Source organism: Acinetobacter junii, from assembly GCF_018336855.1.
Classification (GTDB): domain Bacteria; phylum Pseudomonadota; class Gammaproteobacteria; order Pseudomonadales; family Moraxellaceae; genus Acinetobacter; species Acinetobacter junii.
This window is the reverse complement of the sequence record NZ_CP059558.1, coordinates 1,499,456-1,614,798: the sequence shown is the minus strand read 5'-3', so window position 1 is coordinate 1,614,798 and position 115,343 is coordinate 1,499,456. Positions and strand designations below refer to the sequence as shown.

At 37.2% G+C, this 115,343-nt stretch carries 121 protein-coding genes (1 of these 121 cut by a window edge); 47 read left to right on the top strand and 74 right to left on the bottom strand.

Features of this window, described 5'->3' with window-relative positions:
- The first annotated feature begins 321 nt into the window (after positions 1-321).
- Together H2677_RS07700 and H2677_RS07695 are read left to right on the top strand one after the other, a co-directional pair.
- Positions 322-765, top strand: a complete 444-nt coding sequence (locus H2677_RS07700; RefSeq protein WP_004911292.1) for an outer membrane protein assembly factor BamD — start codon at positions 322-324, stop codon at positions 763-765.
- Positions 766-995: 230 nt separating this feature from the next.
- Complete coding sequence (locus tag H2677_RS07695) at positions 996-1,841, top strand: metal-dependent hydrolase (RefSeq protein WP_212639523.1); 846 nt, start codon at positions 996-998, stop codon at positions 1,839-1,841.
- A gap of 45 nt (positions 1,842-1,886) precedes the next feature.
- Here the strand turns inward: H2677_RS07695 and H2677_RS07690 are convergent, their stop codons facing one another.
- The 4 genes from H2677_RS07690 to H2677_RS07675 all read right to left on the bottom strand — a co-directional run bounded on the left by H2677_RS07690 (position 1,887) and on the right by H2677_RS07675 (position 6,256).
- Positions 1,887-2,981 carry a YheT family hydrolase gene (locus H2677_RS07690; protein ID WP_099948626.1) on the bottom strand — a complete coding sequence of 365 codons (1,095 nt, stop codon included), beginning with the start codon at positions 2,979-2,981 and terminating at the stop codon, positions 1,887-1,889.
- A gap of 19 nt (positions 2,982-3,000) precedes the next feature.
- Positions 3,001-3,717 (bottom strand): SGNH/GDSL hydrolase family protein, encoded by a 717-nt coding sequence (locus H2677_RS07685; protein WP_212639522.1) that lies wholly within the window; start codon positions 3,715-3,717, stop codon positions 3,001-3,003.
- Positions 3,718-3,750: 33 nt separating this feature from the next.
- A complete protein-coding gene (locus tag H2677_RS07680; RefSeq protein ID WP_004954216.1) occupies positions 3,751-4,158 on the bottom strand; it encodes a nuclear transport factor 2 family protein in 408 nt (135 codons plus the stop codon).
- A gap of 73 nt (positions 4,159-4,231) precedes the next feature.
- The gene (locus H2677_RS07675; RefSeq protein WP_212639521.1) at positions 4,232-6,256 is read right to left on the bottom strand and encodes an NADPH-dependent 2,4-dienoyl-CoA reductase; all 2,025 of its coding nucleotides are present in this window, start codon (positions 6,254-6,256) and stop codon (positions 4,232-4,234) included.
- A gap of 124 nt (positions 6,257-6,380) precedes the next feature.
- Here H2677_RS07675 and H2677_RS07670 point away from each other — a divergent pair, with 124 nt between their 5' ends.
- Together H2677_RS07670 and H2677_RS07665 are read left to right on the top strand one after the other, a co-directional pair.
- On the top strand, positions 6,381-6,941 hold the full coding sequence (locus H2677_RS07670) for a PadR family transcriptional regulator (RefSeq protein ID WP_212639520.1): 561 nt from the start codon (positions 6,381-6,383) through the stop codon (positions 6,939-6,941).
- Positions 6,941-7,861, top strand: coding sequence for an alpha/beta fold hydrolase (locus H2677_RS07665; protein ID WP_212639519.1), 921 nt, complete (start codon positions 6,941-6,943; stop codon positions 7,859-7,861). Before H2677_RS07670 ends, H2677_RS07665 begins: the two co-directional genes overlap by 1 nt.
- Before the next feature lie 46 nt (positions 7,862-7,907).
- Here the strand turns inward: H2677_RS07665 and H2677_RS07660 are convergent, their stop codons facing one another.
- Positions 7,908-8,948, bottom strand: a complete 1,041-nt coding sequence (locus H2677_RS07660) for a 3-deoxy-7-phosphoheptulonate synthase (RefSeq protein WP_212639518.1) — start codon at positions 8,946-8,948, stop codon at positions 7,908-7,910.
- A 608-nt stretch (positions 8,949-9,556) separates the two neighbouring features.
- Here H2677_RS07660 and H2677_RS07655 point away from each other — a divergent pair.
- On the top strand, positions 9,557-11,128 hold the full coding sequence (locus H2677_RS07655; protein ID WP_168153680.1) for an ATP-binding cassette domain-containing protein: 1,572 nt from the start codon (positions 9,557-9,559) through the stop codon (positions 11,126-11,128).
- Between the two features lie 40 nt (positions 11,129-11,168).
- On the opposite strand, the gene H2677_RS07650 is transcribed toward H2677_RS07655, so the two are convergent.
- From H2677_RS07650 to argC, 5 genes are all read right to left on the bottom strand, one after another.
- Positions 11,169-11,531, bottom strand: a complete 363-nt coding sequence (locus H2677_RS07650) for a YnfA family protein (protein WP_212639517.1) — start codon at positions 11,529-11,531, stop codon at positions 11,169-11,171.
- On the bottom strand, positions 11,531-13,816 hold the full coding sequence (gene clpA / locus H2677_RS07645; RefSeq protein ID WP_212639516.1) for an ATP-dependent Clp protease ATP-binding subunit ClpA: 2,286 nt from the start codon (positions 13,814-13,816) through the stop codon (positions 11,531-11,533). The genes H2677_RS07650 and clpA overlap by 1 nt, the downstream gene beginning before the upstream one ends.
- A gap of 279 nt (positions 13,817-14,095) precedes the next feature.
- A complete protein-coding gene (gene clpS / locus H2677_RS07635; RefSeq protein ID WP_005402579.1) occupies positions 14,096-14,506 on the bottom strand; it encodes an ATP-dependent Clp protease adapter ClpS in 411 nt (136 codons plus the stop codon).
- 22 nt (positions 14,507-14,528) lie between these two features.
- The gene (locus H2677_RS07630) at positions 14,529-15,278 is read right to left on the bottom strand and encodes a DUF6776 family protein (protein ID WP_407929297.1); all 750 of its coding nucleotides are present in this window, start codon (positions 15,276-15,278) and stop codon (positions 14,529-14,531) included.
- A gap of 81 nt (positions 15,279-15,359) precedes the next feature.
- Positions 15,360-16,415, bottom strand: a complete 1,056-nt coding sequence (gene argC, locus H2677_RS07625) for an N-acetyl-gamma-glutamyl-phosphate reductase (RefSeq protein ID WP_171065590.1) — start codon at positions 16,413-16,415, stop codon at positions 15,360-15,362.
- Positions 16,416-16,712: 297 nt separating this feature from the next.
- Between argC and H2677_RS07620 the strand changes: the two genes are divergently transcribed.
- Complete coding sequence (locus H2677_RS07620) at positions 16,713-18,230, top strand: hypothetical protein (protein WP_129262857.1); 1,518 nt, start codon at positions 16,713-16,715, stop codon at positions 18,228-18,230.
- Here the strand turns inward: H2677_RS07620 and H2677_RS07615 are convergent.
- A complete protein-coding gene (locus H2677_RS07615; RefSeq protein ID WP_004954186.1) occupies positions 18,223-18,915 on the bottom strand; it encodes a M48 family metallopeptidase in 693 nt (230 codons plus the stop codon). The two genes, H2677_RS07620 and H2677_RS07615, sit on opposite strands and share 8 nt — an antisense overlap.
- A 2-nt stretch (positions 18,916-18,917) precedes the next feature.
- On the bottom strand, positions 18,918-19,589 hold the full coding sequence (gene rpiA, locus H2677_RS07610; RefSeq protein ID WP_212639515.1) for a ribose-5-phosphate isomerase RpiA: 672 nt from the start codon (positions 19,587-19,589) through the stop codon (positions 18,918-18,920).
- A gap of 98 nt (positions 19,590-19,687) precedes the next feature.
- Here rpiA and ilvA point away from each other — a divergent pair, with 98 nt between their 5' ends.
- The 3 genes from ilvA to H2677_RS07595 all read left to right on the top strand — a co-directional run bounded on the left by ilvA (position 19,688) and on the right by H2677_RS07595 (position 23,383).
- Complete coding sequence (gene ilvA, locus H2677_RS07605; protein WP_171065564.1) at positions 19,688-21,232, top strand: threonine ammonia-lyase, biosynthetic; 1,545 nt, start codon at positions 19,688-19,690, stop codon at positions 21,230-21,232.
- Positions 21,233-21,394: 162 nt separating this feature from the next.
- Positions 21,395-22,045 (top strand): potassium channel family protein, encoded by a 651-nt coding sequence (locus tag H2677_RS07600; protein WP_004911349.1) that lies wholly within the window; start codon positions 21,395-21,397, stop codon positions 22,043-22,045.
- The gene (locus H2677_RS07595) at positions 22,046-23,383 is read left to right on the top strand and encodes a TrkH family potassium uptake protein (protein ID WP_004954184.1); all 1,338 of its coding nucleotides are present in this window, start codon (positions 22,046-22,048) and stop codon (positions 23,381-23,383) included.
- Here the strand turns inward: H2677_RS07595 and H2677_RS07590 are convergent.
- The 3 genes from H2677_RS07590 to H2677_RS07580 are packed head-to-tail and all read right to left on the bottom strand — an operon-like array spanning position 23,371 to position 28,023.
- Entirely contained in the window at positions 23,371-23,898 is a 528-nt protein-coding gene (locus tag H2677_RS07590; RefSeq protein ID WP_212639514.1) for a cysteine peptidase family C39 domain-containing protein, read from the bottom strand. The two genes, H2677_RS07595 and H2677_RS07590, sit on opposite strands and share 13 nt — an antisense overlap.
- On the bottom strand, positions 23,899-25,062 hold the full coding sequence (locus H2677_RS07585) for a phospholipase A (protein ID WP_099948614.1): 1,164 nt from the start codon (positions 25,060-25,062) through the stop codon (positions 23,899-23,901).
- Between the two features lie 21 nt (positions 25,063-25,083).
- The gene (locus H2677_RS07580; RefSeq protein ID WP_212639513.1) at positions 25,084-28,023 is read right to left on the bottom strand and encodes an insulinase family protein; all 2,940 of its coding nucleotides are present in this window, start codon (positions 28,021-28,023) and stop codon (positions 25,084-25,086) included.
- A gap of 278 nt (positions 28,024-28,301) precedes the next feature.
- Here H2677_RS07580 and H2677_RS07575 point away from each other — a divergent pair, with 278 nt between their 5' ends.
- The 8 genes from H2677_RS07575 (at position 28,302) to H2677_RS07540 (ending at position 34,141) form a co-directional block, all read left to right on the top strand.
- Positions 28,302-29,315, top strand: coding sequence for an adenosine kinase (locus H2677_RS07575; RefSeq protein ID WP_212639512.1), 1,014 nt, complete (start codon positions 28,302-28,304; stop codon positions 29,313-29,315).
- Positions 29,316-29,331: 16 nt separating this feature from the next.
- Positions 29,332-29,637, top strand: a complete 306-nt coding sequence (locus H2677_RS07570) for a Rieske (2Fe-2S) protein (protein ID WP_005402569.1) — start codon at positions 29,332-29,334, stop codon at positions 29,635-29,637.
- Between the two features lie 20 nt (positions 29,638-29,657).
- The gene (locus H2677_RS07565) at positions 29,658-30,269 is read left to right on the top strand and encodes an OB-fold-containig protein (RefSeq protein WP_099948612.1); all 612 of its coding nucleotides are present in this window, start codon (positions 29,658-29,660) and stop codon (positions 30,267-30,269) included.
- A 544-nt stretch (positions 30,270-30,813) separates the two neighbouring features.
- On the top strand, positions 30,814-31,005 hold the full coding sequence (cydP, locus tag H2677_RS07560; RefSeq protein WP_004911375.1) for a cytochrome oxidase putative small subunit CydP: 192 nt from the start codon (positions 30,814-30,816) through the stop codon (positions 31,003-31,005).
- Positions 31,005-32,582, top strand: a complete 1,578-nt coding sequence (locus tag H2677_RS07555; protein ID WP_039907928.1) for a cytochrome ubiquinol oxidase subunit I — start codon at positions 31,005-31,007, stop codon at positions 32,580-32,582. The genes cydP and H2677_RS07555 overlap by 1 nt, the downstream gene beginning before the upstream one ends.
- Complete coding sequence (cydB, locus tag H2677_RS07550) at positions 32,579-33,724, top strand: cytochrome d ubiquinol oxidase subunit II (RefSeq protein WP_075696540.1); 1,146 nt, start codon at positions 32,579-32,581, stop codon at positions 33,722-33,724. Before H2677_RS07555 ends, cydB begins: the two co-directional genes overlap by 4 nt.
- A 14-nt stretch (positions 33,725-33,738) precedes the next feature.
- Positions 33,739-33,840, top strand: coding sequence for a cytochrome bd-I oxidase subunit CydX (cydX, locus tag H2677_RS07545; protein ID WP_004653762.1), 102 nt, complete (start codon positions 33,739-33,741; stop codon positions 33,838-33,840).
- Between the two features lie 4 nt (positions 33,841-33,844).
- Positions 33,845-34,141, top strand: a complete 297-nt coding sequence (locus H2677_RS07540) for a cyd operon YbgE family protein (protein ID WP_004911382.1) — start codon at positions 33,845-33,847, stop codon at positions 34,139-34,141.
- An 87-nt stretch (positions 34,142-34,228) separates the two neighbouring features.
- On the opposite strand, the gene H2677_RS07535 is transcribed toward H2677_RS07540, so the two are convergent.
- The 6 genes from H2677_RS07535 to H2677_RS07510 form a co-directional block, all read right to left on the bottom strand.
- The gene (locus H2677_RS07535) at positions 34,229-34,750 is read right to left on the bottom strand and encodes a GNAT family N-acetyltransferase (protein WP_212639511.1); all 522 of its coding nucleotides are present in this window, start codon (positions 34,748-34,750) and stop codon (positions 34,229-34,231) included.
- A 65-nt stretch (positions 34,751-34,815) separates the two neighbouring features.
- A complete protein-coding gene (locus H2677_RS07530; RefSeq protein ID WP_212639510.1) occupies positions 34,816-35,493 on the bottom strand; it encodes a YccT family protein in 678 nt (225 codons plus the stop codon).
- Positions 35,494-35,713: 220 nt separating this feature from the next.
- A complete protein-coding gene (locus tag H2677_RS07525) occupies positions 35,714-36,310 on the bottom strand; it encodes a nitroreductase family protein (RefSeq protein WP_125299253.1) in 597 nt (198 codons plus the stop codon).
- A 245-nt stretch (positions 36,311-36,555) separates the two neighbouring features.
- Positions 36,556-37,695 carry a signal recognition particle-docking protein FtsY gene (gene ftsY / locus H2677_RS07520; RefSeq protein ID WP_212639509.1) on the bottom strand — a complete coding sequence of 380 codons (1,140 nt, stop codon included), beginning with the start codon at positions 37,693-37,695 and terminating at the stop codon, positions 36,556-36,558.
- A 118-nt stretch (positions 37,696-37,813) separates the two neighbouring features.
- On the bottom strand, positions 37,814-38,143 hold the full coding sequence (locus tag H2677_RS07515) for a hypothetical protein (protein WP_004962130.1): 330 nt from the start codon (positions 38,141-38,143) through the stop codon (positions 37,814-37,816).
- Positions 38,144-38,249: 106 nt separating this feature from the next.
- Positions 38,250-38,609: a hypothetical protein gene (locus H2677_RS07510; protein ID WP_004954146.1), complete on the bottom strand. Its 360-nt coding sequence runs from the start codon at positions 38,607-38,609 to the stop codon at positions 38,250-38,252.
- Positions 38,610-38,835: 226 nt separating this feature from the next.
- On the opposite strand from H2677_RS07510, the gene H2677_RS07505 reads away from it, so the two are divergent.
- The 3 genes from H2677_RS07505 to H2677_RS07495 all read left to right on the top strand — a co-directional run bounded on the left by H2677_RS07505 (position 38,836) and on the right by H2677_RS07495 (position 40,272).
- Positions 38,836-39,069 carry an SEL1-like repeat protein gene (locus H2677_RS07505; protein WP_004911406.1) on the top strand — a complete coding sequence of 78 codons (234 nt, stop codon included), beginning with the start codon at positions 38,836-38,838 and terminating at the stop codon, positions 39,067-39,069.
- 257 nt (positions 39,070-39,326) lie between these two features.
- Positions 39,327-39,707, top strand: coding sequence for a DUF2750 domain-containing protein (locus H2677_RS07500; protein WP_004911409.1), 381 nt, complete (start codon positions 39,327-39,329; stop codon positions 39,705-39,707).
- A gap of 133 nt (positions 39,708-39,840) precedes the next feature.
- Positions 39,841-40,272: a CBS domain-containing protein gene (locus H2677_RS07495; protein WP_004911413.1), complete on the top strand. Its 432-nt coding sequence runs from the start codon at positions 39,841-39,843 to the stop codon at positions 40,270-40,272.
- A 51-nt stretch (positions 40,273-40,323) separates the two neighbouring features.
- Here the strand turns inward: H2677_RS07495 and H2677_RS07490 are convergent, their stop codons facing one another.
- On the bottom strand, positions 40,324-41,538 hold the full coding sequence (locus H2677_RS07490; protein ID WP_212639508.1) for an aspartate aminotransferase family protein: 1,215 nt from the start codon (positions 41,536-41,538) through the stop codon (positions 40,324-40,326).
- Between the two features lie 163 nt (positions 41,539-41,701).
- Between H2677_RS07490 and grxD the strand changes: the two genes are divergently transcribed.
- Positions 41,702-42,043, top strand: coding sequence for a Grx4 family monothiol glutaredoxin (grxD, locus tag H2677_RS07485; protein WP_004772459.1), 342 nt, complete (start codon positions 41,702-41,704; stop codon positions 42,041-42,043).
- 34 nt (positions 42,044-42,077) lie between these two features.
- Here the strand turns inward: grxD and H2677_RS07480 are convergent, their stop codons facing one another.
- The gene (locus H2677_RS07480) at positions 42,078-42,401 is read right to left on the bottom strand and encodes a hypothetical protein (RefSeq protein WP_004954140.1); all 324 of its coding nucleotides are present in this window, start codon (positions 42,399-42,401) and stop codon (positions 42,078-42,080) included.
- Between the two features lie 79 nt (positions 42,402-42,480).
- Here H2677_RS07480 and H2677_RS07475 point away from each other — a divergent pair, with 79 nt between their 5' ends.
- Complete coding sequence (locus H2677_RS07475; RefSeq protein ID WP_004962139.1) at positions 42,481-42,906, top strand: HD domain-containing protein; 426 nt, start codon at positions 42,481-42,483, stop codon at positions 42,904-42,906.
- A 52-nt stretch (positions 42,907-42,958) separates the two neighbouring features.
- Entirely contained in the window at positions 42,959-43,882 is a 924-nt protein-coding gene (locus H2677_RS07470; RefSeq protein WP_004954132.1) for a LysR family transcriptional regulator, read from the top strand.
- A 25-nt stretch (positions 43,883-43,907) separates the two neighbouring features.
- Here the strand turns inward: H2677_RS07470 and map are convergent, their stop codons facing one another.
- Entirely contained in the window at positions 43,908-44,702 is a 795-nt protein-coding gene (gene map / locus H2677_RS07465; RefSeq protein ID WP_212639507.1) for a type I methionyl aminopeptidase, read from the bottom strand.
- A gap of 344 nt (positions 44,703-45,046) precedes the next feature.
- Here map and brnQ point away from each other — a divergent pair, with 344 nt between their 5' ends.
- Positions 45,047-46,348, top strand: a complete 1,302-nt coding sequence (gene brnQ, locus H2677_RS07460) for a branched-chain amino acid transport system II carrier protein (protein WP_212639506.1) — start codon at positions 45,047-45,049, stop codon at positions 46,346-46,348.
- Between the two features lie 359 nt (positions 46,349-46,707).
- Positions 46,708-46,947: a hypothetical protein gene (locus tag H2677_RS07455; protein ID WP_004911434.1), complete on the top strand. Its 240-nt coding sequence runs from the start codon at positions 46,708-46,710 to the stop codon at positions 46,945-46,947.
- Positions 46,948-46,979: 32 nt separating this feature from the next.
- On the opposite strand, the gene H2677_RS07450 is transcribed toward H2677_RS07455, so the two are convergent.
- Positions 46,980-47,441, bottom strand: coding sequence for a hypothetical protein (locus tag H2677_RS07450; RefSeq protein ID WP_212639505.1), 462 nt, complete (start codon positions 47,439-47,441; stop codon positions 46,980-46,982).
- Positions 47,442-47,560: 119 nt separating this feature from the next.
- On the opposite strand from H2677_RS07450, the gene H2677_RS07445 reads away from it, so the two are divergent.
- Together H2677_RS07445 and H2677_RS07440 are read left to right on the top strand one after the other, a co-directional pair.
- Positions 47,561-48,418, top strand: a complete 858-nt coding sequence (locus H2677_RS07445; RefSeq protein ID WP_212639504.1) for an alpha/beta hydrolase family protein — start codon at positions 47,561-47,563, stop codon at positions 48,416-48,418.
- Between the two features lie 654 nt (positions 48,419-49,072).
- Positions 49,073-49,537, top strand: coding sequence for a MarR family winged helix-turn-helix transcriptional regulator (locus H2677_RS07440; protein ID WP_004911447.1), 465 nt, complete (start codon positions 49,073-49,075; stop codon positions 49,535-49,537).
- Positions 49,538-49,591: 54 nt separating this feature from the next.
- On the opposite strand, the gene H2677_RS07435 is transcribed toward H2677_RS07440, so the two are convergent.
- The 4 genes from H2677_RS07435 to H2677_RS07420 form a co-directional block, all read right to left on the bottom strand.
- Complete coding sequence (locus H2677_RS07435) at positions 49,592-50,260, bottom strand: SOS response-associated peptidase (protein WP_099948601.1); 669 nt, start codon at positions 50,258-50,260, stop codon at positions 49,592-49,594.
- 57 nt (positions 50,261-50,317) lie between these two features.
- The gene (locus H2677_RS07430; RefSeq protein WP_212639503.1) at positions 50,318-52,480 is read right to left on the bottom strand and encodes a malate synthase G; all 2,163 of its coding nucleotides are present in this window, start codon (positions 52,478-52,480) and stop codon (positions 50,318-50,320) included.
- Between the two features lie 293 nt (positions 52,481-52,773).
- Positions 52,774-53,919, bottom strand: a complete 1,146-nt coding sequence (zapE, locus tag H2677_RS07425; RefSeq protein ID WP_039047976.1) for a cell division protein ZapE — start codon at positions 53,917-53,919, stop codon at positions 52,774-52,776.
- Positions 53,920-54,037: 118 nt separating this feature from the next.
- Positions 54,038-55,057, bottom strand: a complete 1,020-nt coding sequence (locus H2677_RS07420; RefSeq protein ID WP_212639502.1) for an AraC family transcriptional regulator — start codon at positions 55,055-55,057, stop codon at positions 54,038-54,040.
- A gap of 155 nt (positions 55,058-55,212) precedes the next feature.
- Between H2677_RS07420 and H2677_RS07415 the strand changes: the two genes are divergently transcribed.
- The gene (locus H2677_RS07415; protein ID WP_212639501.1) at positions 55,213-56,727 is read left to right on the top strand and encodes a flavin-containing monooxygenase; all 1,515 of its coding nucleotides are present in this window, start codon (positions 55,213-55,215) and stop codon (positions 56,725-56,727) included.
- Positions 56,728-56,774: 47 nt separating this feature from the next.
- Positions 56,775-57,692 carry a lysine exporter LysO family protein gene (locus H2677_RS07410; RefSeq protein WP_212639500.1) on the top strand — a complete coding sequence of 306 codons (918 nt, stop codon included), beginning with the start codon at positions 56,775-56,777 and terminating at the stop codon, positions 57,690-57,692.
- A 9-nt stretch (positions 57,693-57,701) separates the two neighbouring features.
- Here the strand turns inward: H2677_RS07410 and pyrF are convergent, their stop codons facing one another.
- The gene (gene pyrF / locus H2677_RS07405; RefSeq protein ID WP_212639499.1) at positions 57,702-58,397 is read right to left on the bottom strand and encodes an orotidine-5'-phosphate decarboxylase; all 696 of its coding nucleotides are present in this window, start codon (positions 58,395-58,397) and stop codon (positions 57,702-57,704) included.
- A gap of 161 nt (positions 58,398-58,558) precedes the next feature.
- On the opposite strand from pyrF, the gene H2677_RS16035 reads away from it, so the two are divergent.
- Both H2677_RS16035 and H2677_RS16030 read left to right on the top strand, forming a co-directional pair.
- Entirely contained in the window at positions 58,559-58,915 is a 357-nt protein-coding gene (locus tag H2677_RS16035) for a hypothetical protein (protein WP_228301675.1), read from the top strand.
- Between the two features lie 55 nt (positions 58,916-58,970).
- A complete protein-coding gene (locus H2677_RS16030; RefSeq protein ID WP_228301674.1) occupies positions 58,971-59,225 on the top strand; it encodes a hypothetical protein in 255 nt (84 codons plus the stop codon).
- An 89-nt stretch (positions 59,226-59,314) separates the two neighbouring features.
- On the opposite strand, the gene H2677_RS07395 is transcribed toward H2677_RS16030, so the two are convergent.
- The 27 genes from H2677_RS07395 to H2677_RS07265 form a co-directional block, all read right to left on the bottom strand.
- Complete coding sequence (locus H2677_RS07395; RefSeq protein WP_212639498.1) at positions 59,315-59,677, bottom strand: lipopolysaccharide assembly protein LapA domain-containing protein; 363 nt, start codon at positions 59,675-59,677, stop codon at positions 59,315-59,317.
- Between the two features lie 30 nt (positions 59,678-59,707).
- The gene (locus H2677_RS07390) at positions 59,708-60,010 is read right to left on the bottom strand and encodes an integration host factor subunit beta (protein ID WP_004911476.1); all 303 of its coding nucleotides are present in this window, start codon (positions 60,008-60,010) and stop codon (positions 59,708-59,710) included.
- A 157-nt stretch (positions 60,011-60,167) separates the two neighbouring features.
- Positions 60,168-61,850, bottom strand: a complete 1,683-nt coding sequence (gene rpsA, locus H2677_RS07385; protein WP_004954100.1) for a 30S ribosomal protein S1 — start codon at positions 61,848-61,850, stop codon at positions 60,168-60,170.
- Positions 61,851-61,964: 114 nt separating this feature from the next.
- Positions 61,965-62,645, bottom strand: a complete 681-nt coding sequence (gene cmk, locus H2677_RS07380) for a (d)CMP kinase (protein ID WP_125299263.1) — start codon at positions 62,643-62,645, stop codon at positions 61,965-61,967.
- 10 nt (positions 62,646-62,655) lie between these two features.
- Positions 62,656-63,096, bottom strand: a complete 441-nt coding sequence (locus H2677_RS07375) for an SRPBCC family protein (RefSeq protein WP_212639497.1) — start codon at positions 63,094-63,096, stop codon at positions 62,656-62,658.
- Positions 63,097-63,163: 67 nt separating this feature from the next.
- Positions 63,164-63,667, bottom strand: a complete 504-nt coding sequence (gene tadA, locus H2677_RS07370) for a tRNA adenosine(34) deaminase TadA (protein ID WP_212639496.1) — start codon at positions 63,665-63,667, stop codon at positions 63,164-63,166.
- Between the two features lie 6 nt (positions 63,668-63,673).
- On the bottom strand, positions 63,674-64,798 hold the full coding sequence (locus H2677_RS07365) for an enoyl-CoA hydratase/isomerase family protein (RefSeq protein ID WP_171053792.1): 1,125 nt from the start codon (positions 64,796-64,798) through the stop codon (positions 63,674-63,676).
- Positions 64,795-65,508 (bottom strand): uracil-DNA glycosylase, encoded by a 714-nt coding sequence (gene ung, locus H2677_RS07360; protein WP_212639495.1) that lies wholly within the window; start codon positions 65,506-65,508, stop codon positions 64,795-64,797. Before ung ends, H2677_RS07365 begins: the two co-directional genes overlap by 4 nt.
- Before the next feature lie 38 nt (positions 65,509-65,546).
- Entirely contained in the window at positions 65,547-66,143 is a 597-nt protein-coding gene (locus tag H2677_RS07355; protein ID WP_212639494.1) for a 6-pyruvoyl trahydropterin synthase family protein, read from the bottom strand.
- Between the two features lie 106 nt (positions 66,144-66,249).
- Positions 66,250-67,209: a type II secretion system minor pseudopilin GspK gene (gene gspK / locus H2677_RS07350; protein ID WP_212639493.1), complete on the bottom strand. Its 960-nt coding sequence runs from the start codon at positions 67,207-67,209 to the stop codon at positions 66,250-66,252.
- Complete coding sequence (gene gspJ, locus H2677_RS07345; RefSeq protein WP_228301673.1) at positions 67,206-67,934, bottom strand: type II secretion system minor pseudopilin GspJ; 729 nt, start codon at positions 67,932-67,934, stop codon at positions 67,206-67,208. Before gspJ ends, gspK begins: the two co-directional genes overlap by 4 nt.
- Entirely contained in the window at positions 67,931-68,284 is a 354-nt protein-coding gene (locus H2677_RS07340) for a type II secretion system protein (RefSeq protein ID WP_042106585.1), read from the bottom strand. Before H2677_RS07340 ends, gspJ begins: the two co-directional genes overlap by 4 nt.
- A gap of 133 nt (positions 68,285-68,417) precedes the next feature.
- Complete coding sequence (locus H2677_RS07335; protein WP_212639491.1) at positions 68,418-68,966, bottom strand: prepilin-type N-terminal cleavage/methylation domain-containing protein; 549 nt, start codon at positions 68,964-68,966, stop codon at positions 68,418-68,420.
- 12 nt (positions 68,967-68,978) lie between these two features.
- Positions 68,979-69,587 carry a TetR/AcrR family transcriptional regulator gene (locus tag H2677_RS07330; RefSeq protein WP_020899852.1) on the bottom strand — a complete coding sequence of 203 codons (609 nt, stop codon included), beginning with the start codon at positions 69,585-69,587 and terminating at the stop codon, positions 68,979-68,981.
- Positions 69,588-69,625: 38 nt separating this feature from the next.
- Entirely contained in the window at positions 69,626-70,399 is a 774-nt protein-coding gene (locus tag H2677_RS07325; RefSeq protein WP_004911519.1) for a TatD family hydrolase, read from the bottom strand.
- 22 nt (positions 70,400-70,421) lie between these two features.
- The gene (locus H2677_RS07320) at positions 70,422-70,766 is read right to left on the bottom strand and encodes a PilZ domain-containing protein (RefSeq protein ID WP_004954079.1); all 345 of its coding nucleotides are present in this window, start codon (positions 70,764-70,766) and stop codon (positions 70,422-70,424) included.
- A 224-nt stretch (positions 70,767-70,990) separates the two neighbouring features.
- Entirely contained in the window at positions 70,991-71,980 is a 990-nt protein-coding gene (locus H2677_RS07315; protein WP_212639490.1) for a DNA polymerase III subunit delta', read from the bottom strand.
- Between the two features lies 1 nt (position 71,981).
- Positions 71,982-72,743: a 3-deoxy-manno-octulosonate cytidylyltransferase gene (gene kdsB / locus H2677_RS07310; RefSeq protein ID WP_212639489.1), complete on the bottom strand. Its 762-nt coding sequence runs from the start codon at positions 72,741-72,743 to the stop codon at positions 71,982-71,984.
- Positions 72,744-72,752: 9 nt separating this feature from the next.
- Positions 72,753-73,760 (bottom strand): tetraacyldisaccharide 4'-kinase, encoded by a 1,008-nt coding sequence (gene lpxK, locus H2677_RS07305; RefSeq protein WP_212639488.1) that lies wholly within the window; start codon positions 73,758-73,760, stop codon positions 72,753-72,755.
- Positions 73,761-73,762: 2 nt separating this feature from the next.
- On the bottom strand, positions 73,763-75,490 hold the full coding sequence (msbA, locus tag H2677_RS07300) for a lipid A export permease/ATP-binding protein MsbA (RefSeq protein ID WP_042891017.1): 1,728 nt from the start codon (positions 75,488-75,490) through the stop codon (positions 73,763-73,765).
- Positions 75,487-75,915 carry an ExbD/TolR family protein gene (locus tag H2677_RS07295; protein ID WP_004954071.1) on the bottom strand — a complete coding sequence of 143 codons (429 nt, stop codon included), beginning with the start codon at positions 75,913-75,915 and terminating at the stop codon, positions 75,487-75,489. Before H2677_RS07295 ends, msbA begins: the two co-directional genes overlap by 4 nt.
- A 14-nt stretch (positions 75,916-75,929) precedes the next feature.
- On the bottom strand, positions 75,930-76,559 hold the full coding sequence (locus H2677_RS07290) for a MotA/TolQ/ExbB proton channel family protein (protein ID WP_212639487.1): 630 nt from the start codon (positions 76,557-76,559) through the stop codon (positions 75,930-75,932).
- A 46-nt stretch (positions 76,560-76,605) separates the two neighbouring features.
- Positions 76,606-77,493 (bottom strand): ParB/RepB/Spo0J family partition protein, encoded by an 888-nt coding sequence (locus tag H2677_RS07285; protein ID WP_004911551.1) that lies wholly within the window; start codon positions 77,491-77,493, stop codon positions 76,606-76,608.
- Complete coding sequence (locus H2677_RS07280) at positions 77,490-78,272, bottom strand: ParA family protein (protein ID WP_004911554.1); 783 nt, start codon at positions 78,270-78,272, stop codon at positions 77,490-77,492. Before H2677_RS07280 ends, H2677_RS07285 begins: the two co-directional genes overlap by 4 nt.
- Positions 78,273-78,293: 21 nt before the next feature.
- Positions 78,294-78,926, bottom strand: coding sequence for a 16S rRNA (guanine(527)-N(7))-methyltransferase RsmG (gene rsmG, locus H2677_RS07275; protein ID WP_004911557.1), 633 nt, complete (start codon positions 78,924-78,926; stop codon positions 78,294-78,296).
- A 172-nt stretch (positions 78,927-79,098) separates the two neighbouring features.
- A complete protein-coding gene (murU, locus tag H2677_RS07270) occupies positions 79,099-79,788 on the bottom strand; it encodes an N-acetylmuramate alpha-1-phosphate uridylyltransferase MurU (protein ID WP_212639486.1) in 690 nt (229 codons plus the stop codon).
- Positions 79,788-80,801 carry an aminoglycoside phosphotransferase family protein gene (locus H2677_RS07265; protein ID WP_212639485.1) on the bottom strand — a complete coding sequence of 338 codons (1,014 nt, stop codon included), beginning with the start codon at positions 80,799-80,801 and terminating at the stop codon, positions 79,788-79,790. The genes murU and H2677_RS07265 overlap by 1 nt, the downstream gene beginning before the upstream one ends.
- Before the next feature lie 118 nt (positions 80,802-80,919).
- On the opposite strand from H2677_RS07265, the gene H2677_RS07260 reads away from it, so the two are divergent.
- Both H2677_RS07260 and H2677_RS07255 read left to right on the top strand, forming a co-directional pair.
- Positions 80,920-83,382, top strand: a complete 2,463-nt coding sequence (locus tag H2677_RS07260) for an LPS-assembly protein LptD (protein WP_004954067.1) — start codon at positions 80,920-80,922, stop codon at positions 83,380-83,382.
- A complete protein-coding gene (locus tag H2677_RS07255) occupies positions 83,382-84,695 on the top strand; it encodes a peptidylprolyl isomerase (RefSeq protein ID WP_004954065.1) in 1,314 nt (437 codons plus the stop codon). Before H2677_RS07260 ends, H2677_RS07255 begins: the two co-directional genes overlap by 1 nt.
- 98 nt (positions 84,696-84,793) lie before the next feature.
- On the opposite strand, the gene fba is transcribed toward H2677_RS07255, so the two are convergent.
- The 3 genes from fba to H2677_RS07240 all read right to left on the bottom strand — a co-directional run bounded on the left by fba (position 84,794) and on the right by H2677_RS07240 (position 87,502).
- Positions 84,794-85,831, bottom strand: coding sequence for a class II fructose-bisphosphate aldolase (gene fba / locus H2677_RS07250; RefSeq protein ID WP_004954063.1), 1,038 nt, complete (start codon positions 85,829-85,831; stop codon positions 84,794-84,796).
- A 207-nt stretch (positions 85,832-86,038) separates the two neighbouring features.
- The gene (rhlB, locus tag H2677_RS07245; protein WP_004911568.1) at positions 86,039-87,190 is read right to left on the bottom strand and encodes an ATP-dependent RNA helicase RhlB; all 1,152 of its coding nucleotides are present in this window, start codon (positions 87,188-87,190) and stop codon (positions 86,039-86,041) included.
- Positions 87,191-87,289: 99 nt separating this feature from the next.
- Positions 87,290-87,502 (bottom strand): cold-shock protein, encoded by a 213-nt coding sequence (locus H2677_RS07240; protein WP_004911569.1) that lies wholly within the window; start codon positions 87,500-87,502, stop codon positions 87,290-87,292.
- Between the two features lie 354 nt (positions 87,503-87,856).
- On the opposite strand from H2677_RS07240, the gene H2677_RS07235 reads away from it, so the two are divergent.
- The 5 genes from H2677_RS07235 to H2677_RS07215 all read left to right on the top strand — a co-directional run bounded on the left by H2677_RS07235 (position 87,857) and on the right by H2677_RS07215 (position 90,586).
- Positions 87,857-88,096 (top strand): sulfurtransferase TusA family protein, encoded by a 240-nt coding sequence (locus tag H2677_RS07235; protein WP_212639484.1) that lies wholly within the window; start codon positions 87,857-87,859, stop codon positions 88,094-88,096.
- Positions 88,097-88,227: 131 nt separating this feature from the next.
- The gene (rpoH, locus tag H2677_RS07230; RefSeq protein ID WP_004911572.1) at positions 88,228-89,097 is read left to right on the top strand and encodes an RNA polymerase sigma factor RpoH; all 870 of its coding nucleotides are present in this window, start codon (positions 88,228-88,230) and stop codon (positions 89,095-89,097) included.
- Between the two features lie 107 nt (positions 89,098-89,204).
- Positions 89,205-89,570: a DUF423 domain-containing protein gene (locus H2677_RS07225; RefSeq protein WP_004954058.1), complete on the top strand. Its 366-nt coding sequence runs from the start codon at positions 89,205-89,207 to the stop codon at positions 89,568-89,570.
- A gap of 9 nt (positions 89,571-89,579) precedes the next feature.
- Entirely contained in the window at positions 89,580-89,777 is a 198-nt protein-coding gene (gene thiS / locus H2677_RS07220) for a sulfur carrier protein ThiS (protein WP_004911577.1), read from the top strand.
- 23 nt (positions 89,778-89,800) lie between these two features.
- A complete protein-coding gene (locus H2677_RS07215; protein WP_004954055.1) occupies positions 89,801-90,586 on the top strand; it encodes a thiazole synthase in 786 nt (261 codons plus the stop codon).
- Positions 90,587-90,641: 55 nt separating this feature from the next.
- Here H2677_RS07215 and H2677_RS07210 read toward each other — a convergent pair whose 3' ends face one another.
- Genes H2677_RS07210 through yaaA form a run of 4 tightly spaced genes read right to left on the bottom strand, consistent with a single transcriptional unit; the run spans position 90,642 to position 92,821 of the window.
- Entirely contained in the window at positions 90,642-91,097 is a 456-nt protein-coding gene (locus H2677_RS07210; protein WP_004954054.1) for an NUDIX domain-containing protein, read from the bottom strand.
- Positions 91,098-91,126: 29 nt separating this feature from the next.
- On the bottom strand, positions 91,127-91,744 hold the full coding sequence (locus H2677_RS07205) for an HD domain-containing protein (RefSeq protein WP_004954052.1): 618 nt from the start codon (positions 91,742-91,744) through the stop codon (positions 91,127-91,129).
- A gap of 9 nt (positions 91,745-91,753) precedes the next feature.
- Entirely contained in the window at positions 91,754-92,017 is a 264-nt protein-coding gene (locus tag H2677_RS07200; RefSeq protein WP_004954051.1) for a hypothetical protein, read from the bottom strand.
- 21 nt (positions 92,018-92,038) lie between these two features.
- Positions 92,039-92,821 carry a peroxide stress protein YaaA gene (gene yaaA, locus H2677_RS07195; RefSeq protein ID WP_004954049.1) on the bottom strand — a complete coding sequence of 261 codons (783 nt, stop codon included), beginning with the start codon at positions 92,819-92,821 and terminating at the stop codon, positions 92,039-92,041.
- Between the two features lie 124 nt (positions 92,822-92,945).
- On the opposite strand from yaaA, the gene H2677_RS07190 reads away from it, so the two are divergent.
- Both H2677_RS07190 and H2677_RS07185 read left to right on the top strand, forming a co-directional pair.
- Entirely contained in the window at positions 92,946-93,575 is a 630-nt protein-coding gene (locus tag H2677_RS07190; RefSeq protein WP_212639483.1) for an alpha/beta hydrolase, read from the top strand.
- A 94-nt stretch (positions 93,576-93,669) separates the two neighbouring features.
- A complete protein-coding gene (locus H2677_RS07185; RefSeq protein WP_212639482.1) occupies positions 93,670-94,740 on the top strand; it encodes a DUF2157 domain-containing protein in 1,071 nt (356 codons plus the stop codon).
- Here the strand turns inward: H2677_RS07185 and rtcR are convergent, their stop codons facing one another.
- Positions 94,741-96,342 (bottom strand): RNA repair transcriptional activator RtcR, encoded by a 1,602-nt coding sequence (gene rtcR, locus H2677_RS07180; RefSeq protein WP_212639481.1) that lies wholly within the window; start codon positions 96,340-96,342, stop codon positions 94,741-94,743.
- Between the two features lie 67 nt (positions 96,343-96,409).
- Here rtcR and H2677_RS07175 point away from each other — a divergent pair, with 67 nt between their 5' ends.
- From H2677_RS07175 to rtcA, 5 genes are all read left to right on the top strand, one after another.
- Positions 96,410-97,372: a ribonuclease Z gene (locus H2677_RS07175; RefSeq protein WP_212639592.1), complete on the top strand. Its 963-nt coding sequence runs from the start codon at positions 96,410-96,412 to the stop codon at positions 97,370-97,372.
- Positions 97,373-97,670: 298 nt separating this feature from the next.
- Positions 97,671-98,939: an RtcB family protein gene (locus H2677_RS07170; protein ID WP_212639480.1), complete on the top strand. Its 1,269-nt coding sequence runs from the start codon at positions 97,671-97,673 to the stop codon at positions 98,937-98,939.
- A 29-nt stretch (positions 98,940-98,968) separates the two neighbouring features.
- Complete coding sequence (locus H2677_RS07165; RefSeq protein ID WP_212639479.1) at positions 98,969-99,526, top strand: hypothetical protein; 558 nt, start codon at positions 98,969-98,971, stop codon at positions 99,524-99,526.
- 27 nt (positions 99,527-99,553) lie between these two features.
- A complete protein-coding gene (locus H2677_RS07160) occupies positions 99,554-100,012 on the top strand; it encodes a DIP1984 family protein (RefSeq protein ID WP_212639478.1) in 459 nt (152 codons plus the stop codon).
- Positions 100,013-100,270: 258 nt separating this feature from the next.
- Positions 100,271-101,317 (top strand): RNA 3'-terminal phosphate cyclase, encoded by a 1,047-nt coding sequence (gene rtcA, locus H2677_RS07155; RefSeq protein WP_212639477.1) that lies wholly within the window; start codon positions 100,271-100,273, stop codon positions 101,315-101,317.
- 33 nt (positions 101,318-101,350) lie between these two features.
- Here rtcA and H2677_RS07150 read toward each other — a convergent pair whose 3' ends face one another.
- The 5 genes from H2677_RS07150 to pheA form a co-directional block, all read right to left on the bottom strand.
- A complete protein-coding gene (locus H2677_RS07150; protein WP_004954033.1) occupies positions 101,351-102,811 on the bottom strand; it encodes an aminoacyl-histidine dipeptidase in 1,461 nt (486 codons plus the stop codon).
- Positions 102,812-102,976: 165 nt separating this feature from the next.
- Complete coding sequence (locus H2677_RS07145) at positions 102,977-104,407, bottom strand: formylglycine-generating enzyme family protein (protein WP_212639476.1); 1,431 nt, start codon at positions 104,405-104,407, stop codon at positions 102,977-102,979.
- Positions 104,408-104,645: 238 nt separating this feature from the next.
- Positions 104,646-105,029 carry a hypothetical protein gene (locus H2677_RS07140; RefSeq protein ID WP_004954029.1) on the bottom strand — a complete coding sequence of 128 codons (384 nt, stop codon included), beginning with the start codon at positions 105,027-105,029 and terminating at the stop codon, positions 104,646-104,648.
- Positions 105,030-105,297: 268 nt separating this feature from the next.
- Positions 105,298-107,547: a bifunctional prephenate dehydrogenase/3-phosphoshikimate 1-carboxyvinyltransferase gene (locus tag H2677_RS07135; protein WP_004954026.1), complete on the bottom strand. Its 2,250-nt coding sequence runs from the start codon at positions 107,545-107,547 to the stop codon at positions 105,298-105,300.
- A 107-nt stretch (positions 107,548-107,654) separates the two neighbouring features.
- A complete protein-coding gene (pheA, locus tag H2677_RS07130) occupies positions 107,655-108,764 on the bottom strand; it encodes a prephenate dehydratase (protein ID WP_004911627.1) in 1,110 nt (369 codons plus the stop codon).
- 304 nt (positions 108,765-109,068) lie between these two features.
- On the opposite strand from pheA, the gene H2677_RS07125 reads away from it, so the two are divergent.
- Complete coding sequence (locus H2677_RS07125) at positions 109,069-109,695, top strand: hypothetical protein (protein WP_212639591.1); 627 nt, start codon at positions 109,069-109,071, stop codon at positions 109,693-109,695.
- Between the two features lie 40 nt (positions 109,696-109,735).
- Here the strand turns inward: H2677_RS07125 and H2677_RS07120 are convergent, their stop codons facing one another.
- The gene (locus H2677_RS07120; RefSeq protein WP_212639475.1) at positions 109,736-110,881 is read right to left on the bottom strand and encodes an acyl-CoA dehydrogenase family protein; all 1,146 of its coding nucleotides are present in this window, start codon (positions 110,879-110,881) and stop codon (positions 109,736-109,738) included.
- Positions 110,882-111,124: 243 nt separating this feature from the next.
- Here H2677_RS07120 and H2677_RS07115 point away from each other — a divergent pair, with 243 nt between their 5' ends.
- On the top strand, positions 111,125-112,123 hold the full coding sequence (locus tag H2677_RS07115) for a glycosyl transferase family protein (RefSeq protein WP_212639474.1): 999 nt from the start codon (positions 111,125-111,127) through the stop codon (positions 112,121-112,123).
- 169 nt (positions 112,124-112,292) lie between these two features.
- Here H2677_RS07115 and H2677_RS07110 read toward each other — a convergent pair whose 3' ends face one another.
- The 3 genes in view from H2677_RS07110 to H2677_RS07100 are tightly spaced (at most 1 nt apart) and all read right to left on the bottom strand, a layout consistent with a single transcriptional unit that may run on beyond the window.
- Complete coding sequence (locus H2677_RS07110) at positions 112,293-112,751, bottom strand: hypothetical protein (protein WP_212639473.1); 459 nt, start codon at positions 112,749-112,751, stop codon at positions 112,293-112,295.
- On the bottom strand, positions 112,751-114,310 hold the full coding sequence (locus H2677_RS07105; protein WP_212639472.1) for a hypothetical protein: 1,560 nt from the start codon (positions 114,308-114,310) through the stop codon (positions 112,751-112,753). The genes H2677_RS07110 and H2677_RS07105 overlap by 1 nt, the downstream gene beginning before the upstream one ends.
- Position 114,311: 1 nt before the next feature.
- Positions 114,312-115,343, bottom strand: partial view of a type VI secretion system Vgr family protein gene (locus tag H2677_RS07100; RefSeq protein WP_212639471.1) — the 3' portion only. 1,731 nt of this gene lie beyond the right edge of the window; only the last 1,032 of its 2,763 coding nucleotides appear in the window; its start codon lies off the right edge, out of view; it ends in the stop codon at positions 114,312-114,314.

The following is a 115,343-nucleotide window of genomic DNA, read 5'->3' as shown; positions in this document are numbered from 1 at the left end:
CAATTTTACTGTACTCTGCCCTAATAAAGCAAAGTCAAACCGCATCAATTCAAAGAACTATAAACAACTGGCTATTCTATCAGCATTTTCGATAAAAATTTATCGGAATTGTGGATATTTCATACATAAATTCTTTTTGCATGGCTGACAGCAATCATTTTCAAGTTTAGATTATGATTTTTTAGTTTTATCACTTTAAAAATTAGTATGGATGGTGCAAGCAACTATAAAATATCAACAAAGCTGTTTGATGTAAGTGATTTATTCTTTTAATTTGCTGATATAATTCCCTCTGTCCTTTTTTAATATGTTGTTTTAACAATGGCGAATAAAAAACTTTTACTTTGTGCAGCGATTGCTACTGGTCTTTTATTAACTGCGTGCGTCAAAAAAGAAGAGCCTAAAAACGAAGATCAGCAAGAACAAACTGCTGAAACTGAAACGAGTCAAGCACAAACTGAGCCTAAGAACAGTGAGTTTGAAACGCTTGAAAGCGTAGATAATCAAGAAACTACAGCTCCTGTTACCGAAACTATTCGTGAAGAAACTCCAAATACAACAACTGAAGTTCGTCGTGAGATTCGCCCTGCTGAAACAACTACTAGCAGCCAAACTCAAACTTCTACAACAGAACAACCTAAACCGACTCAAACTGAACCAAAACCAGTAAAGACGGAACCACAAAAGCCAGCTACTCCAGCTCAATCTGAAGAAGATGCTGTTGCAGCAGCAATTGCGGCGGCTACACCTGCGCTTAATAATTAAGTTATCTTATGAATACCCAAATCAAAATTATGGTTTGGGTATTCAATTCATAAAAAATTTTATCTTCTTTTATCCTTTTACTCTGAAACACATGTCAGAAACGATTCTCTGTCTATCAGTTAGGGACAATATTATCTATCTTCTTCAAAATTAATTGACAGTTAAAGAATTTGAAATTAGCTTTCATTTATTAAGTTCCTTTTTGGAACTATCAATAAATGGAGTAAAGAATGAAAAGTAACTCAACCCGTTCACCAGCCTCATTTCCTGTACGTCGCATGGATTACAATTTTGAAAACACACCTAAATATTGGTGTGCTAATGATCCAGCAATGACACATTATTTCACCGGACTCTCAACCTTATTTCCAGAAGGTGAATCTTATTTCGTGCGATCAGTAAGAGCATTACGAGAACATGCAAAACTGAATGAAGCATTAGATAGAGAAATTAGTGCTTTCATCGGCCAAGAGGCTATGCATTCAAAAGAACATCATGCTTTTCATATTAGCGCTCAACAACATGGCCTGAACCCTGAATCTTTGGAAAAAGTTACTGGTATTGTTCTCAAAGGTCTTGAAAAAGTATTTAGTAAAAAGTGGAATTTACTTGTTACTGTAGGTTTAGAGCATTACACAGCTGTACTAGTCGTAAGTATGATGGAAACTGTAAATGAGTATATGACGGATAAAACTATACGAGATTTATGGTTATGGCATAGTGTTGAAGAAACTGAGCATAAAGCAGTAGCTTTTGATTTATATGAATATTTATATGGAAATGGATTAAATGCTTACCTTCCTCGGGTCACAATTTTCACTTTAAGCCTGATTCTTATTACTGGACTTTCAACAATCTACCAAATAGTTTTAATGAAACGAGATAAACAATTATCAAATCTTAAAACATGGCAAAACTTCTTTAATTTTGCAGCTAAGCAATATAAAACATTTATTCCCAAATTCTTTGAATACTATAGATATGACTTTCACCCTAACCAGACTAATGAAAAAAATTTAGTTGCAACCACGAAAATAAAACTTGGAATAAAAGATACACCTGCTTTGGTATCTTAAAATAAAAAAAGCCCATTCACACATGGGCTTTATTCCTTAAATTACTTAGCTTGAACGCTGAACAAGAAAATAATCTGAAATAAGTCGTGCTGACCAAGATGAAGTTTGCCAGCCTTCATAAAATCCACAGTGGCTTCCTTTTTTCGTTGTAATCACAGCAATATTATCCATTTGCTCTATAGCAGATTTATATGGATGAAAGTTTTTGATCGAGCACACAGGATCATCTTCAGAGTTTAGAATCATCAATGGAATTTTTATATTTTGAAAAACATATATAGGATTAATCGCTTTACAGTAGCTCTCATAATCTCTAAAACCTGCCATTTCAAAATAGACTTTTTCAAACTCTTCAAGTGTTGTTGATGCTAAAACCTTTTCTAATGAATCAAGCTGTTTCCATGTAGATTGATAAGGATAAATAAAATGCTTAAACAATTTTTTCGTCATTAACTTTGTGTAAAACGGATGAACATTTTTGAATCCAATTTCGGTGTTATAACCAGGACACATTGCAAATGCAGCTTTAAAAGGCGTGTCTAGACCTTGTTCACCCAAATAACGCACTAATAAGCCAGTACCAGCAGAAGAACCAACAGCATACAAATCAGACTCAGGAAATATATGTTGAATATGCGTAAGTTGTTCTTTCAAATCATCTGTCGATCCAAAAAGTGAAATGCGAGGTACAGGCATTGGTAAACCGGCGTGTCCACGACGTAGACAAAGCGCGATTCTCCATCCTGTGTATTGATGCAAATCTTTTACTAGTTCTCGCATACTTTCAGGTGAACCCGTAATGGTATGCATAATAACAATCGTCGGTGTTTGCTTAGGTAAGTCGTATCCATACCATGCTATTCCTGTAACACCACCATCCTGCATAGTGAGTTGTTCGATACGATCATATTGAAGCTTTATCGTTTTTTTTCTAATAACATCAAAATACAACAGATGCATGTGATTGTTAGACAACCAAGGTGTTGGGCGGTACTTCTGTTTTAGCTGAGGCAATTTCTCTAAGATATTTTTAATCTTTCCATTTGGTGAATAATATGTCTTTGGTTTCTCTGCACCAACCACAAGATCAAATAACTCTAAGCCCAAAACTTTAATTTTATTTAAAGTAGAAATACCCATAGATGACAATAGCCTTAAATTATGAGGTGAAGAATTCTCGCACTAACGACGCGACCTGTTTCCCCCAGATCTCGTAAATTTCTTTACTTGGATGAAACCCATCTATAGCCATGGGTAGATTCATCTCTTGAAAATGTTCAAGATCAAATTCAATAAACTTAAATATTGGTTCAGTTGATAAATAGCCTTGTAATTTTTTATTCATTTGTTGAACATGTTTTCCAAATATCCAAGCAAGTGGATGAGGTAAAGCTGGAAAATGCTGCATAGGTGGAACACCAGTCACAATAATCAATTTTGGATCAAATTTCTTCCGTAATTCGGTAAACAATTGTTTTTGCTGCTTTATCCACAAGCGAGTTGAGGTAAGTTTAGTCACGTCATTTACCCCTATTGAAGTGACGATCACATCATAAACTTGCGGCTCTAAAGCATTAATTGCATCAATGACTTGTCTAGTATTGTCACCAGTTTTAGCACGTAAAGCCCATGTCAGTTGATATTCATTCATAAGCTGTGAAATCAATACGCCTGAAAGAGCTTGATGCTGATATTCAACACCAACTCCTGCAGCAGCAGAATCACCTAAAATAAGCAATGATAATGGCCGACCAAAACCTACAACTCCTTGACGTTCTCCAATTGGCTCTAGAAGTTTTGGTGTACGTTGTTTAACAACAATTCCTTGGGCAACTATGACTGGTAGTAGGAATAATGTCGATATTTTTAACCACATTTTAATTCAAACTTACTTAGGCTATTTTTAATATTAAGTAGCTTGATATTGGGCGATTCTTTGACCCATTTGCTCTGCTAAGGCAGCCAAACCACTCATTGGCCGAATCATCACTTCAAAATCAATAATTTGCCCTCGATCATTGAAGCGAATCATATCGATACCTTTTAATGATTTACCACTCACATTCGCGCTAAATTCTAGCACTACATTTTCACCATCTTCCGTAAAGAATTCACGATGATAAGTAAAGTCCTGAAAAACTTGGATAACATTGGTCAAAATAAAGAAAACAACTTGCTTCCCTTCATACGGTTTATAAGCGACAGGTGATCTAAATACCACCTCATCTGCTAATAAATCATTTAAGATGGACATGTCATTGGTTTCTAACATTTGATGCCATTTTTTGATTGATATTTGAGTTGTTGCAAGTGTCATTTTTATTGTCCTATTAAATTTATATGGTCTTGAAAAGGGCATTTTCTTAAAATAGAAAACACCCTTTTATTTATTATAGAATTGCTGCTAGTTCAGCACCTTGACGAATTGCACGCTTCGCATCTAACTCGCCTGCTTCTTTTGCACCACCGATAAGATGAACATTTTTACCATCAGCTTTGAGTTGATCATACATCGCTGTATATGATTCTTGGCCTGCACAAATTACGACGTTATCAACTTCTAATACTGTTGTTTTTCCATCAACAGTAATATGTAAACCTAGATCATCTACTTTGTCATAACTTGCACCTGCGATCATTTTTACATCGCGGTGTTTTAAGCCTGTACGGTGAATCCAGCCAGTTGTTTTACCCAGACCTGCACCTACTGCCGAAGCTTTACGTTGTAATAAATAAATTTCTCGTTCTGATTTTTCAAGTTCAGGTTGTTTCAGACCTCCAACATGCTCGTACGCTGTATCAATACCCCATTCTGCATAGAATTTTTCAGGGTTTAAGCTACCGCTTTCACCTTCGTGACTTAAATACTCAGCAGTATCAAAACCAATACCTCCAGCACCAATAATCGCTACACGTTTTCCTACTGGTACACGCTCTTTAAGTACTTGGATATAACTTAGAACTTTTGGATGATGAATGCCTTCAAATTGTAATTGACGTGGTGTTACACCAGTAGCTACAACAATTTCATCATAGTTTGCTTTGCTTAACTCTTCATAAGTTACAGTATGATTCAATACCAACTCAATATTTGGTTGTAATTCGATTTGACGCTTGAAGTAGCGTAGTGTCTCGTAAAATTCTTCTTTACCTGGAATCGTTTTAGCGATATTGAACTGTCCACCAATCTGATTACTTGAATCAAAAATTTTAACTTTATGACCACGGCTAGCTGCATAAGTTGCAAAACTCAACCCCGCAGGTCCTGCACCGATTACTGCAATATTTTTTACTGCATTTGTTTCTTTGAAAATCAGTTCAGTTTCATAACATGCACGTGGATTCACTAAGCATGTCGCAATGTTCATAGAGAAAATATGGTCTAAACATGCTTGGTTACAACCAATACAAGTATTGATTTCATCACTGCGATTCTCTTTAGCTTTTAATACAAATTCCGCATCTGCCAACATAGGACGAGCCATTGAAATCATATCAGCATGACCTGATGCTAAAACATGCTCAGCCATTTCAGGTGTGTTAATACGATTCGAAGTAATTAATGGAATAGATACACTTCCTTTAAGTTTTTCCGTTACCCAAGTGAATGCAGCACGAGGTACTTTTGTAGCAATCGTTGGAATACGTGCTTCATGCCAGCCGATTCCTGTATTAATAATTGTTGCACCCGCTTTTTCAATTTCTTTAGCAAGGTGAATCACTTCTTCTAAGCTAGAACCACCTTCTACCAAATCGAGCATAGATAACCGATAAATAATAATAAAGTTCTCGCCCACTAAATCACGCGTACGTTTAACAATTTCGATTGGAAAACGGATACGATTTTCGTAGCTACCACCCCACTCGTCATCACGATGGTTGGTACGTGCGGCAATAAACTCATTAATCAGGTAGCCTTCTGAGCCCATGATTTCTACGCCATCATAACCTGCATATTGTGCTAATTTTGCACAATTCGCAAAGTCATCAATGGTTTGTTGGACTTCTGCAGAACTTAATGCTTTTGGCTTAATTGGGTTGATTGGAGCCTGAATTGCTGAAGGCGCGACGTTATTTGCTTGATAAGAATAGCGCCCTGTATGAAGAATTTGCATAGCAATCTTACCACCTGCATCATGTACAGCTTGGGTAATCACTTTATGTTTTTCTGCTTCTTCGATTGAATCTAATTTTGTTCCATGCGCAAAAACAACACCATCATCGTTTGGAGATACACCACCTGTAACAATTAATCCAACCTCACCTTTCGCACGTTCAGCATAGAATGCTGCCATGCGTTCATAGCCTTGTGGCGCTTCTTCTAAACCAATATGCATAGACCCCATAAGCACGCGGTTTTTTAAAGTCGTAAAGCCTAAATCAAGTGGCTGAAGTAAATGTGGATAAGCTGACATAAATTCTCCTATGGCTAGCAATCTGCTTGCTAATGCAACTTGTTGCATAAAGTTATAAACAATATTTGATTTTTATGCAACATTTTGCATAATCTTAATAGTCACATTTTATTTTTGGATGTTTATGTCTCTTGCCCATGTTTTATTGACGAGTTTATTAGAAAAACCAAGCACTGGTTTCGAACTTGCTCGTCGTTTTGATCGCTCTATGGGCTTCTTTTGGAACGCGACACATCAACAAATTTATCGTGAACTCAATGGAATGCTCAAAAAAGGTTGGATATCAACCATTGAAGAAGAAACAACAAACAGTCGTAAAAAAACATATCAAGTCGAACAATTAGGTCGCATACAATTAGCTGCATGGATCGAGCAACAAAGTGAACCAGCGCAACTAAGAGATGATTTGATGGTTAGGTTGAGGGCTGAAGCACAATTAGGTGGCAATACGATATTACCTGAATTGATTCGCCACTTAGAGTTACACAAAGAGAAGTTAAAATTGTACCAAGCCATTCATGACAAAGACTTTAAAAATTACGAGCCAACAAATCGTATTTTGTTTATTCATAAAATGATTCTTGAACTCGGTATTATTAAAGAGAATGAATGGATAAAATGGTTAGAGAAAATGATCCCTCAGCTCAAAAAGTTTGAGGAAGCTGACAAGATTGGAGAAAAATAATGCCGTTTTACACCATGCCTGATCAAGAAAAATTATTTGTACGACGTGTAGGCGAGGGAGAACCTGTACTCGTCTTATCAGGACTTGGTATGCAAAGCTGGCAATGGCTACCTTTTTTATTTTCCAATCGCAATCAATATGAATTTATTATCCCAGATTGGAGAGGATTCGGTGGCTCTAAAAATTGTGGAATTCCATCAATGGATGCTATCTCAAGCCATTGGAATGATGTAGATGCACTCATCAAACTGCTTAATTTAGACCAGTTTATCCTGATGGGATATTCTATGGGTGCAACGACCGCTATGCATGGAATGAAACATGGTGATTTAGCTAAAAAAATTAAAGCCTACCTCCATATTGATCAAACACCAAAAATTGCTGTTGATGATACTTGGCAATATGGTCTATTTGGAACAAAGTATTCTCAATTCAAAAGTTTACTTCTCGATATTCAAACACTTTTATTTGATTATAAGTCTGCAAAAAGGATTGAAGATTTACCTAAAGACATTCGATATCAACTTGTAAGTCTTTGGGGTGCATTTATTGAGTTACAAAGCAATAATGCTTATAGTCCAAAAATCTTTAAACTGGCATTAAATCGACCAGTTTTACAAAAGTATTTACTACCTATTCAACGACTAGACTATTTACTTTGGTATGTTGAAAATTATCTAAATCATGATGAAGATTACCGTGATGCCATCAGTCAATTAGAGTGTCCAACAACGTTCTTTATTGGCCGTGACTCTACGCTTTATCCAGAAACTGGACAAACTTTAGTTGCTAATAGTCTAGCAAATGCTAAAACAATCTATTTTGAACGTTCAGGGCATACTCCCTTAATTACCGAACCAAGAAAATTCTCTCAAGAAATTGGGCGTTTTCTAAGTAGCAATTCATTGGATGCTGCATAAAAATACAATAAAAAGCCAATCAACAAGATTGGCTTTTTATGATCAATCAAGATCTCATTTGCTCAGCGATTTCCAAGAGAACTTGTTCAGTTTTATCCCAACCTAAACAACCATCCGTTACCGACTGACCGTAAGTCATATTACATGAAATCTTTTGATTTCCATCAACCAAGTGGCTTTCGATCATCACACCACGTACTTTGGATTCTGCACGTTCTGCAATAATTTGTTTTAGTATATTTGGTTGCTGTAATGGGTCTTTACCACTATTGCCATGACTACAATCAATTACTAATGCAGGCAAATGTTTATGTTTAAAGTGCATCGCTTGAATTGAAGCCAAATCATAATTTGTACCATGGTTTGAACCACGCAAAATTAAATGCGGTAAAGGGTTGCCATTGCTATGCAAAATAGCAGGTAAACCTTGCTGAGTCATTCCAAGGAATTGATGACCATTTAAAGCAGATTGAATTGCATCCAAAGCAATCTGAATCGAACCATCAGTACCATTTTTAAAACCAATACTGTATGGCATATGGCTTGCGATCTCACGATGAATCTGAGATTCACTTGTACGTGCCCCAATCGCTCCCCAAGCCAGCAAGTCATCAAAATAACCTGTTGCCATCGGACTTAAAATTTCACTCGCGATCGGCAAACCTTTTTCAATAAGCTGAATATATAGCTCACGAGATTTTTCCAATCCCAATTGTAAATCTGATGATCCATCTAGGTTTGGATCATATAAAAAACCCTTCCAGCCAACTGTTGTACGTGGTTTTTCAATATAAGCACGCATTACAAGAAATATTTGATCTTTAACTTTTTCTTGGAGTTTTTGTAGGCGATCAGCATATTCAAGTACTGCGATAGGATCATGAATCGAGCATGGACCTGTAATCACCATAAGTCGATGATCATGACCAGATAAAATATTCTGAATCGTTTGACGATGTTTTGAAATTTGCTGCACTAAATTTGCAGACAATGGATACTGCGCTTTGAGTTGTGATGGCAAGCTAAGCATTGATTCTTTTATTTGCGTTTGTGATGATTGTTTCAAAGCCGTATTTAAAGCATTCATTTTCATTTCCTTTGGACTGAAATCAGCCCGAGTATTTATTTGAGCAAGAGTGATCTAAGTGATGTTGATTTTTTTGCAAAGTAAAACCAAGAAATCTTGCTAAAATATGAAATGTTTGATGTATACATAGTATTTCTCCTAAATTAATGAATCTTAAAGCATAAAAAAACCTGATCGGTGTTGCCGATCAGGTATTAACTGGTTGGGCAACCCTTTCGCTGCCCGAAACGCATCAGGCAACTAGATATATTGCCAAAAGTAAAAGTATGCGTTCGTGTTTACAGTATGCTTTAACATGTTTATTTCAAATATCTTAAAAACTGTTCCTTAGTTCTAAGTTACGCACTATTTCTGCATTTGACAAGCACTTTTTATGTTTTTTTAATTTTACCTAAAAAATAGACAGTAATTGATCTTTTAGCCAAGCTTCAATAAAATAGCACAAAAATACATCACTACGAGTATACGCCAATGAAGTAAGTCCTATTTTTCATCATCAAATTCAATTTCTTTTTTGATGTGCAAAATAGACTTATCTATGGTTGAACCACTCATATTCTAAAACTGATTTCGATCTATTTTTGCATATCCTGTTTATGAGGTTTCTTATGACTCAACAGGCATGTGTCGTTTCAAATTTATCGCTCGAACTAGCACAAAGCAAACTATTTACTAATTTATCTTTCCAACTTCCAACCGGACAATTCACTGGTTTAATTGGACGAAATGGACAAGGCAAATCTCTCCTGATGTCTATTCTTCATGGAAGAAGAACAAATCTACCCTATTCAGGTCAAATATCTTGGTTACGCCCACATCAACATCTTCACCAGTTTCAACGTATCCAATCAGCGACTATTGCTGAGACACTGGAAATAGAAGACTTATATTTTTGTTTTGAACGCATTAATAATGGGACTGCAACATTGACTGATTTTGATCAAGTTGAACATCTTTGGCATTTACCTTCTGAATGGCAACAACTATTAGAAAGTGCAGACTTACCCACTGATCTAGGCAAAAGTACAAATCAATTAAGTGAAGGACAAAAGACTAAACTTGCACTATGTCGTTTATTCTTACTTAAAGATCATTATTTATTACTAGATGAACCGAGTAATCATTTGGATACGCAAGGAAGAAAATGGCTCGTTCAGCAAATGGAACTACATCCAACAGGCGGACTCATTATTAGTCATGACCGCCTACTACTCGCTCATGTAGAAGGTATTTTCAATTTAAACCACTTAGGTTTGCACTACTATGGAGGAAATTATGATCTATATCACCGACAACATCAGTTGCAAATACAAGCATTATCTCATTCAGTTTTACAAGAAAAGCGTGATTTGAAACAACTCAAAGAGCAACAACATCAAAGCCAAATGAAAGCACAAAAAAGAAAGAAAACAGGTGAAAAATTAAGAGCATCAGGATCTCAAGCAACAATCTTACTTGATGCAAAAAAGGAGCAATCTGAACAATCACTTTCTCAACTAAAAAAACAACAGATCAAACAGCTTACTCAAGCAAAAGATGAATTACAGCATAAACAGCATCAACTGGAATATTACAAATCACAATCTTTTGAGTTTACACAACCTACAAAAACATCAGGAGAAATATTACGCTGTTATGAATTAAAAATAGCTTACGCCAGTACAAATCCAATTCAACTTGCGATTAAAGCAGGAGAAAAAATACATTTAAGGGGTGTAAATGGTTGCGGTAAATCGACTTTTCTTAAAACTATTCAAGGTTTAATCAAACCTATAGCTGGAGAAATCTATTCAAATGCGAAATTGGTATATTTAGATCAGAATCTTTGTTTACTCAATCAAAATATATCCGCTTATGAATTTCTTAAAAGTACTGACTCAAATCTATCTGAGCAGCAAATACGAACAGCTTTAGGAAATCTACAAATTCGTAGAGATAAATCGCTTGCTCCGATAAGTACTCTGAGTGGTGGAGAGCGTTTAAAGGTCGCTTTAGTTGCTTTGAAATTCCAAACAGTTGAACTATTACTCTTAGATGAGCCAGACAACCATTTAGATATAGAATCACGAGAACTTTTAGCTCGTGCTATCCGTTCATTTCATGGTTCCATCATCTTAGTTTCTCATGATGAGCTCTTTGTAAAAGAATGCGGCATAGAAGAAAGTTATTTATTGAATTAATCTTAAATCAGTATGGCAAAATTATTTGTCATGCTGATGTTTAGCGTACTAAACCTTGTGGTTGTAAAATAATAATTGCCGCACCACATAACACGATAAGTACACCTAAAATATCCCAACGGGATAACATCACTTGATCGATGTAACGTAACCACAACAGTGCTGTAAAAATATATATCCCGCCATATGCCGCATAAATACGACCTGAAGCTACTGGATGTAATGTAAGCAGCCATACAAAAATAGCTAAACTTAATGCTGTGGGTATCCACAACCAAAGTGACTTCCCTTGATTCAAAATCAAGTATGGAAAATAGCAACCTAAAATTTCAGCAATAGCTGTAATGAAAAATAACCCAAACACTTTGAGTATTTGGGTTATAGAAGATGACAATTCAAACATTAAGCAGGTTCAGCACTCGGATTAATATGATCTTCAAATACCTCTAGTTTCAGACCAACATCTTTACCATCTTCAGTTTTCACAGAAACGGCAACATTTCCACCATGCTCAGCAAGCTCTCCGAACAAGATCATCTCAGCAAGCGGCTTTTTCAGATGCTCTTGAATTAAACGTTGCATTGGGCGAGCACCCATCAGACGGTCATAACCATTGGTTGACAACCAATCTCGCGCACTTTGATCAACTTCAAGAACAACTTGCTTTTCATCCAACTGTGCTTGTAACTCAGTTAAGAATTTATCAACTACTGATTCAATCACAGTCGTAGGAAGTGCTTTAAACTGGATCACACCATCTAAACGGTTACGGAACTCGGGAGAGAATGCTCGTTTCATTGCGTCTTGGTTGTCTGCACTATGATCTTGCTCTGTAAAACCAATACTTGCGCGAGAAATGCTTTCTGCACCAATATTTGTCGTGAGCACAATAATAACGTTTCTGAAATCAGACTTACGACCATTATTATCGGTTAAAGCACCATGATCCATTACTTGTAATAACAAGTTGAATACATCTGGATGTGCTTTCTCAATTTCGTCAAGCAACAGTACACAATGTGGATTTTTATGAATCGCATCAGTCAGTAAACCACCTTGATCATAACCAACATAACCTGGAGGCGCACCGATCAAACGCGACACAGCATGACGCTCCATATATTCAGACATATCAAAGCGTACTAACTCAACACCTAGTAATTTAGCAAGTTGTTTAGTGACCTCTGTTTTACCTACACCTGTAGGCCCAGCAAATACAAAACTACCGACAGGTTTATCAGGTGCTTTTAAACCTGCGCGCGACAATTTAATTGCTGAAGCAAGTGCTGTAATCGCCTCATCTTGACCAAATACAACGCGTTTTAGATCTCGCTCTAAGTTCTCTAAAACAGTCTTATCATCTTTAGAAACAGTCTTAGGTGGGATACGCGCAATCTTGGAAACAATATCTTCAATGTTTTCTACTGAAATCATTGATCCATCAGCTTCAGCTTTAAGACGACGTTGAGCACCAGCTTCATCAATTACGTCAATTGCTTTATCTGGTAAGAAACGATCATGAATAAACTTAGCTGACAACTCTACTGCTGCAACAAGTGCTTTGTCTTCGTATTCAACGTGATGGAAATCCTCAAACTTACTTTTTAAGCCACGAAGTATTTCGATTGTTTCACCCACACTCGGCTCATTCACATCAATTTTTTGGAATCGGCGTGATAATGCATGATCTTTTTCAAATACTTGACGGTATTCTTGGAAAGTAGTTGAACCAATACAACGTAAACTACCATTTGCCAAAGCTGGTTTGATTAAGTTCGATGCATCCATAGTGCTACCCATACTTGAGCCTGCACCAATAATCATATGAATTTCATCAATGAATAAAATCGCGTTCGGATTCTTTTTCAAAGCATTTAACAATTGTTTTAAACGTTTTTCAAAGTCACCACGATACTTCGTGCCTGCAACCAAAGCACCGATGTCTAAGCTATAAACTTCAGCATTAGCAAGTGGTTTTGGTGCTTTACCATTCACAATCAACCATGCCAAACCTTCTGCAATAGATGTTTTACCAACACCTGGATCACCAACTAACAGCGGATTGTTTTTACGGCGACGGCATAAAATTTGTGCAGCGCGCTCAATTTCTTTCTCACGCCCAATTAATGGATCTGTTTTACCCTTTTGTGCTTCAATATTAAGATTAAGCGTATATTGTTCTAAAGGGCCAGCATTCGCAGAGGCTGCATTTTCACCTTCAATATCTTCCACTTCTTCTTCAACTTGAATCTCATCTTTGCGAGTTCCATGAGACAAGTACTGAGTTAAAGTAAGACGATTGATTTGATGGCGTTTTAATAAATAAACCGCAAAAGAGTCTCGTTCAGAATACATCGCAACGAGTACATCAGCGCCCTCTACAGTACGATCACCGCCACTCGATTGCACGTGGAAAATCGCTCTTTGTAGAATACGATCAAAGCTCTCTGTTGGATGAGGAGCTTGTTCGTTATTATCACCAAGTTTTGGGGTATGTTGCTCTACATATTCCTCTAATTCTTTACGCAAAGTAACGACATCTGCACCGCATGCTTTTAAAGCATTTACGGCAGAGTCATTATCTAGCAAGGCAAGCAACAAATGTTCAACTGTCAAAAACTCATGTCTCTTTTGACGAGCCATGCTAACAGCCAAACGTAACGATACTTCTAATTGACGACTGAGCATGTAACCCCCTTATCTCTTGGGCTCTTTCATTCCGAAATATATGAATTTTCATGAAAGAGCTAATTATGGATTTAATCCGCTTGAGCTGCTGTAATCGCAATGAAATTTGGCGGCTACTATACTCTTTGCTTCATAATCTACTGTTAGCATTAGTTGAGCATCTTGGTCAAGATTCAAAACAACATATTGTTGTAAAAATTCAATTACAAACAGCATAAAAGTCAATCAACTGTTTAAATTGACAGCAAATCTATTTTTTAATTCTAAATTTATAGAAAATTATGCTTTTGGCTCAATTTGACAAAGTAATGGATGACCCTGCGATCGAGCATAATTATTTACCTGATTCGCCTTGGTTTCAGCAATATCTCTTGGGTATACACCCGCAGTGCCTTTACCTTCATAATGAACGGTCAACATCACTTGACTCGCTTGATCAAAATCCATCCCAAAATAACTTTGTAAAATCTCAATGACAAAGTCCATTGGCGTGTAATCATCATTCAATAAAACAACTGCGTATAAAGGTGGGCGTTTTAATTCAGGAGGAGCTGTTTGCACAACAACCTCTCCTTCATGATCCTCATGCGAGTCACTCAAACGTGGACCTAAGTGCCAATCAATCAATCCTGACTGCTGAAAAGAACTTTTCACTTCACTTAAACTCATCTGACGTTTATATCTTCGCATATTGGTTACTTGATCTACTAAATTATTGGGCATTTGCTTCGGCTTGTGGGATTTCAGAAACAAATGCAGAGCTTACATCTACTGGTTGACCACGCTGCCAACTAAATCTCTTAATCACAGGTGTAGCACCACCTGATAATCTTACTTCAATAAACTGAGGGACAAAACCTTTTGGCATTGTCCAACGACCAGTCAATCGTTCAAAATCATCAAAATTGAAGTTTTTGTCTTCTAATGGCACTACAAGTATTTCCGTATCTTTAATCAATCGCAACTCAACTGAACCTACAGCACGACGCTTGCTTGGACTTACTTGGATTAAATCAATTTGATATTCATAGGCATTTTCAGGAAGTGATTTAACTGCAAGATTCTGAATTGTTAAGCTAACGCCGCCACGCTGTCTCAATGTCTCACGATAAATTGCATTCATTGTTTCAAATTGAGTTTTATCAGCATTTGCTTGATTTATCGCTTTAAACAGCTCATCAGCATTTCCTACAGCCATATCTCTTTCTTGAACAGCTGCATTTAAACTTTTGCTAACTGAATCTAAAGCAGTCTTTTGCTTTTGTACAACTTCAACTAACTGCTCTGCATCTGCATCATAACCAACAACTGTTAATCCTTGACGATGACCTACGGTATAACCAAGCATAAAACTGCCACCGATTAATACTGTAGCAGCAATCACTAAAGGTAAATTCGTTTTGAGAAAGTTATTTTTGTTAGCGGAACTATCTGGTGAAATAGTCGGATCAACGTTATCCATCATCATCTCTATCGTTATGACTTACATCAAAACACACATTTAAATCGAAATTTAAATGTGTGTGAAGTATAAAACCGTTTTTTATGGTAATAAACCAATACCTTCTAAGCCAGCAGCTTCATCAAAATTAAAGATTAAGTTCATATTTTGAATCGCTTGACCAGCGGCACCTTTAACCAAGTTATCTTGTGCGACAAGAATAATCAGCTTATTTTCTTGTAAACGATATAAAGCGATACGTAATTCGTTCGCCCCGCGCACGCTACGAGTTTCAGGTGAACTATTAGCAGGCATTACATCTACAAACCGTTCATTTTTATAAAAATCTTCATATAGAGCTTGGATATCCAACTGCTGACCTTGCTCTGTTAAATCTACATATATAGTACTTAGCATGCCACGAATCATCGGCACCAAATGTGGCACAAATAAAATTTGATTGAATTGCCCTTTTTGCCCAGAAATATTTTCAAGCGCTTCAACTATCTCTGGATGATGTCGGTGACCTGCAACTCCATATGCTTTGAAGTTATCTGCATTTTCACTATAAATCATGCCAAGACTTGCTTTTCGTCCAGCACCCGATACACCTGATTTCGCATCAATAATGATATTTTGAGTATTGATGAGGGTTGTATCATTTTTTAGAAGCGGAGCCAAACCCAATTGAACTGTTGTCGGGTAGCATCCTGGATTACCAATTACTCTCGCATTTTTGATTTTTTCGCGATTAAGCTCTGTCAAACCATAAACCGATTCAGTTAAAACAGTTGGACAGCTGTGTTGCATGCCATACCATTTTTCAAATTCAGCAAGATTCTGCAAACGAAAGTCAGCAGCTAGATCAATAACTTTAGTATCAGCATCAATCAATTCTTGAGCATGTTGCATTGCTACACCGTGTGGAGTTGCAAAGAAAACAACATCACATTGTTTGAGACGATCTAGATCAAGATCAGAAAACTCTAATTCAGTGTGTCCACGAAGACTTGGAAACATATCAGCTACACGTTTTCCTGCTTCTGTACGTGATGTTAAAACATCAACTCGGGCTTGCGGATGTCTTAATAAAAGACGTAATAATTCAACGCCTGTATATCCAGTTCCCCCAACAATACCAACAGAAATCACGTGCAGCACCTCAATACTTGAATTTGTTGGCTAGTATGGCAGTTTGACTCATATTTCTCAATCTATAAGTCTGCACCACGTATGAAGATTTCTATAAGAGAGCTATATTCAAGTCTGACGAAAGAATTGTCATCGGATGGCTTAATTGCACAGAACAAGTCAAACTTAAGCATCTAAATTATAAAAAATGATAGCAAACGACCATTGATCATGAATTTCTATTGAATGATTAGGATATTCGCATAGAATAAAACCCAAGCGGAAATAATAATTTTCATGGATGCAGAATTTTGGAGAGCTGGAATGCCTTCTTTGAGAACAAAACAAAGATTAAATCAATTTTTATGTCTTGGTGTTAGCACTTTACTAATCAGTACAGCCTTGGTTGGTTGTGGTAGTGGTGAAAGTGAAGCAAAAAATGACCCAGCACCTATAGTGACTGTTCCTAAGCCCAAGAATTTCGATATCAAAGTTCCTGTTGAGATGCGTGATGTAGTCGTTAAGTTGTATGATAACTTTGACAACACACTCGTCTTAGAGCAACAAGCGAGCACGACATCTAATCTTACAGTTACACTACCTTCAGTTTTAAACACTAAACGTCTTTATAGAATTGAATTATCAACAAAACCTAGTTCTTTGGTTTTTGATTTTCTAAGTGGTCTATACAAACCGTTGAATATTACACAACATGCATTGATCGAAGTAGATACTAGCAATTTAACACAACCAATCTTCATCAATCCAAGTTCTGAGGCTATCTACCAGCGTGCGTTAATCCGGTCTGGTCATTTACCCAATGAGACAGTAGATCCAACTCAAATTAGTGAGCTACATTTATCTTTAGCCACTCAAGATGTAAACACAGCACTTCTAAGAGCATTTCACCGCAATGACTTTCCTAATTTAAATACTTCTAACCAACTTAATGTGTTCACACAACAGGATATTGTTTCTCGACTTGCACTATATATAAACACTTACTTTAGTTTTGGTTATATTCAACAATGGGCTAATGTATATCCAACAAATTCATATGATGAATTTACCAAGAACATTGCACTGGATTTAAAAGATGGTTATTTGGATTCAAAACTTATTCGCGGTGACAATAGTGTCTTAAAAACATTAGTGGTAACCCCACCCGATAATGTTGATCCTGCAAAAAACAATCTTATTGATATTGCCAAGAATCAAGAGAACACCAGAAATTTATTCGCATCTTCTTTAAAACAAGCAGTTTTGAAACTTGCAAACAATTACCAACAAGCGACTGTTAATCCTGATGGCTATCGTCAATTAGAGGATAAATTGTATGCTGGTGAGGAACCTAGATTTAACTCCTCACAAGTATTCAGAGTGTCTGGTGCTGGAGACTATCGCCGAGCTGTTGGTTTCATAGATAGTACTGAGACTTGTAATGGGTCATTATTTGCCTGCAAACAAGGAATAACTGGCGTTAACAATCTAAACCCCAACTTGCCATCTATTGAATATTTAATTGGTAGTTATAAAGACAATACGAATAACTGCACACTCAATATACGTGCTAATGGTGCGGTTGAACTTATCAAAGGAACTCAAATTTATCGTTCAGTACTTGATGCAGACAGTACAGATAATCTTTTACAAGTCAACAAAACGACAAGAGAATATATTCTAAATAGTAGCTCAACTGAACCAAATAATGTTTCATTAGAATATGCTTTCCTTCAAGTAAAAATTAAGGAAAATCAAGTTCAAAGTGCTAGTTATGGTTTAGATGTGCGAAAGGCACCTGATCAATTATCAAAAACACAACTTGAATGTAAGTTTATTTAACATACCACCACGCAGGTAATTGATTATTTTTCAGTTGCCTGCGGTTCTCCAAATAATTTGGGTCATGTTTTTCAACTTCAGCCCAAAAAACTGCACTATGGTCAAAGTGAACCGTATGAACCAATTCATGTATACATACAGATCGAACTAAATATTCAGGCATAAGTACTAGACCCGCATTTAGCATGATGTCATGCTGCGAACTACAACTACCCCATCGTGTTTTTGGTTTTCGAATTGAACAGTCCCTAAAACTCAACCCAATTTCTCTACTCATCTCATTTAGGAATATGGGTAAAAATTCTTTACTGTAAGATAAAACAGCAGATTGTAGTGCTCTTTCAATCTGATCATTTTTAACATGCAATATGTTATTTTCCCAATCAAATTTAAAAATCATACGTTGAGATTGTTGAATTACAGAAAATGGTTTTGAATGATAAAACAATTGTAAGTGTTCAGGAAATTCTGAATACTTGGGATTTTGCTTTTGTTGTTTTTCCCATGTCTCAATCAACCATTGTTCTGATTGATTGAGAAACATCTGAATTTGTCGCTGTGAACAAAATAAAGGCACGGTCAGACGAATTCCAGTTGGATCCACACGCAGGCGTAAATTCTTAGCTCTTGCGTGTCGAACCATTTTAATTTCTGGTAGTTTCTCGTCTGATTTTACAGATTGCATTATTATTGTGCAGTACGTTCTTCGATACCATTATTGGTAGCTACGATTGCAATAGAAGCTGCATTTAAAGCAAAAATTCCATTTGTAACAACACCAGGAATATTATTGAGTGTTTTTTCTAACTCAATCGCATTTAAAATATTTAAGTTATAAACATCCAAAATTACGTTTCCGTTATCTGTCACAACACCTTCACGATAAACAGGATCACCGCCTAAAGCTACAATTTTACGTGCAACAGCTGATCGCGCCATCGGAATGACTTCAACAGGTAAAGGAAAATCACGACCTAATTGCTCAACCCACTTTGAGTCATCAACAATACATACAAATTTTTTCGCAATTGAAGCAACAATTTTCTCACGAGTTAAAGCAGCACCGCCACCTTTGATCATGTGCATATGACGATCAATTTCATCTGCACCATCAACATAAGCATCTAGACCACCTACTGAATTCATATCTACAACTTCGATGCCAAGTTTTTTTAAGCGCTCTGCTGTCGCATTTGAACTCGCAACTGCAGCTTCTAATTGCAATTCAGGTAATAAATCAATTAAAAAATTAACGGTACTTCCTGTTCCTACGCCCAAAATGCCGCCTTTAGGCAAATGCTTTAAAGCTGCTTTTGCCGCAGCTTGTTTTTTTTCATCTTGGGTTGCATATAGACTCATGACTTCACTCAACTATTTTGACATTTGCTGCAAGAAAACAGCGCAAATGCACAGGGGTTTGCTACAATGACTGACTATTTTAAACTGTTATAGGGAAGATGAACATGCTGTCTCGTGTGGTACGACAAATTTTACAAGCAACGGTTTATGATGTTGCGATTGAAACACCGCTTGAAGCAGCTCCACGAATTAGTCAAAAAATTAATAATAATATTCGATTTAAACGTGAAGATTTACAGCCTGTATTCTCTTTCAAATTACGCGGTGCTTATAACAGAATTAGTCAATTACCAAAAGATCAATTGGAACGTGGTGTTATCTGCGCATCTGCGGGTAATCATGCTCAAGGTGTTGCACTGTCAGGAAAAAAACTAGGGATTCATGCGATCATTGTTATGCCTAGTACAACACCTGATATTAAAGTTCAGGCTGTAAAAAATCTTGGTGGTCAGGTCGTTTTACACGGCGATAGCTTTGATGTCGCGAACAAATATGCCAAACAACGCGCAGAAGATGAAGGTTTAGTTTTCATTCCACCTTACGATGATGAATTGGTCATTGCAGGTCAAGGAACCATAGCAAATGAAATATTGCGTCAATGGCGTGATGTTGAATATGTTTTTGTTGCTGTTGGTGGTGGTGGCTTGATTGCTGGAGTTGCAGCATATTTAGGTGAAGTTGCACCACATGTTAAAGTTGTTGGTGTTGAATACGAAGAATCAGCTTGTTTAAAAGCAGCACTAGAATCAAATGAACGTGTAATTCTACCTCATGTTGGTTTATTTGCGGATGGTACAGCAGTAGCACAAATAGGCGAATTACCTTTCGAAATGGTTCGTCTACGCAAATCTGATAATTCAGGACCTATCGTAGAACCTGATATCGTGACAGTAAATACAGATGAAATTTGCGCTGCCATTAAAGATACTTTTGATGAAAACCGTAGTATTGTTGAACCATCTGGTGCAATGGCATTAGCTGGTATCAAAAAGTATGTAGCTGAACACCAATTAAATAATAAGAACATGGTTTCAATTGTGTGTGGCGCGAACATGAACTTTGATCGCTTACGCTATATTGCTGAGCGCACCGAACTCGGTGAACGTCGTGAAGCAATTTACGCTGTTACGATTCCAGAACAGAAAGGTGCTTTTTTGAATTTCTGCCGTTCATTGCAAGGACGCAACATTACTGAGTTCAACTATCGTGCAAGTGATAGCAATCAAGCTCAAGTGTTTGTCGGAATTAGCTTGAAAGGTGGTGAAACTGAACGCCATGAAATTCATGAAATGCTCAAACAGCAATATGAAGTAGATGATTTATCTGATGATGAAGTAGCTAAACTTCACATCCGTTATTTGATCGGTGGACACGCTAACATTGAAAATGAACGTCTATTCCGTGTTGAATTCCCTGAGCGACCTGGAGCACTGTTAACCTTCCTTGAGCGTCTCGGCCCAACCCACAACATCACTTTATTCCATTATCGTAATCATGGTGCAGCTGAAGGTCGTGTTTTGGTTGGTTTAGAGGCAACTGATGCGAAGCAAAATCCAGATGGTCTGATTGAAACTTTAGAGCAAATCACATATCCATATGCTGAAATTAGCGATAATATTGGATATAAACGTTTCCTCAAATAAGTAAATCTGATCTGATTTAAAACCGACAAATATGTCGGTTTTATTTTGAATATTGTCTTTTTATAAGTTGATTTTCTTTACACACAAATGATTACACACGCTCAAATTATTCCGTCTTAAAATAGTTAAAAAGATTTTTTTTTCATTTAGTTAAGGATCGTTATGGCACAGTTTGCAGTCATTGGTTTAGGAAGTTTTGGGGCGACTGTTGCATTAGAACTCACTAAACTGAATCATGATGTTATTGGAATTGATACGATCAAGCGCAATGTGGAAAATTTGGCTGATCAAATCACTCATGCCGTTATTGCTGACGCTACAGATGAGCACGTACTAGAAGAATTGAATATTCAAAATTGTGATGCCGTTGTTGTTGCAATTGGTGAAGATATTGAAGCAAGTATTTTGTGTGTATTAAACCTCAAAAATTTGGGTGTAGAAAAAATCTTAGTAAAAGCTAAAACCAAAGCTCATCACACAATTCTTTCTCACTTAAATATCACTAAAATTATTCATCCTGAAGAAGACATGGGGGTTCGTGTTGCGCAAGCGCTTAACTATCCTATGGTTAGCCGCTACATGGCACTCGATCATGATCATTACATCATTAAAGTGCCTGTGCATGAGAAACTAAACAAGGTAAATCTATCAGGCATTCTCAAACAAGAACCTCATATCAAACTTTTACTACTTAAACGTGATGAACAAATTATTTATGAAATTGACTCTAGTTTTACCTTACAAACAGGTGACGTACTCATATTAGAAGGATTACTCACCCATCTAAAAAAATTATCGGGATGCTTCCTCTAAATGACCATAAAAATAAATTCGCAAAAGATATTTAATCTTAGCCCACCGACATTGCTCGCGATTGGGTTCTTAAGCTTTATCATTATTGGAACATTACTGCTTAAACTTCCGATTGCAAACAAAGGAAACTTAAGCTGGATGGATGCTTTGTTTACTGCAACCTCAGCGGTCACGATTACTGGTCTATCTGTGGTGAATTTAAATGAATCATTTAACCATCTCGGACAAGTTATAATTTTATTATTGATTCAATCTGGTGGTTTAGGTTTTATGACCTTCGCGATTTTGGCTGCTCTCAGTTTGGCACCCAAATTAGGTCTTAAACAACAAATGATGGCTCAAGACAGCCTAGGGCAAACAAGCTTATCTAAAGTTACATTCGTAGCAAAAGGCGTTGTACTTTATACCTTATTATTTGAATTGATTGGTGTAATCATCCTGAGTACATCATTTATTCCAATGTATGGTGTCGGGCGAGGATTGTATTATTCGATTTTCTACAGTATTTCAGCTTTCAACAATGCAGGCTTTTCTTTATTTGACAATAGTTTAATCAACTTTCAAAGTCATTATTTGATCTGCTTAACCATTAGTATGCTTTATACGCTGGGTGGTATCGGCTTTCTAGTACTAATTGATGTAAAACAGAATAAGAAATGGAGTAAATTAACACCGAATAGCAAACTTATACTAAGCACTATCCTTATTTTAAATCTTATCGCTTTTATTCTTATTTGGCTTTTAGAATCAAATAACCCATTAACACTTGGTCCAATGACATTAGGTGAACAAGCGATGAACTCTTGGTTTCAGGCTACTGTTCCTCGTTCATCAGGTTTTAATACCATCGATACCAGTGCAATGGAGCATAGTACCGCGCTACTTACTATGCTATTGATGTTTATTGGTGGTGGCTCTTTAAGTACGGCAGGCGGTATAAAAGTTGGAACATTTGTGATCTTATTACTTACTGTTGTTTCATTTTTACGACGTAACGAAGAAATTCGTATTTTTAATCACTCTGTTTCTCATGAAACGACCTATAAAGCTTTAGCCGTAGCTGCAATTACAGGTATGTTAGTATTTATCGGGTGTTTTACGCTTTTTCTGCTTGAACCAAAATTAGATGTTTTAGATTTGATGTTTGAAGTCGTCTCAGCTGCTTGTACGGTTGGACTTTCTCGTGGTGTGACAGGCGAATTACATGACGGTAGTTTATTTGTATTAAGCTTGCTTATGTATACAGGACGACTAGGTCCACTCACCCTTGCATATCTCATAGCAACCCCTAAAAAGAGCCGCTTGAAACATGCAAATGCGAATATTCAGATTGGATAGAAGTTTAAAGGCTGCTCGACCACGATAGCTTGCTGACAAATTTCATCAGCTTGGTATTGTTGCTCGAATACAGCCTTTGACATAACCTCAAAATGATCACAAAAACTAATTTCTTGCTCATCAATAGAATAGATCAACGACTGATTTCCCGCCCCATCTAATGTGTCATAAAACACAATAACGAATTTGCCATCTTCATAGGCTTGCTGAATCTTCTCATACGTCAAAGCAGGTCTAATTGGGATCTGAAGTTGCTTTGCCTCTAAGTAAATTTGCTTTTCAATTTCATCAATATCAGGGTCAGGAGCGGTATAGAATGAGACTTCAAATCCTAGCTTTTTCAAGGCCACAGCCAAAGCGATTGTAAAGGTTCCTTCGTTGTAATCATGCCGACATAATTGAATAAGCTCAGCAATATCAATATTTGATTGATATTGCTTTAGAATCAACCAGACTGCAAAAACCCCACAATTTGCCTCAAGCTGCAATAATGGATCAGGAATGTCTAAACTCATTTAGTACCAGTTCATCAAAGAAACGCCAAGTCCGACATATGTTGCTCGATGATTATAGTCGATCAAGCTCTCACCATAGCCATCAAACAGTTGTAGATGACCACGTAACTTACCTTTGATTGGAAATGCCCAATCAAACTGCACAGCCCCATGTGACTTATCACCACCTTTCAGTGAATGGCGCAACATAAGTGAAAAATCATTTTCCTTGTGTCGGTAGAAAGCTGTCAAATCTCCGCGCCCAATATAATCTTTAATATCAGGGTTGTTATCATCTTTCACATCTTCTTCAATTCTATACCAAGGACGTAGCATCAAAGCAAAATTATCTTTCTCAAAACCAAGATTGAAGATAACTCGATTCCAACTTCTTGATAATGGATCTGAACGACCATTTGATTGGTGATTCAGCGTCACACCTAATAGGCGTGCATTTAACCCTAGAAGTTCATAATTTGTTCTAAACATTAAACTGGCTTCTGGCTCATAGTTGGTTTCTCGAAATGGACGAGATTCCTCTGAGTTATATACTTGCCAGCGTGATGATTGTGTATAACCCAACCACAGATCACCATTATTTCCGAAAATATTTTCCCAAGCTTTGGTTTTTAAGGAAATCTGGAATTTAGCTTCAGAAGAAGTCAAATTTTGCTTATCTGTCACTGTGTTATTTGGATTCGGACTCTCTGGATATTCGTTTTTATCACTTGTCCAAAAAACTGGCAGTAAATAAACAGGCTGATACGCACGAATATTCCAAACACCCAGTTTACTCTCTTCAGATAACTCCCAACGTCGATCTAGTAAAGATACATTTGGATCAAATTTCGGAGCAGCGCCAATCAGATTCAAATCGCTGACCTTTTGAACCACTTTATCTTTTAAACTTTCAGGTGGGCTTTTTTCTAACTCTTTTGATTTAACGGGAGGTGCAGCCGCTACCATTGGTTCTGTAACCTGCGGCTCAATGACGGTTGGAGCTTTAAACATGCTGTCATAGCAAGCCAAGCGGTCTGCACTCGAGCTTAATGCAACACATGCTTCGACAGTAGCTGGAGTGGCAGGTTCTGCGACTTGTGCAAAGGTGTTTGATGCAGCAAAAGAACTAAGTATAGCGAGTATACTTAGTTCCAATTGAGCACGTTCAATTTTTTTGAACGTCATAGCGGTCTCCAATTTTTTCTTTTAATTGACTTGCTGAATTTCAAAACCTAAGTTTTGTAACTCCTCACGTTTAGCAAATGGAGCCACTACTGCTCTCACAGGTTTTTGCTCCAATAGATATTCTTTTGCAACTCTTTGTAAATCAGCTAAAGTAACATGCAATAATCGTTCACGTAGAAGTTTACGGAACTTTGGTGTGCGTGCATGTAGTAATGCATAACATGCCGTTATTGCCTCTCCAGCAGGTGACCCAGGCTTATCCATACCAGACACCAATCCAAGAATTGCTTCTTCAAGTTGATGTTCTTTTTGTTCAGCATTTAATAGCCACTGGATACTCGCTTCAAAATCAGTAAAGGTTTCTGCTAAACGCGGATCACGATAGCTATAGAAACGGAAAGCACAGGCATTGCCATCATAGCTTGCTCCACCACCATACGCCCCACCTTTTTCACGAATAGCACTATGCAAATAGCCATTACGTAAATATGCTGCTAATACCATGAGTGGAGCTGCATCAACATGTGCAACGTCCACGGCTTGATAAGCGGATGCACAGAACTGAACATTTGACTGAATTAACCAAGCTTCATCATAATTTGTATCTACGTGGTCCACAGTGGTTAATGTTACGGGTTCTTTGCTGACATCTAACTTATCCCAGACATTTTGGATTTCTTCCACTAAACGGTCTGAATGATGTTCTTCACAAACCAATAAGAACTGTTTTGGTGCTTGTAAAAGCTTTCGGTGAATCGCCTTAAGCTCATCGATTAATGCCTGATAAGCTGCTTCATCATTATCGATTTTAGCCACTAAATCACTTAACCAGTTTAATGCACCTAAACCCGTATTATGATAATCACGGCGTGCTAATGCACTCATTTGACGTGAGGCAGTTTGCATAGCATAACTATGTCCAGAACCTGATAAACGGGACTGCCAGCGAGTTTTACGTTGTTGTAACAGCTCAATGATTCGATCTTTTTCATCAAATCTTAATTTCTCAAATGCTAACTTCAACAACTGAATCGCATCTAATTTTTGAGTAAGTGATTTGGTCGTTAAAGTTAACCATGCGCTGATACGATCTTTATCATCAACTTTGCTTCGTAATGAAGCTCCCATACCCAAACCACCACTGACGGCAGTTTGAATTTGTTGAAGTTCTAAATAATCATATTCTCCTGCACCAACCTCGCCCATCAAAATTGAAAGCAAATTAAAATATGGCGATTGCACAATTTCATTTGGGATTTGGATTAAAACTTGTTGATAGTAAATACCATTGGTTCCAGCATGATAAAGATTCAATGGTGTGTCTAATCCATTTGAAATGATCTCACGTAATTGACCTTGTACAATTTGCAACTCTGCTGGAATATCTTCCAAACCAACTTTTGGTAATAAATCTAAATCATCAGGTGTATCCTGACGCTGCTTTAAAGCTTCAGTTTGCTTTTGTATCTCAATCTTCTGTTCATCATTTAGATTTGCAGTGATTTCAGCTAAACGTGCTTGTTCAGCTTGTTGTTCTTTGATTGATTTAGTGGCATCTGGTACCAGCGTCATTTGTACACGATGTGGATTATCTAACAAATGCGTTTGAATTAAATTAGATAGCCACATTGGATCTTTGAGTTCCTCTTTGACTTGTTCTATCGCAGAATCAACATCCCAAACGTGAACAGGATCATTATGATGAATAACGCTACCTAAACCATTTAAGATCAAGCTAAGTCCGTATGGTGTTCCATCGCCATTAATTTCACGTTGATGCAATTCGATTTGATGCAATATCGCGTCGACTAAATCCGTATCAACTGGTTTAACAGCAACATCATTCAAAACTTTTAACACACCATCACGGAATTCATTTGCGTGCTCTGGATTTGAGCCTTGAACCCCACAATAGAAAGTCATTTCAAAGTTACTATCATCAACGCCCATCAACGGACCAGTTGATTGTGCATATCCGCAAGTTTCCAAATAGTGACGTAATGGTGAAGCAGAATTTTCAAGAAGAATACCTTCAACCAAACGCATACCTAAACGTAATTTAATGTCACTTGTTTCAGGCAACAACCAAGATAAAACATGATAAGTTTTATCTTTCAAATCTTCACTATCAACCGCGTAATTCTCAATCACCTCAAGTGGAGCTGTGAGTCGCTTTTCTGGTTTTGAATATAAAGTTGTACCTTTAGAAAACTTATGAAGCGCTAAAGTTTCAAATTGCTCTTGTAAATCATAAGCACTTTGATTACCAAAGGTCATAAATACGGCATTACTTGGGTGATAATGAGTTTTGTAAAAATCAACTAACTGATCATACGTCAGATCAGGAATATCCTTTGGATCACCACCAGAGTTGTAATGATAGGTAGTTTCAGGAAATAAATGATGAGCAAGCTGATGATAAAGTTGATCTGTAGGTGAGCTCATTGCACCTTTCATTTCATTAAAGACTACACCTTTGTAAACTGCCTGATCATTTTCCAACTCAATACGAATACCCTCTTGCGCAAAATCTAAAGGATTTAAATTTGCAGCAAACGTAGCATCCAAATAAACAGACAATAAGTTTTGGAAGTCCTTTTTATTCTGAGTGGCAAATGGATATGCTGTCCAATCTGCGGCTGTAAATGCATTCATAAATGTATTTAATGAGCGACGGATCATTAAAAAGAATGGGTCACGTACAGGAAATTTTTCTGAACCACATAATGCAGTATGTTCAAGAATATGTGCAGCACCTTTGGAATCCATTGGCTGAGTTCTAAACGCAACTAAAAAGACATTTTCATCGTGTGAAGTCGCCAAATGGTAATGAATTGCGCCTGTCACTTTGTGTTTATATTCAGATACTTGAATATCAAGTGCTTCTACATGGTGTTGACGTAATAGCTGAAACGCAGGATGAATAGTTTGATTAATGCTTTCAGAAACATCGACAGTCATGAGTTCTCCAATTATCTAATAAAATGATTACAATTTATGATACTGAGTCTACCGAACAATCCCTACAGATATCCATGTAAATTACTATGTTTTTGTAGAAAAATGCAGCGAGTGACATAAAATTGATGTCTGATATTTTTTAATTCCAGTCCTTGAACATTAAAAATAATAAGCATGGAAAGCTCACCGTAAATGAAGTGAATTTTCTTCAACAAACTACTGTAATCTTGAGCATTCGTGTAAACTTCATGTTTTGATTTTTAACTGTGATGACAAACATGGCAACTGTTGATCTTTTTTCAATTGGTAATGCGCTCATTGACCAAGAATTTAAAGTTTCGTATGAGTTCTTAACAGAACATGCTTTGCAAAAAGGTACGATGCAGTTGACCGATGGTGAAACACAAACAGCTCTTTTTCAACAGCTACAAAAAACGCAAACGTATAAAGGTCAGGCAAGTGGTGGTTCTGCAGCAAATACAACGGTAGCTTTCAGTGCATTAGGTGGTTCAGCATTTTATGGCTGCCGTGTAGGTAACGATGAATTAGGTTCTATTTATCTAAATGGACTAAATGAAGCTGGCATTACAACAACAAGTCAGTCAATCAGCAATGGTGTTACAGGTACCTGCATGGTACTGATTAGCCCAGATTCTGAACGTACAATGCACACTTTTCTAGGCATCACAGCAGAATTGACTGCTGAACAAATAGATTTTGAACCCTTAAAAACTGCTAAATGGCTATATATCGAAGGTTATTTATCTACGAGCGATACAGCAAGAGCTGCTGTCAAACAAGCTCGTGCTCTTGCTAAAGAACATGGTGTTAAAATCGCCCTTTCTCTTTCAGATCCTGCGATGGTGCAATATGCACGTCAAGGTCTCGAAGAGTTAATGGATGATGGTGTAGATTTATTATTCTGTAATGAACAAGAAGCACTTATGTTCACGAACACTGAAACGCTCGATGCAGCAATTGAGGCTTTAAAATCTAACAACCAACATATCGTGATTACTCAAGGGGCAAATGGCGCAGTCATTATTGATCCTGCAAATCAATTTCATGTTGCAGGTCGCCATGTGAATGCTGTAGACACAAATGGTGCTGGTGATGCCTTTGCGGGTGCGTTTTTATATGCAATTAACGCTGGACTTTCACTGGATGCGGCAGCACAGCTCGCAATCTTGATATCAAGTGAAGTTGTCGCTCAATTTGGCCCTCGTTTAAGTGTAGAAAACTACGCTAAACTTTTTGAACAATTTAAAAATGCTCAACAGGAATGTGCTTAAGATGGAAAAAATTTGCATGACTGAGGAAGTCCCAGAACGTGAGTCACGTACATTTGACACCATGAAGGGAACAACCATTTTTATTACACAAAAAGATGGAAGTTTTTATGCATATCAAAACATTTGTCCTCACTTACAAACTGAACTGGAATACTTAGAAAATCAATTCTTGGATCAAGATCGTGAATACATTCAATGCTCAACCCATGGAGCTTTATTTTCAGTTGAAACTGGCGAATGTATTTCAGGTCCATGCCTAGGTGAACATCTTCAGAAGGTAAATTTGGAAGTCCACTCTGATGGTGGTATTTATATTGATTAATACGCAATAAGACTTCTGCTATGACTGAGTTTTTTCTAAATTATTATCTGATGCCATTTCACATGAGTGTTGTGGCTTTGATTTTTCTCAGCATAGCGGAAACTATTGGGATTTTTGTAGGTTTACGTCCAAGTTCTTTAGTTAAGAAACTAACACCAGAATGGTTGCTGAACTCACCTCTTTTAGATGTTAAATTCTCAAAATATTTAATCGTTGTGTTCTTACTGATTAACTTTAGTTTTGCCGGCTACTTTCTTGAACTATCCTTTTTTGCACTTCAACACTATTTTATTTCACCTTACTATTTATTCATTCCAGCTTTAGTCATCGACATATTCTTTACCGTTTTTATGATTCACTGTCTGGATCAGGTCATCAAACCCAAGGTTACCCACACTCATTCAAATCTTGTTGGTCGCTTAGCAACCATTTCAACAGGGAACGCGCGTCCTGGTTTTTCAGCACAAGCGCGTGTAAGAGATGAATTTGGACAACTTTATTATGTTCAGGTTGAGCCAGAATACGGTGAACTGGAGTTACAGTCTCAGGTTCTACTCATTAGCCGAAAATCCAACTCGCATTATTTGGCAAAAAAAATATCTATTTCGAACAAACTTTTTACGCCTGATTAATTTTTCATTCTTATCAAAAGCAAAACGCTCACCAAACGATCAAAAATTACAAACAGTTACAAAAAGAGTAACAATATTTGTCGTTTAGATCAGCCCTCCTATCACTCTAGTTTAGCTAAAAGCGTATATAGCGAATTGCATCACAATTTCAACAATAAAATCTACAATTACACTAGGTTTTAGTACTGTTTCATCATTAATTTTATTTATTTATGTAAGTGACTTTATAAGCATATGTAAATACTAGATATTTTATTATCATACTATTTTACTTGGTTTTAGATTAAATTAATTAACATTAAATCAAACCTTTTTAATCGGAATAAAATTATTAAATCACAACTGTTTTAATCAAGTTTAAAATAATAAAAACCAATCAATTTAGTTGGATAATAATTAGAATTAAAATTAATCAAGAATACTAATAAATATTTGTTTTTAATAATTTTTATTGTTTATATTTATTTAAACTATCCTAAAGGTTTATTTTTAATAAATTTTATTTAATAATGTTTTACATCTTTTAAATATGAGGCTAAGTTCTATGAACACGAGTTCTCAAGATCCTAATCGGAAATTAATCCGTGAAATCACAATCATTCTTATTATTAAAGTTGTGATTTTACTTGTGATTAAAAACATCTGGTTTGATGCCCCAACAATTCCCAAAGATTTTAACAATGAAGTCGCTGAGCGTATTGCTGGCGACATGTCCAACAATCAGGAGACACGTTGATGATTTCTGAAAGCGTGGTCGATCTTTCGCGGTTCCAATTCGCAATGACCGCAATGTATCACTTTCTTTTCGTCCCTCTAACTTTAGGTCTTGCGTTTATTCTTGCCATTATGGAAACCACATATGTGATTTCAGGCAAAGAGATTTATAAAGATATGACCAAATTCTGGGGAAAACTCTTCGGGATTAACTTTGCCTTAGGTGTTACTACTGGCTTAACAATGGAGTTTCAGTTTGGTACGAACTGGGCATATTACTCTCACTATGTAGGAGACATCTTTGGTGCACCACTTGCCATCGAAGGCTTAATGGCTTTCTTCCTCGAATCCACTTTTATCGGTCTGTTTTTCTTTGGATGGGATCGTTTATCTAAAGTCCAGCATTTAGGTGTAACTTGGTTAGTGGCGATCGGTTCAAATATGTCTGCGCTGTGGATTCTGATCGCAAACGGTTGGATGCAAAATCCTGTAGGTGCAGCGTTTAACTACGAAACCATGCGTATGGAATTGGTTGATTTCGGCGCTTTGATTTTCAACCCAGTTGCTCAAGTAAAATTTGTACATACTGTTTCTGCTGGTTATGTCACTGGCGCAATCTTTGTATTGGCAATCTCAAGCTATTACTTATTAAAGAAACGTGATTTACCATTTGCACGTCGTTCATTCGCTATTGCTGCGATCTTCGGTCTAGCATCTACACTCTCAGTCATCTTACTTGGTGATGAGTCAGGCTATGAGTTGGGTGACGTTCAAAAAACTAAACTCGCAGCGATTGAGGCTGAATGGCATACAGAACCTGCACCTGCTGCTTTCACTCTATTTGGTATCCCGAACCAAGCAGAGATGCGTACAGACTATGCAATTAAAATCCCGTATGTGATGGGTATCATTGCGACTCGTTCTACGGATAAACAGGTTACAGGCTTACATGACCTCATGAAAGAACATGAAGTCCGTATCCGTAATGGTATGGTTGCTTACAGCGAGTTGGAAAAATTACGTGCTGGTGATCGCTCTCCAGAATTGCTAGCATCTTTTGAGCAAAATCAAAAAGATCTTGGCTACGGTTTATTATTGAAAAAATATACACCAAACGTTGTTGATGCAACTGAAGCTCATATTCAGGCTGCAACAAAAGACACTATTCCAAACGTAGCAGCACTGTTCTTCTCATTCCGTGCAATGGTTGCTTCAGGCTTCTTAATGCTCTTGCTCTTCATTCTTGCAACTTGGGCTGTGGCTAAACGTAATGCAGAGAATAAACCTTGGTTACTTAAGTTTGCCTTGTTTGCTTTACCTCTACCATGGATTGCAGCACAAACGGGTTGGTATGTCGCAGAAGGTGGTCGTCAACCGTGGTCAATTGGTGAAATCTTACCTACACATCTTTCTGCTTCTAGTGTGAGTGCTGGTGATGTATGGGGTTCAATTATCGCGCTAGCTGCTTTCTATACTGTATTGCTCATTATCGAGATGTACTTAATGATCAAATTTGCACGTTTAGGTCCAAGTTCTTTGCATACTGGTAAATATCATTTTGAGAAACTAGCTGCAAAAACTAAGGAGGCTCAATCATGATCGAATATGAACTCCTAAAAATTATTTGGTGGGTTTTAGTTGGTGTACTACTCATTGGCTTTGCCCTCACCGATGGTTTCGATATGGGCTCTATGGCATTAATGCCATTTGTAGGAAAAACTGATTCAGAACGCCGCGCTGCGATCAATACGATTGCACCACACTGGGATGGCAACCAAGTTTGGTTTATTACTGCTGGTGGTGCGCTCTTTGCTGCATGGCCAATGGTATATGCTGTCGCATTCTCAGGAATGTATTGGGCGCTATTATTAGTACTATTTGCCTTGTTCCTCAGACCCGTTGGATTTGATTATCGCTCTAAGTTAGAAAACACCCAATGGCGTAACTCTTGGGACTGGGGATTGTGTATTGGTGGGGCTGTTCCAGCGCTAGTATTTGGTGTTGCATTTGGTAATTTATTCTTAGGTGTACCATTCACACTAGATGAAACTCTACGTTCTCAATATACAGGTAGTTTCTTTGCATTATTGAATCCATTTGCACTTATTTGTGGTTTAGTGAGTTTAAGCATGCTGTCTGCACATGGCGGTGCATGGTTAATGTTGCGTACAGATGGTGATCTTCACAATCGCTCAGCCAAAGCAACTCAAATCATGGCAATTGTATTCCTAGTATGCTTTTTGGCTGCAGGTGCATGGTTATTCTTTGGAAATATCTCAGGCTATAGTTATGCAGTGGCAGTAGATACAAATGCGGCATTAAACCCACTTGCAAAAGATGTAGTTACAAATGCAAATCATGGTTGGTTAAATAATTATTCAACTTACCCAATCACGATGGCAGCACCTATTGCAGCAATTCTTGGAGCCTTACTGGTCATTATTAGCGCAGCAAAACATAAAGCAGCAGCTAGTTTTACAGGTACAAGCCTCATGATTGTTGGTGCAATTTTAACAGCAGGTTTTTCATTGTTCCCATTCTTATTACCGTCAAGTATTGATCCAACATCAAGCTTAACCATGTGGGATGCTGTTTCTAGTCATAAAACACTGGGTGTGATGACAGTAGCTGCTTGTATTTTCGTACCTATCATTTTGATCTATACCTCTTGGTCTTACTACAAAATGTGGGGTGTCATCACCAACAAACATATTGAAGAAAACTCTCATAGTTTGTATTAATCAGGAGATGTGAAATGTGGTATTTTGCATGGATTCTAGGCGTTCTGATGGCATGTTTTGCTGGGGTACTTAGTGCACTCTATATTGAACATCACCAAGACTTAGATGAGGAATAATAAAATGGCTCAAGTCATGTCAACACCAAAGAATAGTAAAGCGCAAATTGTTGCAATGACCGTTTCCTTTTTGTTGGCATTGCCTCTTGCTGCAATTTTATTAGTCCATCCTGCACTCATGCTAGATGAAAATGGTCACTATAATCACAGCATACTCATGTTAGTCATGATTGGGATTTCAGGTGGTTTTATTCATGGTGTAGGATTTGTACCTAGATTTTGGTTATGGAAATGGTTATTTAGCCCTTTTATCGCATGGCCTTTAATGCTTTTGGGATATTTTATTTGGTTAGGTAATTAATTGATCAATATTAAAAGAGGAAGTTCATACTTCCTCTTTTTTCACATAATGTAATTACAATTAAATTACTTTAGATACACAAACCACTCAACTAATTCTTTTAGTCATTTCAACTAGACTTACTGGGATTAATGGTATTCCTACCTCCGCAGTTATTGGATAATCATCAACAACACCAGTGCGATTAAATCCTCTACGTTCATAATATTCAATAAGTTCTTTACGCACATTAAGTACATAAAGATTAATACTCAAAACATCGGCATAAGTGTCACGTATATATTTTTCAGCAAAACTCAACATTCGATGCCCTATGCCTAAATTTTGAATTGTTGGATCAATCGCAAAAGTTCCAATTTCAACAGAACTACTATCAAAATTTAACCCAATGCAACCAACCAAAGAACCTTGTTCATTTTCACCAACAAGTAATTCAAAATTTGATTGATTTAAGTCTCTACTTAATTGCTCTTTGGTAATACGTACCCCATCTACAAAAACTTTTTCTGTTGTCCAACTTCGACCAAATTGATTTCGATAAGCCGCATTAATTACTTCAACCAAACGATCTATATCTTCAATTCTTGCTTTTCTTATATCTAAGTACATTTTAATAATCATGAGCCAATAAAAAACCGATGATAACATCGGTTTTTTAAACAGATACTAAAAAATTAATTAGTTTGACCTACCAACCAAGCCATAAACTTTTGTCGTTCAGCTTTAGATGCTTTCTGCCATAAATCAACCAATTGCTGATCTGTAGATTTGATCGAATTTGTACTCGCAACAGTTGCAATCGGTGCTTCGATAACTTGATTTGTTGCTGCTACACCATAAACTGGTGCTGGTTGATTTACTGCATTATTTTTATTCTTACTAGTTAAATCTAGAGTACGACTAATTAAATTACTACCAGTAAACCATGGTTGAGCTTCATTATTCGCACCCGTTTGCTGTACAACTAATTTTTTGTTTTGATCATACAAAGCAACTGTTGGTTGTTCAGCGTATTTCTTTGCAGCTTCAAAACTTTTAGGCGCATTCACTAATCCAAGTACATAAGACTGGTTATCCTTAAGTTCTGTAGCTTGTAAAGTTACAACGCCAGATTTAACGATGTCATGCTCACCATTTAAATGCTCAAAATATTCACGATAGCGCACATTGACCGTCAAATTACCAGGATCAACTTGATAGTTATTCTTTTTTGATGCGAGAAGACCATTATTTACTTCTTGACCGTTTACAGCAAGAATGACAATTTCTTCTGGTGCAGTGATTGTAACTGCTGAAAAAACTGAACCACTTAAAAATAAACCTAAAGCAGCAACACCAACTCTTAAAGACATTAGACTCTTCTCGATATAAACTATTTATGAAACCGTATGCACTATGCTACGAGATTGTGACTATTTTATGACAATAAACCAAACCGACCGTGCTTACAATTCGGCTTTTATTAGATATACATCTTTTTTAGTGATATAAAAAATAGAACTTTAGATGAACCTGATATATCAAAACAAAAAAGAGCACTTGAAAGTGCCCTTTTTTAATAATCTTGAAAACTTAGTTAAAAGTTTTGAAACGTGCAGCGTCATCCATAAATGGTTTATCGCCTGCTGGCGCTTCAATTGAACCAAATACTAACTGAGCACGTAATTTCCAATTTGCAGGAATATCATAAGTCTCAGCAACTTCCGCATCTACAATCGGATTATAGTGCTGTAATGATGCACCGATACCAATTTCAGAAAGCGCCGTCCAAGTTGCAAACTGAGCAATCGCACTTGAATGTTCAGACCATACTGGGAAATTATCAGCATATAAAGCAAACTGTTCTTGTAAACCTTTTACAACATCTTGATCTTCATAAAATAATGCTGTACCGAAACCTGCTGCGAAGCTATCAATTTTTTGATTTGTGCCTTCAAATGCTTCAGCTGGTACGATTTTACGTAAAGTCTCACGAACGATGTTCCAGAAATTTGTATGTGATTCACCATAAAGCGTCACAACTCGAGATGTTTGTGAGTTAAATGCTGAAGGGCTTTGTTTTACTGCTTCACGAATCGTTTCTTCAATTTTCGCTTGATCTACTGTCACGTTTTTGCCAATTGCATAAATCGTACGACGAGCTTTGATGCTGTTTAAAAAGTTACTCATGTTGTTATTCCTCTTTTACCCTTTGGGTGTTATCTTGGATTGAATGTAGTGTATAACGGCTTATTTTTTATTAGTAGACCAAAAAATATAACAGATCGTTTTATTTTTGAAACGACCATAAATGGTTGCCTATTTTTAGATCACAATAAAGCTGTAGATTTACCTTAATTTCCTTTCATTGCTTTGAACATAAAAAAGAGGCTCTAAGAACCTCTTTTTAAAAGAATAAGCTAAATAATTAAAAATTATTTCTCAGTCTCGAACAAAGCAGCAACAAATGATTTAGCAGAGAAAGGACGCAAATCGTCAATTTTTTCCCCAACACCGATATAACGAATCGGCACATGAGTACGACTTGCGATATTGAATAAGACACCACCTTTAGCAGTACCATCTAACTTAGTAATTGTAATACCAGTCAAGCCAACAGCCTCATCAAAAAGCTGTACTTGATTGATCGCATTCTGCCCTGTACCAGCATCCACAATCAGCATAATTTCATGTGGTGCAGTCGCATCTATCTTTTGCATTACGCGCTTAACTTTTTTTAACTCTTCCATTAAGTTAGATTTGTTTTGCAAACGCCCTGCCGTGTCAGCAATGAGAACATCGATGCCTTTTGCACGGGCACTTTCGAATGCATCAAAAATCACAGAAGCACTGTCTGCACCATGGCCCTGTGCAACAACTGGGATATCGTTACGCTCGCCCCAGATCTGCAGTTGTTCAGTCGCTGCGGCACGGAAAGTATCACCAGCGGCAAGCATGACCTTCTTTCCTTCACCCTGTAAACGTTTTGCAAGCTTACCAATGGTTGTTGTCTTACCAACACCATTTACACCTACCATTAAAATGACATAAGGAGACTTGTTAGGATCAATATGTAGTGGCTTCACACGAGGAGCCAATAATGCTACCAACTCTTCTTGCAATGCTTTATACAAAGCATGTGAATAGATCAAATCTCCACGTGCTGTACGCTCTGTCAGATTTGCGATAATTGTTTTTGTTGCCTCAACACCGATATCTGCAACCAAAAGTTGTTCTTCAACTTCTTCTAATAGCTCATCATCGATTTCTTTACCACCGATCAAAATATTGACCATACCATCGGTAAAACTACGACGAGTTTTGGTTAATCCATCCTTCATACGTCCAAAGAAACCTGTTGATTTGATTTCTTCTTCCTCTTCTGAAGATACTGATTGGTGTTGCTCAGTTATTTCGACGTTAGTAGCTGGTGCAGGTGTTGTCTCAACTGTTGTTTTTACAGCTGGCTCAATAATGGGAACATCGACAGCAGGTAAACTCGGTAATGTGACATCATCATCGCCGATATCAGCATCTATCAAGAATTTATTTTGCATATTCGATTGCTGTTGCATGTCAATTCCTTGAGAATAAAGCAGCTTTTTAAAAAGATGGTCAGTCTAGCATAAATAGATTTTATTTTCCCGACTGCTACAAATCCCTCATTTATAAATAAATTACTTTGATTAAAACTCATTCATCATCGAGCGAAAGTGCAGGATATTCTTGGATACGTGTAGATTCAAATTGAAACGCATTTAATAGTTTTAAATATTCGACCCGACGAATTTTTTGAGCTTGTAAAACATTCAAAGCCATAGCCTGTGTTTTGGGATGACTAGCTTGTTCAGCCAATTGCATAACTTTCAGATATTGATCCTGATTCACTGGTCGTAGCAGAGCATTAAATGCAAGAATAAAAATGGCTATTAGAATAAATATCACTAAATAGACATTAAACTGATCTAATTTATGCCCTAATTTTAGCTCTAAGATTTTATGTTTTAAATGTTTAGACAGCATGACTAACCTCAATATTAGAAGTAGTGTATGTGCCTACGTAACTCAGTACAAGACTCACGTTCAATAAGCCGCCAAAATATCGTTTATTGAACGTGATGGTTATAGGTCAACTTACTAATGTACGTACAAAGGCGAAGTAAAGGATAAATGCAATAATCACTAAACTAACAAATACAGCAAACATTCCCACACCGCTTTCTGCATCTGCTGGATGTAAATCATCATCATCTGCTATACGGCGCAGCTCTCCGTTATAAATTTCATAAAAACGATCTTTTTGCTCTGGGCTAAGCGTACTCGCAAAATCATAAACCCTTTTACGCTGAGCTAAACAATAATCACCCAAATGAATTTCTTGATGGAAAATAGCCTCATCAAGTAATTTTCGATGATGATGTGCCAATTCAATAATTTGATTTTCAGATGGTGGAACATCAAAGGTTAAACCATCGATTACGTTTGACATGTTATTCTCCTTTTCTATTATTTTCACTTTGATTTTACTTAAAATTATTTGCTAGAAATGTTTAATCGTGTAAGCTTTTATTTACAGAAAGACACTCGATATATTTGACAATTCCATTATTTTTGTCATAATAATTTAACAATTCAAAGTTAAATTAGCTTATATTCAAAGTAAAGTGTCTTTGGATAGAATTTGCGGTAATCATAATTAAAATAAGGAGTTATATATGATTCAACATTTCACACAACACGAACTAGAGCATGTGTATGCAAATGCGGTTAATACCATTCAATCGCAAAAGAACTTTCAAGATGCAGTGAAAGAACTTGAAGAAGTAGCAAAAGCAGGACATGGTAAAGCAGCATTGTTTCTAGCAGAATTGTATTATCAAGGTTTCCGAGTAGAGCGTGATTCACTTAAAGCTCAATACTGGCAAAAGATGGCAACCTTACAAGCATAAAAAGACGTCACCTAGGTGGCGTTTTTTTATGCCTGCAACAAAGATAAAAAGTTATCTTTATCTGAGTTAAAAAATGTAATTTCTTTAGCATCTAAAATTTAATTTGAGCTTACTTTTTTCAATAAATGTGATGCAGATTACGCTTTATTTAAATAATTAGAATATTTGCTTACGATTTTGATGAATTGATTAAACATAAATGCAAAGTATATTTCTTATAATAAAACATGAGTTTATAACTATATAAGTTTAAGAATATGTATCGGTTTAACCATTTTCAACCTGTTTCTCGTGAGTTGATGATTAAAATTTCAATCCTAAAAACAATGATGTATTGTGGTGTACTTTGGGGTCTTTATCATCAAGGTTGGGCAATCAAATCTGATCAAGATGGTCACGTATTCCCTTTTTGGCTAAATGGCGTCCAAGCACACCGTTATGCAAAATCACATTGGAAACATTACCAACCACGTAAAATAACACCTAAAGATTTTCACGAATCGTTGCTTCCTACTTTGACCCGATTACAAGTTGAACCTGCTTTATTTAATTCTTCGCACAGAAAATTCAAACTTTCTACTCAACAAATGCAGCACTTTTTCTTTATGCCAAAAGATACTGTAATGCCAGCAGTATAAAGCATCTAATCAATGATGACTTTTTAAGCACTTACATTAAAAAGTCATCATCGAAGATAAATTAGGGCTTTGCATTTAAAAAAAATACCGTTAAGTTAAATGAAAATGACAATACAACACAGGTGGATAAATAATGACAATCGTTGCTCAAGTCATCAAGAATAAAGCAGTACAATCTATTTTTACGATTTCACCAAATGCGACTGTACTTGAAGCAATTAAAATCATGGCAGATAAAGGTGTTGGTGCTTTAGTCGTTGCAGAAGATGAAAAAGTGGTTGGAATTTTCTCTGAGCGTGACTATACACGTAAAATCGCCTTGATGGAGCGCTCTTCAAATAATACGCTTGTTTCGGACATTATGACTTCAAAAGTGATTTCTGTAAGCTTAAACAATACAGTTGAAGAATGCTTAAACTTAATGACAGATCGTCATTTACGCCATTTACCTGTTCTTGAGAATGAAAAATTAGTTGGTTTTATTTCAATTGGTGATTTAGTCAAAGCTGCCATGGAAGATCAGCGTGTTTTAATTGAACAGTTACAACAGTATATTTCTGGCTAAGTGATTAATATAAAAAAGGGCAATTAAATTGCCCTTTTTTATTTACAAAAATCAACCTTTCAAGAAATTCTGAATGGCTGGTACAAGACGCTTAAGAAGATCGTCTGCTTGTTCTTGTGTCATGTTTAATGGAGGAAGTAAACGAACCACTGAACCTGCGGTTACGTTAACAATTAATTTGTATTCATCACGAGCGATTGCAACAATTTCTGCACAATCTTTAGGTAATTGAATACCAATCATCATACCAAAACCACGAACTTGAACATTCAAATCATTTAAATGCACTTTGAGCTGTTCAACTATGTATGCACCGACTTTAGCAGCATTTTCTACAGCATTTTCATTTTGAAGTGTGTCAATCACTGTGTAAACAACACGTGAACCTAAAACAGTTCCACCATACGTCGAACCATGACTACCAGCACCCAATAGTCCAACTGCTTTACCTTGAGTCATGACCGCGCCAACAGGAAAACCATTTCCTAAACCTTTTGCAGTTGTCATCACATCAGGAACTATATTGGTGTGTTGGTATGCAAAATATTTACCTGTACGACCATTACCAGTTTGGATTTCATCAAGCATCATCAACCAATTGTGCTGATTACATAGTGCACGAACTTCTTCTAAATAGCTGAAGCCTTGTGGAGCAGTATTGACACCACCTTCACCTTGAATTGGCTCAATCAAGATAGCAACAATGTCAGGATGATTGATCGCAGCTTCCTGGATTGCCTCAATATCACCAAATGGAACTCGAATAAATCCTTCAACCAATGGCGCAAAACCTTCCTGAACTTTTTTATTCCCTGTTGCAGACAAGGTTGCCAAAGTACGACCATGAAAAGATTGTTCAGCAACGATAATTTTAGGATTACTCACACCTTGCTGCGCACCAAATTTACGCGCAATTTTAATTGCACCTTCATTTGACTCAGCACCGCTATTTGAAAAAAAGATTTCTTCCATTCCTGAAACTTCAGCAAGTTTCTGCGCAGCAGCTGTCTGCCAAGGAATTTCAAATAAGTTACTGGTGTGTACTAATGTTGCAGCTTGCTCTGCAATTGATTCTGCAATCACAGGATGAGCATGACCTAAACCACATACAGCAATACCTGTCAAAGCATCTAAATATTCAGTGCCATCTGCTGTATACAGATACGCCCCTCGTCCTCGAACAAAACTGATCGCTTGGCGACCATAAGTAGCCATAAGATGTGAAGGTTGATCAGGTTGCACAGGAGCAAGAGTGATATTAGTCATAACAAACTCAATCTATCGTTAGTTGTGTTGAAAAAGGTTATATAAGCAAAAACCTGTGTAGATTGAAAGCTTAAACTCACATTTATACAAGAAAAATCTTTAGCAATAGCCCGCAGCTAATTTTTCGGTATATAATTTGGAAAGATTAGTTGAGGATCTATCTATGACGGAACAAGCGCGTGATACAGTAGCGTTAATTCGTGATCAAATTGCGAAACACCCTGTTTTACTTTACATGAAAGGCACTCCACAATTCCCGCAATGTGGTTTTTCAGCTCGTGCAGTTGAAGCACTTAGTCAAATTGGTCGTCCATTTGCCTATGTAAATATCTTAGAGAACCAAGATATTCGTGCAACATTACCTCAAATTGCAAACTGGCCTACTTTCCCACAGTTATGGGTAAATGGTGAGCTTATTGGTGGTAGCGATATCATGCTTGAGATGTTCCAAAATGGTGAATTAAAACCATTAGTTGAGCAATATAGCCCAGCACCTGAAGCATAAGCTTAAAAAGCCAATCTCTTGATTGGCTTTTTTATTACTTACAACTTAAACCGATATAACGAAACATCCCTTCGACGCCCAAATCTGATTTTAAAATAAGCACATCTTCATATGTTGACTTTGAAATACTAGAAAAGATATTCATATTGGCATCTTCATGAATTTCATCAACAGATTGTGACAAAGTTTCTTCAAAACGATCTGCTATATATTCAAATCCCAAGTCCATAGCGATAAATAACGTATGATCACATGGTTGGATATATTGCTCTTGTTCCCAATCTAGTACAGCTTGTTGACAATATGGGCAGACAATATTTTGAGTTGAATCGGCAATATTAATAAGTTGATAAGACATGATGATAAAGCTTAAGAAATTAAAAACAGTTTAAAAGAATATCGTAATCAAAGCTATTCAGCTCAGGAGTATTTAGCACATGGTCTCTATAGAACAAGCTATCGCTTTTGCCGCTACAAAGCATATGGGACAAGTCGATAAGGCGAATGCCCCTTATATATTACATCCTTTACGCGTCATGATGAACGTCTCAACGATTCAGCAAAAAATTGTAGCCGTGTTGCATGATGTTCTCGAAGATACTAATACTACTGTAGATGAACTATATGAATTAGGATGTGATAACGATATTGTTGAAGCAATTCTGGCATTGACTAAACTAAAGGGTGAATCTCGAACTGAGGCTGCAAAACGCACCCTTCAAAACCCTATAGCACGTGTTGTGAAAATTGCAGATATCACTGACAATATGGACTTATCGAGGATTCACTCACCTACAGATAAAGATTTTGAACGAATTAAAGAATATCAACTGGTTCGCGATATTTTGACACAAAGTATTTAATCAATCGGTTTATACTAACCTAGAACTTATAAAAGCTGGAGTTTATGGCGGAATGCTAACGGATTTAGATGATTTTTACTGCTTTGCACTGGTTGTAGAACATGGTGGTTTTAGCGCAGCCGAACGTGCAACTGACATTCCAAAATCTAAGCTTAGCCGTAGGGTCTATAATTTAGAAGAACAATTAGGCGTTCGCCTCATTCAACGTAGTTCTCGACATTTTGCTGTCACTGATATTGGTATGGATGTCTATAGACACGCTCAAGTCATGATGAATGCCGCGCAAGCAGCACATGATGTGGTTAATCACTTAAGTAGCGAACCTCGTGGCGTGATCAAAGTGAGCGTGCCTGTCGACATCGCCCAAAACCAAATGGCCAAAATACTACCCGCTTTTTTGAAGAAATATCCCGAAGTACGCGTGCAAATGATGGTCAGTAACCGTCGTGTTGATGTTATTAATGAAGGTATTGATCTAGCTTTAAGGGTTCGTTCTAAATTAGATGATGATCCCAATCTCGTATTGAGAGAGTTTGAAGCAATAGAACAACGTCTTTTTGCCAGTCAAGCATATCTTAATGAATTTGGACACCTGAATACACCTGAAGAACTGAGTAAACACCGTATTATTAGTATGTCAGAAGATCATCTCGATCAACAATTCTTATTAAGCGGCCCAAATAATCAACAACAAAAAATTAAAGTTAATCCAGTGATTATGGCTTCCAATCTTTTAATGTTGGCAGAACTTGCAAGCCAAAATTGTGGTATCGCTTTATTACCAGATAGTATTGCTCAAGATTTTGTAAAATCAGGACAATTAGTAAAAGTATTACCAGAGTGGACTGCACCTCATGGTATTTTTCACGCTGTATATCCATCGAGAAGAGGTTTGCTACCTGCAGTACGTGTATTTATTGATTATCTGGTTGAACAACTAACGATGTGCTCTACAAGAAAAAGGCCTGATTTTTAATCAAGCCTTGATGATTCGAAACCCTTTAAATTGAAGGATAATGTCCAGTTCCATTTGGCCATGGCGTCAATAGCTCAAATCCATCATCTGTCACAGCAACCATGTGCTCCCATTGCGCTGACCAAGATTTATCCTGAGTAACAACCGTCCAACCATCACTCAACTCTTTAACAAATGGTTTCCCAGCATTAACCATGGGTTCAATCGTAAATACCATGCCTTTCTTCAGCACCATACCCTGACCTTTTTGCCCGTAGTGCAAAATGTTTGGCTGTTCATGATATACGCGCCCAATTCCATGACCGCAATACTCTCGGACAATACCATAGCCTTCACGCTGTGCTACTGATTGAATTGCATGACCAATATCACCTAAAGTCGCACCGGGTCTTACAGTATGAATACCAGCAAGCATCGCTTCGTAGGTAGTTTCTACTAATTTTTTTGCTTCAGGAGTAGGTTCACCCACAAAGTACATTCTACTGGTATCACCAAAGTAACCATCTTTGATGACAGCTACATCAATATTTAAAATATCACCTTCTTTTAAAATCTTCTTTGCAGAAGGAATTGCATGACAAACCTCTTCATTGACGGAGATACACGTAGTCTTCGTAAAACCATGGTAGCCAACATTGGCAGGTATCACTTGCAGCGTATTTACAATGTAATCATTACAGATATCATCGAGGTATTCTGTACTTACGCCAGGCTTAATAAACTCGCCTATCATTTCTAAAACTTGTGCCGCTAAACGTCCTGAGATTCTTAACTTCTCAATATCTTGTTCCGTTTTGATGGTCACAGTAGAAGCTCTCATTCGAGATATTCCTTATTAAAAAATAATAAAATCAAAAAATAATGCATAGGCGTTGCATTCATCATTTCTATAGTTTTACGCCTTAGCTTTCAAATGTTCAATCCTTTTATGGACAAACACCAATTAATTGTACATTTAATTTAGATTTTTATCATAATATCCTCATATTTAACCCATTTTTTCACTTTTAAAATCATTTCAAACAATTATGTTTACCAATCCTAATTATATGATTTACAAGCTTTCTTTTTAGTCAAAAATCAATCAATTTTCACATAAAATTAGTTTCAAAAGAGAACATTTTTGGTCTAGAATTCGCACTTTTATTTTAAACCTCCCATTTTATGAATCATCTTCGTACAGGAGATATTATTGCCTTAGGTTTTATGACCTTCGCACTGTTTATTGGTGCAGGTAATATTATTTTCCCACCTATTGTCGCACAACAAGCAGGTGAACATGTTTGGCTTGCTGCTTTTGGTTTTTTAATCACTGCAGTTGGTTTACCAGTGCTTACCATTATGGCTTTATCGCGAATGCAAGGCTCAATCGAGATTATTAGTTCTCCTTTAGGTCGATTTGCTAGCCTTTTATTAACAATTGTTTGTTATCTCTCTGTTGGTCCATTATTCGCTACTCCACGGACTGCGACAGTTTCATATGAAATTGGTTTTGCTCCTTATTTTGGAACTTCGAGTAGTAGTTTATTTATATATAGTGTGATTTATTTTGCTCTAGTGACTGCTGTATCACTCTACCCAAATAAGCTGTTAGACACTGTAGGGCATGTTCTTGCGCCTTTAAAAATTATTGCACTTGCAATTTTAGGTATTGCAGCAATTGTTATTCCGACTGGTTATATCTCACCGCCGATCAACAACTATGTGAGTAGTCCAGTATCTGAAGGCTTCGTTAATGGTTATCTCACCATGGACACGCTTGGTGCATTGGTCTTTGGTATCGTAATTATTCAAGCAATACAATCACGTGGTGTGACAGACTCAAAACTGATAACTAAATATGCAATTATTGCAAGTTTAATTGCAGGTGTTGGACTTACACTCGTATATATCAGCCTATTCAAACTTGGTTTGGGTAGTCATGAAGTTGCTGCAAATGCTGACAATGGCGCTATTATTTTGCATGCATATGTTCAACACGCATTTGGCGACTTAGGTTCTATCTTCCTGACTGGATTAATCTTTTTAGCATGCATGGTGACTGCTATTGGGCTAACCTGTGCTTGTGCTGAATACTTTACTGAATTGACTGGTCTACCATATAAATTACTTGTTTTTATCTTGATCGGTTTTTCATTGGTCATTTCGAATCTTGGCTTGACTAAACTTATTGCATTTTCAGTACCAGTGCTTAGTGCTATCTACCCACCAGCTATCGTGGTTATTATGTTGAGTTTTTTCTGGAAATTCTGGAATAAACCATCATTAGTTGTTGGATCAGTTACTACAGTTGCTTTCATTTTTGGAATTATCGAAGCGGTAAAAGCTGCGGGATTCAACGAATATTTACCAGTTTTCCTTCAACATCTACCTTTGAATGAACAAAATTTGGCATGGCTACTTCCATCTCTTATCGTACTGGTGGTAACTACTGCTATTGATCGAATGCGTAAAGAAAAAATTTAAAATGATTTGTCGTTAAAATGATGTTTTATCCAAACATGATTTTAGCTATACAGAAAATGTTCTTTTATCCAACGTTCATTTTTTGTTTACGACAAATCTTTTTAGCTGTTAAATTAATGATTTCTGGTTTTATTATTTTCTATTTCTAAATGTAAAAAAAACAACAATATCATAATTAAAAATACTAACAATCACCAAATAAAATAATATTTTCATATATAAATCAATACATTCTAAAATTTATTTTCAAAATAGTCTTTCTACCTATTGAAATCCCTAAAAATAAGCAGTACAACTTTAAATTCAATTCTGACAAAAACGATTAGGTTTCTGTCATCACGACTCAAGGAGGGATGGAGATGTTATCATTACATTTCAACAAGCAAGTCTTCATTAACACTCTGAAGGCAAACGATTCGATCGTATATGCAATCACAACACTCGCACTTATGGCTACGTTGTTATTACAAGGCACAATTAAAGGTAATTTGAAACCTGAATATTTCGCCTATGCACTGATCGTTTCACTAGCCTTTTGTACGTGGGGTATTGTGGACCGAAAGTTTCGACAGATGAGCGCTGAGCGTCAAAAAAACTAATTTACAAAAATGGATGAATCATCATCCATTTTTTATTGGAAATAAATAATTGTTCCGTAAAGCAATAAAGCTGTTGCACCCAGCTCAACCACTATCAAACTAAACATTATAAAACTCATACACCATGTTGGTAGTGTCCAACGTCCCAATTGATGAGGTTGTTTAAATTGATTAGTTGTGTCTTTTAAAAAGCCATGGATTATGTAAGTTAGTATCGACACCGAGAAAAAGAACAGATTCGCAACAACGCAAAATAACTTTGTAGTTTCACTCAAAACACTGAAATAACTTAGACATGCCAAAATTAAACTGGCACTTGCATATAACAAACTACTACGATGCGCTATATCTACATAATAATGAGCTCTTGATTGTGGAGATCTTCGAATTTGATAATATTTCCAAACGCCTGTTAACATTCCTACCCAAAGAAAAATTCCACTAAAAATTATTGCTAATTCCATTGCTTGGTTAAATTTCACAACTATATCCATTTGATTTGTTTAATTAATAATCTTGATTCTACCTTTATTTGACTTTTTAGTCATTTTTTATGTAAGTTTCTTTTTGGAACTTGTGTAAAGTAATTAGAAATAGTATTGAGCTCTCCGTTATGAATACCTATGAATCTTTTTGGATCAGCTGTAAAGATGGTTATCAACTTTCAGCTCGATACTACGCTTCTGAAAATAATACAAAACAGTTTCCAATTCTGGTTTGTCCAGCAACTGGCATTACTCAGAACTTTTACAATTCATTTGCACAATGGCTGAATCAACAAGGTTATCAAGTTCTCACCTTTGATTTCAGAGGAATTGGTGAGTCATTACATGGCAAATTAAAAGATTCTACAGCAAGTATTGATGATTGGGGTTTATTGGATATACCAGCTGCAATTGACTCACTAATCAACAAAACCCACGCACAACAGGTGATTATTATTGGTCATAGTGCTGGCGGGCAGTTGCTTGGTATCAACCCTTCTTATGAAAAAGTTGCCAAGGTATTAGCTATTGCGGGTTCTACAGGTCACATCAAAGGTCTAAAGGGAAAAACTAAGTTATTAGCTCCTGTTATGTTCAACATTATTTTCCCTGTTTCAAGTTTATTTAAAGGATACGGTGCGACACAATTCATCGGCATGGGTGAAAACCTACCGAAAAATGTTGCAAGACAATGGGCTGAGTTTTGTAGTAAACCTGGTTATGTAATCAATACCATTGGTAAAACTATTTTTAATGACTATCATCAGGAGATTAAGTGCCCTATCGTTTCGTTTTGGGCTACAGACGATGAAATCGCTACAGAAACCAATGTCAAAGATTTATTACGATTGTATCCAAACGCTGAAACCAAATTAGTTCAACTTGATCCACAGAAACATGGTTTTAAAGAGATTGGACATATGTCGATGTTTAAAAAGAGCCATAAACAACTATGGTCAATCATAGAAAAAGAAATCACCGTCTAATAAATAAGTACCCTCTTCACTTTACGCATCTAAATACGTAATCCTGTTTAGATGCGTCTTTTTCCCACATCCAATTCAGCCTTGGATCACTCCAAAATTAATTAATTAAACTAAATTGACCGCCAAATTTATTAAATTTTCTACATCTGTGTATTTTATTGATCAAAAAACAGCATAAAAATGTGATAAAGAATGTATTAATTCACCTTTTTAGAGTATTTATTCTAGTTATTTTTTAACCATATGTTTAACTCAATTATCTGTATTTGATAGTATTTATTATATAAATATGTTGATTTTTATATTTTATGACATTTGAGACAGAAGTTTTCGCCTTTAAAGTCACGTCAAATATTGTATTTATTTTCTACAATAGCTATGTTCGAAAGATAGACTGATTTATAGAAAAACTGTCTATCTGAAAGAATGTGTAGAATAGATAAAACCATCATAAATAACATTTTTATATGTTTTTTCGATGATTTTTTTATTCAAAATAAAGATAGCTGTAGAGCTTCTTTAAGGAAGATTTGTTATAAATGAAATGGTGGAAAATTCAATCAATCTTGGGTTTTTCAGCAAGTCGTGAAGACACTTCATGGAATTCAAGAGTTGGTTAACCAATTCACAGTAACAAGCATAGGAAATAAGTAAATGCCTAAAAAATATGCGCGTTTTTTACCTACAGCCGAATCATTTAACTTAGAAGATTTCCCATATTACTGGATTTCTCAAGTAAATGCTCAGTACGTTCAAAACATCGACAACGTACTTAAAAAGTATGGTTTAGACAATTCTCGCCGTCGTATTTTACTTGCATTGAATGTAAAACCTCATGCTAGCGTATCTGAACTATCAGATATGGTCATTTCAAAGATGTCTACGACAACTAAAATCGTCTATCGCTTGAAAGATGAAGGTTACATCGAAACTTACTCTTGCAAAGAAGATGGTCGTATTACGCGAGTTTTTCTGACAGATAAAGGAAAAGAAATGATTGTTAAAATTAATGACCTGACTTCAGTCATTTTAGAACAATCTTTCGATGGTTTAACTCCATTGCAAATAGAAAAAACAATGGAAATCTTAAAACATATGTTTAAGAATTTATCACGTTGATTTAATCAAATTTAAAAAAAGCTTCCTATAAAGGAAGCTTTTTTATTTTCGAATCTAAAATAAATCAAACATATTGAGCTGGGGTGTGATTTTCTCAATTTTAGGTTTTGGTACATGTAAACATTCAAATTCCTCTACAGGAAAACCATTCATAAAATTAATTAATTGATACGGCTGTTTTAATGTTAACCACTCTTCTAATTGTTCATGAGGAATAATAACAACTGATCTTTTGACATCACCAGGTTCATGGAAATCCTTCATCATCGGATGATCTATAGCATCCATGGTTAACATCGCAGCTGAACGAATTATTTTGTCATTTAATTTTCTAATCTCATAAAGTGCTGCAATATAAAATGCCCGCCCATCTTTACGCTTTACAGCCCAGCGTTGTGGCTTGTTATCTATATATTTGCTTTCATAAAACTCAGTTACAGGGATTACGCCAAACTTACATTTGTTGGCAGATTCTTGAAAACTTGGTTTCTGAAAAATAGTTTCGTGACGTGCATTATAAGTATGTTTTGAAATATTAAGATCTTCTGCCCATTTAGGTACTAAACCAAACAGAACTTCCCTCCACTCCAAACCTTGTTCAGATTTAAACAATAATGGAGTTTTATAACTTGGATAAACCTCTTCTTCATAGGCAAAAGATACAAGCGGCAATTCAAGTTGCTTTACTTGCTCCAGTGTGATGGGTTTAAAGTTAGCACACATAAAAAATGATCTTCAAAATAATAAAAGCCTCCGAAGAGGCTTTTATTTTAGATGAAATTAATCACCTGTATAGCCTTTAAGTTTTAAACGTGCAGCATGCAACAATGGCTCTGTATAACCAGATGGTTGCTCAGCACCTTTGAAAATCAAATCAGAAGCAGCTTGGAAAGCGATGCCATCAAAGTTTGGTGCCATTGGCGTATAAAGTGGATCATTCGCATTCTGTTGATCTACAATTACAGCCATCCGTTTTAATACTTCTTCAACTTGTTCACGCGTTACGATACCGTGACGTAACCAGTTTGCAACATGCTGAGAAGAAATACGTAATGTTGCACGATCTTCCATCAAACCAACGTTGTTGATATCTGGAACTTTAGAACATCCAACACCTAAATCAACCCAACGAACAACATAACCTAAGATACCTTGACAGTTATTTTCAAGTTCGTTGTTTAGTTCTTCTGCTGTCCAGTTAGTTTCCGGAGCAAAAGGAGGTGTTAACAAATCATCCAAAGTCAACATGTCTTGAGATGCTAATTCATCTTGACGAGCTTTTACATTGATTTGGTGATAATGCATTGCGTGAAGTACTGCACCTGTTGGTGATGGAACCCATGCACATGATGCACCCGCATTTGGATGTGCTGTCTTAGTCGCCAACATGTCTTTCATGCTGTCTGGTTTTGGCCACATACCTTTACCGATCTGTGCCTTACCTTGTAAACCACACTCTAAACCAATTGCAACGTTACGATTTTCGTAAGCAGCAATCCATTTTTGAGTTTTAACAGCTTCTTTACGAACAACTGGTGCAGCTTCCATAGAAGTATGGATTTCATCACCCGTACGATCCATGAAACCTGTGTTAATGAAAATTGTACGGTCTTTTGCAGCTGCGATACAGTTTTTCAAGTTTACAGATGTACGACGCTCTTCATCCATAATACCGATTTTAAGTGTTTTAGCAGGCAAACCAAGAGCTTGTTCAGCGCGTTCAAACAACTCAACCGCAAATGCAACTTCTTCTGGACCATGCATTTTTGGTTTAACGATATACATCGAACCTTTACGAGAGTTATGGTTTTCGTTTTCACCACGGATATCTACAATGCTTAGTAACGGAGTTACTAGAGCATCCATAATACCTTCGAAAACTTCTTCACCTTCAACAAGGATGGCTGGGTTTGTCATCAAGTGACCAACGTTACGAAGAAGCATCAATGAACGACCATGTAAAGTTGTCGTTCCACCGATCAAGTTTTTAACAGTACGATCTTTATTAAGAGCACGAGTAACTGTTTTACCGTTCTTCTCGATTGATTCTTGTAAATCACCCTTCATTAAGCCTAACCAGTTACGGTAGCCTTCTACTTTTTCTTCAGCATCAACAGCTGCTACAGAATCTTCCAAATCTTGAATAGTTGTAATTGCTGCTTCAAGTGTTAAATCTTTAACGCCTGCTGCATCAGTTTTACCAATTGGGCTATTCGCATCGATATCGATAATTACGTGCAAGCCATTGTTTAATAAAACAACTTCTGTAGGGTTTTCTGCTTCACCATTAAAGCCAACGAATTGTGACTCATGAGCTAAAGAAGTAGTAGAACCATCTTTCAACGTAACAACTAAACGGTTATGTTCAATTGCGTATTTAGTCGCATCAGCATGTGAACCTTGAGTCAATGGGAAAGTTTGATTTAAGAAATCTTTAGCAAAAGCAATAACTTTGTCGCCACGAACAGGGTTATAACCCTTGCCCTTTTCAGCGCCGTTTTCTTCCGAAATTACGTCAGTACCATAAAGTGCATCGTATAATGAACCCCAACGTGCATTAGCAGCATTTAAGCAATAACGTGCATTACGTACAGGTACAACAAGCTGTGGACCAGCTAATAATGCGATTTCTTCATCAACATTTTCAGTTGTAACTTTGAAGTCTTCAACTTCAGGAACAAGATAACCAATTTCAGTTAAGAATGCCTTATAAGCATTTAACTCAAATTTATTATTGCGGTGCCATTCATCAATTTTAGCTTGTAGCTCTTCACGCTTCGCTAATAATGCTTTGTTCTTAGGGCTAAGATCGACAACGACTTGCTCGAAATTTTTCCAGTAAGTTTCACTATCTAAACCAGAACCTGGTAAAGCTTCATTTTCGATGAAATCGTAAAGTTCTTTAGCAATCGCTAGCTTGCCTTTTTGAATACGTACAGTCATTGTCTTTCCTGATGGTGCTAACTTTTTATAACAAGAATCCTAGTATACTGATTTATACTAGCCTGAATAGTAATATCACATTCCTAAATAGTAAGCATTTTCTCAATTAGAAGTATTGACAACTACGAGATTTAGTAAATCAAAACTTTAAATTAAAATTTTACTTATTCTATGAGGATGTAATGATCTCACAGTCTTAAAAACACATTTAGTTATAACAAAAATCAACCAAGAATAAAGCTTTCTCAGTATCAAAATATAAAAAAAAGCATTCCGAAGAATGCCTTTATAAATTATGAAGTTTTAGCCATATCAATTTGGCGATGTTCAGAGTGCAGATATGCATCTGATTGCATTTCTAACAATCTGGAACGTGTACGTTCAATTTCAAATGCTAATTTAGATCCTTCATATAACTCAATAATCGAATCTTCTGAAGTAATCAATAATTTAACGCCTCTGTCATAGAATTCATCGACCAAATAAATAAAGCGACGAGTTCCTTCCGAAAGGAAATCTGTTAAATGTGGAACATTACTAACTAACACAGTGTTGTAGATATTTGCGATTTCAATAAAATCAGCGGGGCTTCTCGGTTTAAAACATAATTCTGAGAATTCACACCATAAAACATCTTCTGTATGCCCGAGTGTTTCAACTACACGATTATTAATCATAATCGGTGAGTTTGACTTCACTTGAGTCTGAGTTAATGCGTTGAAACGCTCTAACATCCATACTTGAGCATCAGCACTCAATGGATATTTAAACAATTGAGCTTGCTTCAATACACGTAGTCTGTAATCAATTCCTGCATCAACATTTAATACTGTGCAATTTTTTTGTACACATTCAATCGTTGGCATGAAACGGTCACGATGGATACCATTTTTATATAAGCCTTCGGGTGCAATGTTTGAAGTTGCAACCAGTGTGATACCACGTTCAAATAGTTTTTGAAACAAATCACTCAGGATCATGGCATCCGTAACATTCGATACAAAAAACTCATCAAAACAAATTACAACAGCATCTTTATAAATCTGATCTGCAACCATATCCAAAGGATTGCGCTGACCAGAAAGTTTATTTAACTCTTTATGCACGTGCTGCATAAAGTGATGAAAATGCAGACGTATCTTGCGGCGGAAAGGCACAGATTCATAGAATTGATCCATCAACCATGTCTTACCACGACCAACACCTCCCCACATATAAACACCTTTTGGGTATGTTTGTCTGCGGAAACGTCGAAATGCTTTTTTTGAAGCTTTATAGCGAGTGAGTAACTCTTTCCATACTCGATCTAACTCTTGCACTGCCTGCGCTTGAGCTTCATCAGGCATAAATTGCCCTGACTCAAGAGCTTGAGCATAGCGCTCAGCAGGCGATGTTGGTGTATATGCAGTGCTATGTGAGTCTGGTTTAGAATTTAACATAAGGCGTTATTGCAATTTTAATTGGTGAAAATTATATCGAACATTGAGTTCAAAGACATTAGATTTTAGGCTTAATTATCATAGAGTTTAAACATCATAATGTACCATTTTTAAGCATTTAGTTTTTTCGATGATATTGTCGAGGACTTCGTCCAAACCAACGTTTAAATGCATGGTTAAAGGCTGCTGGCTCTGAATATCCCAACATTTCTGCAACCTGCTCGATCGAATAGGCACTATTTTCGATAAATTTAATGGCTTTTTGTTTAATTAATCGCTCTCTAATTTCTTTATAACTGGTTTTTAGCTGTTGCAGTTGATGCCTTAATGTTCGTTCAGGAATATTGAGTGCGCATGCTGTTTCTGACATCGTGGGAATTACCCCATTTTGCATTTCAAGATACCCTTCTACGTACTCTACGATTGTTAAAATACCATCAGAGCTTTTTTCGAATTTCTCGATATCTTGTAAGCACTTTTCCTCATAAATTCGATAAGTTAATACATCTGCTGAAGGTACTTTTATGTCTAGAATTTCTACGCCATGCATAATAAATGCCGCTTGATGACATCCAAACTTAACATCATGTCCATAATAAGCTTGGTAAGCCTCAGTCCATCGCATATCTTTAGGATGTTCAAAAGGTAATTCGATCTGGATTTTAGGAATTTCTAATCCCATCATTTTAAAAATATCTTGCAGGAACTTATATGTACCAGAAATCTCACATTGCGCACGTAACTGCCCCAAATGTGTATTCAAATCTATTGGTGTATAAAACAAGTAAATTTTATTATCGGTAATATTTAGCTGTAGTGAACCAAACAAATGTGTAAGTTTCTGAAAACGTATACCGTTCAAAAGTGCTTTATGTAAGCTTTCACTAGTGACTAGTAACATCAAAAAAGGACCGTAACCAGCTAATGCATAGTGCTGACCTATTTCGAGACCTTGTTCTGGAGATATATCCTCGCTAATATGTTTTAAGATATCCCATTCGATTTCGTCTGGAATTATTGTACTTGGATCTAAAGCGTCAGCATGTATCCCCATATTTGCCAAACGTGCGTCCACATCTATCCCAACATGTCGCATGCCTTGAATTAAATACATCAATCCGAGGATAGATCGCTTCATAATCCCAATTACTATTCACAAAACTTTAATGTTTTACTCGAAATATACAAATAAGTGTATTGCCGAAATGATCAAGTTTTGCGTCTGTACAATCATATTTAATCTCACCAAAACCTTTAAACTTGCACAAAATTTAGATGTGTAGGGCGTGGACTATGCGTGATCAAACCAAAGATGCCATTCAAAAAACAAAAGTTGCAATTATCGGTGCAGGTTTTGGTGGTTTAGCAATGAGTATTCGACTATTACAAAGCCAAATCAATGATTTTGTAATCTTAGAAAAAACCAACGATGTTGGTGGTACATGGAGAGAGAACCAATATCCAGGGGCAGCTTGTGATGTTCAATCACACATGTATTCTCTATCGTTTGCGCCTAAAACAGATTGGTCAAAGCGTTATGCTGAGGCTGATGAGATTTTTGATTATATTCAAGAAATCACAACTCAATACAAGCTAAGAGACTATTGTAAGTTCAATCATGAAGTTACCAATGCTACATTTGATGAAAATCGTAATGTTTGGACTTTAAAATTTAAAGACCAACCTACACTTGAAGCTCAATTTGTAATTTTCGCATCTGGCCCATTACATGTTCCACAAATTCCACATTTAAAAGGAATTGAAAACTTCAAAGGTAAAGTTTTCCACTCTTCTCAGTGGGATCACAATTATGATTTGAACGGTAAATCTGTAGCTTCAATTGGCACTGGTGGAAGTGCGATTCAGTATATTCCTGAAATTGCAAAAGATGTTAAACAACTTTATGTGTTCCAACGTACAGCAGCTTGGGTGATTCCACGTGATGAACGTAAATACTCTCAACTAAGCAAATCTTTATTCAAAGCATCAAATATCTATCGTCAAATTCATCGTAGTCGTTTGTATTGGACAAATGAGTCACGAGTTGTGCCAATTGTACAACCACAAATCATGAAATATGGTCAAAAGCTTGCTGAAGCCTTTATCCGCCTCCAAGTAAAAGACAAAGAACTCGCTAAAAAACTTACTCCAGATTTCGTAATGGGCTGTAAGCGAATTCTAATCTCAAATAAATATTTCCCTACATTCAATCGTAAAAATGTTGAACTAGTCACTGATAGCGTTCAAGAAATTACAGCGAATGGAATCGTGACTAAAGATGGCAAAGAACGTCAAATCGACTGTCTGATTTATGGTACTGGATTTATTACTGATCCACGTATCTATCTCAAACACTTTGATTGCTTTGGTCGTAACGGTATTGAGCTGAAACAAGCTTGGAAAGATGGCGCAGAAAGCTATTATGGTATTGCAACCAAGAATTTCCCTAATTTATTCCAATTATTAGGTCCGAATACGATCCTTGGTCACAACTCTGTAATTTTCATGATTGAGTCACAAGTAAATTATATTCTCCAGTTAATTCAAACTGTCGATAACACTAAAACTCAAGCTGTTGAAGTTAAGCATGCCGTTCAAGATCAATTTAACGATCGAGTTCAAGAGCAGTTAAAAGGCACTGTTTGGCAAGCCGGCGGATGCAGTAGTTGGTATCAAGCTGCTGATGGAAAGAATTTCTCATTATGGCCGACGTATACTTGGAAATATTGGTTAGAGACTCGCAAAGTAAATGTTGCTGACTATAATTTCCTTAATAACTCAGCGATTACGAAAACAAATGCAGCATAGTCAATAATTCTTCATAATAAGCAGGTTATTCGTAACCTGCTTTTTTTATGCAATCTGTCATTCTAATTTTTCAAATTTTTATTGCGATTAGCTTAGGCTATTTTATTGCACCAAGACTTTCTAAAAATTTGAACAATCTCATTTTTAAAATTCTTCCATATTTTTCATATGTGTTATTGGTCAGTGTTGCTTTTGAATTGACACAAGCACTCAACCAAATTGACAACCCGACCACAATCCTACCTCCTGCACTTTTAATAGCTTTTACCACCTCTATTTTCGCATTTGGTATTTGTTTAATTACATATAAGCTTATTGATCGGCAAAGCGTACAAGGTAAAATTTCATTTAATCTTTTTTTTAACGCCTTAAAAAATATAGCGAAAGCTTTTTTTGCATTAGGATTTGGTATTCTATTAGGACTAATAATTAACCATAGCAATATACAGTTTACATTTAATAGCTGGTATCTACTTTTAGTTTTTATCTTTTTAATCGGTATCGAACTCGCACATACACAGTTTGATCGTAGTTGGTTAAGTTGGAAAATACTCTTAGTACCATTTGCTGCATTTGTAGGTTCATGCTTGGCGTCTATATTAAATTATTATCTTTTAGCTAAAACCTTTAAGTTAAATGAAGTTTTAGCTTTATCACAGGGTTATGGCTGGTATTCAATGTCTGGCATTCTATTTACTGAATTGCATTCTGCAAAGTATGGAGGTATTGCCTTACTCACTGATTTATTCCGTGAAATTTTTGCAATTTTATTAATGTATTGCTTAGGTTGGCGTTTTCCTCGTTCCGCGATATCGAGTGCAGGTGCAACATCTATGGATGTCACTTTGGCTATGGTCAAGCAATCATGCGGGACTCATTACGTACCACACGCAATGATGAGCGGGCTAATATTATCTTTATTAGCTCCACTCTTAATCAGCTTATTTCTGAATCTAAAAATCTAATTTATTGAATTAGATGGAAGCTAAAATAGATTTTAACATTTCAGTTGGTTGAGCCGCTTTGGTAATTGGGCGGCCAATTACTAAATGAGTAGATCCATCAAGCATCGCTTGTTTAGGTGTTACGATTCGTTTTTGATCATCTGCATTTGTACCTTCAGGTCGAATACCAGGTGTAACTAAAGCAAACTCTTCACCCAGCATTTCACGAAGAATTTTAGCTTCTTGAGCTGAACAAACCACGCCATCCAAACCACTATCTTTAGTAAGCTTTGCTAGACGTTTCACATGATCAACAGGTTCGACATCTAAACCGATATCTAACAAATCCTCTCTACCCATAGAAGTAAGAACAGTCACAGCGATTAATTGTGTTTGGTACTGACCTAGTTTGAGACGTTCTACACAAGTTTCCATCATCTTACGACCACCTGAAGCATGAACATTTACCATCCATACTCCTAGATCAGCAGCCGCACAAACAGCTTGCGCTGTCGTATTTGGAATATCGTGAAACTTAAGATCGAGAAAAACTTCAAAACCTGTATCTTGTAATTTTTTTACAATCGATGGACCTTCATGCGTGAAAAGCTCTTTGCCCACTTTTACTCGACAAAGTGTTGGATCAAGTTGTTCAACAATAGTCATAGCTTCGTATTGGCTTTTTGCATCTAATGCAACAATTATACTCAAGAGCTTTTCTTCCAAGTCAGTTAAAGGCGCTATTATAAATAGGTTTTTGCAGAAGTGTAAAATATGATTAGCAGGACTTTGGTTGATGTATAAGCATAACCGCTACAATTTAAAATAAAACAAACGGTAAAATAAGTTATATTTTAATCCTAAAATAACGACAATAAGGAATAATAATGCAAGCTATCAAATCGACAATACAGCATAAAAAAATACAGTTTAGCAATCATCACTTCTTTCATATTCTTAAAAATGAAAATCTGACAATTGATCAAAGGTTAAAATTTTTACCAGATTTAGCTCATTTTATTATGAGTTTTTCAGATCTTAATAAATATGTCTTACCTTATGCAAACCCACAGAATAAATATGAAGAGGCAATAAACTTACATTGCAAGGAAGATGCAAACCATTGGCCTTGGTATCTATATGATCTCAAAAAACTAAATTTAGATCAGTCTCAATTATTGAGCGATACATTGAAATATTTATGGGGAGATGAAATGTCCCCTAGTAGAAAAATTATCGTATGAGTTAGTTTCACTAACATCAAATCAATGTCCTTTTATTCGATATGTTGCTATTGAAGTGATGGAGGCTACAGGAAATGTTGTATTCAATGTTCTTAATGAGATAACTAAAGAGGCAAGTCTAAATCTAAAATTTTGTAGTGAAATACATTTATCACATGAGACTGGGCATACTATTGGTGCTGGAACAGATGTTTTCGACGATTATCCAACGTCTACAGATATAAAATTGAAATCGATTATCGTGATTGAAAAAAGCTTTAATGCTTTTGCCAAATTTATGGATCAGCTAGAAAATAAATTAAAAGAATAGATCTTTGGTTGAAGATTTAAAATTCAAAGCATCTAAAAATACAAAAAGGCTATTTCACTTATGAAATAGCCTTTCGAATATTAAAAATATTAAAACGTAGTCGTTTTATCATTCGAATGAACATCTAAAACAGTTTTCTCATGCCGAACACTCGCAGCAGCTTCAGCCGCAGCTTGCTGAGCAAGTTGAATCTGTTCTTTTCTCAAATGATCAATATCTTTACGCAAGCGCTTAATTTCCCAACTATTTTGAAAAACTCGGAAAACTTGTACACCCAGCAATAATCCAACCACGATACCTAAAGCAAGTGTTAGCAAAAGCAATAGACCTAATCGCATGGCTGGAACTTGAGTAAACAATAAATCTACTTGCAATTCCGCTGGATTCTGTAGAACCAATGCTAATGCGTAACCAAATATAGCAACAAGTAATGCAATTAATACATAGCGCATAATTCGCACCTCACTTATTTAATTTATTTTTTATTTAATTGACTCGTTTACTGCATCACGAAGAGCTTTACCTGGTTTGAAGTGTGGTACTGCTTTTGCTGCAACATCAACTGCCTTACCAGTTTTAGGATTACGGCCTAGACGTGGTTCACGATGATGTAATGCAAAGCTACCAAAACCACGAATCTCTATACGATCACCACTCGAGAGCGCTTCAATCATTTGATCAATCATGATCTTAACTGCATCCTCAACCAAAGGCTCAGCTAAGTGTGGGTTTTTAAGTGCAATCCGTTCAATTAAATCAGATTTATTAAGTGCTTCAGTCGTCATTGATGACCTCTTTAATTATCGCTACTTTTCAATGTTTTTAATAATAACCTGTTTAAATACAAAACGGTAGCGCAGTACATGAATACTACGCTACCGTTTACAGTATTTTTGTATAAAAAAGTACATCTCTGTTACAAGAAATGTACTTTTTAACAAATTACTTCATTTGAGCTTTAATTAAGTCACCAATAGTCTTAGGACCATTGCTTTCTGCAGCTTGAGTTGCAGCAGCTTGGCGAGCGTTGTTTACAGCTTCTTTCTCTTCAGCTTCGTCTTTCGCTTTGATAGACAAGTTGATAGAACGAGACTTACGATCAACGTTGATGATCTTCGCTTCAACTTCTTGACCAACTTCTAAGAACTTAGTTGCATCTTCAACGCGGTCACGATTGATTTCAGAAGCTTTAAGAGTTGCTTCGATGTCATCAGCTAATTTAACTGTAGCACCTTTAGCATCAACAGCTGTAACAGTACCTTTAACTAAAGCACCGCGTTCATTCGCAGCTAAGAAGTCATTGAATGGATCGCTGTTTAATTGCTTGATACCAAGGCTGATACGGTTACCTTCAGCATCAACAGATAAGATAACTGCTTCAACTGTGTCACCTTTCTTGTAACGACGGATAGCTTCTTCGCCTTGTTCGTTCCAAGAAATATCAGACAAGTGAACTAAACCGTCGATACCACCAGATAAACCGATGAAGATACCGAAGTCAGTAATAGACTTGATCGTACCAGAAACTTTTTCGCCTTTCTCATGAGATTTAGCAAACTCTTCCCATGGGTTAGCACGAGTTTGTTTAATACCTAAAGAAATACGACGACGTTCTTCGTCAACTTCAAGAACCATAACATCAACTTCATCACCAATCTGAACTACTTTAGATGGGTGGATGTTTTTGTTTGTGTGGTCCATTTCTGAAACGTGTACTAAACCTTCAACGCCTTCAGCGATTTCAGCAAAGCAACCGTAGTCAGTTAAGTTAGTAACGCGCGCTTTAACGATAGAACCTTTAGGGTAACGGCTCATGATCGCTAACCATGGATCTTCGCCTAATTGCTTAAGACCTAAAGATACACGATTACGCTCGCGGTCAAATTTAAGTACTTTAACTGTAACTTCTTGACCAACTTCAACAACTTCTGAAGGGTGTTTGATGCGTTTCCAAGCCATATCTGTGATATGAAGAAGACCATCAATACCACCAAGATCAACGAATGCACCGTAGTCAGTAAGGTTCTTAATAGTACCAGTAACTGTTTGACCTTCTTCAAGTTGAGCAAGTAATGCTTCACGGTCAGCAGAAGATTCTGCTTCCATAACAGCACGACGAGATACAACAACGTTGTTACGTTTAGCATCAAGCTTGATTACTTTGAACTCTAACTCTTTACCTTCAAGGTGAGTTGTGTCACGAATAGGACGAGTGTCAACTAAAGAACCTGGTAAGAATGCACGTACAGGACCGATGTCAACAGTGAAACCGCCTTTAACCTTACCAGAGATAACACCAGTAACGATTTCGCCGTCTTCAAAGATTTTCTCAAGTTTAGTCCAAGTTTCAGCACGTTTCGCTTTTTCACGTGACAAAACAGTTTGACCCATACCGTTGTCAAGCGCTTCAACAACTACGTCAACAGTATCGCCAACTTGAACTTCAAGTTCACGTTGTTCATTTAAAAATTCAGCACGATCAACAACGCCTTCAGATTTAAGGCCAGTGTCGACAGTAACCCAGTCAGAATCGATACTAACAACAGTACCTTGGATGACTGCACCCTTTTCAACGTTGAGGTTTAATTCACTTTCTTCAAAGAGGGCTGCAAAAGATTCGGTCATGATATACCTGATAAAGTCAGCGGTCTTGGATCAGACAAGGCCGGTTAAGTTAAGTTGTTACATTGTCCAAAAGATCTGATCAAGCAATGCTTCAACTGAAAGTTAATTCAATATCTATTTTATACGACTGTCGATATAGTCAACCATGAGCTTAAATACTTCATCGATACCTATCTCAGAGCTATCAACGATATAAGCATCTTCGGCTGGCTTGAGCGGAGCAACTGTACGCTCCATATCTCGCTTATCTCTAGCCTGTATGTTAGATAAAATGTCGCTTATTTTAGCATCAAGACCCATACCCTGCAACTGTTTTACACGTCGCTCCGCTCGTGATTGTGCTGATGCGGTTAGATAAATCTTTGCCTGAGCTTCAGGAAAAATAGAAGTTGCCATATCACGACCATCAGCAACCAATCCTGGAGACTGGATAAAAGCTCTTTGACGATCAAATAACGCTTTACGTAATGCTGGAATTGCTGCAACTTTAGAAGCATATTCCCCTACTTCCTCCGTGCGTATCACATTCGTCACATCAGCACCATCGAGTAGAATAATCGTGGTAGATTCTGTTGATTTAAATTCGATATTTAAATGAGTTGCAATTTCGACACATTCATCCAACTTAGTTTCAAGTTGCTCTAATAAGTTTTTTTGAGCCAAAGACAGTCCAAGTAAACGATATAACGCACCAGAATCTAATAAATTATATTGGTAATGTGCAGCAATCTTAGCAGCTAACGTACCTTTTCCAGATCCGCTTGGACCATCAATCGTAATAATATGAACTGTCATTCTCTTCTCTTTATGGAGCAATTGATTTCGCTAGTTTTGAGAAACCTAGTGTAATTGCTGCTTTAAGTTGTGCAAGAATTAATTTACTCACAAAAGGTGCTTTTGCTGTAAATTCAATCTTGTAAGTTACCAATGTTACGTAAGGTGTAATTTCTTTGAAATCAATTTGACCCAAATGATGCTTTACAAGTGGATTGTTAATCAACTTATACTCAATACGTTTATTTTCTTCCAATAATGTAATTTCTTCTTGCAATGGTTTTACAGGACCAAATCCCATTCGACGAACCGACCCAATGCCATCTGGACGTTTTGGATCAGCCGAATCTTTAACTCGTACCACTTGTAATGGAGCAAAAGCTTTATTATAAGTTGCATGTTTTGACAATAAATCAAACACTTCTGAAATAGGTGCGTGGAACTCTTTTTTTACGGTGATTGCATTACGCATAGCTTTGCCTTTTTTTAATTTGACCAAAATCATTGCGGCTTAGTTTGCCACAACTCAAAAGACATGTTTAATCATTTAAGGACGTTTTAGATAAATGGGCTTGCTTCTTTTCTTTTCTTCTATGCTTAAAAAAATCACTTAGTTGAGCTGAACACTGTTGTTGTAAACAACCTTGTTCAAATACAAATTTATGGTTGTAGTAGCCATTATCTAACAATTGACGAGCGCTAACAACAGAACCAGCTTTTGGCTCAGTCGTTGCAAAAATCACTTTTTGAACTCTTGCATGAATCAATGCACCAACACACATGGTACAAGGTTCAAGCGTCACATATAAAACAGCATCATCTGGTAATCGATAATTTTCAATAGCTCGGCAAGCTGAGCGCAGCGCTTGAATCTCTGCATGTGCCGTAGGATCAGACAATTGGATAGGTGCATTGTAACCTGAGCCAATGATTTTATCTTGACTCACGATTACAGCGCCAACAGGTATTTCACCTTGTGATGCTGCGATTGCAGCCTGCTCGTAGGCAAACTGCATCCAATATTCATCTTTATTAACAGTCATATCTACTTAAGAAATTACACCATATTGTCTTAATAACGCATTCCAACTATCAATTGTTGTAATTGGTGGACAATCAGACAATATATCTTTCAAAGTGATTTTTTCAGCAGACTTCCATTCAGGTGAAAGATCCTTATCAACCAAACGTGCTCGCACACCCTCAACGAAATCAGGATGACGAATCTTCCAATCAGAAATTTGTGACTCTAAAGCAAAAACCTCATCCCATGCATGACCTTGTTTACCCCATTGCCAAAGCAACCAAGTAATCGCAGCAGTGCTCGGAGAACCCTTCTGTAAATTCTCACTAGCTTGACGCAACCAGTCACTACTTGCATCACTCAAACCTATAATGGCTTGGTAATCATACTCAAAGCTTTGTCCACGACAAACACTATGGATAACATCAATAGAATTTTGCAATGGTCCAGAAGCAACTGGACGATGCAGGCTATTTAGGGTGTCATCGATTGCTCTAAATGCGCCAGCTGGATAATGATTCCAATCAACATTCAATACTTTTTGAAGCACATTATCACGCTGAGCTTCACAAATATGTGTCGCCCAACCAATACTGAAAGCTCCAGCAGCTGTCATGATTGAACCCGTTAAACCAGTAAATAGACCAATTTGACCACGATCAGCAAGGAAGCGACTACCACCAACATCAGGATACAATCCAATATTAATCTCAGGCATAGCCAAACGAGAATATGGTGTGACCAAACGAAATGGTGCAGCCATAAATAAGCCTAGTCCGCCACCCATGACATAACCTTCACCCCAAACCACAATAGGCTTAGCATAGTTATGCAGCAGTAAATCTAGTGCATATTCTTGCTCAAAGAATTTATTAGCCGTATCAACTTCATTGTTAATAACCAATTGGCGCAATTTACGAACATCACCACCCGCGCAAAATGCTTTTGGTGTAGTCGAATCAAACCAAATCGCTTTTACACTTTCATCATCATGGAAATGTTCGAACACTTTGAGTAAAGCACTTACGATCGATTCATCCAATGCGTGTAATGATTTAGGTCGGTTCAAACGAACAATACGCCAACCATTTTTAGCATGCTCGACAATCAAATCAGGATGATAGCTATTTAAATCGGGAGAATTCATTATGCGTCCAATTGCCAGTCTATAGGCTCAATGCCATGTTGTTTCAAATATTGATTTGTTTTAGAAAACACTTTACAGCCAAAAAAACCACCTCGGTTTGCTGATAAAGGTGACGGGTGGGCTGCACTTAAAACTAAATGTTTGTTACGATCTATGCGCTGTCCTTTACGTTGAGCATAAGCTCCCCATAATATAAATACGATACGTTCACGATGTTCATTCAACACATCAATCACATTATCAGTAAAATCTTCCCAACCTTGTTTCTGATGTGAGGTAGGTTGACTAGCTTCAACCGTCAGCACACTATTCAGCAATAAAACACCTTGCTCAGCCCATTTACTCAAATCGCCATGTCGAGAAACGGGTATACCTAAATCAGTGTTCAATTCATGAAAAATATTACGTAAAGATGGAGGTAATGCAACCCCTCTTTGTACCGAAAAACTTAAACCATTCGCCTGATTCGGTCCATGATAAGGATCTTGACCAAGTATGACGACTTTTACACAGTTAAGTGGCGTAGTGTTAAATGCATTAAAAATTTGTTTGCTTGGCGGATAAATCGTTTTTTGGGCAAGTTTCTCTTGTTGCAAAAACTCGCGTAAATTATCCATTTTTTGCCCAAGTAAAAATTCAGAAAGTGAATATTTCCAAGATTCATCAATCTGAATTTTATTTAATTTATTGAGCTGTTGTTCCGTAAATTGCATCAACTTTCCTTAATTTGAGTTCACTTAATCAAGTAAACTCAAAGTGTTACTTGTAATTCCACTTCTGGATTTTTGAACTTAATTCCTTGTTTCAAGTTCTCATATATCTGTGGATCACTCCACTCTGATACGACTTGTTCTGAAAAAACAATTTGATCCAAACTCAATATACCCATTTGCTCATTTTCAATGTCTTCCTGAAAACTTTGGGCGTACCCAGTATCAGTTTCATGAACAATCACAGAATATACTTGAACATCACCCTCACCATTTTGTGTTGTAGTTGAGCGAAGGACTTGTTGAGCTAAATAGAAAAAAATACGTGAAAATTGTTCGGCAGAAGGCGAAACAGGCAATGAAATCCATCGTGCACTAAATGTCTTACATGCATCAATATAAGCAGCATCATCTTTTTGCCAAAAACAAATGGCATGATCAAAACTGTCAAAAAGTTCTTTTATAACACCTTTGAGCAAACCAAAATCGTAAACCATCTGACCATGATCTAACTTTGACGCTTTGAGTAATAATTCAACTTTATAACTATGCCCATGAATCGAACGCTTACAGCGATCTGATGTACAATTGCGTACAATATGAGCATTTTCAAACTTAAATAATTTACGAATTAACATGCACCAAGCTAATCTTTATCTGCGAACGAGTTTTATTATAAAGCAAAAAAACAAGCATTGGGATTGATTTTAAACCTTGTCGATATTTGATAATTCAATTATCAAATCAATTGAAAGGTGCAAGACTTCTTGAGTAAACAATTACATGATTATCTTTTCTAGCCATAGAACTTGTGAATTGACGCTTACGCTCACTTAAAAGCACATCAATCTGTGCAGTAAAATAATTCGATTTCACATCCATTAGGCTACCTGCATCAGTTTTGCTCTGCTCATCAATACCTGAAAATGCATTCAATTTCCATAAATCATCTAGATTATTAAAATAAGTCAAATTTGCCTGCTTTGCTTTGATCTCCTGCTCTACTGCTTTCATATCCACCTTTGGATCCATGCTTGCTAACAATAAAGCAGGTGCAGTATTTATATTTATTTTTGTCAGTTCAGGTAAGGCCGAAACATAGGGACGAATTAAGTCAAATTTTTTACCTTCAAATCCTCTAACCAACTTTAATTCTTCAACATTATGGAACTTTGTATTTGATGCTAAATATGCAGGATCCATTCCCTGATAAATACTACTTTCAGCCCCCATTGCACCTGAAGTTTCATCATCCGCATCTTGCCAATCAATGACAGCTTGACTCAACTCCGCTGGCAGTCCAACTCTGACTAATAGTTTTTCAAACCACCGACGAGCCGAATCATCCACTTTTCCATCTGGCTTAATTAAATTATTTAAATTAAATTTTCCCGAATCATCAATTAAACGTCCAGAAACTGCACCATCTTCAACTGGAAACGGAGGCATTGGTTTCGCCCAACTTTCCTGTAAATGATCAAGATTACCTGCATTTTCACTATCTTGAATCAATAATTCAGAAAAAAATGCCTCTGCGCTTTTTGCATAAAGTAAAGACTGATTTTGGCGCATCAAATAGCCCGTATTTTCAGCAGTATTGCTTTGACGTTTTGCAATTGTTGCAGCCAAAATAGTAGCCAATGCGACCATGATCAATATTGTGAGAAGTGCTATACCTTGTTCAGAAGATTTAATCTTGATCATTGAGGTGTTTCCTGATTGACCAATAACTGATTGGCATTTAATAAACTATAAATCCACTCATAATCTGATCCAGCAATCGTCAATTGTACTTTAAAACCTAATGGTAATTTCATTAATTCATTTACATTATTTGGATCATTAATATTTTCAGGCCATTGGCTAATTTCTTGTGGATTTAAAATCAAAATTCTAAATTGATCTACATTTTCAAGTAAAGTGCTTGATACTGGTTGCACACGATTTGGAATATTTAAATTTGTATATTTCAAACGGTAAACTTTTTTTTGTTGTGCATCATATCTGTATTCTATTCGCTCATATGGTGAAAGACCTTGCTTCAATGGATCAGATACCCCAGCCTTACTAAAACTAAAACTTCGATCATTCAAAACCATAGCTGCTTGTAATTGTCGCCCATCATTTGCAGTCAATGGAATTATCTGCATGCTATCTTTTAAAAATTGCTGATAAGCATCCTGTAATTCAAATAAGTGTGTTTCATGTTCTGCATTTCTATCTTTCACTTTGATGAGATAATCAAAAACTTTCCACCCCAACATTGAAAGCACTGCAAAAATCGCAATCGCAACAAGCAACTCAACTAAAGTAAAACCTAAATTACTCTTAATTTTTTTTGGTAAATAAGACTTAGTCGAACTTTGCTGACATTCTGAGACAACATTAAATCTGAAACCCAACCTCATTACAACATTCTTGATTTTCATGATGTTTTGACTTTTGCAGGATAATTAAAGAATACAAGATTGGTAATTCCTGCCTCAACTTTACCTTGTTCAGTGTTATATAAACTTACTTGTAACTCGATACGTTGGATTTTTGGGCTTAATGTTGATTGTGCTTTTTTATCGATTTGCCAAGTTTCCCCCTGCGCAGTCACTTGTTTAGATTGTGTTCCCTCAAGCCACTCTTGATTTATTTCCATGGTTGCAATTTCATTCATTGCCACAAATTGGGCTTTAGTACGTAAAATTGCATTTGAAGTTGATTGGGTATACTGCATAGCTACTTTAGTTAACGCGATTGCAGCGACCGCAAAAATAGCTAAAGCAACCATCACCTCTAACAGCGTAAAACCTTTCTGTATTTTGAGAGAATCTAGTTTAACCTCAGCAATTGTTTGAAAATTAAGACTATCTGATTTTTTATAAAGCAAACTGAATTGTCGATTAGTCATCTTATTTGAGGTGTTAATTTTCATGTATTTTCCCCAAGTAATCTAATTCCAATTCATTACCAATCGGTTGCTGCTGATAATAAAATTGAATTCTCACAGGTTTAACTTCACCATTGCCAAACCAAACTAGTTGAGGAGATTTACCCCCCAGTAAATCCTCGTTATTTGCTTTAGAATACCGCTCAGCATCAACAACTTGTAAGCTGAAGGACACGTTATCTGGTAATTGGCGAGGCTTAAATTCCTTATATACCTGCCATGTTTTATCAGCTTGCTGAACGAGCTGTAGACTCTGGTCGTGATATTCAAATAAATTATAGGTAAATGGCGAAACATCCGTTGCGTTTTGAAAATTCAATGCAAATACTTTTGATTGATCAGCAGATTCTTTATTTATTCTTTTCAGATCAAGTATAAATAGCTCTCTGGCTTGGATTGCTTTACGCTGATCTATACCACCAATATTCAGAACAACAAGTGATGCCATGACCGTCATGATTACAATCACCACCATGATCTCAATTAGGGTAAAACCTTGCTGTAATCGAAGTGATGATTTCATGATCATAATCAACTATGTTAATGCATGTTCAAGCTGTTTTGGCATCGCCAAAGCCTGTTCTATATAAGCTACACGTAGTGTGTCTCTTGAGCCCAAGTAACGCTGATAGAAACTTGAATTTAGTATAACCGCAGCACCATAGGTTAAAGACCATATCGAGGCTAAATAATCTCGTGTCGTCATCTTACTATTGATATCAATCAGGTAACTTTCAGTCATACGAATAATAATGCGTAATCTTTGACGTCGAATTTTATATAATTCACTGAATAGTAGCTGTATTCCTTGTCCAGTTGTTGAAAGACGTTCTTCTATTTGATGAAATAATGCGGTACGTTCAGGATGATGTAAATGATGTAGCATAAAAAAAGCTAAATGCTCCGGAAATGACTTTTCAGTATCCTGAATCATTTCCAACAGCATTTTTTCATTGCGAATGATCAGTAACATATACAGCTCATCTTTGCTTTGAAAATGCTTATATAAAGTGCCTTTAGCTAAATCCAATTCTGCTGCAAGGGCATCAAGCGTCATGCCCGCTTCACCATTTTCTAATAAGAGTTGTTCAGCGATTTGAAAAATTAATGCTTCTCGTGCTCTAAACTGAGCTTGACGATCCATCTTCACGTGATAACTCTCTTTTCAAGTACTACAAACCGTTATTTAAAATTTAAGAGATTTTCAAAATTTTGCATGGTAATCATGCCAATCTCTTCAAGCGATTTATCATATACTTCACTTAGAGCTTTTGCTACATAGGGCACATATTTTGGTTCATTTGTTTTACCACGATATGGCACAGGTGCTAGATACGGACTATCTGTTTCAATTAATACACGATCAAGTGGAACTTGCTTAGCAACATCTCTAAGGGATTGAGCATTTTTGAAAGAAATGATTCCTGAAAAAGAAATATAGTAACCACAATCTAAGACCGCTTTCGCTGTTTCCCAATCTTCTGTGAAACAATGTAATATGCCGTGTGTTGATTGTTCAGCTCGAATAATATCTACAGTGTCATGTTTTGCCGAGCGCGTATGTACAACCACAGGTTTTTTTACAATTTTTGATGCTTGTATATGCCTAGCAAAGCATTGCTTCTGATCTTCAACAAAATCAGTACTGTGATAATAATCCAAACCCGTTTCACCTAAAGCCCACACTTTCTCTGATTGAGCTAACTCGACCAAATAATCTGTTGTAGCTCGGGCCATGACATGTTGATCTTCACATGGATGAACCCCTACTGTGTAACCAACATCATCGTGTCGTGATGCAATTTCTGCCAATTTTATATGATCTTCTAAATCCACAGATATCCCCATGAATTTAGTTACGCCTGCCTGACGTGCAGCATCGAGCGCTTGATCTAGATCTCCACCGTATGGCGTAAGATCTAACATGGTTAAATGGCAATGGGTATCAACAAACACGCTTTGTTCCTAAAAAATTTAATTACATAGTATAACTTGGACGATCAAGGCTTTTTGAACCCGCTAAAATTCTTTCTGCCTCTGTTCGATAATAAACACCTTTATCACCTGCAAGCTGAATCGCAAAACCTTGTGGTTTAAAATGGGTTTGCTTATGCGAAATCCAAATCACCTTACCAGTTAAAGGAATTTTCTGTGATTGATCAGGCAGAGTCGCAAGGATAAAAACTTCTTGTCCCATTTTTACCGCTTGCTTAGTCGGAACAAATAAACCGCCACCTTGTACAAAAGGCATATAACTCGCTTGTAAGGTAGCCTTGTCAGGAATATTGACTTGTATAATCCCGCCCATCATTTGTGGTTGCATTACATTCCCCTGTTATTAATTTACTTAAAGTTTCTTATATGATGCTGATTAACCGTAATAAAGCATGAACGCTCATGGTTTCAAATACAAGTGCGATAAACCACCGTCAACCTATTTAGTTGAACCCAATCAAGTTTCATTTTTTGAATTATAAGAAACATTAATAGAAACAACAAATAATGTTTCAAATAACTTACCTATTTATAAGTATTTAAGAAATATCGTCACTGATGGACATTCATTAGCTGAATAAATAGCTCATCCATAACTAATTGCGACTGAACATTTTGCTCCAACATTAGTTTTTTCTGCTGGAAATCCGAATAAATTGAGAACAGAGTTTCTAAGTTATATATTTGAGCCAAATCATCAAAAACTAAATCTTGATTTTTTAATTGCTGATTTAGCTTTAGACGAATAACATCCACAAACAAGTATTCAAACATAACCATAAAATCTGCAAAACTTAGCTCTTTCGACCATTTATTAGCATAATGCAAAGGCATACTCTTTTCAGAACAGAGCTTAGACCAATCTTTTAAAAATAATGCTCGTTTATCTAACCACTCACTGTTTTGTATTTCTATTGCAGTTAATGGCATCCCATTAGCAAGATTGAGTAACAAGGATAGTTGTTGCGGTTTCAGGTCAGAAATTCTTTCTTGCAGAAAACTCTGAGCATCCTCATCTTTTAAACGATCTAATGCAAAGTGTTGCAATCGACTCCGAATAGTTGCAGGTAATTTCAAATAATGATCTGCAACCAAGATCAAAACAACTTTCTCACCAGGTTCTTCTAAAGTTTTTAATAAAGCATTTGATGAAGCTATGTTTAAAGCTTCAGCAGGTTCAATGACTACAACACGCCAGCCTTCACCAGTTTGCTGAACAAAAGGTAAAAGATCTCGAATTTTTTCAATCTTAATTTTTGCATTTTGCTTTTTATTATCTTCATCTGTTGTGATGTGAACATAGTTAGGATGTGTATCCGACTTTAACCATTGACAGCTACTACATTCGCCACAGGCATTTTCAGATTGTTTATTTAAACATAACACCCATGCTACAAATCTATCGGTAAACTCTTGTTTAGCACATCCTTTCTTTCCATAAAACAATAAACCATGTCCAACATCAGGAAAACGCGAGGTTAAAAGATCCCACGTTTGGTGATGCCAAGGATAATGTTCATAGATTTGAACTTCTTTTGTCATATTATTCAAAGAAACTGATAGACATTGAGTTTAATCGATCTAAATCTTCCTGAGTATCAACTCCAGGCGGAAGGTTTGCTTCAGCAATAGCTATAGCAATTCGATGACCGTTTTCAAGCACCCTGAGTTGCTCAAGACTTTCTAATTTTTCAAGCATACCTTGATCCCAAGTTACATATTCTTGTAATAGTTTAACTCGATAGGCATACAAACCTAGATGACGGTAAGCACTGCTATGCATTGATTGCTGTTTTTGTTTCGCCCCATCACGATCATAAGGGATAGTTGCGCGGCTAAAATACAATGCTTCATTATGTTTTGACATAACAACTTTGACGATACTATCTCGCTGAAATTCATCCAAAGCGCTGATTGGCTCGCACAATGTAGACATTGAGCAGTTTGGATTATCGACTAGAAGTTGTGAAACCTGTTTAACTAATTTTGCAGGTAATAAAGGTTCATCACCCTGAACATTCACAATAATATCATCTTCAGCCCACCCTTTTAAACGAGCTACTTCACTTAAACGATCCGTACCAGATGGATGATCAGGGCTTGTCAATACCACATCAACGCCTTCTGCACGGCAGATCTCGGCAATTCGCTCATCATCTGTCGCAACACATAAATCATCAAAGCCCTCAACTTTTTTTGCCTGATCAACCACCCGTAAAATCATTGGACGACCATGTATCAGCAACAATGGTTTAGCTGGTAATCTCGAACTTGCAAAACGTGCAGGAATGACAATGTGTTTCATGGTATATCTCTAAGACAAATGAATACCAACTTGTTGTAATTGTTGCTCCAACAAGTCATAACAATCGGATGATAAAACGGCTTCTACTGGTACAACCCAAATAGGGATATTAAATTCCGGATGCTGAATTAAAATTTCTTTTAATTTAACAGCATCTTTTTCTGTTGTGATAATCGCATTCTGATTCTGAAAACTTAGATCACTCAGTTTATATTCATGATGATCTGGGAACTCATGCGCTTGAAATTGCTCAATTCCTAAATTTTGCAAAGTCTGATAAAAACGCTGAGGAAAACCAATACCAACCACAGCATGATAGCTTTGCTTTGAATCGAATTGATTAGATAAATTACCAGATCTGAGTAAATAAGGCTTACCCACTTGCAAATGCATATTGAGCAATGATTGAGGCTGTTTGCTATGTACAATCACACTACTATTTTGTAGACGTGATTTTGGCTCTCGCAAATAACCTTCAGGCAAAAGCTTTTCATTACCTAAACCACGATTTTGATCTAAAACAATCCATTCAATTTGACGATCTAAAGCCCAGTGCTGAAGACCATCATCACTAATAATCAAATCCAATGAATATTTCTGCAATAATAACTCTATAGAAGATTGTCTATTTGGACCAACTGCCATTGCAACACCAGTCGATTGAACAATTAAAGCGGGTTCATCACCAATAATCTCAGGCGATGACTCTTTATGTACCAGCGCTGGAAATGGACCAACCCCTCCATAGCCACGACTGATTACACCTACCGACAACCCTTTGCTTTGCAAATATTTTACTAGTTGAATTAGCAAAGGGGTTTTTCCACTTCCGCCAACTGTAATATTTCCAATCACCATAACTGGGATTGGTGCCGTATAGATTTTCTTCAGCTTGTGTGTATACATCGCTTTATTCATCAAAAATGCAAAGCGATAAAGCCATGACACTGGTCTTAAAACGATCAACCATTTCTCTTGGTTATTCCAAGCAGTCTGAATCGTCTGTGCCAGTGACATGATTAATTTTCCTCAAAATTGCGCTGATGTAACTGATAATACATTCCTTGTTTAGCGATCAATTCTAAGTGAGTTCCTTGCTCGATAATTTGTCCTTTATCCATCACAACAATCAAATCGGCATTTTCAACTGTAGATAATCGATGAGCAATTACAATCGTGGTTCGACCTTGCATCGCTTCATCAAAGGCTTGTTGGATAAAGTATTCTGATTCGTTATCAAGCGCGCTTGTTGCCTCATCTAAAATTAGAATTGGCGAATCTTTCAGAATTGCTCTCGCAATCGCAATACGTTGACGTTGTCCACCAGATAAATTCAGACCTTGGGCACCAAGTATAGTGTCGTAACCTTGAGGCAAACTCATGATGAAATCATGTGCATAGGCAGCTTTAGCTGCAGCAATCACTTGCTCATCACTAGCATTTTGTAATTGTCCGTAGGCGATATTGTCACGCACTGAACGATTAAACAGAACGACTTGTTGGTTCACCATTGCAATTTGCGATCTTAAACACAATAACTCTATTTCTTGAACAGGAATATCATCAAAATATATACCGCCACTACTTAACTCTTGGAAACGCGGCAACATGTTTACCAATGAGGTTTTACCAGCCCCTGACCGCCCAACGAGTGCAATAGTTTGACCAGCTTGAATATTTAAAGAAAAATCTTTAATGGCTTTAGTACCATCAGAATATTCCAAGCAAGCTTGATCAAATCGAATATTACCTTTCAATTGAGGCTTCAATTGCCCTTTATTTTCTTCTTCAGGTAAATCCAATAATTCAAAAACCGAATGTGCTGCAGCTAAACCGCGCTGAAGTTTTTCATTGATATCAGTTAAGTTTTTTACGGGCTTAGATATTAAACCAGCAGCAGTGATATAAGAGACGAATTCGCCAGCAGATGTGTCACCAAAAACCTGCGGGCGCAAAGCTAACCATAAAATGATTGCCATTGCACAAGACAAAATCAGTTGCACCACTGGACTATTGATATTCTGAACAACCACCATCTTCAAACCACGACGAAGGTTTTCTTCAGATGACTTATAGAAGCGTTGTTGCTCAAAAGCTTCACCAGTGAAACTTTTAACTACAGAGTTACCATTGATGGTTTCCTGAACCACATGATTGACATCACCCATGGTATTTTGTACTTGTATCGAAAGCTTTCTCATGCGCTTTGCTGCTACACGAACTAAAATACCAATCACTGGCATAAATACGATAATACACATCGTTAAGCGCCAGTTGGTATAAAACAAATAACTTAATAAACCTATGACAATCAGGCCATCTTTGACTAATGTCTGTAAAGAATCAGAGGATGCAGCTGTTAATTGCTGCACGTTATACATTAATTTTGCACTAATATGACCAGAGGTATTATCTAAATAATATTGTGCAGGCAATCTAAGCAGCTTCGCATAAACCTCTTGGCGAATACTAAAAACCAAACGTCTTGAGATTACAGCGGTAAAATATCCACCTAAGAATAATCCAACACCTCTAAAGAACATTAACAACACGATCAATGCAGGAAACAGATTTAGGTTTTCTCTGCTTCCATTTTGAATTGCATCAATAATAAACTTCAGCAATTTGGCTACCGAGACTTCGGTAGCCGCATTGATACCAAAACCAAGTAATACAAATAAGGCAATACCCCAATAAGATTTTAGATAAGCTAAAAGGCGTAAATAAACCTTAAAATCTTGATTCACTCGGTGAAACCTCTAGTTGGAACTTTAGTGCTAATGTTAACGTTTACAAACCCAAGCTGACCTGCAACATCCATCACGCGTATTACATCCTGATGGGCGGCTTTAGCATCAGCAGCGATGATAAACATAAAGTCGCGACGTTCTTGTGCAACTTGCTTAATGGCTGTACTGAGATCAGCTGTATCTTTTGTCGATAATGCTTGACCATTCACGGAATAATGGCCTGTGGAGTCTACCATGATTTCAATTTTTTGATCGAATTGTTTAGGCGGTACACCTTGAGCATCGGGCAAAGTTAGATTTATACGACTTTGCTGACTAAATGTCGTCGAAAGTAATAAAAACACCAAAATAAATAACATACAGTCAATCATTGGTGTCAAATTGATATGAATATCTTCAACTTGAGAACGTTTAAATTTCATTAGATCACCTATGCTTAGCTTGCAAGGCGATGTTCTTGTACATGTGGTACTTTTTTGTAGAAAAGTGCAGCATGGAACAAGGTAGATTGTTGTTCTAACTCAGCGGTATATTCGTGTACAACACGTTGAAAGTATCGATAAGCAATCATCGCTGGAATAGCAATTAACATACCAACAGCCGTTGTGATCAAGGCTTTAGAAATACCAGGCATCATCATACTTGCATTTCCTGCTGATCCCACATCAATCACCAAGAAAGATTCAATAATACCTAAAACCGTACCAAGCAAACCCAATAAAGGGGCTATTGCGCTCAATGTGCCCAAGAAATTGATGTTCTTCTCTAAGAAGGAAATTTCTTGTGAAGCTGCCGCCTCCATTTGCGCACGCGCAAATTGCTCACCCTGTTCTTTGTGTTCGTACCCAGCAAGTAGAATACGTCCTAAAGGTGATTTCTTTGCTTGCTCTTGCTGTAAATTTGAAATTACAGTCTCAGCATTAGAACCATTGACAAATAAATCACTAGGTAATACTTGAGAACGCTTCAAACGAATGTAGCGTTCAATTGTGATTGCAACCGTAAAAATTGATGAGAGAATAAGCGGCAGCATTAACCAACCGCCCGCTTTTACCAGTTCCCACATATTATTCCCCAATAATATTTAAAATAATTAGGACGAATCCTAAATATTAGTTAGGCAAACAAATATTTAGAATCCCATCCAACTCATCCAATGAGTGATAGTGAATGACCATTTTCCCTTTTCCTTGTTGGTTATGGTCAATTTTGACATTCGCACCAAAGCGTTCAGATAGCTTTTGAGTTAATTGTTCAATATCTGGAGAAATTTTTACTTTCTCCTTTTCTGGTTTTGGCTCACTCCACTCACGAACCAATTGCTCAGTTTGACGCACTGACAAACCTTTTTCAATCACGATTTTTGCAACTTCAATTTGTTCTTTAGTCTTTAAAGTCAAAATTGCGCGGGCATGTCCCATATCAATCTGACCTTGTTGCATATAATCTTTAATTGGGTCTGCTAAGCTTAGTAAGCGCAGCAAATTACTGACTGTGGTACGCGCTTTACCAACGGTATCTGCAATTTCTTGATGACTTAAACCAAATTCATCATGAAAACGTTGTAATGCAAGTGCTTGATCAATAGGATTTAAATCTTGGCGTTGAATATTTTCAATTAAGGCTAATGCTATCGCGACCTGATCATTCAACTCTCTTACAATTGCGGGAATTTCAGTTAATCCCGCCATGATTGCGGCACGCCAACGTCGCTCACCTGCAATAATTTCATAAGGGTGTTGTTCATCATCCACAGGACGAATCACGATAGGTTGCATTACACCATGTTTTTCAATCGATGATGCAAGCTCTTGTAAATCCTGTTCTTGAATAAAACGACGTGGTTGATATTCTCCACGCTTTAACGAGTTAACATCAATTTGCTTGAGTTGACCATGATCCAAGGCTTGTGCTTCTAGTTGCAGTTTTTCTTTTTGAATCGAACCTAGCAACGCATCTAAACCACGACCTTTAGCCAATCCGCGTTTTTTGATGCTCATACAGCACTTCCTTTTTTCACTTTACTTTTTTTAAGCATTTCCGCAGCCAAATTTAAATATGCAACGGCACCTTTAGAACTCTTTTCAAAATAGATCACAGGTAAACCATGTGCTGGAGCTTCAGCCAAACGAATATTACGAGGGATAACCGTATCATAGAGCTTTTTACCAAAATATTGCTCAAGCTCAGAAGATACATCACGTGTTAACGCATTTCTTGCATCATACATGGTACGTAACACACCAATGATTTCCAAGTTTGGATTGAGTGCTTTTTGTATACGGTCGATGGTTTGTGTTAGATCTGCAAGGCCTTCTAAAGCATAGTACTCACATTGCATCGGAATGATCACACCATTCACTGCTGCAAGGGCATTTACAGTAATCAAGCTTAGACTTGGAGCACAATCCACAATAATGTAATCAAAAGCTGAATCTACCTCTTCTAATGCTTTTTTGAGGATAAATTCACGACCTTCTTGCTCAGCGATTGCTAGCTCTACTCCTGCAAGCTCACGGTTTGCACCCAAAACTTTATATCCTACTTCTGCTTTTTGAATTGCAGTTTCGATCGGCACTTCACCTAATAAGACATCAGTAACAGAATACAAAAGATCATTCTTTTGTACGCCAGACCCCATTGTTGCATTACCTTGTGAGTCCATATCAACTAACAAGACACGCTTCTTTAAAATCGCCAAAGAAGCAGCAAGATTAACTGCGGTTGTTGTTTTCCCTACGCCACCTTTTTGGTTAGCAATTGCAATAATATGTGCCATGATTACCCTTAATATTTTTTATTAAATTCGTTGAAGCAAAAGCAAATGACGTTGTTCATCTAATCTTGGTACTTTCAATTCGACAATCTGAGACTGATATTGACCTTTTAATTGATCAAGTTCATCAGTTGGAATCAAACCTTTCATTGCTGCAATAATACTTTTTTCATGCATATATGGCTGTGCAGCATCTACAAAGTCAGTTAGTGAAGCGAATGCTCGACTTGTAATTACATCGAACTGACCAAGTTCATTGATACTGTCTTCATTTTCAACACGTGTTTGCACTGCAATTACATTTTTCAGCTTTAAATCAGCAATAAACTGTTTCAGAAAACGAATTTTCTTGCCATTTGAATCAAGCAAAACACAATCACGTTCTGGTTGACATAAAGCAATAATCATTCCAGGCATTCCACCACCTGTACCTACATCTAATAAACGCCCTTTTGGTAGATCATTCAAGATACTTAAACTATCTAATAAATGTTTAACCAGCATTTCTTTAGGGTCGCGTATTGCTGTTAGGTTATATGCCTTATTCCACAATACTAGCGCATCTTGATATTTTAATAAGAGTGTTAAAGCCTCTTCGCTGAGGTTTAATCCTAAAGCTTGACTACCTTGCTTTAATTCTTGAAAAAAATGATGCATGACAGTGTAACATCTCGATAAATTTGCTGTGCAGTATACCGATTTCTGATACAAGACACAGTAGGACTTGTTGAACGATTATGCAGTTAATCATCTATGTTCATGATAAACTGCACAATCCATCAAATTTTCTGCCTTGGTTCAACAACATCAAAGCACGACAAATATCTTCTTAGGCAAATTCACCTTGTTTAATTTTATTGTCAAGCTCTTCTAACCGCTCAGGCGTACCAACATCAACCCAAATACCCTGCATTTTCTCAGCTGAAACTAATTCTTGTGACATTGCCTGTTTAAGTAAAGGTGCTAATGGTCTCTTACCATTCTCCAGACCTTTAAACATATTCGGTGATAATACCGCAATACCACTATAGGTTAATGCTTCACCCAATTGCTCCTGCTCAAATGTATAAGCCAAATCATTGGATAAAATGAAATCACCTTTCAAATGCTGAGGAGGATTATCAACCAATACTAAATGCGCTTGCTTGTCACCTAAATGAACATTCAGCAATGAAGAGAAATCCATAGTTGTCCAGACGTCACCATTGACGAGAATGAAAGGCTTATCACCCAATAAAGGCAATGCATTGATAATACCACCTGCCGTCTCAAGTCCCTCACCCTCATGCGACCATAAAATAGTTACACCAAATTGAGAACCATCTCCAAGAGCAGCCGCAAGTTTGTCTCCCAACCAAGCAGTATTGATCACAATTTCAGAGACACCTATCTTTTGCAATTTTTCGATGTGCCAAACAATTAAAGGCTTTCCACCAACTTTAAGCAAAGGTTTTGGTGTATGCAACGTGAGCGGTCGCATACGATTTCCAAGACCTGCGGCAAGAATCATAGCTCTCATTATGCAGCAACCTCATAATCACCATATTTTGCAATGAACTTTGGCATAACGATTTCACGCATAAATTGCATAAAGTCATTCAATTCATCATAACCTTGACTTTCTTCAAGCAGATACCACATCACTCTTGGCAGATCTTTTAGATAACCTGATTTTCCATCACGCTCGAATAAACGAACAAAAATACCTAAAATTTTAAGATGGCGCTGAATCGCCATAAGATCAGCATCACGCTTAAACTGCTCAAAACTCCGATTTTCTTTCGCTTTTGCTGGCAACAAGTTATAAAAGACTTCAAACCATTCATAAACGCGCTCAGCATTCCACTGTACATAGGCATCTCGTGTAATCGAGATTAAATCATAAGTATCAGCACCAATTACCGCATCTTGGAAATCAATAACACCGAGTTCTTGCTCATTTTCAATTTTCATCAAATTACGACTGTGAAAATCACGATGAACGATTACTTGAGGTTGGTTAGTTGCTTCAATCGCAAGAAAATCGAAAGCTTGCTCAATTGTTTCTAATTGCTGTTCTGTTGGTTGAATATTTAATGAAGGTAGCATCCATTCTGTTAACAGACGCATCTCTGTCATTAATTTCTCATATGAATATGCAGGCAAATGAGATTTCCCGTCAATTTGCTGCAATTCAATAAGTTGTTTAAAGCTCTGGGCATAATATTGATCAACTGTTTTATCATTTAACAATGTTGACAACACTACATCACCAAAATCTTCCAACAATAATAATCCTTGCTCCAAATTTTTAGCTACGATATGAGGAACTCTCACCCCATTCGCATCAAAGAATTCATCAATCGTCACAAACGGAACGCAATCTTCTTTTTCAGGAGGCGCATCCATGAGCATATATGTTTTGTTTTGTAACCCAACTCGTGCATAGCGGCGGAAACTCGCATCTCCAGCAAGAAAGTTGATTTCAAACTGATCAGATTTGAGAACGGCTTCAAGCCAAGTTTGTATCAATTGTTCACGTTGTGTATTCATTTGCAATAAAATCTAAAACTAGCTGAGATTTTGAAAGCTTAAGTGTAGCCACTTATCAACTTTTTCTCTATGATGCGACAATAATTAATTGTGAATTAGCATACTGGTTAATGAGACAATGAAACATCAGTTTAAATTTAATCCTTTAGCAACTGCTATTTTGACACTCTTGTGTGGCGGCTCGATTCAATCAGGTTTCGCAGCAACCAACACGTCTCATGTCTCTACACTAGACAATGCTCAACTCAAAGCCAAAATTCAGAAAGACCAAGAAACCTACCCTGGCGAAAGTTTTTTTCAGCAATACTATGTAGACAAATCAGCACCAGAAGCTCAATTGCGTGACAATCGCTATCTAAGCTCATCTTTTTGCCAAGGTACATGGATTACGCCTATCAACCCTGAAAGCAGACCCAAAGATGCGAATAGCACCACCTCTGTTATTACGGCAGACTATGGTCACTACAATCCAAATGGTGATTCGGTTTTACGAGGTGACGTAATTATTGACCAAGAAGGTCGCAATATTCGTGCAGATGAGGTTACTTTAGATTCATCTCAAACATATGCAAATGCGAAAGGTCGAGTTCAACTCGCTCAATCAGGTTTACTCACCCAAAGCGATCAAATCAATTACAACTTAAAAACCCAAACTGGCGACTTAAATAACAGTTTTTATATTTCTGAACAACAACATGCTCATGGCCATGCAAGCCAAATCAAACGCCAAAATGAAAATTTAGTTATTCTTAAGGATGCTAGTTATACAGCCTGCCCACCTGAACAAAAACCTGCATGGAAAATTCAGGCTAAACAAATTGAACTGAATCAAGAAACTGGTCGTGGTGTGACTAGAGGAACTAAACTATATGTAAAAGATGTTCCTGTCTTAGCTGTTCCTTATTTTAATTTCCCAATTGATGATAGACGCACCACTGGTCTTTTAAGTCCAAATTTTGGCTATAGCAATGATGGCGGTGCTCAACTTACCGTTCCTGTTTATCTTAATCTTGCACCTAATTATGATCTAACACTCACACCAAGCTTTATGAGCAAACGTGGAGCAAAGTTGGATGCAGAATTTAGATATATGACTGAGAATTTTGGTTCAGGACGTATTTGGGGTGGCTACCTACCAAATGACAACGAATACGACAACAAAGATCGTGATGACTTACATTTTGAACACAATTGGAACATCACAGATCAATGGTCTACGAACCTAGAATTTAACCATGCATCAGATAAAGATTATTTCTCTGATTTTAATTCAAGCCCAAATTCAAAAACTGATTTGAACCTACGTCGTGCATGGGAATTGAATTATAAAAATGGCATTCCTGGCTTAAAAGCTCAGTTAAAAGTCGAAGATTTCCAAACCCTAGATGAAACGATTGAGGATAAAGACAAACCCTATGCTCGCTTACCTCAGTTCCTTCTCAATTATGTAACAGGTAATCCACAAGGTTTACAATACGAGTTTAATAATGATACAGCTTATTTTAAAAAGTCTATAAATGATGGCTCAGCTTTAGAATCAAGCGGTACTCGTATCTATAACCAATTTGCTGTTCGTTATAACTACATAACACCATCATGGTTCTACGCTATTCCTGAATTATCCGTACGTACGATTAATACATTCTACGATCAAGATACTAAAGAAGGTTTAGGCTTATCGGCTTCCGATGATTTAGAAAAGTCTGTCGTTGTACCGCAATTTACGTTCGCAACTGGTGTAACTTTTGAGAAAGATGGCAAATATCTTCAAAGCATCTCACCAAGAGCGTTCTATGCTTACTCACCTTATAAAAAGCAAGATGACCATCCAAACTTCGACTCTACAACTGCATCTATTAGTTATGACCAATTGTTTAACCCTTACCGCTTTTATGGGCACGACCGCTTAGAGGATAATAATTTCTTATCTTTGGGTGTTACATATAGCCTACTGGATACAGAAGGCTTAGAGCGTATTAGAGCGAGTCTAGGTCAAAGTTATTATTTTAATGACAGACGTGTAACCCTAAACGAAGAACCTGATGAGTTCGACACGCAAAAAAGAACAGGTCCGATTATTAGCCTAGCGAGTCAATTGAATCAGAACTTCACCTTAGCTGCCAATTCTGCATGGATGTCTAATGGTGAAAATGCACAACGTGATTTTCAAGCATATTACGTCGGCGATAAAGGTAATCTCTACAATGTAGGCTATTTTTATCGTAAAGACATTCCAGACCGTCAAGATTCTTATGATCAAGCTGTTGCATCCTTTATACAACCTGTAAAAGATAATTGGCGTATTATGGGGCATGCTCAATATGACTTAGACAATAATTTGATGCGCGAGTATTTACTTGGCGTCAATTATGAGTCTTGTTGTTGGGCTGTCTCTGTATATGGACGCTCGTACTACAACGATTTAGATGATCCTAATTCTCCTGATGTACGTAGAAAGCGTGCTGTAATGGCTGAGTTTACACTTAAAGGTTTAGGCGCCTTAAATAATAAGCTTGCCTCACTTTTAGAAAGCAGAGTTTTAGGTTTCAACAAAATTAATCAATCTTGGACACAACGTTAATGAAGATAAATTCTATTCAACATATCTTTAGAGCTACTGTTCTAGCCGCCCTAATTTCTTCATCAATGCATAGCTTTGCTCAACCTACGGATGAGGTTGTCGCAATTGTGGATAGTAGTGTCATTCTTAAAAGTGATTTAGAACAAGGAATTGCTGAAACTGAGCATCAACTTAAAGCACAAAATAAAACTGTGCCACCACAACAATACTTACAGATGCAAGTTTTAGATCAATTGATCATCCGACAAGCTCAATTAGAACAAGTTAAACGTTACGGTATTAAAGCCGACGAAAAAAGTTTAAATGCTGCTGTTATGAAAGTGGCAAATCAATCTGGCGCTACTACCTTAGAAGCGTTCCAACAAAAACTAGATGCAATTGCGCCAGGTACATATGAAAACTTAAGAAACCGTATTGCTGAAGATTTAGCAATCGGACGCTTACGTCAACAACAAGTAATGTCGCGAATTAAAATCAGCGACTTAGATGTTGAAAATTTCCTAAATTCACCTGAAGGTCAAGCCGCATTAGGCACTCAAGCTCATGTGATTCATATGCGTATCTCAGGAGATAATGCAGCAGAAGCACAAAAAGTTGCCTTAGAAGTAAAAAATGCGCTTACGAATAGTGACGATCCAAAAGCAATCAGCTCTAAATTATCAACTTCTTCTGTGAAAGTTGATGGCGCAGACATGGGATTTAGATCACTTTCTGAAATTCCAACTGAACTCGCAGCGCGAATCACCCCATTGAAAATAGGTCAAACAACTGAACTTATTAATGTTCGTGATGGTATCCACGTTCTTAAATTACTTGAACGTAAGCAGAATGATCAAAAGGCTTTAGTGGATCAATACCAAACACGTCATATTTTAATCCAACCTTCTGAAGTTGTATCTTTAGACCGTGCTAAACAAATGATTGATAGTCTATACAATCGTGCTAAAGCTGGCGAAGATTTTGCAACACTTGCTGCAACATATTCAAATGATACAGGTTCAGCTCGTGATGGAGGTAGCTTGGGTTGGGTTAGCCCGGGCGTTATGGTTGCTGAATTTGAACAGACAATGAAGAATACTCCTGTAGGTCAAATTAGCAAACCATTCCAAACACAATTTGGATGGCATATCCTGCAAGTGATGGATACTCGCCAACAAGACATGACCAAAGAAGTACAAGAACGTATGGCACGTCAGATTCTCGGTGAACGTCAATTTGATACTGAAGTAGATACTTGGATGCGTGAGCTTCGCGCCAATGCATATGTTGAAATTAAAGATGTCAGTTTAGACTCAAAAGCGCAGCAAAAATAAATTCTGCCTCAAAAAAATGCCAGCTATATGCTGGCATTTTTTCATACAAATATAAAAATAGCGGCAAAGGCCGCTATTTTTTTTAAGTTACAAGTTAATCACTTATAACGATCAACCATCTTCTCTAAAGAAATTGGGCGAATCTTATCTGCATTACCAGCCGTACCAAATGCTTCATAACGTGCAATACAAATGTCTTTCATTGCTTCAACTGTTTCACCAAAGAATTTACGTGGATCAAATTCACTTGGTTTCTCAGCCATCATACGACGCATTGCACCCGTAGAAGCTAAACGCAAATCAGTATCAATATTAATTTTACGAACACCATGTTTGATCGCTTCTACAAGCTGATCTACTGGTACACCGTAAGTTTCTTTAATATCACCACCATATTGGTTAATAATCGCCAACCACTCTTGTGGTACAGAGCTTGAACCATGCATTACAAGATGCGTGTTTGGTAGCGCAGCATGAATTTCTTTGATTCGATCAATTGCCAAGATATCGCCTGTAGGTGGACGAGTAAACTTGTATGCACCATGAGAAGTACCAACAGCAATCGCTAAAGCGTCAACATCAGTGTCAGCAACGAATTGAGTTGCTTCTTCTACAGAAGTTAGCAATTGAGAATGGTCTAGTACGCCCTCAGCGCCAACACCATCTTCTTCACCAGCCATACCAGTTTCAAGGCTACCTAAGCAACCAATCTCACCTTCAACAGAAACGCCACATGCGTGAGCCATAGCTACAACACGACGAGTAACATCAACATTGTAATCATATGAAGTTGGTGTCTTACCATCAGCTCCCAAAGAACCATCCATCATCACTGAGCTAAAGCCCAACTGGATAGAGCGTTGGCAGACATCAGGGCTTGTACCGTGATCTTGATGCATTACCACTGGAATATGTGGCCATTCTTCAATCGCAGCTAAAATAAGATGACGTAAGAAAGGTGCACCTGCATATTTACGCGCACCAGCAGAAGCTTGTACGATTACAGGTGAATTCGTTGCATCAGCTGCGAGCATAATTGCACGCATTTGTTCTAAGTTGTTTACGTTAAACGCTGGTACGCCGTAGTTATGTTCTGCAGCGTGATCCAAGAGCTGGCGCATTGAGATTAGAGCCATAATATCCTCCCAGGTAATGCGCCATATTCTACATGTTGATTTGTTTCAATTCAGCAACTAATCACAGGATTTCAAAAAAATTCTTAATCTTTTGTATCATTTGGGTAGCAAAACATACTAAAAAATAAAAAAAGCTAAATCATCGCATGATTTAGCTTTTTAAATGATTCAATAAACAAATTCTAATTTGAAATTGCTTCAATCAAATCAACAATATCCTTCGATTCGCGTAAGGGGTAATTTCTTCCCAATCGCCTTTTCAATCTCAGGCAAATAGAACGCATCATCTTCTGATAAGAAGCTAATACTTACACCTTGAGCACCTGCACGTCCAGTACGACCAATACGATGAACATAATCATCTGATTGCTCAGGCAAGGTAAAGTTAATGACGTGCGATACACCATCAACATGAATACCACGACCAGCAACATCAGTCGCAATCATAATATTGTTTTTACCTTGTTTAAACTGATCAAGCATCTTCAATCGTTTGTCTTGTGCAATCTCACCAGACAACATTCCTACTTTATAACCATCACGTTTTAAATGATCATACAATCGACGAACCTGATCTCTACGGTTTGCAAAGATCATTACTTTATCAATAGGTTCTTCACGAAGAATTTCTTGAAGCAATTTATATTTATCTTTGTTTTCTACAACGTAAACTCGTTGCTCGACATCATTATTGGTTTTCTGTTCAGGTTCAATTTCTACCGTAACAGGTTCAAATAACCATTGTCTTGCCAAATTCAATACATCGTAGCTAAATGTTGCTGAAAACATCAAAGTTTGGCGTTGCTCTTTGAATGGAGAAAAACGAACAATTCGTTTTACTGATGGGATAAATCCCATATCAAGCAGGCGATCAGCTTCATCAATCACTAAAAATTCAATTTTATCTAACCAAACTTCTTTTTGCTCAACAAAATCAATTAAACGCCCTGGCGTTGCAACAATAATATCAACAAAGTTGCGATCCAACATTTTCTTTTGTTTTTCAAAGTCTACACCACCTAACAGCGTGACAAGATGTAGATCAGTGAACTTTGTCAAATGCTGGGCATCACTTTCAATCTGTAATGCAAGCTCACGAGTCGGAGCTAAGATTAATGCTCGTGGTTCACCACGAAAACGTTGCTCTTGTACTGGATTGGTTAATAAATCATTAATCACACTGATTAGAAAGGCAGCTGTTTTACCCGTCCCTGTCTGTGCTCGACCAATGGCATCATGCCCTGCTAATGTATATTTTAAAACCTTTTGTTGAATAGGAGTCATTTGTGTGAACCCCAAAGCATCAATGGCTTTTTTCAACTGCGGATGTAAATTTAAGGTTTCAAAACCAGACGTCATATATGCTCTCGAACCATCAATGACTAAAGAAAGTGGCTATTATAAACAAAAACGCCCCAAATAACATTGGAGCGTTTTTTATTGCGTTAAAGCAACAAATTAGTCTAAAGGCTGAACGTTTTCAGCTTGGAAACCTTTTTGTCCTTGAACTACGCTGAATTCTACGCGTTGGCCGTCACGTAATGAACGGTGACCTTCGCCTACAATTGCGCGGAAATGAACAAATACGTCATCACCACCATTACGCTGAATAAAACCAAAGCCTTTAGTGTCGTTAAACCACTTTACTACGCCTTGTTCACGAGCTGTCATAAGTCAATCCTCAGATATTGAAAGATAAGGACCTTCCGGTGTTGCAAACAGCAGAGCCAACAAGGTTTTAAAATATTTATAATTTTAAAGCTTGTAATCATTCTGTAAAACTATCAACAATTTCCGGTTACATCCATTTGTAATAGGGTTTAATACAAGAAATTTATATTAAACACTTTCTAAAACGCATCGAGCTTAACACGGGTTTATTCCAATTAATAGATTTATTTTTAGTAATTTCCTAGCACTCTATCTGTTTTATTCAACCATTTAGCGCTTTTTTTGCTAAAAATTTTCCGTGTAAAATAGTGAAAGTTTGTTAAGATAATTTTCAATTAAGCTTTGTTTATTACTATGTCTCAAATTGAAGGCTCGCCCGAAATAATTGATGCGCTAGGACAACCTTGCCCTATGCCACTTTTGATGTTGAAACGCGCTATTAAGAAGTCATCAGGATCAAAGCAATATCTTTTAAAATCATCAGACCCGCATAGTGAAATTGATGTAACACGATATTGCCAAATTCAAAAACTTCAATGTCAAACACAGAAAATTTCAGACCGAGAATTTCACTATTTAATTGAATCTATTTGATTCTTTGCTAAACTCTCGGTAAAGATAAAATTGAAATATTTACATTTCTATACTCAAATTTCCTTAGTGATGAAGAACATTCGCATTAAGATGAAATTATTGACTTTAATACCATCCTATAAGGAGACTCCATGACTACTGACAGCAGCAATCAATTGATGCCCCTGTCATTGTCTGCGCCAGGCGTTAACCTTGGTGCATATATCAGTACTGTCAATCAAATTCCTATTTTAACGGCAGAGCAAGAGAAAGAACTTGCTGAACGTTATTATTATGATCAAGATCTGGATGCTGCCAAACTTTTGGTAATGTCACACTTACGATTTGTCGTACATATTGCACGCAGCTATGCAGGTTACGGATTACCACAAGGTGATCTCATCCAAGAAGGTAACCTAGGACTGATGAAAGCTGTTAAGCGCTTCGATCCTAATATGGGTGTGCGCTTAGTTTCTTTTGCTGTGCATTGGATTAAAGCCGAAATTCACGAATATGTTATTCGTAACTGGCGAATTGTTAAAATTGCTACTACGAAAGCTCAACGTAAATTATTTTTCAATTTGCGTAGTCTTAAAAAATCAAGTAAACGTTTGACTTTAGAAGAAGCTCAATCAATTGCAAATGATTTGAATGTGACTCCTGAGCAAGTGCTCGAAATGGAAGGTCGTTTAACCGCTTACGATGCTGCTTTTGAAGCGCAAGGTGATGATGACGATGATACACCGCACACCGCGCCTGCACTTTATCTCGAAGATAATCGTTACGACCCTGCACGCCTAATTGAAGAAGAAGATTACGAAGAACAAAGTACTTCTGCATTGCATGAGGCCATGGATCAACTCGATGATCGTTCTCGTAATATTTTACAGCGTCGTTGGTTAGACGATGACAAATCAACTTTGCATGAATTGGCTGCTGAATATAATGTTTCTGCTGAACGTATTCGCCAGCTTGAAAAGAATGCAATGGAAAAAATTAAAATTGCGATGTCAGCAAGTTAAATTCAGAACAAACACAAGGGCGACAATGCCCTTTTGTTTTATCCAGCTTTGTTAAAAGCTTCGAATATGTTAACTTTGTTCATCAATTTTCCAGTTCCATTTTCATTATGTGGATAGCAATTTCTGCGCTTAATCTTGCACTTGCAGTTATGTTAGGTGCTTTTGGTGCACATGGGCTTAAATCTATTGCTACAGTAGAGCAACTCGCTTGGTGGAGCACTGCAACGCAATATTTTTTCTACCATGCTCTAGGTTTACTCATTTTAGCTGTACTCAAAAAAACCACACCAACATTCCCAATAAAAATTCCTTTTATTTTGATTCAAATTGGCATCATATTTTTCTGCGGTTCATTATACATTATGTCGCTTGGTTTACCTCGAATATTAGGTGCAATCACTCCGATTGGTGGTGCATTTATGATTGCAGGTTGGCTGTTACTCGCATGGTATGCGATCAAACATGCGAAATAAGGATTTATCATGCATATCTATTTAAACGGCGAGTCAACAGACACGTCATGTGAAAACCTACAGCAATTGATTCAAAGCTTGGCACTTGAAGGCAAACGCTTTGCTGTAGAGAAGAACCAACAAATTATTCCGAAAAGTAGACTTGAGCAAACAACAATTGCTCCAGAAGATCGTATTGAAATTATTCAAGCTGTTGGTGGCGGCTAATCGGCTAAAAATGGAGTAAGCCCATGCAAGATTCCCCTTTAATTATTGGTTCACGTACTTTCCAATCTCGTTTATTGGTCGGAACTGGTAAATATAAAGATTTAAATGAAACTGATTTAGCCATTCAAGCCAGCGGTGCGGAAATTGTTACCGTTGCAATTCGTCGCGTAAACATTGGTCAGCATGACGATCAACCAAATTTACTTTCAGTGATTCCACCTGAGAAATATACAATTTTGCCAAATACAGCCGGTTGTTTTGATGCTGATAGCGCAATTCGCACCTGTATGCTGGCTCGTGAACTGCTTGATGGTCACAATCTGGTGAAGCTGGAAGTTCTTGGTGACGAAAAAACCTTATATCCAAATGTGACCGCAACGCTTAAAGCCGCGCAAACATTGATCGATGATGGTTTTGAAATCATGGTGTATACCTCAGATGACCCTATCGTTGCACAAGAACTTGAAAGTATGGGGTGTGTTGCGATTATGCCTTTGGGTAGTTTAATTGGTTCTGGTCTTGGTATTTTGAATCCACATACCATTTCAATCATCAAAGAAAATGCCAAAGTTCCAGTTTTGGTTGATGCTGGTGTCGGTACTGCCAGTGATGCGGCGATTGCGATGGAATTGGGTTGTGATGGTGTACTGATGAATACCGCGATTGCTGCGGCTCAAAATCCAATTTTGATGGCTTCTGCGATGAAAAAAGCAGTTGAAGCGGGTCGTGAAGCATTCTTAGCGGGTCGTATGCCACGTAAGCGTATGGCCAATGCCAGCTCGCCTGAAACGGGGTATTTCTTTAAATAAGAAAAGAATGATAAAAGGGAGCTTTTTTTGCTCCCTTTTTTAATGCAATTATGATTTATCTTGATTCCAGATTAACAAGATGTATAACTTGCTCAGTTGATCGCAAAGCAAGATCATGTAAAACACCTGGCTTTAGCAGTTTGATCTCATACTTTGGCATCCATGAAATCACTTGAGCTTCAGTCGCATCATCAAGATAAGAAGCTTTTATTTGAATATCGCCTTTATAAATATAAAGAAATTCATGAAAATTTCGCCCTACAACGGAATCATAGAAAAAATTTTCAACAATCGCAAAAAGCACAGGCGAATTAAAATACTCTCCTGTTTCTTCAAGCACTTCTCGTTGAATTCCCTCTAGGGTTGTTTCTGAAAATTTTAATCGACCACCCACTATAGAAATACTTCCATCAGGAAATATAGAAACCAAAATCTGATCTTCATGCTCTATCCAAGCAGCCACACGAATATTAAGTTTTCCCTCTGCAATATCTAATGTTAAATCTTTCACTTATAACTCAATGGCTTCGTTTTAATCATTTATTCTATTATATTCTTTAAATTCATTTTCGCCCTTTGTTCAAAACTGTGTTGAAAATATTCCGTTTGATACAGTGGTTCAGTCTGATAAAAATGCGTTAGAACTTCTTTTCGTTTAATGGAATAGACTTCTGTATCCACCCAAGCATATTCTTGTTGAATCTGTTGCTCATACTCCTCGTAACGTTCTGGCGAGGCCGCTATAATCGCTAAATCAATATCCAGTAAAAACTGTAAATCTAGCTCATCCGTTGCTTCATGCTTTTGCGTAGCAACAATCCATCGCTTAATCTTTTGAACGATATCTATTGATAAATCTTGAGACAAATATTGCTCGAATAGCTCAGCACTTTTTAGTTCGTTGTCTTTTGCTTGAGGATCATAGATCGCATCATGAAACCACAGTGCTAACTCAACTGAATAAGCATCTTTTAAATCAGGTCGAATCGAATCAAGTAAAACCAGACATTCATACAAATGCTGAAGCGTATGATAAGCCCGCTGCTTTTCATTATAGGCAGCAATCAATTTGTTAAAAATTTTCTGCGGTTCAGAAAAATGATAATGCCGATGCAGCTCAAACCATGATTTTTCTAATACAGTTAAATATTGCTGCATTACTCATCCTTATCGGATTTCCTTATTAAGCCACTTTGCTAATGACTCTGCATCCTTACGCTCAAGAAAGAGCTGATACAAAGTACAAGAACCAAACTCATGTTTTAGTTCCTGCTGACGTACAGGGTGATTACCAAATCGAAAGCGTCGAGTACCATCACGATCTAAAGGCAGTGCATACACGCCATAACTCCGCGGTTCTGTCAGATGCCCTTTAATTTGAACTTGATCAGGCGATATAGCATTTTTCAACAAATATTCTTTGGTTAACATCCCATCCTGCCCAAGGCAAATCTAAGCTGCGTGCTGTTCATCTCGCTTAAAGACCAACTCTTTATCCGATGAACTTTCAGCATCAAAGTAATACCCTTCACTATCAAATGCTTTTAATTGTTCTACTTGGCTTAATTTATTTTCAATCAAATATCTTGCCATTAGACCACGCGCTTTTTTCGCATAGAAACTAATGACTTTATATTTCCCGTTCTTCTGATCCAAGAATACAGGCTTGATAATTTCAGCCCGAATTTTCTTTTCATTCACAGATTTATAATATTCGTCAGAGGCTAAATTTACCAATAATTTTGCATCAATTTCAGCTAAATCTTGGTTAATTTGATCAGTGATAATGCTGCCCCAAAACTCATATAAATTATTTCCACGGCTATTCTTTAATTTAGTACCCATTTCTAAACGATACGGCATCATCAAATCCAATGGGCGTAACAAACCATAAAGACCAGACAGCATGCGCAAATGCTGTTGGGCAAAATCAATATCTTGATCTTTTAAATGATAAGCATCTAGACCTGTATAGACGTCACCTTTAAATGCAAATAAAGCTTGGCGTGCATTAGAAAAATCAAATTCCGCATTCCAATCACGAAAACGCTCTACATTTAAATTGGCGATTTTTTCACTCACGGTCATTAACGATGCTATTTCTGTTGCAGAAAGTTTGCGACACACATCAATCAACTGCTGTGATTGCTCTAATAAACGTGGCTGTGTATGTGTATCTGTAGGTAGTGCTGTTGTGTAATCAAGTGTTTTCGCTGGAGAAATTAAAGCAAGCATAATCAATCAAAATAAATTTATATTGGTGAAACTATATCAGTTGATAATTTTTAATGCCAATTCGTGTTCTCGTTCAGTTTTATCGGTAAAATAGTGGATTCTTCCATTATCCATTACGTATCTTATGTCTGAGCAATTATTCATCCATGGTCCTGTTGGTCAAATCGAAATATTTGTTGATCAGCCCCAAGGAGAAATCACAGGTTTTGCTGTCGTCTGCCATCCACATCCTTTGCAAGGTGGTACACCACATCATAAAGTCCCTGTTTTACTGGCTCAGATTTTTAATGAAATGGGTTGTGTCGTTTATCGCCCTAGCTTCCGTGGTTTGGCTGGTAGTGAAGGTGTTCATGATCAAGGTCATGGCGAAACTGATGATATTATGGCTGTGATTGAATATGCCCGTGCAAAACATGCTGGTTTAACTTTTTATGCCGGTGGTTTTAGTTTCGGTTCTCATGTATTAGCTAAATGCCAAGCACAACTCAGTGAAGAGTTACGTCCAAAACAATTAGTGCTCTGCGGTCTACCAACAGGCTCAGTGGTGGATTTACGTCATTATAAAACCCCTGCAATTGATGGCGATATTTTATTCGTACACGGCGAGCAAGATGACATCACCCTGCTCTCTGACATGATCAAGTGGGCAAAACCACAAAAGCATCCAATCACGATTCTACCAGGTGCCAATCATTTTTTTACTGGTTATCTAAAACAGTTGCGTCAAATTATCACTCGTTTTTTAAAAATTTAAACTTAACAACAAATTACTAAGAAAAATATACGCCTTTTGAATCCAATGTCTATTATATCAGTTTAGATGTACAGGCATTTAGGTTCTTAAAAAAATGAAATTAAATAAAAAACAGGGACTTTTTTTAAAGCAAACCATTGAGCATTGGCAACAACAAGGCACGATTACGCCTGATGTTGCCAATAAATTAAATCAGAGTTTTTCGATTCGGTCTTTTGACTGGGAGCGGCTAGCAAAGTATTCATTCTGGATCTCGATGATTTGTACAGTGATCGCAATAGCCGCTATCACACTTGATGATTACTTGATGAGGTTGATTGAAAAAATCTTTATAGATTCCAAAATTATTCCTTGTCTGGTTTTTGCTGCTGTTGCTATAGCTTTTTATGGCTTTGCCTATCGTCGACGTAAAACCAAACCCTTACATCAATTTAGCAATGAAGCGATTATTTTTGCAGGTGTGCTTTCTACGGCAGCATCCGTCGCTTATTTCGGTCAAGTGATTGATACAGGCAGTGGGCATTTCTCTTTGCTATTCTTGCTCTCCACCATTATTTATGCCGCACTTGCCTTCTGGTTCCCTTCTAAATTGATCTGGGTATTTTCCTTACTTTCACTCGGTTCATGGTTTGGGACGGAAACTGGCTATATGTCGGGTTGGGGAGCCTATTACCTAGGCATGAACTTCCCTTTACGTTTTGTCTTTTTTGGCGGCGTATTGATTGGTTTAAGCTTGCTGTTTAAACGCTACGCGCATTTTAGAGACTTCGCCCATTCAACTTATGTCATGGGACTGCTTTATCTATTTATTGCCTTATGGATTCTCTCGATCTTTGGCAATTATGGTGATTTGAATAGCTGGTATAACGTTAAACAATATGAACTCTTGCATTGGGGTGTGCTCTTCGCATTTATTGCAATCATTGCAATTGTCTATGGTTTAAAACATGATGATGCTACCTCACGCGGTTTTGGCATCACCTTCTTATTTATTAATCTCTACACCAAGTATTTTGAGTTCTTTTGGAATGGCATGCACAAAGCCATCTTCTTTATCTTGCTCGCTGCATCTTTCTGGTGGATTGGCCGACATGCTGAAAAACTTTGGAACTTAGAGTTTCTGCCTAGCCAATCCCAAATAAAGAAAGACCATCCCATTGAATAATTACTGAAAATCACTCCAACTCAAGCCAAACCGAGCCAAATACTTTTTGACTCGGTCGCTGTCATTGGTGGTATTACGTTGCTGGCGTGAAGCAGCAAATAGCTGACGTCCAGCATCAGCCATCGATTTGGCATTTTCACAAACTTGGAGTACGCCACGTAGTTGAATCTGATCAAACTCATCGATTTCACTCAACTGTTTTTGATCTAAATATTTAAGGAGAATATCTACATCTTTAGAATGATTTTGTTTGGCTTGAATCGACCACAACTGTTTTAAACGCTGAATCTCTTTTTCTACCGTTTCCGAACGAATCAACTCACCAGTGGATAGCGTTGCTAATCGGGTCACACTGGCGGTTAAATCTCGGAAATTCCCCTGCCAAGATGCTTGTTTAGACTTGGCAAATTTCAAATATGCATCAAGGGCATCACGTTGAAATCGTAATTGACGCTGATGATTTACAGCAAAACGTTGCAACTCAAATTCAATATTCGGGGCAATATCTTCTATTCGATCTTTAAGATTGGGTAAAAAGAATGTCCATGTATTCAACCTCGCCCATAAATCCTCACGAAAACGACCTTCTTGCACCTCTGTTCTCAGGTCTTTATTTGTCCCTGCAATCAACTGAAAATCTGCCTGAACCTCTTTATCACTTCCGACTGGAAAAAAAGATTTATCTTCGAGTGCCTTGAGGAGCATCGCTTGTTCATCTAACCCAAGCTCGCCAATTTCATCCAGAAATAAAATACCTTGATCAGCACTTTTTAATAAGCCTGTTCTTGAAGCCACTGCCCCTGTAAAAGCTCCTTTAATATGTCCAAATAAACTCGACATAGCACTATCACCACGAAGCGTCGCACAGTTCACATCAACAAAACGCCCACTTAAATGAAAGTTGTCTTTCTTTAACTGAAAAATTTGTTTGGCTAAATGCGATTTACCCACACCTGTTGAGCCTATAATCAAAATCGGCGCACTTGAACGTGTTGCTACCAACTCAACTTCTGTAATCAGTTGATTGAATTCAGGGTTATAGGTTGAAATATTAGCTTTCAACTGTTGCCAGTTTTGTTGTTGCTCATCTTCAAAACGCTGCTTGAGAACATCGTAGCGAGATAAATCCAGATCGATGACGCGGTATTCACCTTCTGGAGTTTTCTGTTGATTGGGTGCACTTTGAATCAGCTTGGCAGGTAAATAATTGGCATCGACCAAAAGATACCAACAGATTTGAGCAACGTGTGTGCCTGTAGTGATATGCAAAAGATAGTTATTTTTTTCATTATCAAAGGGGTAACTTTTTACAAAGTCATATAGCGCACCATAGACCTCGGCAAAATCCCAAGGATCACGGATATTCACTCGCTGACCTGACACGGTAGTCGATGGCGACACATTTTGAGCATCTTCAGCAATAAATTTGACTAAATTGTGATGTTGCCGATCATGCAATAATACCAATTCATCCACAATCAGATCTTCATGCATTAGAAGACTCAAGGTCGGACGCCAGCGTTGCCATCGATCAGGACGCTTTCCTTGATCCAAGGTAGAACCCACAAAACCAATTACAACAGTTTTTTTTGCATTCGCCATAATTTCTATAATATTTTATATATGTCTATTATATACAATACGCAACTCGATGAAAAATTCCAACAATATGCTTCATTTTACTTTTTTAGGCACGTCTTCTGGTGTGCCCACACTCACACGCAACGTTTCTGCGCTAGCCATCCGCAACAGCAAGATTAAAGACTGGATATTGGTCGATGCTGGTGAAGGCACACAGCATCGCATTCAACAGGCTAAACTTTCATTACAGAACTTAGTTGCGATCTGCATTACCCATGTTCATGGTGATCACTGTTATGGATTAGTTGGTTTATTGGCCAGTGCAGGTATGAATGCCCGTACAGCACCTTTAACCATTATTGCTCCTAAAGAAATTCAACAATGGATTGAACTCACAGCGCAACTGACCGATTTACATTTGCCCTACTCACTCAACTTTATCGATGTCAATGAAGCCACTCAAATACAGCAAATAACAGATGAACTTTCGATTCAAGCCCATCCACTCAGTCATCGTGTACCCAGTTTTGCATTTAGTATCAAAGCACAATACATACAAAAGAAATTAGACACACAAACTTTGTTCCAGCTTGGCGTACCAAAAGGCAAAGCTTGGGGCGATTTACAACAAGGTTTAGATATTGAAGTTAATGGAAAAACCTTAAAATCAGCCGACTATTTACATATGCAGACACAACAAATTCATGCCATCGTGGGTGGTGACAATGATCAACCTGAATTATTAGCTAATGCTTGTAAAGATGCTCAACTACTCATTCATGAAAGCACTTACACTCAAGCTATTTTAGATAAAGTGGGTTCAGGCCCAATGCATAGTTCCGCTAAAATGGTGGCTGAATTTGCACAAAAAAATAATTTAGGCAATCTCATTCTGACGCATTTCAGTCCACGTCATCAGGATCAAATTGGACAAAAAGCGATTGCAGATGAAGTCCACCAATATTATCAAGGCAACTTTTATTTAGCTGATGATTTCGATCAATTTAGCTTAGATATGACAGGTCAACTTACAAAAATTGATAAATCTTAATGGATCACCTTATATTTGATCTATCAATAACATCTCAGGATAGATAATCTATCTCTTAAGATACTTAAATATCTTTTTAGATATACAGATGTCGACAAAATCATCTACAAACATGCTTTTTTAAAACATTCAAAAATTTATTTATATTAATTATCAAATATTTACATATATTTTAAATTAAATTTTAAAAAATTGGCATAGTCACTGCAATAGTATAAGTACACAACATCACTGGGATATTGTGAATATCACCTGCCTGCAAACGCTTGGCAGGCAGGCTTTGAAAGGAAAAATGAAAATGTCTGTCGTTGAACAAATCAACCAACAAGCTCAATTTGAACAAGAACAACAAAAACGTACTTATCAAGTTCTACAGAATGAAAAAGGCATGCCTGTAAAAATGTGGACCAATGGCGTAATTGTTGATGAAAACTCAAAACAGCAGTTATTACAAACGGCTCAAATGCCATTTATTTATAAATGGATGGCAGTGATGCCAGACGTACACTTCGGTTTAGGTGCAACGATTGGAAGCGTGATTCCAACCAAAGGTGCGATTATCCCTGCTGCGGTCGGTGTTGATATTGGGTGTGGAATGATGGCGACTCGTACTAGCTTAACAGCATCGGATTTACCCGATAATTTGCATGCTTTACGTACCGAACTTGAACGCTTAATTCCACATGGAATGACTAAACGTGGTCGTGATAAAGGTTCATGGGAAACACCACCTGAAATGGTGGATCAAGCTTGGGCAGGTTTAGTTGCAGACTTTGAGTTGATTTGTGCTAAACACCCTCGCCTAAAAAATACCAACAACCGCAAGCAGTTGGGAACATTAGGGACAGGAAATCACTTTGTAGAAATCTGTTTAGATGAACATGATCATGTTTGGATTATGTTGCACTCAGGTTCTCGTGGTGTCGGTAACGCCATCGGTAACCATTTTATTGAGCTCGCACGCAAAGATATGCAGAAACACTTTATTAACTTACCCAATAAAGATTTGGCGTATTTAGTTGAAGGAACTGAACATTTTGATGATTACTGGTTTGCTGTGGGTTGGGCACAACGCTTTGCCATGAAAAACCGTGAAATCATGATGCAATCAGCGATTAAAGCTTTAGCAACGATTATTCCAAAACCATTTAATGCCAAATTGGAAGCAGTAAACTGCCACCACAACTATGTGGAAAAGGAAGAACATTACGGCGAAGAAGTAATGGTAACACGTAAAGGCGCTGTAAGTGCCAAACTTGGACAATATGGAATTATCCCAGGTTCAATGGGTGCTAAGTCCTTTATTGTTCGAGGTCTTGGAAATCAGGAATCCTTCTGTTCATGTTCGCATGGTGCAGGTCGTGTGATGAGCCGTGCTGAAGCAAAACGTCGATTCACTGTTGAAGATCAGATTGCCCAGACTGAAGGTGTGGAATGCCGTAAAGATGAGGCTGTGATTGATGAAATTCCATCGGCGTATAAACCGATTGAAGATGTAATGAATGCACAAAAGGATTTGGTTGAAGTAGTTTATACATTAAGACAAGTGGTTTGTGTTAAGGGATAGATACCTAAGCACAACCAGAAGGTGAGCATATGTTTGTCCAATTAGATCATTTGAAGACCAAAGACTTACAATCTAATCTTGATGTCATACAAGCCGTATTTGAAGTTTTATTGTTTGATGTCACACATCAAGCAGACTCTTCCAATACGTTGACTATTCATCAACAGATGCTATTGAATTGTGAAAGTTTAGCCTTAGAAAGAACGTCAGACTTGAACTCACTAGCCATAGAGGAATTAGATCGCAGCCTAGTAAATCTTAATTGTTTGGACAAACCTAATCTATTTTCTGGACACAAATGGTTTTTGAGCTTGTTAGAGGCAATCATTGATCCCCCCTATGGAACCACTCTTGCCCAGTCTCATCGAGTAGCATTCTTCAAAACATTCACACAATTATGTCTTTTAACTGAAAAAGACTGTGAAATATATGATTGGGTTGGCTACCCAGGTAGTGGTCGAGATAACGATTCCGAATGGAATGATTATTTTGAACCCGGCCGAGAATGGTGGGGTAATTGGTGCTTAACCATTTATTCACCAGAGCAAAATAAAGGCTGCTTACTGCTTGCCAGCTCAACAGATTAAAGAATAAATTTTTTAGGAAAATAAAAGATGAAACTCGCAGAAGCATTGTTACTTCGAAGCGATCAACAAAAAAAGCTCGCTTCATTAAAACAACGGATCAACGCCAATGTATTGGTACAAGACGGTGATGAACCTAGTGAAGATCCAAATGAACTGATCAAACAGGTATTTGCTTTAACCCAAGAAAGCAATCAGTTGATTTGCCGTATTCATTTAACCAATGCGCAAGCAAAATTAGAGGATGACAAAATATTGCTGTCCCTATTAAGCTTACGTGATAGTTATGCCGAACAGCATAAGATTCTGATTGATGCGATTGCCAACACACATCGTGAACCTGACCGTTATAGCGCACGGGAAATTAAGTGGCAAAAAGTCATTCCTGTTTCCAATTTGCAAAAACAGGCAGATGATATCAGTGCAAAATTACGTGATTTAAATATCAAAATTCAGGCTGCAAACTGGCAGATTACTTTAGTCGAATAGACAACAAATTTTGTGGATTTAGTTCACAAGCACAGTTTGGACATACTGGGCGAGTACAAGATCCTGCTTTACTCCGATCTGAGGGATTGAAAATAATTCAGGCGGCTATGGCAGCATGTGAGCCGTGCATCGATATTCACTGATTAGGCTCAGCACCATGTACCGAGTAAACCCTTGCCGAAAGCAAAGTCACGCGTTACTTCGCATTACCATGTACTGACAGTATGTTCATTTAATTAGAAAATAAGGAAAATAGAAGTGAATAAAGCTTTGGCAAATATGCCAGCAACCATCCAGATTGATGGTTCACAAGGTGAAGGTGGTGGGCAGATTTTAAGAACTGCTCTTGCCCTTTCGATGATTACAGGTCAAGCATTTGAATTAATCAACATTCGCGCTGGGCGTAAAAAGCCAGGCTTAATGCGTCAGCATTTGGTCTGTGTACAGGCATCTCAACATATCAGCCAAGCGTATGTGGAAGGTGCTGAACTGCATAGCCAGCGTTTGTACTTTGCGCCACAGCATATACAGAGTGGAAAATACCAATTCCAGATTGGTTCAGCAGGAAGCACAACACTGGTTTTGCAAACACTCTTACCTGCTTTGTTATTGCAAAATGAAGCAAGTGAATTAGCTATTTCTGGCGGCACTCACAACCCGCTTGCGCCAACGGCAGATTTTATCGAGCATTGCTTTTTACCAGCATTAGAAAAACTTGGAATAGCGGTCGAGTTTAAATTAAATAAATCAGGCTTCTTCCCGATTGGTGCTGGTGAAATTCAAATCAAGATTCAGCCTTGGCAACATCGTAACAAACTAAATTTATTAGATCGTGGTACTTTGCAAAGCACAAAGGCTTTTGCAGCAGTACTCAACCTTTCCGAAGAAGCACAAATTGCACAACGGGAACTTGCAACGTTAAATAAAAGATTGAAATTAGATACTCAGCAGCAATTCCATTTAAATGGCATCAGTCAAGGCAATACAGCGTATGTCAAAGTTGAACATCAACATCACGTTCAGCTATTCACGGCTTTAGGTGAAATGCGCAAAAGTGCAGAACAAATAGCCAATCATTTGGCTGAACAGGTGAAGCAATATATGGAATCTAATGCTGCTGTCGATGAATATTTAGCGGATCAGTTACTATTACCTTTGGCATTGGGGCAAGGTGGTGAATTTACCGCACAATGTATTAGCGAACATACCCGCACACAAGTCGTGATTATTGAAAAATTTATTGATTGTGCAATTGAATTTATTGAACTAGACAAAAACCTGTTTCAGGTCATTGTCAAAGTTTAAGAAGCTCATGAATGAGCTTCTTTTCTATGAAATTTACCTTACAGATTCCAAAGCCGTGACCAATAATTTCCAGCATTTCTCTACCGTATCTACTTTAACTCTTTCACCTGGTGCGTGTGCACCTTGAATATCAGGGCCAAAAGATACCATCTGTAAATCTGGATAGTGTTCAGCAATAATTCCACACTCCAAACCTGCATGTATGACTTTTAAATTTGGCTCAATTTCAAATGCAGATTGATAAGCTTGTTGCAGACATTTCAATGCAGCTGAATCTGGATTTGGTGTCCAACCCGACACCAACGGCGTTAACTCAGACTGAATTTCAAAATTGGCAAAGTGCAGTTGGATTTTCTGGGCAAATGTTAGTGCCTCTTGGTTCACCATCGAACGAACCATAATTAAAGTCTTCGCCTCATCTTTAGTCAGTTTGATCACACCAATATTATTCGAGGTTTCAACCACATCAGGTAAAGCACGACTCCACTGTGAAATACCATATGGACACGTTGCCAATGCCTGCAACCAAGCTTGTTGCTGTTGTAAGATAATAACTTCATTTATCTGATTAGCATTCTGCTGCACGGTGATTTGCAACTGATCATCAATGCCTCGTAACTTTTTTTGCCATTCAGCTTGTATCACAGCAACTGCTTTTTCTAGCTCAGGTAATTGTCCCGATTTAATTGCAATTGTTGCTACAGCTTCACGTGGTATAGCATTGCGTGCGGTTCCACCGATAAACTCAACCAATCGTCCATTTGTTTGCGATAAATAATCATTCAGGAAATTGGCTAAAATCACATTGGCATTTCCACGCCCCAAATGAATATCAACACCTGAGTGACCACCTTTCAATCCAGATACCAACAGATCAACAAAAATCAAATTTTCAGGTGCTGGTTCATATTGAAGTGACTGTCCTACTTCTAGATCAATACTGCCTGCACAGCCAAGATAGAGCTCACCCCACTCTTCAGTATCAATATTAAATAGCCATTGCCCTGTTAAAACACCCGACTCAAGCAAACGAGCACCGCTCATTCCTGCTTCTTCATCAATAGTGAGTAGGACTTCAATCGGACCATGCGCAACATCATTTGATTCTAATACAGCAAGTGCAAGTGCTACTCCGATACCATTATCTGCGCCCAATGTCGTGTTTTCAGCAATAAGCCAGCCATCTTTTAATACAGGTTGAATAGGATCTTTAAAGAAATCATGTTGAGTACCACGATTTGCCTGAGTCACCATATCTAAGTGTCCCTGCAAAATCACACCTGCAACTTGCTCTTTACCTGCTGTGGCAGCTTTTCGAATAATCAGATTACCAATGTCATCGACATAGGTTTCTAGGTTGCGCTGTTCCGCCCAATCTTTGAGATGCTGTCGTAATTGTTGTTCATGTTTTGATGGTCGTGGAATCGTACACAAAGTCTCAAAATGTCGCCAAACCACTTGGGGAGATAGTTTAGAAAAATCAAACTGTATCATACAGTTATACTCACAAAAATAATGTATATAATGGATTTAAATATACTTAAATCATTAAAAAGTAAATATTCAATCAACGTAAATTTAGTTTATTTCTTAGCCTAAAACTTACGTCGATTTTTAATAAAAATGATCAATAATTCCTTAGTAAACTAAAAGTGATAGCTAAATTTCACGAACTAAGCGGAATCCCCACATGATCGAACGTGCTTGAGAAGTTACATAAGCATTTCGATAGGCTGTTCGAGCATTATAAGTGTTGTATATCCATGCACCTCCACGTAACACAGGGAAATTACATTGTCCGTTATTCTCCTCTCCCCAAATACGATTAGTTACAGGTGCATTCTCATAATTTGAGTGCCAACAATCATCTACCCACTCCCGTGCATTTGCTGTCATATCGTATAAACCAAAGTTGTTTGGTATAAACTTCCCAACAGGTGAGGTATAAGCATAGCCATCAGTACAATTAAATAAGTTCCACGAGCTTGTTTGTGGCAATGCAGAAACTGTGGTTGGATCTAACACATTTGCATATTTACAAGCTTGATCTCGATTCAAATCATCACCCCAGTAAAATGCAGTCGAAGTTCCTGCACGAGAAGCATATTCCCATTCGACCTCTGTAGGTAAACGGTAGGTTTGCCCTGTTTTTTTGGATAACCACTCTGCAAATACTCTCCCATCTTCACGGCGTACACATACAACAGGATCTTGCGGCGTTTGGTTCATACCTGAGTTAGTTGGGTTTAAATCATCTCGATACCACATATTAAAAACCCCATCACGTGCTTCCCAATTACGACAGCCTTGTACCTGCCAGCCAGTTTCCTTTTGAAATGCTTGAAACTCTGCAATAGTTGTTTCATATGTAGACATAGCGAATGGCTTTTCGATTCTCACGATGTGTTGAGGCAATTCATACGGTCGCGACTGAGCAGGAACATTTTGTTGTTCTTGCTCTTGCAGATTTCCACCCATCAAAAAACTACCAGAAGGAATAACCGTCATTTCTGGACAAAAACTATCCGAACAGTCTTTAAACTTTGTTTTTTCTGGTGTTGCTTCATTAATGTTTGTATGTGTTAAAGCTGCTAATTTAATTTTAGGATTCATATTAGGAGTGTTATTTATTTGACGAATCAATAAATTTATAGTCCCTTGCCATTCGCTTAACATCTCTCTTAACATCGCTGGTCTTTCAATACTTACCCCTGTGCCGTCATAATCTGGAGCATTACATCTAGCTCTTAAAGTAGTGGACTCTTCAGTAAGCTGGATAAGTTTTGGAATAATTTGCTGTTCCAATAACAAACTTAAGTTATTTGTACTATTAAGCTTTGTTCTTAATTCTAAAGCTGATTTCTCAGCAATCTCTGCATCATTTATCACCTTTGAATAAACACTATCACATTGATTTTCTTGCCATACTAAATTTTGGCTAAGTGTTTGTAGTGACGAAATTGTTCCATCGACTAGTTTTTGGTTAGAAACATTGTTAGTTGTATTTTTATCATCGCTATTACATGCCGCAAGTAAAGAAACGAACAATACACTAAAGCCTTTAAGATAATTACTAGATATAGTGGTCATATTAATTCTCTGGAAAATATTATGAATTAAAGGAGGAGATTGAGTAATTCTTTGTTAAAAATCATTTTTAAATTAATAGAAAAGTAGCTCAAAATTCAAACACTATTATTTTTTCATTTGTTAATTTTTATTAAATAATGTCAATATAAAAATAAATATTTCTAATTAATATTAATAAAAAAAGTGGATCAACAGATTTGTTATCCACTTTAGATATATAGAGCTAAAAAATATGTAATTAAGATTTCCAAACAAAATCAGAAAAACTATGTTCAGCTTTTAAACTATTTTCAACAGCTTGAGCTAATTGACGAATGATGCTTTGTGTCTCTATACGTTCAAACCATGCTTGTTCTTGCTGTGGATTGGCTGAAATTTGACACAAGATATGTCCTTCCGCATCTTGCTGAGAACATAAAATAGAGAGTGGCAAATGATGGTTATCTATACGAACTTCAATTTTTTGATGTTCATGTCGAATGTGTTGAGCATCAAAACCATATTGTTCTAATTGCTTATACAATAACGCTGCTACATACTCTTGAGTAATGTAACATTCATTCGGTGGATGATCGATCAATCCATGTTTTGGGCAATCTGCTATGAATTGCAACGTTCTCATGGTATTCCCTCTATTTTTATGTTTTTTAACTCTGGATCGCAGAGTAAAGCCTACTGCAGCGGTATGAATTATTATATATACAATTGTCTTTAATTGATTAGCCGATTGTCTTACTTCTTATTCAAATTTTAGGAATTTCGACCCGATTAGATATGTACAAAGCAAAACTTAATTATTTTTCAATCGAGATGAGAGATTTGAAACTTTATTGTTATAAATCAGCTTGAGATAGCAGCATTTATTGAATTAAATGCTGCTATCCTACAAATTATTGGTTCACAACTTGTAAATCCAAACCAGCAGCATTTGCTAGTTCAGTAAAAGTTGGGAAACTAGTCGCAACTGTCTCTGTACCATGAATTGTAATCGCACCAGCAGTTCTTAAACCAGCAATACTAAAACTCATTGCTATGCGATGGTCATGGTGTGATTCAATCTCACCACCATTAAAGATTGCAGACCAATCACCTGATTTTCCCTTACCTTCAATAATGATACCGTCTTCTGTTGGCGTACAATCGATGCCCATGATTTTCAAACCATCTGCCATCACTTGGATACGATCAGATTCTTTGACACGTAATTCAGCAGCGCCAGTTAATACTGTTTGACCTTCCGCACATGCTGCAGCAATGAATAATGCTGGGAACTCATCAATTGCTAAAGGTACTTGATCTTCAGGCATGTGAATACCTTTGAGTGTACGAGAACCTTTGATATGAATATCTGCGATAGGTTCACCACCTGCAATACGCTCATTTTCTACCGTCAAATCAGCGCCCATTTGTTTAAGAATTTCGATCACACCAGTGCGTGTTGGATTGATTCCAACAGCTTCAAGAACTACATCAGCACCTTCTGTGATTGCGGCACCCACCATGAAGAATGCAGCCGATGAAATATCAGAAGGAACTTGAATATCAGTACCAACTAACTTACCACCACCCACAAGTGAGATTCTATTACCCTCGGTTTTCACATCATAACCAAAAGCACGCAACATACGTTCTGTGTGATCACGCGTTGGCTCTGGTTCTGTTACCGAAGTTTCACCTTCAGCCCATAGACCTGCTAGTAAAATACCTGATTTAACTTGAGCAGAAGCCATTGGTAAGTCGTAATCAATACCCTTTAAAACTTGGCTACCCGTAATGCTAACTGGTGGTGTACCTTTCTCACCTGTGGTTTGAATTTGTGCTCCCATCAAACGCAATGGTTTTGCAATACGTTCCATTGGACGCTTAGACAGCGATGCATCACCAGTCATAACAGAATCAAATTTTTGAGCAGAAAGCATTCCAGACAACAAGCGCATACTTGTGCCTGAATTACCCATGTATAAAGCACCAGCAGGGGCTTTTAGACCTTGCATTCCAACACCATGAATCGTCACTTCACCATTCTTTGGACCTTCGATGCTCACTCCCATATCACGAAAAGCTTGGAGAGTTGCTAAAGCATCTTCGCCTTCCAAGAAACCTGTTACATGAGTTGTGCCTTCTGCAATCGCACCAAACATGATAGAGCGATGTGACACAGACTTATCACCTGGTACGGTGAATTTACCTGTAAATGTTTTCTTTCCGGGCAAAATGGTAAATTGCTGTGTCACCTTGTTTTTCTCCATCAAAGGTTTTTTGGCTAACATATGATTAAAGTGCTGGCGTGCAGCTTGCGCATGGCCAAGCAAACCCATCAATGCTTGTGAATCTTCTTGTTCAATCAGTTTCTTCAAAACTGATAACTGCTGTTCAAAACCCTCTACAGCATTCAAGATTGCAGTTTTATTGGCAAAGAAAATGTCATGCCACATCTGAGGATCGCTTGCTGCGATACGTGAGAAATCACGAAAACCACCTGCAGCATAGCGAAAAATGTCTAAATTATCTTCACGGTTTGCAAGCTGCTCAACCAAATTAAATGCCATCAAATGTGGTAAGTGGCTTGTATGTGCAAGCACTTCATCATGCTTCTTCACATCCATGCATATAACTTCTGCTTTTGCAGCAGACCATAGTTGAATCAACTTCTCAACAGCCCAATCTGCACTAGTCGGTAGTGGCGTCAAAATCACTTTATGATTGGCAAATAAATCAACTTTACCCGCATGCACACCTGTATGTTCTGCACCTGCAATTGGATGTCCTGGTACAAAACCTATAGGTAAATTTTCACCAAAGACCGCTTTAGCAGCTTCAACCACATTACCTTTAGTACTACCAACATCTGTGATAATGACATTTTCAGTTAGGTAAGGTTTGATCTGTTCAAGTACTTTTTGCGTCGCTCTGACAGGTAAGGCTAAAACAATTAAATCTGCATCTTGAACAGCTTCTTCAGGTGTTGCATAACCGTATTGAATAAGCCCTAGTGTTTTGGCATCTTCTAATGTTTTTTTTGAGCGTGTTGACGCAACAATTTGACCAGCAAGCTGTTCTGCCACAATCACACGAGCAAGACTCGACCCTATCAGCCCAAGCCCAATAAATGCAACTTTCTTAAATAATGGTTGAGACATAAAACATTTTTGCCTATCTGAAAATCTCTCTAACCTCTCTTTAAAAAAAGATCGGAAAGTATCTCCCTTTAAAAAGGGAGACTGGAACGGATTTAAAATAAATTGAACTATAAAACAGCGATAGGATATGAACCCAATACTCGCAATTCTTTTACATTAGGTCGAATTTCATCTAATGCTGCAGCTACATTTTCTTGATCAATATGCCCTTCCAAATCAATGAAGAAAACATAAGCCCATTTCTCAGGAAGCGCTGGACGAGTTTCAATACTAGTCAAACTAATTTTATGTTTGGCAAATGGCGCAAGGATTTCCAATAAAGCACCCGCACGATCATGTGCAGAGATTAGTAAAGACGTTTTATCATTACCACTTTGTGGAATTTTCTCGCGACCAATCACAAGGAAACGTGTCGTATTTTCAGGGTTATCTTCAATGTTGCTATGTAATATCTCTAAGTTATACATACTTGCAGCAATATCTGAAGCAATAGCGGCAGAATGCCACTCATTACGAATACGGCGAGCAGCTTCCGCATTTGAATTAAGCGCTACACGCTCTACACCTGGATAATGCGCATCTAACCATTTGCGACATTGAGCAAGGGTTTGTTGATGTGCATAAATCTGTTTGATGCTGTCTTTACGAGTATTTTCAGATACGAGAAATTGATGATGAATGCGAAGTTCTACTTCACCAATCACATTTAAAGTAGATGATTTAAAGCAATCTAAAGTGTGGTTTACGATACCTTCTGATGAATTCTCAACTGGAACAACACCATAATGCGCACCACCAGCTTCAACTTCACGGAACACTTCATCAATCGTTGGCAATGGGCGCACAACTGCATCTTTACCAAAATGTTTTAGCACAGCTGAATGCGTATATGTACCTTCAGGACCCAGAAATGCAATGCTTTGAGGTGCTTCAAGTGCTAAACAAGCGGACATGATTTCACGAAATAAACGTGCCATCGTCGCATCAGACAATGGACCTTGATTACGTTCCATCACCTTGCGGAGAACTTGAGCCTCACGTTCAGGACGATAAAATAATGGGTTTTCTTCAGCTGCAAATTTCGCTTTTGCTACAGCTTCAGCCAGCGTAGCTCGACGGTTAAGTAATTCTTGGATTTGTTGATCAACACTATCTATATCATTACGAATTTGTTCTAAATTAAGTGACGTCGATGTGTTTTGTCCATCGTTTACCATTGAATGCAGCCTCAGCAAAATCATCTATATAAATGGGTTACAATTCATCTATGAACTGTTATGCGAAGCTAGTATAACAAGACTTTAACGCTTTAAACACGCGAAGATTTAACTCTTTTTGCTTAGGTCAAAGCCCTTGCGTATTTTTATAAATGGTTTTTCGCAAATCATTACAATCCCGACCTTTGTTTTTAAAATTATTCATCAAGCATCAGATTCCGCTTTATTCAATCACAACAGACAAAATTCAATCAAGTTTAATAAAATCTGTAATAAATAAAAATTGATGCCATCCATGATGATAATGAATATAAAAACACTTTTACTGATTAGCTTAATCGCCACAAGTCTAGCAGGATGCATAGGCTGCTATAATCCAACAGGATGTAATAAAGATTCTTCACCCTATTATGTTACAACGACAACAACTCAAATCAGAGGAATAACTGTTCCTAACGCAACCAAACTCAAATACAAATCAAAAAATTCATTTCAAAAAGACCAACAGCAACATCCATTAAATGAAAAAGATTTAACAAGCATTGAACTTCCACCAAATACTGCGATCAATTGGGGAGGAATGCCCTCTTATCTATTTATCAATTTTTTTAATTCAGAAATGAAAGGCTATTCTATTTATCCTGTTAAAGAGCTGAAACCTCAAACAGAAAATTCATTCGTAAAGCTCTGGAAAAGTTGTGATAGTGCATTGGACGTTACTTTGAAAAATCCAAATGATTGGTCATTTAATCCAGAGAATATGGAAGTTACAGGATGTAGTGTGAATATTCAAAAAAGAAGTCAATATAATAATCATTGGCCAAACCAAGATGAAGCAGATAAATTTCTGCTTGATATCAATCGTGCTTTACAAAAGCTCCCTAAACAGAAAACTTATCCAGTGATTCAATATTCAACAGAAGAACAATAAAAAAGCCTGCTAAAAGCAGGCTTAGGATATCAAAGTCGGCTTATGATTTACCAATCAATCCACGAGCTACGATTTCTTTCATAATCTCGTTGGTACCACCATAAATACGTTGAATACGAGCATCAACAAAGAAACGTGAGATTGGATATTCAGTCATATAACCATAACCACCAAATAACTGAAGTAAGTTATCAGATACCTTCATTTGCATATCTGTACTGAAACTCTTCAGTGCAGCAGCTGTTTCAACATCTAACTTACCTTCCATATAAAGCTCTACGTTCTGATTGTAGAAAGCTGCTGTTGCCAACTCATCAATCTTCGCTTGAGCCAATACAAAACGCGTATTTTGGAACTGCGAAATTGCCTGACCAAATGCTTGACGCTCTTTTACATAAGCAGTAGCTAAATCAATTGCACCACGAATTGCACCTAAAGCTGTAGATGCAATTGCTGTACGTTCACGAGGCAATTCTTGCATCAAATAAGCAAAACCAGAACCAGCATTACCAAGCAATTGATCTTTAGGTACTTTTACATTATCAAAGAACAATTCAGATGTATCTTGCGAGTGCAAGCCAATTTTATCGAGGTTAGTGCCTTTCTTGAAACCTTCGAGATGAGTATCGACCAGTAGTAACGATACACCCTTAGCACGTGCTTGTGGATCAGTTTTTACCGCAAGAACAACAACATCCGCGTGTTGACCATTTGAAATAAATGTTTTTGATCCATTCAAAATGTAGTGGTCACCTTGTAGGATTGCACTAGTACGCATAGCCTGTAAATCAGAACCCGCACCTGGCTCGGTCATACCAATTGCACCAACCGCCTCGCCTGATACCATTTTTGGTAACCAATATTGTTTTTGCTCTTCTGTACCAATATGTTGAATATAAGGAGCAGCGATTTCAGAGTGACATGAAATTGCTGTCGATAAAGCACAATATCCCGCACGAGCAGACTCTTCAACCAACATCAATGAATAATGTGTTGGCACACCATAGCCACCGTACTCTTCAGGTACATCTACACATAAAAAACCATTTTCACCCAGTAAATTCCAAACTGAGCGCGGCATAATGCCTTCACGTTCCCATTGATCGTAATGTGGAGCAACACGCTCACTCATAAAACGTTTGAAATTATCACGGAAGAGTTCTAAATCTGCATCGTAAGCTAACATCGCTATTTCCTTTCGCTTTCTTTGTTCTTAAAAGTTTGTTTCGCAGTCATGCTAATGATTTTTCAAGTTGATGTCATGGTCCGTTTGCATCAATTCGCTAGACTGATTCGGTCAATAATTTCGCTTGTAATGTTTAATATTTCGCCAAAACAAATTAAACCGAATTTATCTCAGCGTTTATTACTCAACACAGCCAACTTTATGTCATATTATTTTCTAGTTATCGATCACATCAGAATTATCATGAATACCAAACGAAATATTTATAAAACCGCAGAACATCCGTTTGCTCAATATGTTCGTATTTTAGGTAAAGGTAAAACAGGATCGCGCTCTTTAAGCTATGAAGAAGCATATCAAGCGTTTAGCATGATTTTGAAAGATGAAGTGCTAGATGTTCAACTTGGCGCATTTTTAATGCTTTTGCGTGTCAAAGAGGAATCTGTTGATGAACTTGCAGGTTTTGTTCAAGCAACACGAGATCAACTCAACTTTGAATCTTTAGATGTTGATCTAGATTGGTCTTCATATGCTGGAAAACGTAAGCATTATCCATGGTTTATTCTTGCAGCTTTAACATTAGCTCATCATGGTTATAAAATTGTAATGCATGGAGCATCAGGTCACACAATTAACCGTGTTTATACTGAACAAGTATTAGAATATTTAGGCTACCCAATTTGCCATAATCAACAAGAGGTAAAACAGCAACTTGAACAACATCATTTTGCTTACTTACCACTTGAAACAATATCACCGATTTTGAGTGATCTAATATCACTCAGAAATGTAATGGGTCTTCGCTCACCAATTCATACACTGGCACGTTTAATTAATCCATTTAATGCAAAGGCAACTTTACAGGCAATTTTCCATCCTGCTTACAGATCATCACATCAACAAACAGCTTTTCGATTAGGCTATAAAAATAGCGCTGTGATAAAAGGTGAAGGTGGTGAATTTGAGCGTAATCCTGATGCCAAGACTTTAATTTGTGGGATTAAAAACGGTGAGTTGTATGAGCATGAATTACCTAAACTGACACCTGATCGTAGCCCTATTGAAGAAGAACTTGATTTAGCAGTGTTTAAAGCGGTGTGGCTGGGTGAGCAAACACATGAATATGGTGAAATGGCTGTGATTGAAACAATGGGAATTGCTTTATATACGATGGATGCTGTAAATAGTTATGGTGAAGCGGTGACTAAAGCGAAAGAACTTTGGGAATCTCGTTTGAGTTAAATGAGACTTATTATAAAATAAAATAGAAATGTATTAGCTCAAACCTGATCTGACAGTTACCGATATTTGCTTAAGACTGTCAGGCTAAATTTAAGCTAGTACAATTTACATATTCCTGTGATTTTTTAGCCATATATTTGCTAAAATCTCCAACTTATTTTTAGAAGTATTAAAAACCTAAATATATTAAAAAATCAGCAATAGACTCATAGAAAAAAAATGCGATTCCAAAAATAAAAGTGAACAAAGATAAAACCTCATTTATAATAATTTGTTTTTTAAATTTTTCACATAAATAAATAACATTATCCTGATACAGATTTGGATATAAGCTTGGACTCTTTTCTCCACGTTTTGCAAAATACGGCATCTTTTTATTACGTTTGTATGATATAAAATATGAAAACCACATCGTGGAGAATATAAAATTAAGTTGTAATACTTTTTCAAAAGAGATACCTACCTCATCTAAATATTCTTCAATACCATATATTTTTTCAGAAAGTTCTTTACTATTTTTTTTGATAAATAATAGATTATATATATATATACATAATAGTAACATTAACCCAATAACAAGTAAGCCAATTAAAATGCTACCATGAAAATCAACTAATTGACTTTCCATTAGCATACTCCTGTCCTTTTTTTGAGTTCATCTTCAGCCAAATCTGCACCATATTTACCCCCTCCAATCACACCTGCACCAATAACTACAGCTGTAATAGTCAAGGAAACAGGTAACGAAATTGTATATCCAGCTGCCCCAGCCACAAGACCAATAATATAAATTACCCCTCTTGCTACAACTTTTCCGCCAAAGTTACCAACAGTTCCTCCGATAATACCACCAGCAATCTTACTACCTTCTATCACAGCTACCTTCTTTGTAAGCTCCATATCACCCGTGTTGTAGGCATCCATTGTATTTTTTAAAAATATTGCAGCGCCTAAACCCACAACCAATTGTTTACCCATTCTTAAGCCAACACTGATTTTCCCCAAATCTACAATCATTTTATCGTAATGCTTCAAACCACCTCTTACAGCATCAGAGCGAATAAGAGAATCCGTTTTCATATACTTTCTCATTAAAGGGATTTGAGTCTGAGGCTCAACAATATGCATATCCTTGAGTGCTGTACCCAACTGGCTATAAAGTGAAGCATGTTTTTTCTTAAAATCTGAAAAATGCTTTGGATTTGCATATTTAGATTTCATTAGCTGTTCACTTTGATAAGCAGCCATAATCGCATCATTACTTTTTATCACTTTTTCTAGTGATGTTTCTTTCATAACTAGAAGCTGATTCTTTTTAAGCTTTCTATCTCGCTCGCTTTTTTGGTCAGCGCTATCTACAATCTGTCCCGTTCTTTCTTCAACTTGATCTAGTAAATCATCATCACCTCGACAATATTCCTTCCTAAACTCATCAACTGTGATGACTTTCTTTGGATCACTTACATTGGCTAATGCCATTTCAGTAGCATGTGACCAATAGTCGTACAAAAGTTCATAATTTGCAGCAAAAAATGCCGCATCAAAATTTGAGGACTTTCTCAGTAGATTCAATTTTTCTTCGATACTTCTTGCTAACTGCTTATATTCACTCAGCTTAGAATCATTTCCATTTTTATTAGACAAAATGACCACCTGACACGGTTTAAGCACAGTCATTGGTCCATTAGTTGATAATTCTGGTAAATGGGCATTGTTATTTTTAAAAATCGAAAATTCCTTTACCGTAGGATGGTATGCATAGATACGTTTTAATAATGCATCGACAGTCTCATCTTCTCGAATCAATAACCAACCAACTTCCATACCTTCTTTTATATAAACTTTTTGGATTTTATTTTCTTCTATCGGGGAACTTTTCGATTGATGGTATTTAAACTTGATCTCGGTAAACTTTCCGCTTTCAGATTGTGCTAAATGTGGAAGAATTGCCCCCTGATACCATTTATCATCTAAGAAAATATCAACTTGAACAACCGCAGTATCATAGTTCACCTCAATTTTATGGGTTTTCATAAACTTATTAAAAGGTGTCAGTTTAGATACATAGGTAGATTTAGCTTCGGATGTTTTTGCTGTAATAACATATTTCAAACGTGACAAAGCAATATGTTTTGGCAAATTCTTTAATACAGCTTGTGCCAACTTAGGTTGAGAATACTTTGCCATCTTAGTTATCCAATTTCTTTATTTTGTCATTGATTGCATGTAGATAATAATTCTCCTGTTTATCGGTGACAAATGCCTGAGTCAAACCATTCGCATCTGTTTTTCCATAGCTTACATGCCCTTGATCGTTCATTAACATGTAAGAAGTGAAAGGCATTAAGTCTTGCGTTTCTTTATCACGTAGTTCGAATTGGATATTATATTGACCTAAGGTCGGTATTAAAGGAATTTCAGCCTGAGCATTTGCCCCCCCCATAAACAAATGTTGCCCTGCCTTAACTTCAAACTTGCCTCCAGTAACAGGAAAAATACCGGAGCTGTTAATTTTAATTTGTGAACCGCCCGCCGTAATCACAATCTCATTGGGGCTAGTGATCTCAATTCGATCTTCAGTAGAGATAATCTTGATACCTTGCTTAGCAAGTAAATCCATACCATCGCCTTGAGCATGCATGTCAAACTTACCTTTAGCAGCTACTTGTTTGATTCCATTCTGAGCCGCGAATAAACTAACCTTGCCACTCACATGTGCAACCAAATTTCTCTGCGTACTCAAATTGATACTATCACCCGCAAACTGATTAATCTGTCCATCAGCAGATAAATGAATATCATCACTGCTACTCAAACCAATTCCTGCAGGCGAGCTCAGTAGCAATAAAGCTTTATTAAATTTGGCAATTTTTTCTTCAATCTGACTAGCAAACGCTTTCAATTGTTCAACTGATTCTATTTCATCGGTTTGTTGATTCTTTGCGACTTCACTTAAAGCTTTTGCATTACTTTGATTAACTTCAAATTGTTGCTTAGCAGATTGAGCATCAAGGTGTTCACCTTCAGCTTGTTCTTGAGAATGGGTTGTGATGAGCAGACCCTCGCCAGCTCTAAGCGCACCCCATTGATCAGTACGTAATTCAAAACCTTCACCACGTTCTTCACTTTCTGCCTGATTTTTCGGATGACTCAACTTACCTAGGTTAAGTTGACTTATGCCGTGACTACTTTGTAACTGAGCACTGATCTGTCCTGTAGT

Bases quoted from the DNA above. Each gene is read 5' to 3' on its own strand.
- H2677_RS07700 (WP_004911292.1), top strand. From the start codon at position 322: ATGGCGAATAAAAAACTTTTACTTTGTGCAGCGATTGCTACTGGTCTT.
- H2677_RS07695 (WP_212639523.1), top strand. From the start codon at position 996: ATGAAAAGTAACTCAACCCGTTCACCAGCCTCATTTCCTGTACGTCGC.
- H2677_RS07690 (WP_099948626.1), bottom strand. From the start codon at position 2,981: ATGGGTATTTCTACTTTAAATAAAATTAAAGTTTTGGGCTTAGAGTTA.
- H2677_RS07685 (WP_212639522.1), bottom strand. From the start codon at position 3,717: ATGTGGTTAAAAATATCGACATTATTCCTACTACCAGTCATAGTTGCC.
- H2677_RS07680 (WP_004954216.1), bottom strand. From the start codon at position 4,158: ATGACACTTGCAACAACTCAAATATCAATCAAAAAATGGCATCAAATG.
- H2677_RS07675 (WP_212639521.1), bottom strand. From the start codon at position 6,256: ATGTCAGCTTATCCACATTTACTTCAGCCACTTGATTTAGGCTTTACG.
- H2677_RS07670 (WP_212639520.1), top strand. From the start codon at position 6,381: ATGTCTCTTGCCCATGTTTTATTGACGAGTTTATTAGAAAAACCAAGC.
- H2677_RS07665 (WP_212639519.1), top strand. From the start codon at position 6,941: ATGCCGTTTTACACCATGCCTGATCAAGAAAAATTATTTGTACGACGT.
- H2677_RS07660 (WP_212639518.1), bottom strand. From the start codon at position 8,948: ATGAATGCTTTAAATACGGCTTTGAAACAATCATCACAAACGCAAATA.
- H2677_RS07655 (WP_168153680.1), top strand. From the start codon at position 9,557: ATGACTCAACAGGCATGTGTCGTTTCAAATTTATCGCTCGAACTAGCA.
- H2677_RS07650 (WP_212639517.1), bottom strand. From the start codon at position 11,531: ATGTTTGAATTGTCATCTTCTATAACCCAAATACTCAAAGTGTTTGGG.
- clpA (WP_212639516.1), bottom strand. From the start codon at position 13,816: ATGCTCAGTCGTCAATTAGAAGTATCGTTACGTTTGGCTGTTAGCATG.
- clpS (WP_005402579.1), bottom strand. From the start codon at position 14,506: ATGCGAAGATATAAACGTCAGATGAGTTTAAGTGAAGTGAAAAGTTCT.
- H2677_RS07630 (WP_407929297.1), bottom strand. From the start codon at position 15,278: ATGGATAACGTTGATCCGACTATTTCACCAGATAGTTCCGCTAACAAA.
- H2677_RS07620 (WP_129262857.1), top strand. From the start codon at position 16,713: ATGCCTTCTTTGAGAACAAAACAAAGATTAAATCAATTTTTATGTCTT.
- H2677_RS07615 (WP_004954186.1), bottom strand. From the start codon at position 18,915: ATGCAATCTGTAAAATCAGACGAGAAACTACCAGAAATTAAAATGGTT.
- rpiA (WP_212639515.1), bottom strand. From the start codon at position 19,589: ATGAGTCTATATGCAACCCAAGATGAAAAAAAACAAGCTGCGGCAAAA.
- ilvA (WP_171065564.1), top strand. From the start codon at position 19,688: ATGAACATGCTGTCTCGTGTGGTACGACAAATTTTACAAGCAACGGTT.
- H2677_RS07600 (WP_004911349.1), top strand. From the start codon at position 21,395: ATGGCACAGTTTGCAGTCATTGGTTTAGGAAGTTTTGGGGCGACTGTT.
- H2677_RS07595 (WP_004954184.1), top strand. From the start codon at position 22,046: ATGACCATAAAAATAAATTCGCAAAAGATATTTAATCTTAGCCCACCG.
- H2677_RS07590 (WP_212639514.1), bottom strand. From the start codon at position 23,898: ATGAGTTTAGACATTCCTGATCCATTATTGCAGCTTGAGGCAAATTGT.
- H2677_RS07585 (WP_099948614.1), bottom strand. From the start codon at position 25,062: ATGACGTTCAAAAAAATTGAACGTGCTCAATTGGAACTAAGTATACTC.
- H2677_RS07580 (WP_212639513.1), bottom strand. From the start codon at position 28,023: ATGACTGTCGATGTTTCTGAAAGCATTAATCAAACTATTCATCCTGCG.
- H2677_RS07575 (WP_212639512.1), top strand. From the start codon at position 28,302: ATGGCAACTGTTGATCTTTTTTCAATTGGTAATGCGCTCATTGACCAA.
- H2677_RS07570 (WP_005402569.1), top strand. From the start codon at position 29,332: ATGACTGAGGAAGTCCCAGAACGTGAGTCACGTACATTTGACACCATG.
- H2677_RS07565 (WP_099948612.1), top strand. From the start codon at position 29,658: ATGACTGAGTTTTTTCTAAATTATTATCTGATGCCATTTCACATGAGT.
- cydP (WP_004911375.1), top strand. From the start codon at position 30,814: ATGAACACGAGTTCTCAAGATCCTAATCGGAAATTAATCCGTGAAATC.
- H2677_RS07555 (WP_039907928.1), top strand. From the start codon at position 31,005: ATGATTTCTGAAAGCGTGGTCGATCTTTCGCGGTTCCAATTCGCAATG.
- cydB (WP_075696540.1), top strand. From the start codon at position 32,579: ATGATCGAATATGAACTCCTAAAAATTATTTGGTGGGTTTTAGTTGGT.
- cydX (WP_004653762.1), top strand. From the start codon at position 33,739: ATGTGGTATTTTGCATGGATTCTAGGCGTTCTGATGGCATGTTTTGCT.
- H2677_RS07540 (WP_004911382.1), top strand. From the start codon at position 33,845: ATGGCTCAAGTCATGTCAACACCAAAGAATAGTAAAGCGCAAATTGTT.
- H2677_RS07535 (WP_212639511.1), bottom strand. From the start codon at position 34,750: ATGTACTTAGATATAAGAAAAGCAAGAATTGAAGATATAGATCGTTTG.
- H2677_RS07530 (WP_212639510.1), bottom strand. From the start codon at position 35,493: ATGTCTTTAAGAGTTGGTGTTGCTGCTTTAGGTTTATTTTTAAGTGGT.
- H2677_RS07525 (WP_125299253.1), bottom strand. From the start codon at position 36,310: ATGAGTAACTTTTTAAACAGCATCAAAGCTCGTCGTACGATTTATGCA.
- ftsY (WP_212639509.1), bottom strand. From the start codon at position 37,695: ATGCAACAGCAATCGAATATGCAAAATAAATTCTTGATAGATGCTGAT.
- H2677_RS07515 (WP_004962130.1), bottom strand. From the start codon at position 38,143: ATGCTGTCTAAACATTTAAAACATAAAATCTTAGAGCTAAAATTAGGG.
- H2677_RS07510 (WP_004954146.1), bottom strand. From the start codon at position 38,609: ATGTCAAACGTAATCGATGGTTTAACCTTTGATGTTCCACCATCTGAA.
- H2677_RS07505 (WP_004911406.1), top strand. From the start codon at position 38,836: ATGATTCAACATTTCACACAACACGAACTAGAGCATGTGTATGCAAAT.
- H2677_RS07500 (WP_004911409.1), top strand. From the start codon at position 39,327: ATGTATCGGTTTAACCATTTTCAACCTGTTTCTCGTGAGTTGATGATT.
- H2677_RS07495 (WP_004911413.1), top strand. From the start codon at position 39,841: ATGACAATCGTTGCTCAAGTCATCAAGAATAAAGCAGTACAATCTATT.
- H2677_RS07490 (WP_212639508.1), bottom strand. From the start codon at position 41,538: ATGACTAATATCACTCTTGCTCCTGTGCAACCTGATCAACCTTCACAT.
- grxD (WP_004772459.1), top strand. From the start codon at position 41,702: ATGACGGAACAAGCGCGTGATACAGTAGCGTTAATTCGTGATCAAATT.
- H2677_RS07480 (WP_004954140.1), bottom strand. From the start codon at position 42,401: ATGTCTTATCAACTTATTAATATTGCCGATTCAACTCAAAATATTGTC.
- H2677_RS07475 (WP_004962139.1), top strand. From the start codon at position 42,481: ATGGTCTCTATAGAACAAGCTATCGCTTTTGCCGCTACAAAGCATATG.
- H2677_RS07470 (WP_004954132.1), top strand. From the start codon at position 42,959: ATGCTAACGGATTTAGATGATTTTTACTGCTTTGCACTGGTTGTAGAA.
- map (WP_212639507.1), bottom strand. From the start codon at position 44,702: ATGAGAGCTTCTACTGTGACCATCAAAACGGAACAAGATATTGAGAAG.
- brnQ (WP_212639506.1), top strand. From the start codon at position 45,047: ATGAATCATCTTCGTACAGGAGATATTATTGCCTTAGGTTTTATGACC.
- H2677_RS07455 (WP_004911434.1), top strand. From the start codon at position 46,708: ATGTTATCATTACATTTCAACAAGCAAGTCTTCATTAACACTCTGAAG.
- H2677_RS07450 (WP_212639505.1), bottom strand. From the start codon at position 47,441: ATGGATATAGTTGTGAAATTTAACCAAGCAATGGAATTAGCAATAATT.
- H2677_RS07445 (WP_212639504.1), top strand. From the start codon at position 47,561: ATGAATACCTATGAATCTTTTTGGATCAGCTGTAAAGATGGTTATCAA.
- H2677_RS07440 (WP_004911447.1), top strand. From the start codon at position 49,073: ATGCCTAAAAAATATGCGCGTTTTTTACCTACAGCCGAATCATTTAAC.
- H2677_RS07435 (WP_099948601.1), bottom strand. From the start codon at position 50,260: ATGTGTGCTAACTTTAAACCCATCACACTGGAGCAAGTAAAGCAACTT.
- H2677_RS07430 (WP_212639503.1), bottom strand. From the start codon at position 52,480: ATGACTGTACGTATTCAAAAAGGCAAGCTAGCGATTGCTAAAGAACTT.
- zapE (WP_039047976.1), bottom strand. From the start codon at position 53,919: ATGTTAAATTCTAAACCAGACTCACATAGCACTGCATATACACCAACA.
- H2677_RS07420 (WP_212639502.1), bottom strand. From the start codon at position 55,057: ATGAAGCGATCTATCCTCGGATTGATGTATTTAATTCAAGGCATGCGA.
- H2677_RS07415 (WP_212639501.1), top strand. From the start codon at position 55,213: ATGCGTGATCAAACCAAAGATGCCATTCAAAAAACAAAAGTTGCAATT.
- H2677_RS07410 (WP_212639500.1), top strand. From the start codon at position 56,775: ATGCAATCTGTCATTCTAATTTTTCAAATTTTTATTGCGATTAGCTTA.
- H2677_RS16035 (WP_228301675.1), top strand. From the start codon at position 58,559: ATGCAAGCTATCAAATCGACAATACAGCATAAAAAAATACAGTTTAGC.
- H2677_RS07395 (WP_212639498.1), bottom strand. From the start codon at position 59,677: ATGCGCTATGTATTAATTGCATTACTTGTTGCTATATTTGGTTACGCA.
- H2677_RS07390 (WP_004911476.1), bottom strand. From the start codon at position 60,010: ATGACGACTGAAGCACTTAATAAATCTGATTTAATTGAACGGATTGCA.
- rpsA (WP_004954100.1), bottom strand. From the start codon at position 61,850: ATGACCGAATCTTTTGCAGCCCTCTTTGAAGAAAGTGAATTAAACCTC.
- cmk (WP_125299263.1), bottom strand. From the start codon at position 62,645: ATGACAGTTCATATTATTACGATTGATGGTCCAAGCGGATCTGGAAAA.
- H2677_RS07375 (WP_212639497.1), bottom strand. From the start codon at position 63,096: ATGCGTAATGCAATCACCGTAAAAAAAGAGTTCCACGCACCTATTTCA.
- tadA (WP_212639496.1), bottom strand. From the start codon at position 63,667: ATGACTGTTAATAAAGATGAATATTGGATGCAGTTTGCCTACGAGCAG.
- ung (WP_212639495.1), bottom strand. From the start codon at position 65,508: ATGCAATTTACGGAACAACAGCTCAATAAATTAAATAAAATTCAGATT.
- H2677_RS07355 (WP_212639494.1), bottom strand. From the start codon at position 66,143: ATGTTAATTCGTAAATTATTTAAGTTTGAAAATGCTCATATTGTACGC.
- gspK (WP_212639493.1), bottom strand. From the start codon at position 67,209: ATGATCAAGATTAAATCTTCTGAACAAGGTATAGCACTTCTCACAATA.
- gspJ (WP_228301673.1), bottom strand. From the start codon at position 67,934: ATGAAAATCAAGAATGTTGTAATGAGGTTGGGTTTCAGATTTAATGTT.
- H2677_RS07340 (WP_042106585.1), bottom strand. From the start codon at position 68,284: ATGGTTGCTTTAGCTATTTTTGCGGTCGCTGCAATCGCGTTAACTAAA.
- H2677_RS07335 (WP_212639491.1), bottom strand. From the start codon at position 68,966: ATGAAATCATCACTTCGATTACAGCAAGGTTTTACCCTAATTGAGATC.
- H2677_RS07330 (WP_020899852.1), bottom strand. From the start codon at position 69,587: ATGGATCGTCAAGCTCAGTTTAGAGCACGAGAAGCATTAATTTTTCAA.
- H2677_RS07320 (WP_004954079.1), bottom strand. From the start codon at position 70,766: ATGCAACCACAAATGATGGGCGGGATTATACAAGTCAATATTCCTGAC.
- H2677_RS07315 (WP_212639490.1), bottom strand. From the start codon at position 71,980: ATGACAAAAGAAGTTCAAATCTATGAACATTATCCTTGGCATCACCAA.
- kdsB (WP_212639489.1), bottom strand. From the start codon at position 72,743: ATGAAACACATTGTCATTCCTGCACGTTTTGCAAGTTCGAGATTACCA.
- lpxK (WP_212639488.1), bottom strand. From the start codon at position 73,760: ATGTCACTGGCACAGACGATTCAGACTGCTTGGAATAACCAAGAGAAA.
- H2677_RS07295 (WP_004954071.1), bottom strand. From the start codon at position 75,915: ATGAAATTTAAACGTTCTCAAGTTGAAGATATTCATATCAATTTGACA.
- H2677_RS07290 (WP_212639487.1), bottom strand. From the start codon at position 76,559: ATGTGGGAACTGGTAAAAGCGGGCGGTTGGTTAATGCTGCCGCTTATT.
- H2677_RS07285 (WP_004911551.1), bottom strand. From the start codon at position 77,493: ATGAGCATCAAAAAACGCGGATTGGCTAAAGGTCGTGGTTTAGATGCG.
- H2677_RS07280 (WP_004911554.1), bottom strand. From the start codon at position 78,272: ATGGCACATATTATTGCAATTGCTAACCAAAAAGGTGGCGTAGGGAAA.
- rsmG (WP_004911557.1), bottom strand. From the start codon at position 78,926: ATGCATCATTTTTTTCAAGAATTAAAGCAAGGTAGTCAAGCTTTAGGA.
- murU (WP_212639486.1), bottom strand. From the start codon at position 79,788: ATGAGAGCTATGATTCTTGCCGCAGGTCTTGGAAATCGTATGCGACCG.
- H2677_RS07265 (WP_212639485.1), bottom strand. From the start codon at position 80,801: ATGAATACACAACGTGAACAATTGATACAAACTTGGCTTGAAGCCGTT.
- H2677_RS07260 (WP_004954067.1), top strand. From the start codon at position 80,920: ATGAAACATCAGTTTAAATTTAATCCTTTAGCAACTGCTATTTTGACA.
- H2677_RS07255 (WP_004954065.1), top strand. From the start codon at position 83,382: ATGAAGATAAATTCTATTCAACATATCTTTAGAGCTACTGTTCTAGCC.
- fba (WP_004954063.1), bottom strand. From the start codon at position 85,831: ATGGCTCTAATCTCAATGCGCCAGCTCTTGGATCACGCTGCAGAACAT.
- rhlB (WP_004911568.1), bottom strand. From the start codon at position 87,190: ATGACGTCTGGTTTTGAAACCTTAAATTTACATCCGCAGTTGAAAAAA.
- H2677_RS07240 (WP_004911569.1), bottom strand. From the start codon at position 87,502: ATGACAGCTCGTGAACAAGGCGTAGTAAAGTGGTTTAACGACACTAAA.
- H2677_RS07235 (WP_212639484.1), top strand. From the start codon at position 87,857: ATGTCTCAAATTGAAGGCTCGCCCGAAATAATTGATGCGCTAGGACAA.
- rpoH (WP_004911572.1), top strand. From the start codon at position 88,228: ATGACTACTGACAGCAGCAATCAATTGATGCCCCTGTCATTGTCTGCG.
- H2677_RS07225 (WP_004954058.1), top strand. From the start codon at position 89,205: ATGTGGATAGCAATTTCTGCGCTTAATCTTGCACTTGCAGTTATGTTA.
- thiS (WP_004911577.1), top strand. From the start codon at position 89,580: ATGCATATCTATTTAAACGGCGAGTCAACAGACACGTCATGTGAAAAC.
- H2677_RS07215 (WP_004954055.1), top strand. From the start codon at position 89,801: ATGCAAGATTCCCCTTTAATTATTGGTTCACGTACTTTCCAATCTCGT.
- H2677_RS07205 (WP_004954052.1), bottom strand. From the start codon at position 91,744: ATGCAGCAATATTTAACTGTATTAGAAAAATCATGGTTTGAGCTGCAT.
- H2677_RS07200 (WP_004954051.1), bottom strand. From the start codon at position 92,017: ATGTTAACCAAAGAATATTTGTTGAAAAATGCTATATCGCCTGATCAA.
- yaaA (WP_004954049.1), bottom strand. From the start codon at position 92,821: ATGCTTGCTTTAATTTCTCCAGCGAAAACACTTGATTACACAACAGCA.
- H2677_RS07190 (WP_212639483.1), top strand. From the start codon at position 92,946: ATGTCTGAGCAATTATTCATCCATGGTCCTGTTGGTCAAATCGAAATA.
- H2677_RS07185 (WP_212639482.1), top strand. From the start codon at position 93,670: ATGAAATTAAATAAAAAACAGGGACTTTTTTTAAAGCAAACCATTGAG.
- rtcR (WP_212639481.1), bottom strand. From the start codon at position 96,342: ATGGCGAATGCAAAAAAAACTGTTGTAATTGGTTTTGTGGGTTCTACC.
- H2677_RS07175 (WP_212639592.1), top strand. From the start codon at position 96,410: ATGCTTCATTTTACTTTTTTAGGCACGTCTTCTGGTGTGCCCACACTC.
- H2677_RS07170 (WP_212639480.1), top strand. From the start codon at position 97,671: ATGTCTGTCGTTGAACAAATCAACCAACAAGCTCAATTTGAACAAGAA.
- H2677_RS07165 (WP_212639479.1), top strand. From the start codon at position 98,969: ATGTTTGTCCAATTAGATCATTTGAAGACCAAAGACTTACAATCTAAT.
- H2677_RS07160 (WP_212639478.1), top strand. From the start codon at position 99,554: ATGAAACTCGCAGAAGCATTGTTACTTCGAAGCGATCAACAAAAAAAG.
- H2677_RS07150 (WP_004954033.1), bottom strand. From the start codon at position 102,811: ATGATACAGTTTGATTTTTCTAAACTATCTCCCCAAGTGGTTTGGCGA.
- H2677_RS07145 (WP_212639476.1), bottom strand. From the start codon at position 104,407: ATGACCACTATATCTAGTAATTATCTTAAAGGCTTTAGTGTATTGTTC.
- H2677_RS07140 (WP_004954029.1), bottom strand. From the start codon at position 105,029: ATGAGAACGTTGCAATTCATAGCAGATTGCCCAAAACATGGATTGATC.
- H2677_RS07135 (WP_004954026.1), bottom strand. From the start codon at position 107,547: ATGTCTCAACCATTATTTAAGAAAGTTGCATTTATTGGGCTTGGGCTG.
- pheA (WP_004911627.1), bottom strand. From the start codon at position 108,764: ATGGTAAACGATGGACAAAACACATCGACGTCACTTAATTTAGAACAA.
- H2677_RS07125 (WP_212639591.1), top strand. From the start codon at position 109,069: ATGAATATAAAAACACTTTTACTGATTAGCTTAATCGCCACAAGTCTA.
- H2677_RS07120 (WP_212639475.1), bottom strand. From the start codon at position 110,881: ATGTTAGCTTACGATGCAGATTTAGAACTCTTCCGTGATAATTTCAAA.
- H2677_RS07115 (WP_212639474.1), top strand. From the start codon at position 111,125: ATGAATACCAAACGAAATATTTATAAAACCGCAGAACATCCGTTTGCT.
- H2677_RS07110 (WP_212639473.1), bottom strand. From the start codon at position 112,751: ATGGAAAGTCAATTAGTTGATTTTCATGGTAGCATTTTAATTGGCTTA.
- H2677_RS07105 (WP_212639472.1), bottom strand. From the start codon at position 114,310: ATGGCAAAGTATTCTCAACCTAAGTTGGCACAAGCTGTATTAAAGAAT.